This window comes from Quadrisphaera sp. RL12-1S (assembly GCF_014270065.1).
In the GTDB taxonomy this organism is placed as follows: domain Bacteria; phylum Actinomycetota; class Actinomycetes; order Actinomycetales; family Quadrisphaeraceae; genus Quadrisphaera.
Genome location: NZ_JACNME010000001.1, coordinates 513,586 through 626,565, shown reverse-complemented (window position 1 = coordinate 626,565; position 112,980 = coordinate 513,586). Strand labels below are relative to the sequence as shown.

Annotated in this window: 113 protein-coding genes, 1 tRNA gene, 1 pseudogene and 1 riboswitch (1 of these 116 only partly in view); of the genes and pseudogenes, 59 read left to right on the top strand and 56 right to left on the bottom strand. The window is 74.4% G+C overall.

Annotated features, from left to right (window positions below; translation table 11 throughout):
* Nucleotides 1–14: 14 nt before the first annotated feature.
* Nucleotides 15–117, bottom strand: a riboswitch (glycine riboswitch).
* Nucleotides 118–306: 189 nt separating this feature from the next.
* The 9 genes from H7K62_RS02975 (at nt 307) to eat (ending at nt 10,091) form a co-directional block, all read left to right on the top strand.
* Entirely contained in the window at nt 307–1,065 is a 759-nt protein-coding gene (locus H7K62_RS02975; RefSeq protein ID WP_222436911.1) for a FadR/GntR family transcriptional regulator, read from the top strand.
* A 45-nt stretch (nt 1,066–1,110) separates the two neighbouring features.
* Nucleotides 1,111–2,484, top strand: coding sequence for a glutamine synthetase family protein (locus H7K62_RS02970; protein ID WP_370591580.1), 1,374 nt, complete (start codon nt 1,111–1,113; stop codon nt 2,482–2,484).
* A 67-nt stretch (nt 2,485–2,551) separates the two neighbouring features.
* A complete protein-coding gene (locus H7K62_RS02965; RefSeq protein WP_370591579.1) occupies nt 2,552–3,940 on the top strand; it encodes an aldehyde dehydrogenase family protein in 1,389 nt (462 codons plus the stop codon).
* A gap of 49 nt (nt 3,941–3,989) precedes the next feature.
* Nucleotides 3,990–4,769 (top strand): 3-oxoacyl-ACP reductase, encoded by a 780-nt coding sequence (locus H7K62_RS02960; RefSeq protein ID WP_186716120.1) that lies wholly within the window; start codon nt 3,990–3,992, stop codon nt 4,767–4,769.
* 1 nt (nt 4,770) lies between these two features.
* Nucleotides 4,771–5,487, top strand: coding sequence for a gamma-glutamyl-gamma-aminobutyrate hydrolase family protein (locus tag H7K62_RS02955; protein WP_222436910.1), 717 nt, complete (start codon nt 4,771–4,773; stop codon nt 5,485–5,487).
* A gap of 56 nt (nt 5,488–5,543) precedes the next feature.
* Nucleotides 5,544–6,647 carry a glycine cleavage system aminomethyltransferase GcvT gene (gene gcvT / locus H7K62_RS02950; RefSeq protein WP_186716118.1) on the top strand — a complete coding sequence of 368 codons (1,104 nt, stop codon included), beginning with the start codon at nt 5,544–5,546 and terminating at the stop codon, nt 6,645–6,647.
* A 29-nt stretch (nt 6,648–6,676) separates the two neighbouring features.
* A complete protein-coding gene (gene gcvH / locus H7K62_RS02945) occupies nt 6,677–7,051 on the top strand; it encodes a glycine cleavage system protein GcvH (RefSeq protein ID WP_186716116.1) in 375 nt (124 codons plus the stop codon).
* Between the two features lie 60 nt (nt 7,052–7,111).
* The gene (locus H7K62_RS02940) at nt 7,112–8,524 is read left to right on the top strand and encodes an L-serine ammonia-lyase (protein WP_370591578.1); all 1,413 of its coding nucleotides are present in this window, start codon (nt 7,112–7,114) and stop codon (nt 8,522–8,524) included.
* A 157-nt stretch (nt 8,525–8,681) separates the two neighbouring features.
* The gene (eat, locus tag H7K62_RS02935; RefSeq protein WP_186716114.1) at nt 8,682–10,091 is read left to right on the top strand and encodes an ethanolamine permease; all 1,410 of its coding nucleotides are present in this window, start codon (nt 8,682–8,684) and stop codon (nt 10,089–10,091) included.
* 3 nt (nt 10,092–10,094) lie between these two features.
* Here the strand turns inward: eat and H7K62_RS02930 are convergent, their stop codons facing one another.
* Complete coding sequence (locus tag H7K62_RS02930) at nt 10,095–10,856, bottom strand: class I SAM-dependent methyltransferase (protein WP_186716112.1); 762 nt, start codon at nt 10,854–10,856, stop codon at nt 10,095–10,097.
* Nucleotides 10,857–10,928: 72 nt separating this feature from the next.
* Nucleotides 10,929–11,660 (bottom strand): ANTAR domain-containing protein, encoded by a 732-nt coding sequence (locus H7K62_RS02925; RefSeq protein WP_222436909.1) that lies wholly within the window; start codon nt 11,658–11,660, stop codon nt 10,929–10,931.
* A 77-nt stretch (nt 11,661–11,737) separates the two neighbouring features.
* On the opposite strand from H7K62_RS02925, the gene H7K62_RS02920 reads away from it, so the two are divergent.
* Nucleotides 11,738–12,166: a hypothetical protein gene (locus H7K62_RS02920; RefSeq protein ID WP_186716110.1), complete on the top strand. Its 429-nt coding sequence runs from the start codon at nt 11,738–11,740 to the stop codon at nt 12,164–12,166.
* Between the two features lie 86 nt (nt 12,167–12,252).
* Here H7K62_RS02920 and H7K62_RS02915 read toward each other — a convergent pair whose 3' ends face one another.
* Nucleotides 12,253–13,722, bottom strand: coding sequence for a purine-cytosine permease family protein (locus H7K62_RS02915; protein ID WP_186716109.1), 1,470 nt, complete (start codon nt 13,720–13,722; stop codon nt 12,253–12,255).
* 160 nt (nt 13,723–13,882) lie between these two features.
* Here H7K62_RS02915 and H7K62_RS02910 point away from each other — a divergent pair, with 160 nt between their 5' ends.
* Together H7K62_RS02910 and H7K62_RS02905 are read left to right on the top strand one after the other, a co-directional pair.
* Nucleotides 13,883–14,041, top strand: a complete 159-nt coding sequence (locus H7K62_RS02910) for a hypothetical protein (RefSeq protein ID WP_186716106.1) — start codon at nt 13,883–13,885, stop codon at nt 14,039–14,041.
* Between the two features lie 7 nt (nt 14,042–14,048).
* Entirely contained in the window at nt 14,049–14,705 is a 657-nt protein-coding gene (locus H7K62_RS02905) for a helix-turn-helix domain-containing protein (protein WP_186716103.1), read from the top strand.
* Here H7K62_RS02905 and H7K62_RS02900 read toward each other — a convergent pair.
* Nucleotides 14,638–15,357 carry an HAD family hydrolase gene (locus H7K62_RS02900; protein WP_222436908.1) on the bottom strand — a complete coding sequence of 240 codons (720 nt, stop codon included), beginning with the start codon at nt 15,355–15,357 and terminating at the stop codon, nt 14,638–14,640. The genes H7K62_RS02905 and H7K62_RS02900 overlap by 68 nt on opposite strands.
* On the bottom strand, nt 15,354–16,289 hold the full coding sequence (locus H7K62_RS02895; RefSeq protein WP_186716101.1) for a sugar-binding transcriptional regulator: 936 nt from the start codon (nt 16,287–16,289) through the stop codon (nt 15,354–15,356). The genes H7K62_RS02900 and H7K62_RS02895 overlap by 4 nt, the downstream gene beginning before the upstream one ends.
* Nucleotides 16,290–16,470: 181 nt before the next feature.
* Between H7K62_RS02895 and H7K62_RS02890 the strand changes: the two genes are divergently transcribed.
* From H7K62_RS02890 to H7K62_RS02860, 7 genes are all read left to right on the top strand, one after another.
* A complete protein-coding gene (locus tag H7K62_RS02890; RefSeq protein ID WP_186716549.1) occupies nt 16,471–17,544 on the top strand; it encodes a zinc-binding dehydrogenase in 1,074 nt (357 codons plus the stop codon).
* The gene (locus H7K62_RS02885) at nt 17,541–17,906 is read left to right on the top strand and encodes a helix-turn-helix domain-containing protein (RefSeq protein ID WP_186716092.1); all 366 of its coding nucleotides are present in this window, start codon (nt 17,541–17,543) and stop codon (nt 17,904–17,906) included. Before H7K62_RS02890 ends, H7K62_RS02885 begins: the two co-directional genes overlap by 4 nt.
* A gap of 112 nt (nt 17,907–18,018) precedes the next feature.
* On the top strand, nt 18,019–19,590 hold the full coding sequence (locus H7K62_RS02880) for an ATP-binding cassette domain-containing protein (protein WP_186716090.1): 1,572 nt from the start codon (nt 18,019–18,021) through the stop codon (nt 19,588–19,590).
* Nucleotides 19,591–19,685: 95 nt separating this feature from the next.
* The gene (locus H7K62_RS02875; protein ID WP_370591598.1) at nt 19,686–20,921 is read left to right on the top strand and encodes an ABC transporter permease subunit; all 1,236 of its coding nucleotides are present in this window, start codon (nt 19,686–19,688) and stop codon (nt 20,919–20,921) included.
* A 102-nt stretch (nt 20,922–21,023) separates the two neighbouring features.
* Nucleotides 21,024–22,157, top strand: a complete 1,134-nt coding sequence (locus H7K62_RS02870; protein WP_186716086.1) for a substrate-binding domain-containing protein — start codon at nt 21,024–21,026, stop codon at nt 22,155–22,157.
* A 195-nt stretch (nt 22,158–22,352) separates the two neighbouring features.
* Nucleotides 22,353–23,225, top strand: coding sequence for a 3-hydroxy-5-phosphonooxypentane-2,4-dione thiolase (lsrF, locus tag H7K62_RS02865; RefSeq protein ID WP_186716085.1), 873 nt, complete (start codon nt 22,353–22,355; stop codon nt 23,223–23,225).
* A complete protein-coding gene (locus H7K62_RS02860) occupies nt 23,222–23,983 on the top strand; it encodes an SDR family oxidoreductase (protein WP_186716083.1) in 762 nt (253 codons plus the stop codon). Before lsrF ends, H7K62_RS02860 begins: the two co-directional genes overlap by 4 nt.
* A 90-nt stretch (nt 23,984–24,073) precedes the next feature.
* Here the strand turns inward: H7K62_RS02860 and H7K62_RS02855 are convergent, their stop codons facing one another.
* From H7K62_RS02855 to H7K62_RS02840, 4 genes are all read right to left on the bottom strand, one after another.
* The gene (locus tag H7K62_RS02855; RefSeq protein ID WP_186716081.1) at nt 24,074–25,117 is read right to left on the bottom strand and encodes an alcohol dehydrogenase catalytic domain-containing protein; all 1,044 of its coding nucleotides are present in this window, start codon (nt 25,115–25,117) and stop codon (nt 24,074–24,076) included.
* Nucleotides 25,118–25,139: 22 nt separating this feature from the next.
* The gene (locus tag H7K62_RS02850) at nt 25,140–26,108 is read right to left on the bottom strand and encodes a sugar-binding transcriptional regulator (protein WP_186716073.1); all 969 of its coding nucleotides are present in this window, start codon (nt 26,106–26,108) and stop codon (nt 25,140–25,142) included.
* Complete coding sequence (locus tag H7K62_RS02845) at nt 26,108–27,664, bottom strand: FGGY-family carbohydrate kinase (protein WP_222436907.1); 1,557 nt, start codon at nt 27,662–27,664, stop codon at nt 26,108–26,110. The genes H7K62_RS02850 and H7K62_RS02845 overlap by 1 nt, the downstream gene beginning before the upstream one ends.
* A 111-nt stretch (nt 27,665–27,775) precedes the next feature.
* Nucleotides 27,776–30,655, bottom strand: a complete 2,880-nt coding sequence (locus H7K62_RS02840; protein WP_186716072.1) for an FAD-binding and (Fe-S)-binding domain-containing protein — start codon at nt 30,653–30,655, stop codon at nt 27,776–27,778.
* Between the two features lie 36 nt (nt 30,656–30,691).
* On the opposite strand from H7K62_RS02840, the gene H7K62_RS02835 reads away from it, so the two are divergent.
* The 3 genes from H7K62_RS02835 to H7K62_RS02825 all read left to right on the top strand — a co-directional run bounded on the left by H7K62_RS02835 (nt 30,692) and on the right by H7K62_RS02825 (nt 32,357).
* Nucleotides 30,692–30,901, top strand: a complete 210-nt coding sequence (locus H7K62_RS02835) for a hypothetical protein (protein WP_186716071.1) — start codon at nt 30,692–30,694, stop codon at nt 30,899–30,901.
* 96 nt (nt 30,902–30,997) lie between these two features.
* A complete protein-coding gene (locus tag H7K62_RS02830) occupies nt 30,998–31,786 on the top strand; it encodes a GolD/DthD family dehydrogenase (RefSeq protein WP_186716070.1) in 789 nt (262 codons plus the stop codon).
* A gap of 256 nt (nt 31,787–32,042) precedes the next feature.
* Nucleotides 32,043–32,357, top strand: a complete 315-nt coding sequence (locus tag H7K62_RS02825) for a hypothetical protein (RefSeq protein WP_186716069.1) — start codon at nt 32,043–32,045, stop codon at nt 32,355–32,357.
* A 68-nt stretch (nt 32,358–32,425) separates the two neighbouring features.
* Here the strand turns inward: H7K62_RS02825 and H7K62_RS02820 are convergent, their stop codons facing one another.
* The 14 genes from H7K62_RS02820 to H7K62_RS23460 form a co-directional block, all read right to left on the bottom strand.
* The gene (locus H7K62_RS02820) at nt 32,426–32,848 is read right to left on the bottom strand and encodes a hypothetical protein (RefSeq protein WP_186716068.1); all 423 of its coding nucleotides are present in this window, start codon (nt 32,846–32,848) and stop codon (nt 32,426–32,428) included.
* Between the two features lie 311 nt (nt 32,849–33,159).
* On the bottom strand, nt 33,160–33,456 hold the full coding sequence (locus H7K62_RS02815; RefSeq protein WP_186716067.1) for a hypothetical protein: 297 nt from the start codon (nt 33,454–33,456) through the stop codon (nt 33,160–33,162).
* Nucleotides 33,457–33,458: 2 nt separating this feature from the next.
* A complete protein-coding gene (locus H7K62_RS02810; RefSeq protein WP_186716065.1) occupies nt 33,459–34,319 on the bottom strand; it encodes a phage major capsid protein in 861 nt (286 codons plus the stop codon).
* Between the two features lie 175 nt (nt 34,320–34,494).
* Entirely contained in the window at nt 34,495–34,728 is a 234-nt protein-coding gene (locus H7K62_RS02805; RefSeq protein WP_186716063.1) for a hypothetical protein, read from the bottom strand.
* A 176-nt stretch (nt 34,729–34,904) separates the two neighbouring features.
* Entirely contained in the window at nt 34,905–35,318 is a 414-nt protein-coding gene (locus H7K62_RS02800; RefSeq protein ID WP_186716055.1) for a terminase, read from the bottom strand.
* A 142-nt stretch (nt 35,319–35,460) separates the two neighbouring features.
* Nucleotides 35,461–35,850, bottom strand: coding sequence for a hypothetical protein (locus tag H7K62_RS02795; RefSeq protein ID WP_186716053.1), 390 nt, complete (start codon nt 35,848–35,850; stop codon nt 35,461–35,463).
* On the bottom strand, nt 35,847–36,281 hold the full coding sequence (locus H7K62_RS02790; RefSeq protein ID WP_186716051.1) for a hypothetical protein: 435 nt from the start codon (nt 36,279–36,281) through the stop codon (nt 35,847–35,849). Before H7K62_RS02790 ends, H7K62_RS02795 begins: the two co-directional genes overlap by 4 nt.
* A gap of 132 nt (nt 36,282–36,413) precedes the next feature.
* The gene (locus H7K62_RS02785) at nt 36,414–36,929 is read right to left on the bottom strand and encodes a hypothetical protein (RefSeq protein WP_186716046.1); all 516 of its coding nucleotides are present in this window, start codon (nt 36,927–36,929) and stop codon (nt 36,414–36,416) included.
* Between the two features lie 24 nt (nt 36,930–36,953).
* Nucleotides 36,954–37,481, bottom strand: a complete 528-nt coding sequence (locus tag H7K62_RS02780) for a hypothetical protein (RefSeq protein ID WP_186716045.1) — start codon at nt 37,479–37,481, stop codon at nt 36,954–36,956.
* Between the two features lie 137 nt (nt 37,482–37,618).
* Nucleotides 37,619–39,961 carry an AAA family ATPase gene (locus tag H7K62_RS02775; RefSeq protein ID WP_186716044.1) on the bottom strand — a complete coding sequence of 781 codons (2,343 nt, stop codon included), beginning with the start codon at nt 39,959–39,961 and terminating at the stop codon, nt 37,619–37,621.
* 78 nt (nt 39,962–40,039) lie between these two features.
* Entirely contained in the window at nt 40,040–40,324 is a 285-nt protein-coding gene (locus H7K62_RS02770) for a hypothetical protein (RefSeq protein WP_186716043.1), read from the bottom strand.
* A 28-nt stretch (nt 40,325–40,352) separates the two neighbouring features.
* On the bottom strand, nt 40,353–40,607 hold the full coding sequence (locus H7K62_RS02765) for a hypothetical protein (protein ID WP_186716041.1): 255 nt from the start codon (nt 40,605–40,607) through the stop codon (nt 40,353–40,355).
* A complete protein-coding gene (locus H7K62_RS02760) occupies nt 40,604–40,948 on the bottom strand; it encodes a hypothetical protein (RefSeq protein ID WP_186716039.1) in 345 nt (114 codons plus the stop codon). Before H7K62_RS02760 ends, H7K62_RS02765 begins: the two co-directional genes overlap by 4 nt.
* Nucleotides 40,945–41,166 carry a helix-turn-helix domain-containing protein gene (locus H7K62_RS23460; protein WP_186716037.1) on the bottom strand — a complete coding sequence of 74 codons (222 nt, stop codon included), beginning with the start codon at nt 41,164–41,166 and terminating at the stop codon, nt 40,945–40,947. The genes H7K62_RS02760 and H7K62_RS23460 overlap by 4 nt, the downstream gene beginning before the upstream one ends.
* Nucleotides 41,167–41,253: 87 nt before the next feature.
* Here H7K62_RS23460 and H7K62_RS02750 point away from each other — a divergent pair, with 87 nt between their 5' ends.
* Entirely contained in the window at nt 41,254–41,616 is a 363-nt protein-coding gene (locus H7K62_RS02750; protein WP_186716035.1) for a helix-turn-helix domain-containing protein, read from the top strand.
* Nucleotides 41,617–41,912: 296 nt separating this feature from the next.
* Nucleotides 41,913–42,539 (top strand): annotated as a pseudogene (locus tag H7K62_RS23455) (tyrosine-type recombinase/integrase); the annotation flags it as partial.
* Here the strand turns inward: H7K62_RS23455 and H7K62_RS21885 are convergent.
* Together H7K62_RS21885 and H7K62_RS02740 are read right to left on the bottom strand one after the other, a co-directional pair.
* Entirely contained in the window at nt 42,485–42,658 is a 174-nt protein-coding gene (locus H7K62_RS21885; RefSeq protein WP_255479307.1) for a hypothetical protein, read from the bottom strand. The pseudogene H7K62_RS23455 and the gene H7K62_RS21885 sit on opposite strands and share 55 nt — an antisense overlap.
* 86 nt (nt 42,659–42,744) lie before the next feature.
* Nucleotides 42,745–42,817 (bottom strand) — tRNA-Lys (locus tag H7K62_RS02740).
* Nucleotides 42,818–42,984: 167 nt separating this feature from the next.
* Between H7K62_RS02740 and H7K62_RS02735 the strand changes: the two genes are divergently transcribed.
* Nucleotides 42,985–44,898: a cation:proton antiporter domain-containing protein gene (locus H7K62_RS02735; RefSeq protein ID WP_370591577.1), complete on the top strand. Its 1,914-nt coding sequence runs from the start codon at nt 42,985–42,987 to the stop codon at nt 44,896–44,898.
* Nucleotides 44,899–44,908: 10 nt separating this feature from the next.
* On the top strand, nt 44,909–45,811 hold the full coding sequence (locus H7K62_RS02730) for an oxidoreductase (RefSeq protein WP_370591576.1): 903 nt from the start codon (nt 44,909–44,911) through the stop codon (nt 45,809–45,811).
* A 12-nt stretch (nt 45,812–45,823) separates the two neighbouring features.
* Here H7K62_RS02730 and H7K62_RS02725 read toward each other — a convergent pair whose 3' ends face one another.
* Genes H7K62_RS02725 through H7K62_RS02715 form a run of 3 tightly spaced genes read right to left on the bottom strand, consistent with a single transcriptional unit; the run spans nt 45,824 to nt 48,657 of the window.
* A complete protein-coding gene (locus H7K62_RS02725) occupies nt 45,824–46,597 on the bottom strand; it encodes a 3-hydroxybutyrate dehydrogenase (protein ID WP_186716024.1) in 774 nt (257 codons plus the stop codon).
* Nucleotides 46,590–47,672, bottom strand: coding sequence for an alpha/beta fold hydrolase (locus H7K62_RS02720; protein WP_186716022.1), 1,083 nt, complete (start codon nt 47,670–47,672; stop codon nt 46,590–46,592). Before H7K62_RS02720 ends, H7K62_RS02725 begins: the two co-directional genes overlap by 8 nt.
* 28 nt (nt 47,673–47,700) lie before the next feature.
* Nucleotides 47,701–48,657 (bottom strand): alpha/beta fold hydrolase, encoded by a 957-nt coding sequence (locus tag H7K62_RS02715; RefSeq protein ID WP_186716020.1) that lies wholly within the window; start codon nt 48,655–48,657, stop codon nt 47,701–47,703.
* A gap of 64 nt (nt 48,658–48,721) precedes the next feature.
* Here H7K62_RS02715 and mgrA point away from each other — a divergent pair, with 64 nt between their 5' ends.
* Nucleotides 48,722–49,753, top strand: a complete 1,032-nt coding sequence (gene mgrA / locus H7K62_RS02710; RefSeq protein ID WP_186716018.1) for an L-glyceraldehyde 3-phosphate reductase — start codon at nt 48,722–48,724, stop codon at nt 49,751–49,753.
* Nucleotides 49,754–49,832: 79 nt separating this feature from the next.
* Here mgrA and H7K62_RS02705 read toward each other — a convergent pair whose 3' ends face one another.
* The gene (locus H7K62_RS02705) at nt 49,833–50,402 is read right to left on the bottom strand and encodes a mycothiol transferase (RefSeq protein WP_186716016.1); all 570 of its coding nucleotides are present in this window, start codon (nt 50,400–50,402) and stop codon (nt 49,833–49,835) included.
* A gap of 106 nt (nt 50,403–50,508) precedes the next feature.
* Between H7K62_RS02705 and H7K62_RS02700 the strand changes: the two genes are divergently transcribed.
* Nucleotides 50,509–51,477, top strand: coding sequence for a helix-turn-helix transcriptional regulator (locus H7K62_RS02700; protein ID WP_186716014.1), 969 nt, complete (start codon nt 50,509–50,511; stop codon nt 51,475–51,477).
* A 91-nt stretch (nt 51,478–51,568) separates the two neighbouring features.
* Here the strand turns inward: H7K62_RS02700 and argG are convergent, their stop codons facing one another.
* Nucleotides 51,569–53,005 carry an argininosuccinate synthase gene (argG, locus tag H7K62_RS02695; protein WP_186716005.1) on the bottom strand — a complete coding sequence of 479 codons (1,437 nt, stop codon included), beginning with the start codon at nt 53,003–53,005 and terminating at the stop codon, nt 51,569–51,571.
* 54 nt (nt 53,006–53,059) lie between these two features.
* On the opposite strand from argG, the gene H7K62_RS02690 reads away from it, so the two are divergent.
* On the top strand, nt 53,060–54,421 hold the full coding sequence (locus H7K62_RS02690) for a TrpB-like pyridoxal phosphate-dependent enzyme (protein WP_186716002.1): 1,362 nt from the start codon (nt 53,060–53,062) through the stop codon (nt 54,419–54,421).
* Between the two features lie 72 nt (nt 54,422–54,493).
* Here H7K62_RS02690 and H7K62_RS02685 read toward each other — a convergent pair whose 3' ends face one another.
* A complete protein-coding gene (locus tag H7K62_RS02685) occupies nt 54,494–55,399 on the bottom strand; it encodes an ATP-binding protein (RefSeq protein ID WP_186716001.1) in 906 nt (301 codons plus the stop codon).
* Between the two features lie 262 nt (nt 55,400–55,661).
* Between H7K62_RS02685 and H7K62_RS02680 the strand changes: the two genes are divergently transcribed.
* Nucleotides 55,662–58,160 (top strand): DEAD/DEAH box helicase, encoded by a 2,499-nt coding sequence (locus H7K62_RS02680; RefSeq protein WP_370591597.1) that lies wholly within the window; start codon nt 55,662–55,664, stop codon nt 58,158–58,160.
* Between the two features lie 54 nt (nt 58,161–58,214).
* Here the strand turns inward: H7K62_RS02680 and H7K62_RS02675 are convergent, their stop codons facing one another.
* Entirely contained in the window at nt 58,215–58,616 is a 402-nt protein-coding gene (locus H7K62_RS02675) for an ArsR/SmtB family transcription factor (protein WP_186715999.1), read from the bottom strand.
* Between the two features lie 247 nt (nt 58,617–58,863).
* On the opposite strand from H7K62_RS02675, the gene H7K62_RS02670 reads away from it, so the two are divergent.
* The 4 genes from H7K62_RS02670 (at nt 58,864) to H7K62_RS02655 (ending at nt 62,785) form a co-directional block, all read left to right on the top strand.
* Nucleotides 58,864–60,642, top strand: coding sequence for an ABC transporter permease (locus H7K62_RS02670; RefSeq protein WP_186715998.1), 1,779 nt, complete (start codon nt 58,864–58,866; stop codon nt 60,640–60,642).
* Between the two features lie 52 nt (nt 60,643–60,694).
* Complete coding sequence (locus tag H7K62_RS23450; protein ID WP_186715996.1) at nt 60,695–62,059, top strand: ABC transporter ATP-binding protein; 1,365 nt, start codon at nt 60,695–60,697, stop codon at nt 62,057–62,059.
* Nucleotides 62,060–62,120: 61 nt separating this feature from the next.
* On the top strand, nt 62,121–62,357 hold the full coding sequence (locus H7K62_RS02660; RefSeq protein WP_186715994.1) for a ribbon-helix-helix domain-containing protein: 237 nt from the start codon (nt 62,121–62,123) through the stop codon (nt 62,355–62,357).
* Entirely contained in the window at nt 62,354–62,785 is a 432-nt protein-coding gene (locus H7K62_RS02655; RefSeq protein WP_186715993.1) for a TA system VapC family ribonuclease toxin, read from the top strand. Before H7K62_RS02660 ends, H7K62_RS02655 begins: the two co-directional genes overlap by 4 nt.
* A 13-nt stretch (nt 62,786–62,798) precedes the next feature.
* Here H7K62_RS02655 and H7K62_RS02650 read toward each other — a convergent pair whose 3' ends face one another.
* The gene (locus tag H7K62_RS02650) at nt 62,799–63,191 is read right to left on the bottom strand and encodes a phage holin family protein (RefSeq protein WP_186715990.1); all 393 of its coding nucleotides are present in this window, start codon (nt 63,189–63,191) and stop codon (nt 62,799–62,801) included.
* Between the two features lie 74 nt (nt 63,192–63,265).
* Between H7K62_RS02650 and H7K62_RS02645 the strand changes: the two genes are divergently transcribed.
* The 7 genes from H7K62_RS02645 (at nt 63,266) to H7K62_RS02615 (ending at nt 68,982) form a co-directional block, all read left to right on the top strand.
* Nucleotides 63,266–63,862, top strand: coding sequence for an RNA polymerase sigma factor (locus tag H7K62_RS02645; protein ID WP_222436906.1), 597 nt, complete (start codon nt 63,266–63,268; stop codon nt 63,860–63,862).
* Entirely contained in the window at nt 63,859–64,674 is an 816-nt protein-coding gene (locus H7K62_RS02640; RefSeq protein WP_186715989.1) for a hypothetical protein, read from the top strand. The genes H7K62_RS02645 and H7K62_RS02640 overlap by 4 nt, the downstream gene beginning before the upstream one ends.
* A 288-nt stretch (nt 64,675–64,962) precedes the next feature.
* Nucleotides 64,963–65,514 carry a flavodoxin family protein gene (locus H7K62_RS02635; protein ID WP_186716545.1) on the top strand — a complete coding sequence of 184 codons (552 nt, stop codon included), beginning with the start codon at nt 64,963–64,965 and terminating at the stop codon, nt 65,512–65,514.
* Nucleotides 65,515–65,613: 99 nt separating this feature from the next.
* Entirely contained in the window at nt 65,614–66,687 is a 1,074-nt protein-coding gene (locus H7K62_RS02630; RefSeq protein ID WP_186715987.1) for an NAD(P)-dependent alcohol dehydrogenase, read from the top strand.
* Nucleotides 66,684–67,460: an SDR family NAD(P)-dependent oxidoreductase gene (locus H7K62_RS02625; RefSeq protein ID WP_186715986.1), complete on the top strand. Its 777-nt coding sequence runs from the start codon at nt 66,684–66,686 to the stop codon at nt 67,458–67,460. The genes H7K62_RS02630 and H7K62_RS02625 overlap by 4 nt, the downstream gene beginning before the upstream one ends.
* Nucleotides 67,461–67,492: 32 nt before the next feature.
* A complete protein-coding gene (locus H7K62_RS02620) occupies nt 67,493–68,494 on the top strand; it encodes an NAD-dependent epimerase/dehydratase family protein (protein WP_186715985.1) in 1,002 nt (333 codons plus the stop codon).
* A complete protein-coding gene (locus tag H7K62_RS02615) occupies nt 68,485–68,982 on the top strand; it encodes an ATP-binding protein (RefSeq protein WP_222436905.1) in 498 nt (165 codons plus the stop codon). Before H7K62_RS02620 ends, H7K62_RS02615 begins: the two co-directional genes overlap by 10 nt.
* 15 nt (nt 68,983–68,997) lie before the next feature.
* Here the strand turns inward: H7K62_RS02615 and H7K62_RS02610 are convergent, their stop codons facing one another.
* Complete coding sequence (locus tag H7K62_RS02610) at nt 68,998–69,684, bottom strand: HAD family hydrolase (protein ID WP_186715982.1); 687 nt, start codon at nt 69,682–69,684, stop codon at nt 68,998–69,000.
* Between the two features lie 38 nt (nt 69,685–69,722).
* On the opposite strand from H7K62_RS02610, the gene galE reads away from it, so the two are divergent.
* Together galE and H7K62_RS02600 are read left to right on the top strand one after the other, a co-directional pair.
* Complete coding sequence (gene galE / locus H7K62_RS02605; RefSeq protein WP_186715980.1) at nt 69,723–70,757, top strand: UDP-glucose 4-epimerase GalE; 1,035 nt, start codon at nt 69,723–69,725, stop codon at nt 70,755–70,757.
* Between the two features lie 160 nt (nt 70,758–70,917).
* The gene (locus H7K62_RS02600) at nt 70,918–72,978 is read left to right on the top strand and encodes a putative bifunctional diguanylate cyclase/phosphodiesterase (RefSeq protein ID WP_186715978.1); all 2,061 of its coding nucleotides are present in this window, start codon (nt 70,918–70,920) and stop codon (nt 72,976–72,978) included.
* Here the strand turns inward: H7K62_RS02600 and H7K62_RS02595 are convergent.
* Nucleotides 72,962–74,017, bottom strand: coding sequence for a PHP domain-containing protein (locus tag H7K62_RS02595; RefSeq protein ID WP_186715976.1), 1,056 nt, complete (start codon nt 74,015–74,017; stop codon nt 72,962–72,964). The two genes, H7K62_RS02600 and H7K62_RS02595, sit on opposite strands and share 17 nt — an antisense overlap.
* A 304-nt stretch (nt 74,018–74,321) precedes the next feature.
* On the opposite strand from H7K62_RS02595, the gene H7K62_RS02590 reads away from it, so the two are divergent.
* From H7K62_RS02590 to H7K62_RS02580, 3 genes are all read left to right on the top strand, one after another.
* Nucleotides 74,322–74,579 (top strand): hypothetical protein, encoded by a 258-nt coding sequence (locus H7K62_RS02590; protein ID WP_186715974.1) that lies wholly within the window; start codon nt 74,322–74,324, stop codon nt 74,577–74,579.
* A 119-nt stretch (nt 74,580–74,698) separates the two neighbouring features.
* Nucleotides 74,699–75,325 (top strand): DUF47 domain-containing protein, encoded by a 627-nt coding sequence (locus H7K62_RS02585; protein WP_186715972.1) that lies wholly within the window; start codon nt 74,699–74,701, stop codon nt 75,323–75,325.
* 4 nt (nt 75,326–75,329) lie between these two features.
* Nucleotides 75,330–76,337 (top strand): inorganic phosphate transporter, encoded by a 1,008-nt coding sequence (locus tag H7K62_RS02580; RefSeq protein WP_186715971.1) that lies wholly within the window; start codon nt 75,330–75,332, stop codon nt 76,335–76,337.
* A 178-nt stretch (nt 76,338–76,515) separates the two neighbouring features.
* On the opposite strand, the gene pstB is transcribed toward H7K62_RS02580, so the two are convergent.
* The 9 genes from pstB to H7K62_RS02535 all read right to left on the bottom strand — a co-directional run bounded on the left by pstB (nt 76,516) and on the right by H7K62_RS02535 (nt 86,301).
* Complete coding sequence (gene pstB, locus H7K62_RS02575; protein ID WP_186715970.1) at nt 76,516–77,295, bottom strand: phosphate ABC transporter ATP-binding protein PstB; 780 nt, start codon at nt 77,293–77,295, stop codon at nt 76,516–76,518.
* A gap of 44 nt (nt 77,296–77,339) precedes the next feature.
* Complete coding sequence (gene pstA / locus H7K62_RS02570) at nt 77,340–78,398, bottom strand: phosphate ABC transporter permease PstA (protein WP_186715969.1); 1,059 nt, start codon at nt 78,396–78,398, stop codon at nt 77,340–77,342.
* A 6-nt stretch (nt 78,399–78,404) separates the two neighbouring features.
* Nucleotides 78,405–79,346 carry a phosphate ABC transporter permease subunit PstC gene (pstC, locus tag H7K62_RS02565; protein ID WP_186715968.1) on the bottom strand — a complete coding sequence of 314 codons (942 nt, stop codon included), beginning with the start codon at nt 79,344–79,346 and terminating at the stop codon, nt 78,405–78,407.
* Between the two features lie 133 nt (nt 79,347–79,479).
* Complete coding sequence (gene pstS, locus H7K62_RS02560) at nt 79,480–80,607, bottom strand: phosphate ABC transporter substrate-binding protein PstS (protein ID WP_186715967.1); 1,128 nt, start codon at nt 80,605–80,607, stop codon at nt 79,480–79,482.
* A 267-nt stretch (nt 80,608–80,874) separates the two neighbouring features.
* Nucleotides 80,875–81,957: an ABC transporter ATP-binding protein gene (locus H7K62_RS02555; RefSeq protein ID WP_370591596.1), complete on the bottom strand. Its 1,083-nt coding sequence runs from the start codon at nt 81,955–81,957 to the stop codon at nt 80,875–80,877.
* A 47-nt stretch (nt 81,958–82,004) separates the two neighbouring features.
* Complete coding sequence (locus tag H7K62_RS02550; protein WP_186715966.1) at nt 82,005–82,928, bottom strand: ABC transporter permease; 924 nt, start codon at nt 82,926–82,928, stop codon at nt 82,005–82,007.
* Nucleotides 82,925–83,878, bottom strand: coding sequence for an ABC transporter permease (locus H7K62_RS02545; protein ID WP_222436903.1), 954 nt, complete (start codon nt 83,876–83,878; stop codon nt 82,925–82,927). The genes H7K62_RS02550 and H7K62_RS02545 overlap by 4 nt, the downstream gene beginning before the upstream one ends.
* A 27-nt stretch (nt 83,879–83,905) precedes the next feature.
* A complete protein-coding gene (locus H7K62_RS02540) occupies nt 83,906–85,075 on the bottom strand; it encodes an ABC transporter substrate-binding protein (protein WP_186715964.1) in 1,170 nt (389 codons plus the stop codon).
* A 71-nt stretch (nt 85,076–85,146) separates the two neighbouring features.
* Entirely contained in the window at nt 85,147–86,301 is a 1,155-nt protein-coding gene (locus H7K62_RS02535; protein WP_186715962.1) for a TIGR03364 family FAD-dependent oxidoreductase, read from the bottom strand.
* 170 nt (nt 86,302–86,471) lie between these two features.
* Here H7K62_RS02535 and H7K62_RS02530 point away from each other — a divergent pair, with 170 nt between their 5' ends.
* Both H7K62_RS02530 and H7K62_RS02525 read left to right on the top strand, forming a co-directional pair.
* On the top strand, nt 86,472–87,257 hold the full coding sequence (locus tag H7K62_RS02530; RefSeq protein WP_186715960.1) for a GntR family transcriptional regulator: 786 nt from the start codon (nt 86,472–86,474) through the stop codon (nt 87,255–87,257).
* A complete protein-coding gene (locus H7K62_RS02525; protein ID WP_186715958.1) occupies nt 87,254–87,952 on the top strand; it encodes a phosphonatase-like hydrolase in 699 nt (232 codons plus the stop codon). The genes H7K62_RS02530 and H7K62_RS02525 overlap by 4 nt, the downstream gene beginning before the upstream one ends.
* A gap of 51 nt (nt 87,953–88,003) precedes the next feature.
* Here the strand turns inward: H7K62_RS02525 and ppk2 are convergent, their stop codons facing one another.
* Nucleotides 88,004–88,924 carry a polyphosphate kinase 2 gene (gene ppk2, locus H7K62_RS02520; protein ID WP_370591595.1) on the bottom strand — a complete coding sequence of 307 codons (921 nt, stop codon included), beginning with the start codon at nt 88,922–88,924 and terminating at the stop codon, nt 88,004–88,006.
* Nucleotides 88,925–89,215: 291 nt separating this feature from the next.
* Here ppk2 and H7K62_RS02515 point away from each other — a divergent pair, with 291 nt between their 5' ends.
* The 3 genes from H7K62_RS02515 to H7K62_RS02505 are packed head-to-tail and all read left to right on the top strand — an operon-like array spanning nt 89,216 to nt 91,127.
* Nucleotides 89,216–90,442, top strand: coding sequence for an inorganic phosphate transporter (locus H7K62_RS02515; protein ID WP_186715951.1), 1,227 nt, complete (start codon nt 89,216–89,218; stop codon nt 90,440–90,442).
* 32 nt (nt 90,443–90,474) lie between these two features.
* Nucleotides 90,475–90,789 carry a hypothetical protein gene (locus H7K62_RS02510; RefSeq protein WP_186715949.1) on the top strand — a complete coding sequence of 105 codons (315 nt, stop codon included), beginning with the start codon at nt 90,475–90,477 and terminating at the stop codon, nt 90,787–90,789.
* Nucleotides 90,790–90,815: 26 nt separating this feature from the next.
* A complete protein-coding gene (locus H7K62_RS02505) occupies nt 90,816–91,127 on the top strand; it encodes a DUF3349 domain-containing protein (protein ID WP_186715947.1) in 312 nt (103 codons plus the stop codon).
* Between the two features lie 215 nt (nt 91,128–91,342).
* On the opposite strand, the gene H7K62_RS02500 is transcribed toward H7K62_RS02505, so the two are convergent.
* From H7K62_RS02500 to kdpF, 6 genes are all read right to left on the bottom strand, one after another.
* Nucleotides 91,343–92,068: a response regulator gene (locus H7K62_RS02500; RefSeq protein WP_186715945.1), complete on the bottom strand. Its 726-nt coding sequence runs from the start codon at nt 92,066–92,068 to the stop codon at nt 91,343–91,345.
* Nucleotides 92,065–94,740, bottom strand: coding sequence for a sensor histidine kinase (locus H7K62_RS02495; RefSeq protein ID WP_370591575.1), 2,676 nt, complete (start codon nt 94,738–94,740; stop codon nt 92,065–92,067). Before H7K62_RS02495 ends, H7K62_RS02500 begins: the two co-directional genes overlap by 4 nt.
* Before the next feature lie 65 nt (nt 94,741–94,805).
* Nucleotides 94,806–95,423: a potassium-transporting ATPase subunit KdpC gene (kdpC, locus tag H7K62_RS02490; RefSeq protein ID WP_186715944.1), complete on the bottom strand. Its 618-nt coding sequence runs from the start codon at nt 95,421–95,423 to the stop codon at nt 94,806–94,808.
* A 35-nt stretch (nt 95,424–95,458) separates the two neighbouring features.
* A complete protein-coding gene (gene kdpB / locus H7K62_RS02485; RefSeq protein WP_186715943.1) occupies nt 95,459–97,573 on the bottom strand; it encodes a potassium-transporting ATPase subunit KdpB in 2,115 nt (704 codons plus the stop codon).
* Nucleotides 97,570–99,252, bottom strand: coding sequence for a potassium-transporting ATPase subunit KdpA (gene kdpA, locus H7K62_RS02480; RefSeq protein WP_186715942.1), 1,683 nt, complete (start codon nt 99,250–99,252; stop codon nt 97,570–97,572). Before kdpA ends, kdpB begins: the two co-directional genes overlap by 4 nt.
* The gene (kdpF, locus tag H7K62_RS02475; RefSeq protein ID WP_186715941.1) at nt 99,252–99,341 is read right to left on the bottom strand and encodes a K(+)-transporting ATPase subunit F; all 90 of its coding nucleotides are present in this window, start codon (nt 99,339–99,341) and stop codon (nt 99,252–99,254) included. Before kdpF ends, kdpA begins: the two co-directional genes overlap by 1 nt.
* Before the next feature lie 260 nt (nt 99,342–99,601).
* Here kdpF and H7K62_RS21455 point away from each other — a divergent pair, with 260 nt between their 5' ends.
* The 4 genes from H7K62_RS21455 to H7K62_RS02460 all read left to right on the top strand — a co-directional run bounded on the left by H7K62_RS21455 (nt 99,602) and on the right by H7K62_RS02460 (nt 104,012).
* Nucleotides 99,602–99,817 carry a recombinase family protein gene (locus H7K62_RS21455; protein WP_370591594.1) on the top strand — a complete coding sequence of 72 codons (216 nt, stop codon included), beginning with the start codon at nt 99,602–99,604 and terminating at the stop codon, nt 99,815–99,817.
* Nucleotides 99,735–99,932, top strand: a complete 198-nt coding sequence (locus H7K62_RS21450; protein WP_222436902.1) for a hypothetical protein — start codon at nt 99,735–99,737, stop codon at nt 99,930–99,932. The genes H7K62_RS21455 and H7K62_RS21450 overlap by 83 nt, the downstream gene beginning before the upstream one ends.
* 163 nt (nt 99,933–100,095) lie before the next feature.
* On the top strand, nt 100,096–102,669 hold the full coding sequence (locus tag H7K62_RS02465; RefSeq protein ID WP_370591574.1) for a cell wall-binding repeat-containing protein: 2,574 nt from the start codon (nt 100,096–100,098) through the stop codon (nt 102,667–102,669).
* Between the two features lie 278 nt (nt 102,670–102,947).
* On the top strand, nt 102,948–104,012 hold the full coding sequence (locus H7K62_RS02460) for a cell wall-binding repeat-containing protein (RefSeq protein ID WP_186715939.1): 1,065 nt from the start codon (nt 102,948–102,950) through the stop codon (nt 104,010–104,012).
* A 66-nt stretch (nt 104,013–104,078) separates the two neighbouring features.
* Here the strand turns inward: H7K62_RS02460 and H7K62_RS02455 are convergent, their stop codons facing one another.
* The 5 genes from H7K62_RS02455 to H7K62_RS02435 form a co-directional block, all read right to left on the bottom strand.
* A complete protein-coding gene (locus H7K62_RS02455) occupies nt 104,079–104,408 on the bottom strand; it encodes a hypothetical protein (RefSeq protein WP_186715937.1) in 330 nt (109 codons plus the stop codon).
* 177 nt (nt 104,409–104,585) lie between these two features.
* Entirely contained in the window at nt 104,586–105,689 is a 1,104-nt protein-coding gene (locus H7K62_RS02450) for an NUDIX hydrolase (protein WP_222436901.1), read from the bottom strand.
* A 10-nt stretch (nt 105,690–105,699) separates the two neighbouring features.
* A complete protein-coding gene (locus tag H7K62_RS02445) occupies nt 105,700–108,006 on the bottom strand; it encodes an RNA degradosome polyphosphate kinase (RefSeq protein ID WP_186715936.1) in 2,307 nt (768 codons plus the stop codon).
* 12 nt (nt 108,007–108,018) lie between these two features.
* Nucleotides 108,019–108,993: a mycothiol synthase gene (mshD, locus tag H7K62_RS02440; protein WP_222436900.1), complete on the bottom strand. Its 975-nt coding sequence runs from the start codon at nt 108,991–108,993 to the stop codon at nt 108,019–108,021.
* A 55-nt stretch (nt 108,994–109,048) separates the two neighbouring features.
* Nucleotides 109,049–109,795, bottom strand: coding sequence for a winged helix-turn-helix transcriptional regulator (locus tag H7K62_RS02435; RefSeq protein WP_186716539.1), 747 nt, complete (start codon nt 109,793–109,795; stop codon nt 109,049–109,051).
* 205 nt (nt 109,796–110,000) lie between these two features.
* Here H7K62_RS02435 and H7K62_RS02430 point away from each other — a divergent pair, with 205 nt between their 5' ends.
* The 4 genes from H7K62_RS02430 to ygfZ form a co-directional block, all read left to right on the top strand.
* Entirely contained in the window at nt 110,001–110,765 is a 765-nt protein-coding gene (locus H7K62_RS02430; protein WP_186715935.1) for a hypothetical protein, read from the top strand.
* A gap of 172 nt (nt 110,766–110,937) precedes the next feature.
* Complete coding sequence (locus tag H7K62_RS02425; protein WP_186715934.1) at nt 110,938–111,084, top strand: hypothetical protein; 147 nt, start codon at nt 110,938–110,940, stop codon at nt 111,082–111,084.
* A 9-nt stretch (nt 111,085–111,093) separates the two neighbouring features.
* Entirely contained in the window at nt 111,094–112,755 is a 1,662-nt protein-coding gene (gene aceB, locus H7K62_RS02420; RefSeq protein ID WP_186715933.1) for a malate synthase A, read from the top strand.
* A 52-nt stretch (nt 112,756–112,807) separates the two neighbouring features.
* Nucleotides 112,808–112,980, top strand: the 5' end (the start) of a protein-coding gene (ygfZ, locus tag H7K62_RS02415; protein ID WP_186715932.1) for a CAF17-like 4Fe-4S cluster assembly/insertion protein YgfZ. It continues 925 nt past the right edge of the window; the window shows 173 of its 1,098 coding nt (coding positions 1–173); it begins with the start codon at nt 112,808–112,810; its stop codon lies off the right edge, out of view.

Sequence of the window (112,980 nt, the reverse complement as noted above, 5' to 3'; positions counted from 1 at the left end):
AGCTCCTGAGTCGCCTCGCCCACGCGGTCCTTGTGCCTGAGAGGTTCCGGGGAGGGTTGCCCCTTCGGCGCCCTGCTCGGCGACGTGTCGCTGTCAGGGCTCTCCCGCGCGGGATGAACGGCTCCGACCACGGTAGCCCGCGGTGGGCGTCGTGGGAAGTTCCTCGGCCGAGATCGTGCGGAGGTCCAGGTCCGAGGGCGGGTCGGAGGGGTCGTCACCGCAGGCCACGAGCCTGCCGGACCCCGCCTAAAATGGTTTGAAGCCAGGCCATTGACGACGGGGGACGGCGTGTGCAGACTCCTCCTCGTGACCACCGGTGGCGACGTCGCGGGGTCGGCGCCGGAGGACGGCACCGACCTCGGCGCCGTCGTGCTGCGCCCCGTGCGCGGCCAGCACGCCTTCGAGGCGTGCGTCGAGCAGCTGGGCACCGCCATCCGCCTCGGGGTCTACCCCCGGGACACCGTCCTGCCCGCCGAGCGCGAGCTCGCGGAGCGGATGGGCGTCTCGCGCGCCACCCTGCGGGAGGCCATCGCCGCCCTGCGGACCGCTGGCGTGGTCGAGACCAAGCGCGGCCGGGGCGGAGGGACCGTGGTGCGGCTGCGTCCGACCGTCCCCCGCCGGGGCGCCCCCGCCCAGGTGGCCGCGCGCCGCAGCGCCTGGCTGGACGTGCTCGACTTCCGCCGCATCGTCGAGCCCGGCGCGGCGGAGCTCGCCGCCAGCCGGGACCTCACCCAGACCCAGCGCCAGCGGCTGGTGCAGGCCCACGAGGCCGTCGCCGCCGCGAGCGCACCGGCCGCCCACCGGCAGGCCGACTCGCGCTTCCACCTGACGATCGCCGCCATCACCGGCTCCCCGTCCGTGGTGGAGGCGGTGACCTCGGTCCAGGCCGGGGTGCACGAGATGCTCAGCGCCATCCCGGTGCTCGGCACCAACATCGACCACTCCGACGCCCAGCACGCCGGCATCTGCGCCGCCGTCCTCGACGGCGAGGGCTCCCGGGCCCGCCGCCTCATGGAGGCGCACTGCGACGACACCGCCGCGCTCCTGCGCGGCCTGCTGTTCTGACCCGCCCCCGCTCCGCCCACCCCCCCCACGTCAAGGGAGACGTCTGTGCGCAACGACCGGCACCTCAGCGTCGACGACCTCACGTCGCGCATCGCCTCCGGCGAGATCGACACCGTCGTCGTCGCCTTCACCGACATGCAGGGGCGCCTGCAGGGCAAGCGGTTCCACGCCGCCTACTTCCGCGACCACGTGCTGGGTCACGGCACCGAGGGGTGCAACTACCTGCTCGGGGTGGACATCGACATGAACACCGTCGACGGCTACGCCATCACCTCCTGGGAGCGCGGCTACGGCGACATGGAGTTCGTGCTCGACACCGACACGATCCGCCTGCTGCCCCACCTGCCCGCCACCGCGATGGTCCAGTGCGACCTGGCCTGGCCCGACGGCCGCCCGGTCGAGCAGAGCCCGCGCAGCATCCTGTCCCAGCAGGTCCAGCGGGCCGCGGACCTCGGCTACCGGGCGCTGGCCGGCACCGAGCTGGAGTTCATCCTCTTCGACGACACCTACGAGGCCGCCCACCGCGCCGACTACCGCGGTCTCACCCCGGCCAACCAGTACAACATCGACTACTCGGTGCTGGGCACCTCCCGCGTGGAGCCGCTCCTGCGCGACATCCGCAACACGGTCTACGGGGCGGGGCTCGACGTCGAGTGCGCCAAGGGCGAGTGCAACCTCGGCCAGCACGAGATCGGCTTCCTCTTCAACGACGTCGTCGTCACCGCTGACAACCACGCCGTCTACAAGACGGTGGCCAAGGAGGTCGCCGCCCAGCACGGCAAGGCGCTCACCTTCATGGCCAAGTACGACGCGCGGGAGGGCAACTCCTGCCACGTGCACCTGTCGCTGCGCGGCACCGACGGCAGCACCGTCTTCTGGGAGGCCGGGGACGGCGCCCACGGCGGGCGGCGCACCGCGCTCTACGACTCCTTCGTGGCCGGCGTCCTGGCCACCCTGCGCGACTTCACGCTGCTCTACGCGCCCAACGTCAACTCCTACAAGCGGTTCGCCGACGGGTCCTTCGCCCCCACCGCCATCGCCTGGGGCGAGGACAACCGCACCTGCGCCGTGCGGCTGGTGGGCCGCGGCGCCGGCGCCCGGATGGAGAACCGCGTGCCCGGCGGCGACGTCAACCCCTACCTGGCGCTCGCCGCCATGCTGGCCGGTGGCCTGCACGGCGTCGAGCAGGGCCTCGAGCTCGAGGCCCCCACCGCGGGCAACGCGTACGCCTCCGGGAAGCCGAGGGTCCCCCGCACGCTGCGCGAGGCCCGGGACGCCTTCGCGTCCTCCGCGGTGGCGCGTGCGGCCTTCGGCGACGCCGTCGTCGACCACTACACCAACGCCGCTGACGTCGAGCTCACGGCGTTCGAGTCCGCGGTGACCGACTGGGAGCGCCGGCGCAGCTTCGAGCGCATGTGAGCGGGCTCCTGGCCAGCCCCTCCGCCGTCCCCGCTCCCCCTCCCGCCACCACCCCGTGGAGACCCCAGTGACGACCCCTGTGAGCACCCCCGCCAAGACCACGCACACGGTCCTGGACCCGGCCACGGCCGAGCCCGTCACCGACGTGCACCTCGCCTCGCTGGAGGAGACCGACGCCGCGATCGCCGCGGCGGCCGCGGCCTTCCCCGCCTGGCGTGACGTGACCCCCGCGGACCGGGCCCGCCTGCTGCGCGGGTTCGCCCGGCTCGTGGACGACCACGTGGAGGAGCTGGCGGCGCTGGAGGTGCGCAACAGCGGCCACACGCTGGGCAACGCGCGCTGGGAGGCCGGCAACGTCCGCGACTGCCTGGACTACTACGCGGCGGCTCCCGAGCGGCTGTTCGGCCGCCAGATCCCCGTGCCCGGCGGCGTGGACGTGACCTTCCGCGAGCCGGTGGGCGTGGTGGGGATCATCGTCCCCTGGAACTTCCCCATGCCGATCGCGGCGTGGGGCTTCGCCCCGGCGCTCGCCGCCGGCTGCACCGTGGTGCTCAAGCCCGCCGAGCTCACCCCGCTGACCGCCGTGCGGCTCGCCGAGCTGGGCCGCGAGGCGGGCCTGCCCGAGGGCGTCTTCACGGTGCTGCCGGGGGCGGGCTCGGTGGTCGGCGAGCGCTTCGTCACCCACCCGCAGGTGCGCAAGGTCGTCTTCACCGGGTCCACCGGGGTGGGCAAGCGGGTCATGGCCGGCTGCGCCGACCAGGTCAAGCCGGTGACGCTGGAGTTGGGCGGCAAGAGCGCCAACATCGTCTTCGCCGACTCCGACCTCGAGCGGGCCGCAGCCACCGCGCCCTACGCGGTGTTCGACAACGCCGGGCAGGACTGCTGCGCCCGGTCCCGGATCCTCGTGGAGCGCTCGGTGCACGAGCGCTTCCTGGGCCTGTTCGAGTCCGCGGTCAAGGGGCTGCGCGTGGCGCACCCGGGCCTGGACCCCGAGGCGGAGATGGGCCCGCTCATCTCCGCCCGGCAGCGCGACGCGGTGCAGCGCTACGTGGACGGCGCCGACGTCGCCTTCACCGGCTCCGCGCCCGACCTGCCGGGCTTCTGGATGCCTCCGACCGTGGTGCTCACCGACGACACCCGCGCGCCCGTGTGGCGCGAGGAGGTCTTCGGCCCGGTGGTCGCGGTGATGCCGTTCGACGACGAGGCCGACGCCGTCGCCAAGGCCAACGACTCCGAGTACGGGCTGTCCGGGTCGATCTTCACCCGGGACGTCGGCAGGGCGCTGCGCGTGGCCCGTGGCGTGGAGGCCGGCAACCTCTCCGTCAACTCCCACTCCTCGGTCCGCTACTGGACGCCCTTCGGCGGCTACAAGCAGTCCGGCCTGGGCCGCGAGCTCGGGCCGGACGCGCCCGAGGCGTTCACCGAGGAGAAGAACGTCTTCATCAGCACCGACTGACCGCACCGCTCCCACCCCGCCCCAGCAGCAGATCGAGAGGACCAGGACCATGGCAGGACGTCTTGACGGCAAGGTCGCCGTCGTCACCGGTGGGTGCTCGGGCATCGGCCTGGCGACCGTGCGCCGCTTCGCCTCCGAGGGCGCGAGGGTCGTCATCGGCGACATCGACGACGTGCGCGGCCCCGCGGTCGTCGCCGAGCTCGGCGGCGACGCCACGGCGGCCTACGTGCACGTCGACGTGACCGACAAGGACCAGGTGGACGCGCTCTTCGCCACCGCCAAGGACCGCTTCGGCTCGGTGGACGTCGCGTTCAACAACGCGGGCATCAGCCCGCCCGACGACGACTCCATCCTCACCACCGAGCTCGACGCCTGGCGGCGCGTGCAGGAGGTGAACCTCACCAGCGTGTACCTGTGCTGCAAGGCGGCGCTGCCGTACATGATCGAGCAGAAGAGCGGCTCGATCATCAACACCGCCTCGTTCGTGGCGGTGATGGGGGCGGCCACGAGCCAGATCTCCTACTCCGCGTCCAAGGGCGGCGTGCTGAGCATGACCCGCGAGCTGGGCGTGCAGTTCGCCCGGGAGGGCGTGCGCGTCAACGCCCTGTGCCCCGGCCCGGTGAACACGCCGCTGCTCAAGGAGCTGTTCGCCAAGGACGCCGAGCGCGCCGCCCGCCGCCTCGTGCACGTGCCCATGGGCCGCTTCGCCGAGCCGGAGGAGCTGGCGAGCGCCGTCCTCTTCCTCGCCTCCGACGACGCGAGCTTCATCACCGCCTCCACCTTCCTCGTCGACGGCGGCATCTCCGCCGCCTACGTGACGCCGGTCTGAGGTGGCCCCCGCGCGCCCGCTGGTGGGCATCAGCACCTACCGGGAGCAGGCCTCCTGGGGGGTGTGGGACCAGAAGGCCGACCTGCTGCCCAGCAGCTACGCCGAGGCCGTCCGCGCCGCCGGTGGCCTGCCGGTGCTCCTGCCGCCGGTGGAGCCCCACGCGGAGGCGGCCCGGGAGGTGGTGGCCCGGCTCGACGCCCTCGTCATCGCTGGCGGCGCCGACGTGGCCCCGGCGGCGTACGGGCAGGAGCCCCACCCGCGGACCGGCCGCCCCCGGGCGGACCGCGACGCCTGGGAGATGGCGCTGCTGGACGCCGCCGAGGAGCGCTCGCTGCCGGTGCTGGGCGTCTGCCGCGGCATGCAGGTGATGGCCGTGCACGCCGGCGGCGCCCTGGAGCAGCACCTGCCCGACGTCGTGGAGCACGACGGCCACGACCCGGGCGGGGACGGCTTCGGCGTGGTGGAGGTCAGCACCGGCCCCGGCAGCCAGCTCGAGGAGCTGGTGGGCCCCCGGGTGGAGGTCCGCTGCCACCACCACCAGGCGGTGCGCTCCCACCCGGGGTACGCGGCGGTCGGCTGGGCCCCGGACGGCACCCTGGAGGCCATCGAGCGCCGCGAGAGCGGCCGGTTTCACCTCGGCGTGCAGTGGCACCCCGAGGTGGTGGCCGACGCGGGCCTGTTCCGCGGGCTCGTCGCGGCAGCCGCCCACCCGGGCTGACCGGCGGCGCCAGCGCGCCACCCACGCCCGCCCGTCCCGACAGTGAGGAACCCACGATGTCGAAGCAGACCCCCCTCGCCGAGCTGCACCGCGAGCTCGGCGCCAAGCTCGTCGACTTCGCCGGCTGGGCCATGCCGGTCCGCTACGGCTCGGAGACGGCGGAGCACCACGCCGTCCGCACCGCCGCGGGGCTGTTCGACCTCAGCCACATGGGCGAGGTCGAGGTGCGCGGCCCCGAGGCGGCCCGGGCCCTGGACCGCGCGCTGGTCGGGCGGCCGTCCGCGATCCGGGTCGGGGGGGCGCGCTACTCGATGATCTGCGCGCAGGACGGCGGCACCATCGACGACCTGGTCGTCTACCGGCTCGCCGAGGACTCCTACCTCGTCGTCGCCAACGCCTCGAACAGCGACGAGGTGGCGGCGGAGCTCACCGCCCGCGCGCAGGGCTTCGACGCCGCCGTGCACGACGCGTCCACGGAGTGGGCGCTGGTGGCGGTGCAGGGTCCGCGTGCGGCCGAGGTGGTCGCCGCCGTCAGCGACGCCGACGTGGCGTCCCTGAAGTACTACTCGATCGCCCGGGCCCGCGCGGCCGGCCACGAGGTGCTGCTGGCCCGCACCGGGTACACCGGCGAGGACGGTTTCGAGGTGTACTGCCGCCCGGACGCCGCCGAGGACGTCTGGCGAGCGGCGACGGCCGCGGGGGAGCCGGTGGGACTGGTGCCCGCGGGACTCTCCTGCCGGGACACCCTGCGCCTCGAGGCCGGCATGCCCCTGTACGGGCACGAGCTGACGCGCTCCACCACGCCGTTCGAGGCGGGCCTGGGCCGCGTGGTGGTCTTCGGCAAGCCCGACGGCTTCGTCGGGGAGGAGGCCCTGCGGCGGCGCCGGGACGACGGCCCCGCCGAGGTCCTCGTGGGGCTGACCACCTCCGGCAAGCGCTCACCCCGGGCCGGCCAGCAGGTGCTCGACCCGGAGACCGGGACCGCGGTGGGCACCGTGACCAGCGGCTCGCCGTCCCCGACCCTGGGCCACCCGGTGGCGATGGCCTACGTGCCCGGGGGCCTGTCGGACCCTGGCACCGCCCTGGAGATCGACGTCCGCGGGACGCGCGAGCCCGCCGTCGTCGTCCAGCTCCCGTTCTACACCCGTTCCCAGCACTGACCACCGCTCGCTGCCCGCAGGAGACCCCCATGACCGTTCCCGACCACCTCAGCTACACCGACCAGCACGAGTGGCTCGACCTCCAGGACGGCGTCGCCCGCGTGGGGATCACCGCCTACGCGGCCGGCGCACTCGGCGACGTCGTCTACGTGCAGCTCCCGGAGGTGGGCGAGCGGCTCACCGCCGGCTCCACGTGCGGAGAGCTGGAGTCGACGAAGTCCGTGAGCGACCTGTGCTCGCCGGCCGACGGGGAGGTCTTGGAGGTGAACCGGGAGGTGCTGGACAACAGCGGACTCGTCAACGACGACCCGTTCGGCGCCGGGTGGCTGTTCACCGTCCGCGTCAGCGGTGAGCCGGAGCTGCTCGACGCCACCGCCTACCGGCAGCTCACGGAGGAGGGGTGAGCCCGTCGTCACCGCACCCCGGCTGACAGCAGCCCGCACCCTGATGGACCTGGAGGGACCGTGGCTCTGAGCGCGTTCGACATGTACTCGATCGGCATCGGCCCGTCGTCGTCGCACACCGTGGGCCCGATGCGGGCCGCCCGCCTGTTCGTGGAGGGCCTGCAGCGCGACGGCCTCCTCGGTGGGGTCGCCCGCCTGCGCGTGCAGCTGTTCGGCTCGCTGGGCGCCACGGGCCACGGCCACGGCTCGGAGGCGGCGGTGCTGCTCGGGCTGATGGGGGAGGACCCGGCCACCGTGGACGTCGACGGTGCCCCTGCCCGCGTCGAGCAGGTGCGCGCCCAGGGGCGCCTGGGGGTCGCCGGCGGCCACGAGGTCCCCTTCGGGCCCGACGACCTCGTCATGCACCGCCGCAAGGCCCTGCCCGCCCACCCCAACGGCATGGTCTTCACCGCCTTCGGCAACCCGGACGGTGAGCCGGACGGTGAGCAGGTCGTGCTCACCGAGCGGACGTACTACTCCGTCGGCGGCGGCTTCGTCGTGGACGAGGGGGCCGTCGGAGCCGAGCGCGTGGTGGAGGACGCCACCGCCGTGCCGCACCCGTTCCGCACCGGGGCCGAGCTGCTCGCCGCCTGCGAGGCGGTCGGCGGGTCCGTCAGCGACGTCATGCTGGCCAACGAGCGCGCCTGGCGCAGCGAGGCCGACGTCCGCGAGGGGCTGCTGCGGATCTGGGCGGTGATGCAGGAGTGCGTGGTCACCGGCTGCTCCACCGACGGCGTGCTGCCCGGCGGCTTGAAGGTCCGTCGGCGCGCGCCCGCGCTGCACCGCTCGCTCAGCTCCGGGGCGGGTGCCGCCGACCCGCTCCACGTCATGGACTGGGTGAACCTCTACGCGCTCGCGGTGAACGAGCAGAACGCCGCGGGCGGGCGGGTGGTCACCGCCCCCACCAACGGCGCTGCCGGCGTGGTCCCCGCCGTCCTGCACTACTACGTCCGCTTCGTGGCCGGTCCCGCCGGCAGGTCGGCCGAGCAGGTCGACGACGCCGTGGTGCGCTTCCTGCTGACCGCGGCCGCCATCGGCATCCTCATCAAGCACGGTGCCTCCATCTCGGGGGCCGAGATGGGGTGCCAGGGGGAGGTCGGGTCGGCCAGCGCCATGGCAGCCGCCGCCCTGTGCGAGGTGCTCGGCGGCACGCCGCAACAGGTGGAGAACGCCGCGGAGATCGGGGTGGAGCACCACCTGGGCCTGACCTGCGACCCGGTGGGAGGGCTCGTGCAGATCCCGTGCATCGAGCGCAACGCCATCGCGTCGGTCAAGGCCGTCAACGCCGCCCGGCTGGCGCTGGGTGGCGACGGCGTGCACACCGTGAGCCTCGACAAGGCGATCAAGACCATGCGCGACACCGGCCGCGACATGCACGTCAAGTACAAGGAGACCTCGCGCGGCGGTCTCGCCGTGAACGTCGTCGAGTGCTGAGCCGGGGTGCCGGGCCGGCCTCCGGGCAGTTGCCCCGCGCCCCGGTACGTCTCGTTGTGGCCTGACTTCACACCTTTTTGTTATCACCCGTAGAACCAGGTCAGACCAGGTTCTACGGTTCCCGTGATCCCGCACACCCAGCCGAAGGAGTCTAGGCGTGTCACATGTTTCGGACCACCTGGAGAGCGACGACTACCTGGCCAGGCGCCAGCTGCGCACCGGTAGCGCCGGCTGGCTGCTGCTGGCGGGGCTGGGCGTCAGCTACGTCATCTCCGGTGACTACTCGGGGTGGAACTTCGGGCTCGAGCAGGGCGGCTTCGGCGGCCTCGTCGTCGCCACCGTCGTGGTCGCCGGGATGTACCTGGCGCTCGTGCTGGGGATGGCCGAGCTGAGCTCGGCGCTGCCCACCGCGGGCGGTGGCTACACCTTCGCCCGGCGCGCCCTCGGCCCGTGGGGCGGGTTCGCCACCGGCACGGCGATCCTCATCGAGTACGCCATCGCCCCCGCGGCCATCGCCACCTTCATCGGCGCCTACGTGCAGTCGCTGGGGCTCTTCGGCATCACCGACGGCTGGTGGGTGTACCTCGCCGTCTACGCCCTCTTCGTGGGCATCCACCTCGTCGGGGTGGGCGAGGCGCTCAAGGTCATGTTCGTCGTCACCGCGGTGGCGGTGGTGGGCCTGGTGGTCTTCGCCCTCGCGGCGCTCCCGCGCTTCGACGCCGCCAACCTCACCGACATCACCCCGACGTCGGCCGCCGGGGCGTCGGAGCTGCTGCCCCACGGATACCTGGGCATCTGGGCCGCCATCCCGTTCGCGATCTGGTTCTTCCTCGCCGTCGAGGGCGTCCCCCTCGCCGCGGAGGAGACCAAGGACCCCGCCCGCAACGTGCCCCGCGGCATCATCGTGGCGATGCTCGTGCTGCTGGCCACGTGCGCGGTCACGCTGGTGCTCGTCACCGGCGCCGGCGGGGCCCAGGCCATGTCCACGTCCGGCAACCCCCTGGTGGAGGCGCTGGGAGGCTCGGCGGCCGCCACGGTGGTCAACTACATCGGCCTCGCGGGCCTGGTCGCCAGCTTCTTCTCCATCATCTACGCGTACTCGCGCCAGCTGTTCGCGCTCTCCCGGGCGGGCTACCTGCCGCGCGGGCTGTCCGTCACCAACCGCCGCAAGACGCCCACGCTGGCTCTCGTCGTCCCCGGGGTCATCGGGTTCGTGCTGTCGATGACCGGGGAGGGGGCGCTGCTGCTCAACATGGCGGTCTTCGGAGCGGCGCTCAGCTACGTGCTCATGATGGTCAGCCACGTCGTGCTGCGGGTGCGCGAGCCCGACATGCCCCGGCCGTACCGGACGCCCGGCGGCGTCGTCACCACCGGGTTCGCCCTCGTCGTCGCCGTCCTCGCGGTGGTCGCGACCTTCCTCGTGGACAGCACCGCGGCGCTGTGGTGCCTGGGGGCCTTCCTCGCCTTCATGGCCTACTTCGCGCTGTACAGCCGCAAGCGCCTGGTCGCGAACTCCCCGGACGAGGAGTTCGCCGCCCTGGCCGAGGCGGAGAAGGACCTGGGCTGACGCTCACGCCCCGAGCGGCCGCCGGGCCAGGAGGACCAGCTCCAGCCCGGGCCGGTCGGGAGCGTCGCGGACCTCCACGTCCTCGAAGCCGGCCGCTCGCAGCGCCGCCACGACCTCCTCGCGGCTGCGGAAGCGGAGCACCGACCGCGAGGTGAGCAGCGCGCCGTCCGCGGCGAAGGCGAACGACTGGGTGAACACCACGGTGGGCGAGGACGGCGGACCGCTGACCTCGTCCACCGCGGTCCAGGTGCGGACCTCCCCGACGCCGGGCAGGTGGGACGTGCGCTCGGTGGCCTCGCGGGTCCAGCCCTCCCACGCGCGGGCCTGCGGCACGCGCGTCTCGACGGCGAAGAGCCCGCCGGGCACGAGCGCCTCGCGGGCGGCGCCCAGCAGGACGGCCCAGTCGTCGTCGTCCACCACCGCCTGGGCGGCGTTCCCGGTCATGGTCACGAGGTCGACGACGACGGGGGGCACCAGCCCCGCCAGGGCCCGGGCGTCGCCCAGCACCCACCGGACCCGCTCGGCTCCCGCCTTGGCCCGGGCCACGTCCAGCGACCCTGCTGCCGGGTCGAGCCCAGTCACGCCCAGCCCGCGCTCGGCGAGCAGGAGCGCCAGGACCCCGGTGCCGCAGCCCACGTCCAGCGCGGTCCGCGCGCCCGTCGCCGCGGCCAGGTCCAGGTAGGGCTGGAGGTCGCTGCGGTCGGGGTCGAGGGCGTCGTAGACGCCCACCAGCCGCGGGTGCTCGTCGTGCGCGTCGGGGGCCACCGGTCCATCCCCCCACGTCGGGACGGCCACCGTCCACGGGTTTCGGCCGGCTCCCGCCGCGGGGCTGCGGTCTCAGCGCTGGGGGATCTCGCCAGTGCTCGCGAGCTCGGCGGCGATGTCGTGCAGCTTGCGGTGCGTGTGCTGGCTGTAGCGCGCCAGCAGCTCGAACGCCTGGTCCGCGCTGAGCCGGTGGCGCTCCATGAGGATGCCCTTGGCCTGGCCGATGACGTCGCGGTGCGCCAGGCCCCGGCTGAGGTTCTCCAGCTTCCGGGCGTTCGCCACGGCCACCGCCGCGTGCGCGGCCAGCAGCAGCCCGACGTCCTCCGCGTCGTCGTCGAAGGCCGCCGGCCGCTCGGCGAGCAGGTTGAGCGCGCCGAGGTTGTCGCCGTCCACGTACAGCTGCAGGCACAGCGCGCTGGCAGCGCCCAGCTCGGAGGCCCGGGCGGCCAGCGCCGGCCACCTCCGGTCCTCCGCGGCGAGGTCGGCGACGCGGGTGGTCTGGTGCTCGAAGGCGGCGTCGAGGCAGGGACCCTGGCCGAGCTCGGTCTGCAGCTCGTCGAGGCGGCGGCCGACCGCGCTGGTGGCCGCGGCGGTCGTGACGGTGCGGCGGCCCCTCACCAGGGAGATGCTGCCGTGCTGGGCGCGCGGGACCAGCGCGACGGCTGACCGCACCACGCGGTCGAGCACGCCCTGCGAGGTCGGATCGGCGTGCATGGCCCGCGCCAGGTCCGCCAGGCGCCGGGCCAGGCCACCCCCCTCGCCCTGCGGGCCGGGTGGCGCTCCGGAGCTCCCGCCTGCACCCACGGCCCCAGCCTCGCAGCCGCAGGCGGACAGCACCTCTGGATCAGCGGACCGCTACAGCCCCTGCCGATAGGACAGGCATGAGCACCGTCCCGGCACCGCCCCACCCCACGACGGCGGAGATCGGGCCCGATGTCGACGCCCTGCGGGCGGCGTGCGAGGAGCTCGTCCAGACCGCCGCCGACCCGGCTGCCGCCCGGGCGCTGGTGGTCCGCGTGTGGGCCCTGGGCGCGGCGGCGGCCGACCACCTGCTGCTCGACCTGCGCGACGTCGCCGCGTGCGCCGCCGCGCGCAGCGGCACCGAGCCGGGCGCGGCAGACCTCCTCGAGGCGCTGGGGCGCCACGACGACGCCGCCGGCCTGCGCGACGCGGTGGCGAGCGGCCTCGCCGCGCACGAGCGGACGGTCCGGGAGGCCGCCGTCGCCGAGCGCGCCGTCCTCGCGGCGCGCGCCGCCGCCCGAATCGCGGCGGTGGTGCACCACCGCGGCGCCAGCACCCGCGCCGCCTGAGGCGCCCCGCCGCCGAGCGGCGGGTCAGCGGGTGATGACGCTGCGCAGGCCGCCTCCGGGCCGGAGCACCGCGGCCCTGGCGGTGCTCACGGCTGGGCCTCCCGGGAGGCGGCGGCGAGCACCGAGCCGCTGCGCTCGATGGCCCGGGCCTCCCCGCGGGCGTCCAGGCCCCGGCAGGCGATGAGGTAGACGACGGCCGGGACGACCAGGCCGACGACGGGTGCCAGGTCCACCCCGCCGAGGGCGTTCGCGACCGGGCCGGTCGCGAAGTCCGCCACGTTGATGAAGGGCAGCTCGCACAGGACGCCGACGCCGTAGGCCACCAGGCCCCGCCAGCCCCAGCGCCCGTAGACGCCGTCGGGGGTGAAGAGGTCGGCGATGGCGTAGTGGCCCCGGCGGACCACGAAGTAGTCGACCAGGTTGACCGCCGTCCACGGCGCGAGCAGGTAGATCATGAGCAGCAGCGCGGTGTTGACGGCGGCGCTGGCGTCGGTGAGGGCCACGCCGGCGACGGTCCACACGACCGCCAGCACGAGGATGGCGACCACGCGCACCGTGCGGGTGCGCGGCACCGGGCGGATCGAGTCGATGCCGGTGACGAGGGAGAGCATGCCGCTGTAGGCGTTCAGGCCCATGGTGGCCACCAGCGCGAGCACCGACAGCACCGTCAGGGCGGTGCCCAGGTGGGGCACCACCGCGTTCCCGGCGTCGTGGATCCCGCCGAGGGCGTCGGTCACCCCGAGGTTGGTGGCGAACCACGCGCCCAGCGGGATGAGCCAGGCCGGGGAGGCGCTGGCGCCCCAGAACACGCTGGCGATGATCTTCCAGGGCGCCGTGTCCTCGGGCAGGTAGCGCGAGTAGTCCGAGACGTAGGGCGCGTAGGTGATGTTGTAGCTCGCCGAGACCGTGAACATGATCAGGAAGCCGGTGCCGCTGAAGCCCCCGGGGGCGGTCGGCGCCGCGCCCCCGGCCGCCCCGGTGACGACGCCGATCGTCAGGACCACCCAGAACGGCAGCGACACCCAGAACAGCACCGTGAAGGCGAGGTGCAGCCAGTCGTGGCCGAAGATCGCCAGTGCGGTCGCGACAGCGCCGATGACGACGCCGACCACCACGGTGTCCCAGCCGAACAGCCCCTGCAGGCCCTCGCCGATGATGACCGTGTCGACGATGTTGAAGGCGACGAAGGTGATGAGGGAGCCGACGAGGGGGACGAGCACCCCGCGGTACCCGAACTGGGCCCGCGACTGGATCATCTGGGGCAGGCCCAGCTGCGCGCCCTGCGTGGCGTGGAAGGCCATGAAGAGCGTGCCGAAGAGGATCCCCGCGATGCCGGCCACGGCGGTCCAGCCCAGTGACAGGCCCACGGTCGGCCCGACCAGGCCGATCGCGACGGTGAAGGGCTGGAAGTTGCCGAGGAACCAGAAGGGCCCCTGCGCGCGCACGCGGCCGTGGCGCTCGGAGGTGGGGACCCAGTCGAGGGACCGGGCCTCGACCAGGGGCGTCCGGGGGGCGGCCGGCGAGCTGGCCTCGGGCGTGGGGCTGGCTGGTGCCATGGTCGCTCCTGCGTGGTCGGGTGGCGCCGTGAGTGGGGTCACCCTCCCGCCGGTGCGCAGCGCCGTCAACCCTGGTTTCCCAGATCCGACCCGGGGTTGCCAAGTCGCTCCGCGGTCGGCGAGAGTCATGGCCCCAGCCGGCTCGACGGGGAGGTCATCGGTGCCGTCATCGACCACCGCGGGAGGTGCGCCGCCCCCGGCCGCGCTCGTCGCCGCGGCCGACCGCCTCGTGGACGCCTGCTCCGCCAGCTCCGCCGACGACGCCGTCTTCTTCGTCCACGAGCACCTCTCGCCGCACCCGCTCGCCGGTGTGGCGTGAGGCCGCGGTGAGCGGACCCGTCCACGGCGCCCGCGCGGAGGACCCCTCCGGGACCGCAGCCGCCGTCGGGCCGCGGCTGCGGGCCGCGCGCAGCGCCCGGCGGCTCAGCCTCGAGGAGGTCGCGCGCACCGCCGGGGTCACCAAGGGCTACCTGTCCAAGCTGGAGCGCGGCCAGGTCGGGGCGTCGGTGGCCGTGCTGGTGCGGCTCTGCGAGGCCCTGGACGTGGCCCCGGGCACCCTGTTCGAGCCCGCCGCACCCGGCGAGGTGCTGCGGGCCGGTGACTACCCGCCCCTCGACTTCGGCGGCACGGGGCTGCGCGAGCACCTCCTCACGCCGCGGGGGGAGGCGCGTCTGGCGGTCATCCTCAGCGACATCGACGCCGACGGCGGCGGTGGTGACGAGCCGTACGCCCTGCCCGCCGACGTCGAGGTGGCCCTGGTGCTCGAGGGGAGCCTGGAGCTGCGGTTCCCCGACTCCGGGGGGCCGGTGCGGCTGGGCGCCGGGGACGTGCTGACCTTCGACCCCGGTGAGCGCCACACGTTCACCGCGGGCCCCGACGGCGCCCGGGTGCTGTGGGTCATCACCCCGGGGATGCTCACGACCCGGAGCGCCAGCGGCTCTCCGGTCGACCTGCGCCAGCGGCGCCACCCCCGGCCCGGATGACGTCCCCGCGGGCGGCCGCGGAACGCACCAGGGCGCCCAGCTCCACCAGGTCGGCGACGGTGACGTCGGCCTCGAGGCCGCCCACGCCGGCGACCTGGGCGCCGGCGGCCCGCCCAGCGCTGGCGCCCGCCGCGGAGTCCTCCACGACCAGGCAGGCCGAGGTGGGCACCCCGAGCCGGGAGGCGGCGAGCCGGTAGCCCGCCGGGTCGGGCTTGCCGGCCGGGACGTCCTCGACGGTGACCAGCACCGGGGCGCGCACCCCTGCCGCGCGCAGCCGGACCTGCGCGAGCCGCAGGTCGGCGTTGGTCACCACGGCCCACGGCAGGGCCAGCTCCTCGACGAGCTCGACCACCTCCCGGGCCCCGCGCGCGGCGACCACGTCGGCCACGTCGTCGTACTGGAGCTCCAGCTGGCGGGCCGCGCCGGCGTCGACCTCGCGGTCGGTCAGGCCGGGCAGGAGGAGCCGGACCAGGTCCTCGGCGGACCCGCCGTGCGCGCAGCGCACCGCCTGGTCGACGTCGGCGCCGTGCTCGCGGGCCCAGGTCGCCCAGGCGCGCTCGACCGCCGCGCGCGAGTCCACGAGCGTGCCGTCCATGTCGAACAGGACGGCGCCGACCGGTCGCAGCCGGGTCGCGCCAGCAGCCTCCGTCACCGCAGCAGCAGCTCTGCCGTGGAGGTGTCCGTGACCAGGCGGTTGAAGAAGCCCGCGGCCGCGCCCGCCCGGATGCCGAGCAGCTTCTCCTGGCCGCGCGCCACGGCGATGGTGACGGGCACCCGGCGCAGCGTCTCCAGGGGGGTGGACAGCATCGACTCGCTGCCCGGGAAGGCGACCTCCTGGCCGTCCGCGTCGTAGAAGCGCGAGCAGACGTCCCCCACGGCACCCGCGAGGCTCCTCACGTGCGCCCGGGCGTAGTGGGGCAGGGACCTCGGCGAGGTGGGCGGCGCCCCCACGCCCAGCACGGCGCACCGGGCCTGGTCCCACAGCCCGACGACGCGGGAGGCGGCCGGGTCCTGCAGGAGGCTCTGGCGCAGCCAGGGGCTGGGCACGGCCGGGGCGTAGAGGAAGGCCGGCCGCCCGTCGACGCGCGCGGCGAACTCCCGGGTGATCTCGCTGGTCTGGTACCACGCCTCCGGCTCGGCGAAGCCGCCCACGGTGGGGGCTACCACCACGCCGTGCAGGGCGGGCAGGTCGCAGTGCGCGGCCGCGTAGCACATCTTCCCCGAGGAGATCAGGACGACGTCCCCCGCGGCCAGCTCCGCGTCGAGCAGTGCCGATCCCAGCGCCGGACCCATGCTGGCGCCGAGCACCTCGGGGGCGGTGTCGGCGAAGACGTAGACGCGCTGGAGCCCGAGCCGAGCGGCGACCTCCTCGCCCAGCGACCCCTCGTCGGGGGCGGGCGGGAGCACCTTGATCTGCACCATGCCGCGGCGCTTGGCCTCGGAGACGAGCCGGCTGACGGTGGCCTGGCTGATCCCCAGCCGGGCGGCGACCTCGGCCTGGGTGGCGTCCTGCTCGAAGTAGAGCACCGCCGCGGCGTGCAGCAGCTCTCCGGGACCGCGCGCCTGGCTCGGCTGTGCGCTCATGCGGTCAGTCCCCCTCCCACGTCGTCCACGGGTGCTCATCATGCTCGACCGGGGAGGGCTTGAGGTCACGATGAGGTCACGATGAATAATTCACGCTGGACGTTCATTCACGGCCCACCTAGTTTCCTCGTCGTGGTCCGGAGGAGCCGGGCCCGACGAGGGGGTCGCCGTGGGGCAGACGATGCAGGCCGTGGTGTGCCACGGGCCGGAGGACTACCGCCTGGAGGAGGTCGCTCGGCCCGAGCTGCCCGCCGGTGGAGCGCTGGTGCGCGTCGAGGCGGTCGGCATCTGCGCGAGCGACCTGAAGTGCTACCACGGGGCCGCGAAGTTCTGGGGTGACGAGAGCCGCCCGGCGTGGGCCGAGACCGAGGTCGTCCCCGGGCACGAGTTCGTCGGGGTCGTCGAGGACGTCGACGACGAGGCCGCCGCGCGCTGGGGCGTGGCGGTGGGTGACCGGGTCACCTCCGAGCAGATCGTGCCCTGCTGGAAGTGCCGCTACTGCCTGCGCGGGGCCTACCACATGTGCGCGGTGCACGACCTCTACGGCTTCAAGCGGCGCACCCCCGGGGCGATGGCGGAGTACATGGTGTTCCCGCCCGAGGCGCTCGTGCACAAGATCTCCAAGGACCTCCCCCCGGCGCACGCGGCCTTCGTGGAGCCGCTGTCGTGCTCCCTGCACGCGGTGGAGCGCGCCGACATCCAGTTCGAGGACGTCGTGGTGGTCGCCGGCTGCGGACCGATCGGCCTGGGCATGATCGCTGGCGCCAAGGCGAAGGGCGCCGCCCACGTGGTGGCCCTGGATGCGGTGGCCTCCAAGCTGGACCTCGCCCGGCGCTCGGGAGCCGACACGGTCCTCGACATCACCCAGGACGACATCTACGCCGCCGTGCGGGACCTCACCGGCGGCTTCGGCGCCGACGTCTACCTGGAGGGCACGGGCCACCCGGCGGCGGTCAAGCAGGGCCTGAACCTGCTGCGCAAGATGGGGACCTACGTGGAGTACGGCGTCTTCGGCTCCGAGGCGAGCGCCGACTGGTCGATCATCAGCGACGACAAGGAGCTCGACGTGCGAGGCGCGCACCTCGGCCCGCACACCTGGCCCAAGGCCGTCCAGATGATCGAGTCCGGGGTGCTGCCCCTGGACGACATCTGCACCCACCAGCTGCCGCTCTCGCGGTTCCAGGAGGGCCTGGACCTCGTGGGTGCGGGGACGCGGTCCGTGAAGGTGTCGCTGCTGCCCGGTGGCCCGGCGTGACGGCCGCCCGCACGGCCACCAGAGCGGGGACCCGCGGGGGGTCGGGCCTGCAGCGCACGCGCGACTGGGCGCTGGAGAACCTGGACTCGCCCCTCTCCGTCGCCGACCTCGCCTCCCACGCGCGCCTGCACCCGCAGACCCTGGCGCGCCGGTGGCGCGACGAGACCGGTCTGCCGCCGTTCCGCTGGCTGACCCTGGCGCGGCTCGAGCGGGCCAAGGACCTGCTGGAGCAGACCGACCTGGAGCCGCGCTCGATCGCGCGGGTGTGCGGCATGGGCACCTCCTCCAGCTTCCGCAGCCGCTTCGTGCGGGAGACCGGCGCCCCGCCGGCGCGGCACCGCACCGCCCACCGCGGCCACTGACAGGCAGATCGTTACCCGCGGCTCCTCCGAGTCGCGCCCACCTGGTGTTAACCTGCAACATCCGTGCACGCGCTTGCACGGATGTGCATCAATGACGATGGGAGTGCCGACGATGGCATCACGTCCTGCCGCGCAGGAAGAGGCGTCAGCGCCGCCCCTGCTCGAGATGCGGCACATCATCAAGCGCTACGCCGGCGTCACCGCGCTCAAGGACGTCTCGCTCACGGTGCGGCGGGGTGACATCCACGCCATCTGCGGCGAGAACGGGGCCGGCAAGTCCACGCTGATGAAGGTCCTGTCGGCCGTGGAGCCGCACGGCACGTTCGAGGGGCAGATCTTCCTCGACGGGCAGGAGTGCCGGTTCCCCGACATCAAGCACAGCGAGCAGGCCGGCATCGCGATCATCCACCAGGAGCTCGCGATGATCCCCGAGCTGTCGGTGATGGAGAACCTCTTCCTCGGCAGCGAGCGGACCCGGCGCGGTGTGATCGACTGGAACGAGGCCTACGCGACGGCCGTGCGCCTGCTCGACCAGGTGGGCCTGCGCGAGGACCCCTCGACCCCGATCAAGAACCTCGGGGTCGGCAAGCAGCAGCTGGTGGAGATCGCCAAGGCGCTCCACAAGAACGCCAAGCTGCTCATCCTCGACGAGCCCACCGCGGCCCTCAACGAGAGCGACTCCCAGCACCTGCTGGACCTCATCCTGCAGTTCCGCGAGCGGGGTCTGACCTGCATCATCATCTCCCACAAGCTCAACGAGATCGAGCGCGTGGCCGACGCCGTCACGATCATCCGCGACGGCCAGACCATCGAGACCATCGACGTCCGCGTCGAGGGCATCAACGAGGACCGCATCATCCGCGCGATGGTCGGCCGCACCCTCGACCACCGCTTCCCCGAGTACACGCCCTCGATCGGGGAGACGTACTTCGAGGTCAAGAACTGGACCGTCCGCCACCCCGAGGTCCCCGAGCGGCTGGTCTGCGACGACGAGAGCTTCTTCGTCCGGCGGGGCGAGATCGTCGGCTTCGCCGGTCTGGTCGGCGCGGGGCGCACCGAGCTGGCCCGCAGCCTCTTCGGCCGCTCGTACGGCCAGTGGGTCTCCGGGACCATCACGCTGGACGGCCGCGAGATCGCCCCGAAGAACGTCAAGCAGGCCATCGACGCGGGCATGGCCTACGTCTCCGAGGACCGCAAGACCCTCGGGCTCAACCTGCTCGACTCGATCGGCGAGACGACCATCTCGGCGGCGCTCAAGAAGGTCTCCCGCGGTGGCGTCATCGACGACAGCAGGTCCTTCGTCGCCGCGGAGGGGTACCGCAAGGAGCTCCGCACCAAGTCGACCAGCGTCCTGCAGGGGGTCCGGCAGCTGTCCGGCGGCAACCAGCAGAAGGTCGTGCTGGCCAAGTGGCTCTTCACCACCCCGGAGCTGCTGATCCTGGACGAGCCCACGCGCGGGATCGACGTCGGCGCGAAGTACGAGATCTACGGGGTGATCCAGAAGATCGCCGCCTCGGGACGAGGGGTCATCCTCATCTCCTCCGAGCTCCCCGAGCTCCTCGGTCTGTCCGACCGGATCTACACCATCAACGAGGGGCGCATCTCCGGCGTCCTCGACCGCGACGAAGCGGACCAAGAGAGCCTGCTCAGGCTCATGACCCTGGAGCGGAAGGCCGTCCGATGAGCACGTCCACCAGCGCAGCGCGCACCTCAGGAGGCGCCCCGAGCCGGGCCCGGCAGATCGGGGAGCTGGTCAGCAGCAACCTGCGCCAGTTCGGCATGGTGATCGCCCTGGTGCTGCTCCTGCTGTTCTTCCAGGTGCAGACGGGCGTCGCCCTGACCCCCGGCAACATCATCAACATCATCCAGGGCAACGCCTACGTGCTCATCCTGGCCGTGGGCATGGTCCTGGTGATCATCGCCGGTCACATCGACCTGTCCGTCGGCTCCGTGGCCGCCTTCGTGGGCGTCGTCGTCGCCAAGCTCATCCAGGACGGCGGCGTGCCGCCGTACCTCGCGATCCTGCTGGGGCTGGCGGTCGCGATCCTCGTCGGGGCCTGGCAGGGGTTCTGGGTCGCCGTGGTCGGGATCCCGGCGTTCATCGTCACGCTCGCGGGCATGCTCCTCTTCCGAGGGCTGAACCAGGTGCTCGGGCAGTCGACCACCATCCCCGTCCCGCAGCAGATCATCTACTTCGGCACGGCGTCGCTGCCCGAGGTGGGCCCGAACACGGGCTTCAACAACCTCACCGTGCTGCTGGGCCTGCTGGGCCTGGCGCTGCTGGTCTTCGTGGAGCTGCGCAAGCGGCGCAACGCCCTGCGCCTGGGCGCCCCCGCGGGCCCCGTCGGCGCGGTCATCGCCAAGCTGGTGCTGCTCGGTGCGGCGATCCTGGTCGCGACCTACCTCTTCGCCTCCGCGCCGGTGGGCCGCTCGTTCCCGATCGCCGGCATCGTCCTGCTGCTCCTCGTGGTGGTGTACGCCTTCGTCGCCGCCAAGACCCCGCTCGGCCGGCACATCTACGCCGTCGGCGGCAACCGCGCCGCAGCGGTGCTCACCGGCGTCAACGTGCGCCGGGTCAACTTCTTCGTGATGACCAACATGGGCTTCCTCGCCGGCGTGGCGGCGGTCGTCTTCATCGGCCGCTCCACCTCCTCCGGGCCCGCCGACGGCGTCGGGTGGGAGCTCGACGCCATCGCGGCCGTCTTCATCGGCGGTGCCGCCGTCTCGGGCGGCATCGGCACCGTGGTCGCCTCCGTCATCGGGGGCCTGGTCATCGCCGTCCTCAACAACGGCCTGCAGCTGCTCGGGGTGCAGGCCGACATCACCCAGGTCATCAAGGGCCTGGTGCTGCTGCTGGCGGTGGCCCTGGACGTCTACAACAAGAGCCAGGGCAAGCCGTCGATCATCGGGCTCGTCATGCGGGGGCTGCGCCGCGACCCCCGCACCGGCCAGGACGGACCGCCGCCGGCCCAGCAGCCCGCCGCCGAGCCGCCGCTGTCCTCCACCCGGAGCTGACCCCAGCCCCTCCTGAACACACCGGTCCGCCGGACGTCGTCCGTCGGGTGGCTCGGTGCTGCCCACCCCCGTCCCACCGAACAGATTGGCAGCCTTCCGATGATGAACATCGCTCGCCGCAAGTTCCTGACCCTCGGCGCCGTCGGCGCCGTCGGCCTCGCCCTGTCCGTGTCCGGCTGCAGCCAGCGGGCCGGCACCGACGCCACCGCCACCGGCAGCGGCAGCGGCGCCGGCGCGGCCGCCGGCGGCTTCGCCGCAGGAAGCCTCATCGGCGTCTCCCTGCCGCAGAAGACCAGCCAGAACTGGGAGGACGCCCAGCGCCTCTTCCCCGAGAAGCTCAAGGCGGCCGGCTTCGAGAGCCAGGTCCAGTTCGCCAACAGCGGCGTCGCCGAGCAGCAGAGCCAGATCTCCGCGCTCATCACCCGCGGCGCCAAGGCGCTGATCATCGGCCCGATCGACGGCTCCCAGCTCGGCTCGCAGCTGGCGCAGGCGAAGGCGGCGGGCATCCCCGTCATCTCCTACGACCGCATGATCACCAACTCGGCCGACGTGAACTACCTCGTGACGTTCCAGCCCGACAAGGTGGGCGAGCTGCAGGGCCAGAGCCTGCTGCAGGGCCTCGAGGCCAAGGCCGGCCACCCGGCTCCCTACAACGTCGAGCTGTTCGCGGGCTCCCCGGACGACAACAACGCCCGCATCTTCTTCGAGGGCGCGATGAAGGTCCTGCAGCCCAAGATCGACGACGGCACGCTCAAGGTGCCCTCGGGCCAGGTCAGCTTCCAGCAGGCCGCCACCCAGGGCTGGGACCCCAAGACGGCGCAGAACCGGATGGACTCCATCCTCACCGCCAACTACTCCGGCGCCACCCTCGACGGTGTCCTGTCGCCCAACGACACGATCGCCCGCGCGCTGATCACCTCGATCACCAACGCCGGCAAGCCCGTGCCGCCGATGACCGGCCAGGACTCCGACCCCGAGAGCATCAAGCTCATCAAGGACGGCGTGCAGTACAGCACCATCGACAAGCCGACCCTGTCGCAGGTGGACGCCTCGGTGGAGATCGTCAAGCAGCTCGCCGCGGGGCAGAAGGTGAGCGTCACCAACGGCGAGTCCGACAACGGCGTCACGAAGATCCCCACGGACTTCCTCGACCCCACGCTCGTGACCTCGGCCAACCTCGCCGAGGTGTACGGCAAGGACCCGGTCCGCGGCCCCATCGCCACCGGCCAGGGCTGACCGGCGCCCCTGGCGCCCGTCGGCGAGCGGGGGGTCGCAGCGCGAGCTGCGGCCCCCCGTCCTGCTGCCCGAGCCCGCTCGCATCTCGCTCGCAGCCCGCCCTCAGCCCCCTCGCGCACGGCGCGGAGGGGGCCTCCGCAGCGCTATGCTGTGAACGCATTCCCACAGACGTGAACATCCTCCCAAGGAGAGACCATGCCGGAAGCAGACTCGACCCCCACGAAGAACTACTTCGAGGACGTCCCCGTCCAGGACCAGGGCTTCTTCCTCAAGGGCGCCGCCTCGCTGGACTGGGGCATGAAGAACCGGCTCTCGCGGATCTTCCGGCCCAGCAGCGGTCGCACCGTGATGCTCGCCGTCGACCACGGCTACTTCCAGGGCCCCACCACCGGCCTGGAGCGCCTCGACCTGGCCATCCCGCCGCTGCTGCCGCACGCCGACGCCCTCATGGCCACGCGCGGGGCCATCCGCAGCACCGTCACCCCGGCCACCGACAAGCCCGTGGTGGTGCGCGCCAGCGGCGGCCCCAGCGTGCTGCGCGAGCTCTCGGACGAGCGGCTCGCGATGAGCATCGAGGACGCCGTGCGCCTCAACGCGTCCGCGCTGGCGGTGCAGGTGTTCATCGGCAGCGAGAACGAGACGCAGTCCATCAAGAACCTCACCACCCTGGTCGACCAGGGCCACCAGGTGGGCATCCCGGTCATGGCCGTGGTCGCGGTGGGCAAGGACATGGTCCGCGACGCCCGCTACTTCCGCCTGGCCACGCGCATGATGGCCGAGCTGGGCGCGCAGATCGTCAAGTGCTACTACGTGGCCGAGGGCTTCGGCTCCGTCGTCGCCTCCTGCCCCGTGCCGATCGTGGTGGCGGGCGGCAAGAAGCTCCCCGAGCTCGAGGCCCTGCAGATGACGGCGAACTGCGTCGCCGAGGGCGCCCTCGGCGTGGACATGGGCCGCAACATCTTCCAGAGCGACAAGCCCGCAGCCATGATCCAGGCCGTCTCGGCCATCGTGCACGAGGGCGCGTCCGTCGAGGACGCCTACGCCCTGTACCGCGACGGCGTCGCGTGAGCGGCACCTTCGACGGCCGCGCGGCCGTGGTCACGGGCGCCGCCGGGGGCATCGGGCTGGCCGTCTCCGAGGCGCTCATGGCCGAGGGCGCCCGGGTGCTGGGGCTCGACCTCGCCGAGGGCGTCGCGACGGCGTCAGCGGACCCCCGGTGGACCGGTGTGCGGACCGACGTCACGGACGCGGGGGCGGTGCACGACGCCGTCGAGGCGTTCCGCGCGTCCGTGGGACGCGTGGACCTGCTGGTGTCCAACGCGGGGATCTTCACCGCCGGCCAGCACATCGTCGACCTGGAGGTGGAGACCTTCCGGCGCAGCCTGGAGGTGAACCTCACCAGCCACCTGGTGGTGCTCAAGGAGGTCCTCGCGGCCATGGGCGACGGGCCCGGCTCGATCGTCATCATCGGCTCGCGCAACGTCGCCGCGCCCGGTCCGGGCGCCGCCGCCTACTCGGCCGCCAAGGCCGGCCTGACCCAGCTGGGCCGGGTGGCGGCCCTGGAGCTGGCACCCCGGGGCATCCGCGTCAACATCGTCCACCCCGACGCCGTCTTCAACACCGGCCTGTGGACCGACGAGGCGCTGGCGTCCAGCGCCAAGCGCTACGGGATGAGCGTCGAGCAGTACAAGCGCAACACCCTCCTCGGCGTGGACGTGCGCCTCAGCGACGTCAGCGACGCCGTGCTCGCGCTGCTCAGCGACCGGTTCGCCCGCACCACCGGCGCGCAGGTGCCGGTCGACGGGGGCAACATCCGCGTCATCTGACGCCCGCCCGAGGCGGACGCGCGGAAGGGCCGGTGGGCTCCCGACGGGAGCCCACCGGCCCTTCCGCGCGTCCGGTAGAGCGCCGGGGCCTCAGGAGCCGGGACGCACGACCACCTTCACGGCCTCGGGGGAGGCGGCCGCGACCAGCGCCTGGTCGATCTCGTCGAGGCCGAAGGAGTGCGTGACCAGCGACCCGACGTCCACCCGGCCGCGCTCCACGAGGCGGACGGCGGCGCGGTGGTCGTCCACCGTGGAGTTGGAGCTCCCGGTCACGGTCAGCTCCCCGTAGTGGATGCGGTTCGGGTCGACCTCGGACAGGCGGTCCTTGGGGAACCCCGCGAAGAAGTTCACCCGACCCCGGTGGCGGGCCCCGGCCAGGGCCTGGTCGACCAGGGCGGGGACCCCGATGCACAGGACCACCACGTCCGCCCCGACCCCGTCGGTGAGGTCGGCCATGATCGCCGGCAGGTCCTCGTGGACGGGGTCCACCACCACGTCGACGCCCAGCCGGGTGGCCAGGGCCCTGCGGGAGGCCACGGGCTCGCTGACCACCACCGTGCGGGCACCCGCGACGCGGGCCAGCTGGGCGTGCATCAAGCCGATCGCCCCGCCGCCCACCACGAGGACGACGTCGTCCACGTCCACGCGGTACAGCCTCTGGGCGTGCAGGACGCACGAGAGCGGCTCGGCGAGGGAGACCTGCTCGAACGGGACCTCGGGGGCGGCGACCACGAGGTTGCCCCCCGCCACCGCCCGGGCCGAGACGAGCATGTGCTCGGCGAGGCCGCCGTCGAGGTCGTGCCCCAGCACCTGGGCCGTCCGGCAGAGGTTGGCGGCACCGCGGCGGCACATGTCGCACGTCCCGCACACCACCGACGGCGCCACTCCCACGTGGTCGCCCACCCGCACGCGGTCCACACCGCGCCCGACGCGCTCCACCACGCCCGCGGACTCGTGCCCGAGGACGACGGGCACCCGCACGCCCTTCGACTTGGCGCCGGAGGCGATGCGGAGGTCCGTCCCGCAGATGGTGTTGGAGGCCACGCGCACGAGCACCTCCCCCTCGCCCGGGACGGGCAGCTCGACGTCGCGCACGGCGACCTGGCCCGAGCCCTCGTAGACGGCGGCTCTCATGCCGGTTCCCTTCTGGTGGTGCTCAGCTGCGCTGAGCGAGGACGGCGCGGACCGTCGCCGCGTCGGAGACGAGCACGTGGACGAGCCCGCTGAGCAGGGAGGCCCGGATGATGCGGACCTTGGACCGCCCGAGGGCCACCGCCACCACGCGCGGGATGCCGCGCAGCGAGGCCTCGTCGAGGGTGACCATGCGCTCGCCCAGGTCGGAGGGGACCACCGCACCGGCGGCGTCGAGCATGTGGCCGGCGGCGTCACCCACCACCCCGAGCTCTGCGCACCTGGCCAGCTCGTCTCGGCCCACGTAGCCGGCCCGCAGGAGCGAGGACCCCTCGGGCTCGAGCGTCCCCAGGCCGATGAGGGCCAGGTCCGCCGTCGCGGCGGCGGACAGCACGCTCGCGAGCGGCGGCTGGCGCAGCAGGGCCTGGGCGAGGGCGGCGTCGTCCACCACCAGCGGGGCGTTGAGGGTGCGGTGCACGCCGCCGAGGCGCCGAGCGAACGTCTGCGCCAGCTCCGGCCCGTCGATGGCGGGGCGGGACGTGCCGGAGGCGCCGATCATCTGCACCACCAGCGCCTGGCTGGACGGGTCCTCCGGCAGGGCGCCGGCCACCGCCGCCACCGTCTCGCCCCAGGAGATCGCCAGCGTGCCGCCGGCCGGCAGGTGGTCCTGCAGGTACCGCGCCGCGAGGGCGCCGACCCTGTCGACGGCCGCGGTGGGCACCCCCTGCGCCGGGTCGGCCACCACCAGCGCGGAGCAGCCGGGGAAGGCCGCGGCCAGCCGCTCCTCGAGGTCGTGGTCGCGCGGGAGGGGGCGCTCCACGGTGATCTGCACGATGCCCGTCTGCCGCGCCTCGGTGATCATGCGCGACACCGAGGAGCGGGAGACGCCGACGCCGGCGGCGATCGCGTTCTGGTCCAGCCCCTGCAGGTAGTACATGCTCGCGATGGACGCGACGAGCTCGCGCCGCGCCAGGTCCTCCTCGCGCACGGCCATCAGGCACCCGCCGCCAGCGCGGTGGCCCGGTGCAGCAGCGGACGCATCGCCGCGTACGACTCGGTGTAGAGGTCCACCCACGGCCGGTAGGCCTCGGTGGCGGCCGCGTCCGGCTCCACCACGCGCCCGGGCCGGACCATCGCCCGGGACGCTTCCGCGGTGGAGGGGTACAGGCCGGCGCCCGCCGCCGCCAGGACGGCGGCCCCGAGCACGGCGACGTCGGGCTGGGCGGTGGTCCGGATCGGCAGACCGGCGACGTCGGCGTGCGCCTGCAGCCACAGCGGGCTGTTGAGGGCACCCCCGCACGCGACGATCTCGTCGACGGCGTTCCCCGCCTGCCGCATGGTGCGGATGATGTTCTCGGTGCCGAAGCACACCGACTCGACCAGGGCCCGGTAGATGTGGTGCGGCCCGTGGGACAGGCTCAGCCCCCAGATCATCCCGCGCGCGCTCGGATCGATGTGCGGCGTGCGGTTGCCCTGCAGGTAGTCGAGGGCCACCACGCCCTCCGACCCCGGGGGCAGCGCGGCGGCGTCCTCGTTGAGCCGCCGGTACAGCGCCGCCAGCTCCGCGGGACCCGCGTCCTGCCCGGCCAGGGAGCGGACGTACCAGGCCACCATCGCGCCGGTGGTGATCTGGCCGCCCTCGATGGTGAACTGCCCCGGCAGCACCGCGTCCGTGTAGGAGCCGAACAGGCCCTTCGTGTAGCGGGGCACCGGCGTCTGGAGCATGTGGACGTGCGAGGAGCCGGTCACCATCGCCAGGCTCCCCGGTCCGGTCACGCCCAGGCCCAGCATCGCCACGAACGCGTCGGCCCCACCGCCGGCCACCGGGATGCCCGCCGGCAGCCCGAGCTCGGCGGCGGCGGTCGCGGTGAGCTGGCCCACCACCTCGCCCATCGGGACGACGCGCTGCGGCACCTTCGCGCGCAGCTCCGGGACGCCCACCGCGTCCCACAGGTCCACGGGCCAGCCGCCCCGGAGGCGGTCGTAGTAGCAGCGGATCGCGGCGGAGTCCTCCGAGGCGGCCCGCTCACCGGTGAGCTGGAAGGCGATCCACTCGGCGTAGTCGGCCAACCAGGTGGTGGCCTCGAAGGTGGCCGGCTCGTGGCGCTTGAGCCACATCGCCTTGCCGAGCATCCACTCCGCCGAGGCCTGGTCCCCACCGGTGTAGCGCAGCGCGGGCGAGCGCGTGGCACCGATCTCCGCCGCCTCCGCGCTGGCCCGGGAGTCCATCCACATGAGGGCGGGCCGCAGCGGCCTGTCGTCGTCCCCGACGCACACCATGGTGAAGCTCGTGGCGGCGGTGGCGATGCCGGCGACCCGGGAGGGCGCGACGCCGGAGACGGCCAGCACCTCCTGGACCCCCGCGCTGAGCCCGAGCCACCAGTGCTCGGGCTTCTGCTCCGCCCAGCCCGACCGCGGGAACCGGGTCGGGTAGGGACGTCGGGCCACCGCGAGAGCCGTCCCGGACGGGTCGAACAGACCCACCCGGACGCCCTCGGTCCCCCCGTCGACGCCCAGCAGCAGCGGGCCGTCCGGCGCGTTCGTCATCATCGACCCACCCTGGCAAGCGAGGCTCTGGGAACACCAGATCGCTCACATACTCTCACAGTTACGCACGAATGTGCGTCGGGGTGGCCCCCCTGCCAGGCTCGCCGGGGGTGCTCAGCGGGTCGCGGCCTCGAGCAGCTCCAGCACGTGCCGGTAGGGACGGCCCGTGGCGCGCGTCATCCCCAGCTCGCACGTGCGGTTGGCCGAGACGTAGGCGTCGTAGGTGCGCTCGGCCACGTCGGCGGCCTCCCTGGCGGTGGCGCTGGCGGTCAGCTCAGGGTGCAGCAGCCCGCGGTCGCCAGCGTAGGCGCAGCAGCCCCACGACGGCGGGACGACCACGTCGTCAGCCACCGCCTGCGCGACCTCGACCAGCGCGGACGTGGTGCCCAGCGCCTCCGTCGAGCAGGTCGGGTGCACCACGACCGAGCCGAGCCGGCGCGTCACCGCGAGCCGGCCGAGCAGGTGGTCGGCCGCGAAGCGGGTGGCGTCGACGACGGTCAGGGGCGGCGTCGGCTCCGTGCCCGCCCGTGCCCCGGCCCACGCCGCCTGCAGGCCCTCGGTGCAGCTGGCGGCGTCGCACACCACGGGCAGCTCGCCCCCGCGGGTGGCCTCCAGCAGCGCGGCCACCAGCCGCGAGGCCATGGTGGCCTGCCCCGCGCGCAGCCCCTTGGACTTCCAGGGCGTGGCGCAGCACAGCGAGCCCAGCCCCTCGGGCGTCACCAGCGCCACGCCGGCGCGCTCGGCGAGGGCGACCAGTGCGGCGGTCGCCCCGAGGCCGCCGGCCGCGCCCTCCGGCCCCCCGTCGGGCCCGAACAGGGTGCCGGTGCAGGACGCGAAGAGCACCGCCGCGGGCTCGCCGGACGGCCGCAGCACCGGGCGCGGCCGCCCGCCCGCGGGCAGCTCCGGGGAGTAGGAGGGCACCCGGTCGGCGCCGAGCACCGCGCGGGCCGCCGTGGTCGTCGCTCGCACCAGCGGGACGGGCAGCCTCCCGGCCGCGGTGAGCGCGGCTCCACCGACGCGGGTGGCGGCGCCCCAGTGCCGCGCGGCCAGGTCCCAGCCCGCGTCGAGCGCGGCGGGGGCGGACTCGGCGCGCAGGCGCCGCACGAGGTCACCGGTGTTGATGTCCACCGGGCAGGCCTGGGCGCACAGCCCGTCCACCGCGCAGGTCTGCACGCCGGCGTACTCGTAGTCCTCGGTGAGCCGGGCGGCGAGGTCGTCGTCGCCGGCGGCGCGGGCCGCCGCCAGCTCGCGGCGCAGCACGATGCGCTGGCGGGGGGTGAGGGTGAGGTCCTTGCTGGGGCAGCCGGGCTCGCAGTAGCCGCACTCCACGCACCGGTCCACCTCCTCCTCGACGGTCGGCACGGTCTTGAGGTGGCGCAGCCACGCCCCGGGGTCGGCGTCGACGACCACGCCGGGGTTGAGCAGGCCCGCGGGGTCGAAGAGGCGCTTGACCTCGAGCATGAGGTCGTGCAGGAAGTCGCCGTACTGGCGGCGCACGAACGGCGCCATGATCCGCCCGGTGCCGTGCTCGGCCTTGAGCGAGCCGCCGGCGCCCAGCACCAGGTCGACGAGGTCGGCCGTGAAGCGCTGGTAGCGCTCCAGGCTCGCCGGGTCCTCGAAGCGCTCGTTGACCAGGAAGTGGATGTTGCCGTCCTTGGCGTGCCCGAAGATGACCGAGCTGTCGTAGCCGTGCACCTCGAAGAGCCGGGTCAGCCCCTCGCAGGTCTCCAGCAGCGCCTCGACGGGGACCACCACGTCTTCCAGCAGCGCCGTGGTCCCTGACGGCCGCGCTCCGGCGACCGCGGTGTAGAGGCCCTTGCGGACGTGCCACAGCGCGGCCCGCTCGCCCGCGTCGGTGGTGAGCTCGGCGGGCGCGGACAGGGGCAGCGCGTCGAGCACGGGGGTGGTGCGCGCCCGGGCCGCGGCGAGCTCCCCGGCGGTGGCGGCCTGCAGCTCCACCAGCAGCGCGGCGTGCTCCTCGACGGTGATCGCGGCGATGGCCGGCGGCACGTCCGACAGCCCCTGCGCCACCCGCAGGGACGCGGCGTCCAGGAGCTCGGCGGTGGCCGCTCCGGCCGCCACCAGGGCGGGCAGGGCGGCGGTGGCGGCGGACAGGTCGGGGAACACCAGCAGGCCGGTGGCGGCGTGCGGGTGCACCGGCACGGTCTCGAAGGTGGCCTCGGCCACGAACGCGAGCGTGCCCTCGCTGCCCACCAGCAGGTGCGCGAGGACCTCGACGGCGGTCTCGTGGTCGAGCAGGGCGTTGAGGCCGTAGCCCATGGTGTTCTTCATCGAGAACTGCCGCCGCACCTCGGCCACGGCGGCCGGGTCGGCGAGCAGCCGCTCGCGCAGCGACAGCAGGCCCGCGTGCAGGTCCGGGCGGACGGTGCGCAGCCGCTCGTCGGCGTCGGGCGCGCCGGTGTCGACGACGGTGCCGTCGGTCAGCACCGCCACCAGCGAGCGCAGGGTGCGGTACGTGTTCGCGGTGGTGCCGCAGGCCATGCCGCTGGAGTTGTTGGCCACCACGCCGCCGACCGTGCAGGCGACCTCGCTGGCCGGGTCCGGCCCCAGCTTGCGGGCGTGCCGCGCCAGCCGGGTGTTGACCTCGCGCACCGTGGCGCCCGGCTGGGCGCGCACCGTCAGCCCCCCGGCACCGACCTCCACGCCGCGGAACCCCGCGCGGACGTCGAGGAGCAGCCCGTCCGAGAGTGCCTGCCCGGACAGGCTCGTACCGCCGGACCTGAAGGTCACGGGCAGCCCGAGCTCGCTGGCCCGCGCCATCGCCGCGGCCACCCCCGCGGCGTCGCGGGCCGTGGCCACCACCTGCGGCAGCAGGAGGTAGTGGGAGGCGTCGTGGGCGCGGGCGCGGCGGTCCAGCTCGCGCCGGCTGGCGGTGACGCCGTCGGCCCAGACCTCCGCCTGCGACGGCGGGAGGGCCTCCAGCGGTGTGGTCGGCAGCGCCGGGCTGGCGACCGAGGGTCGGGTCGGGCTCATCACGCGCCACCTCCGGTGGTGGGCAGGGACGGGGCGGTGGCCATGGTGGTGCTGCTCAAGCTGCTGGTGCTGCTGGTGCTGTTCGCGGGGAGCGGGCGCAGCAGCTCCAGCGTGCTCGACGTCGTCCGCGCCGTCCAGGTCGTGGGTACCGCGGATGTGCCGCAGGGACGGACGCACGGGCTCTCTCACAAGACGTCGCCCCCCTCGCCGGTGCTACTTTCCAGGGGTCCTGAGGGGACTCGATGAGGAGCTCGCCCGTCCACCGCAGCGGCGGCCAGGGCCCCGGCAGCCGGGACCGGCCCGACCAGGGGACGACCGCGCAGGACCACCGCAGGAGGACCCATGAGCACCGCCGTTCCAGCCACACCCACCGACGACGACGTCGACCTCAGCTTCCGGCTGGACGGCAGGACCGCGCTGGTCACCGGCGCCGTCTCGGGCATCGGCTCGGCGATCGCCGACGTCTTCGCCGAGCGGGGTGCCCGCGTGGTGGTCGTCGACCTCGACGCCGATGCCGCGCAGCGGCGCGCCGGCGAGCTGGGCGGCGGGGCCGTGGGGCTGGGGTGCGACGTGTCCGACCCCGCCTCCGTCGAGGCCGCCGTGGCGGCGGCGGTCGAGGCGACCGGCGGGGTGGACGTGCTGGTCAACTGCGCGGGCATCGTCGACCTGGCGCCCGCGGAGGAGCTGTCCACCCGCGCCTGGGACCGGACCATCGCTGTGAACCTCACCGGGACGTTCCTGGTCAGCCAGGCGGTGGGACGCCGCATGCTGGAGGCGGGCCGCGGCAAGGTCATCTCCATGGCCAGCCAGGCCGCGAGCGTGGGACTGCTGGAGCACGCCGCCTACTGCGCCTCCAAGGCCGGCGTGGTGGGCCTGACGCGGGTGCTGGCCGCCGAGTGGGCCGGGCGCGGGGTCACCGCCAACTGCATCTCCCCGACCGTGGTGCTCACCGAGCTGGGCAAGAAGGCCTGGGCGGGGGAGAAGGGCGAGGCCGCCAAGCGGGAGATCCCGGTGGGCCGCTTCGCCGTGCCGCGGGAGGTGGCCGGTGCGGCCCTGTTCCTCGCGAGCGGTGCCTCGGACATGGTCAACGGCGCTGACCTCGTGGTGGACGGCGGCTACACGATCCGCTGACCTCGCTCACCGTCGGCGACCAGCACCGGACGGTGGGTCTGGGTGGTGGGCCCCGTGGGGCTCGAACCCACAACCCGCGGATTAAAAGATCGTCCTAAGGGACGCTCTGACCTGCGGAAACGTCCGTGATGACTGCTCTGACCAGCGCTTCGATTACTGGCGAGTGATGGGGACTGACGGCGGTTACTGGGGAGTCTGTGTACTTCTGGTGTACGCCAGCGGGAGCCGCCAGACCAGGCGACCTACGCTCGCCCCCATGGTCCACGACGACACGATGAACGCCCTGCTCTCCGAGTTCAGTGAGCGGGTGCTGACGTCGTCAACCTTCACTGCCCTCAGCGCTGATGACGCAGGTGCTGTGCGCGCGGCCCTGACGAGCGAGCCCCTCCCCTGGCATCAGGCCACGACGGGGATGGTGGCCTACGCGGTCGGGGGCGAGTCGCTGCACGAGCAGACCGCGCACGGCCTTGACCCTCTCGTGATCCAGACCAGGCACGCCATGGACTCCTCAGACTTCGAGCCCGTGGCGGCGATCTTCATCCGTGAGGTGCTCAAGGCACAGCGTCCGTAGGGTCGTTCGGCCCCCGGCCCGGACGTGGCACCGCCCTCCGCGCGGGGCGGCGATGTGCTTGTGCGGACTCAGTGCTTGGTGATCTGCATGCCGCCGGGCCCCTCGTTGAGGTAGCTGACGATGGGGATCATCGGCAGATCCTCTCGGCGCGGCTGGCCGGTGACCTTGAGGAAGCCCTGGCCGGTGGCCAGGTCCAGGTTGTACTCCTCGATGCGCTCGAAGCTGATGCGCTCGTGTGTCAGTACCCGGCGATCGTCGACGTCGTCAATCAGGTCGCTGTCGTCTTCTACCCAGCCCTCGCAGCGAGCAAGGTGCAGCAGGCCTGGCGTGATCCAGAACAAGACGTACATGAGGTAGGGCGCGCCACGCTCGTCGTGATGGATCAGGCGTATCCAGGCGTCCTCCGGCACCCGCAGGGGTAGCCCGAGATCGGCCCCCTGGAGGAACGCCATGGGAATCCACTTGCCGGGCAGCGGTGACGGTTCGCTCACAGGCGGTGAAGGTAGAGGCAGCCACCGACAACACGGAGGGCCCTGGCGCGCCACCGCCCCCGGTGCGCTGTGTACGACGGCAGCGCACCGAGGGCGAGGCGGTTGGCGAGCGGGCGAGACACCGCTGCGCCGTTCCCGAACGAGAGGAACACCACCAGCATGCCTCTAGGGGCAGGGCTGTGGGGACGACACGCCACCGCCCCGACCAGCGGGAGGCGGTGCTGGCCGGGGCGGGGCTGGTGGTGGCCACGGGGACGAACCGCAACCACCGGAGGCGGGGCGAGCTGCCGACGAGTCAGCCGCCCCGCTGGCTACAGGGCCTGCACGTCGTAGTCGACGGGCTCGCTGGCGTGCAGGCGCACCACGACCGACTCGGCCGGGGGCACCGGGATGGTCAGTGCCGGGTCGTCGGCCCGCAGCACCCAGCGCCACGGCCCGTTCGACGTCGGCGCGCTCCCGTCGGTGGTGACGTACAGCGCAGCGGCCCCGCTGGTGCGGGTCACCGTGACGTGGCTGGCGCCGTGGTCGGCGAACACCACCCGGTCCGAGCGATCCCCGGTGCGCCCGCTGACCACGGGCTGGTCACCGGGAGCGGTCTGCTGAGCCACGATCAGGCCTTGCTGATCTTGACGACGGCGCGGTCGTCGACGAACCCGAACCCGGCGCGCATCGTCATCACGACGGCCGTGCGGTCAGTGGAGCGGTAGACGCTGCGGTCCTGCTCCACGCGCACCGAGCGGCGGATGACGGTGAAGATGCGCGAGCGGTCCACGGCCCACGCGGTGCCTGCCGGGACGCTGCGGTGACTCAGCAGCGGCACGCCCTCGACCTGACGGCGGCTGGGCTGAGCCGGGTCACCGCCAGGGGCCAGCAGCGGGGCGTTGGAGCCGGTGGACGCCTTCAGCGTGGAGATCGTCAGCACGTCGGCGGGGTTGGCCAGCACGGCGGTCATCTGCCCGCCGATGCCCTCGATCAGCGAGGCGGCCTTGCTGAAGACGTCCAGGTTGGACCAGGCGCCACCGGCCGAGGCGATCTGCACGCCGCTGCCCGAGGCAGCAGCCAGCGCGGCCAGTCCCTTGGGAGCCGGGGAGGCGAGGTTGCCCAGGAAGGCGTCATCCAGGGCCTGGCCCGCCTGGTCGACGAGCTGGGAGCCGACCAGCGCGAGGGGGTCGTACTCGGCGTCCTCCTCCAGCTCGGAGGTGATCGGCACGATGGAGCCGACCTTGGACGGCACGACCTCGACCTCGTCGACGGCGATGTCCGTGAGGTTCAGCGGGGCGCCCTCGGCCACCCAGCCGACGATCGGGGCGGCCGTGACGCGGGGGAAGCGGCTGACCTGGGCATCGGTGGTGACCAGCGTCGAGACGGCGGGGTTGAGCGCGACGCTGCCGCCGGTCTGGAGCGGCAGCAGGATCAGGTTCTTGACGTCCTCGGGCTTGAGCAGGCCGGAGGCGGTGACGGTCGTAGCCACGATGGGGCTCCTGGAGGTGCGCAGAGACGGGTGTCTCTGCGCGCTCCCTCACGGCCACGCAGGGGCCCTCAGCCGGGCCAGGACTGCACCACCCGCTGCCCGCGCTCCGTGACGGCCACGAACGGCGGAGGTACTGAGGTCGATCATCGGCGTCATCGACGACGCCGTGGGGCAACTACGGGGTGCGGTTGGCCAGGCTCGCCGCAGCAGCTTCCCAGCCGGAGCGCTCCACCTGCGGAATCCAGCCCGGGTCGAACAGCTCCGGGTAGTGCTGGCGGGCCTCGGCGGCCATGACGGGCAGGTCATCGAGCGTGTAGCCGTAGTGGCGCAGCGTGTCCTCGACGTAGTAGTCCGCGTCGAACCTGTAGGGCCCGCCCGGCAGAGCCGACCAGACATCGGTCTCGCGCATCCCGCTGGCTCGGGCAGCAGCTCGCCAACGCTCGGCGGCGGCCCGCCAACGGTGCGGTGCCAGCGGGTCACCGAGGTCATCGCCCCAGACGTCGCTGACGCCGCGCAGGCGCAGACAGCGAGGTGGAGCCCCCACCGAGCCGGGCTTGGCCGGGCGAGGCGGTCGCAGACCAGCCATCACGCGCCCCGAGGCATCGACTGGAACCCACGGATGCCGACCCGGCGCTGGGCCTGGCGCACGATGCCGGTGGGCGTGCTCCCGGTGGAGCTGGCGCCGCTGTCGGCGTACCCGGCGGGCAAGCGCAGGGCCACCATGACGCGGGCCAGCGCGAGGGTGGCCTGGCGGTGTTCAGCGATGGCGGGGTGCAGGCGCTTGGAGCCTCGGGCGCCGTCGACCATGACGCCGTCGGCCGCCACCGCTGCATCGAGGGCGTCGAGGCGGTCGGCCAGGCGGCAGCCGTGCTCCAACATCTCCTGCTCGTGCGGGTCCAGGGTGCAGGGGCCGACGACCTTGGCCCACAGAGCGGTCCCACGCGGGCCCAGGCCTGCCGGTGCGGGCTCGGGCTCGCGGTAGGCCTCAGTGCTGCTCACGGCGTCCTCCAGGGGCTGTACGGGGCGTTCAGGCTGTGTCGCATACGACTCAGGGGTTGCCTTGGTCGGCAGACCTCTCCAGGGGTCACCGCAGCAAGATCGTCCGGGGGTGCCTCCCCCAGGGGAGGGGCGGCCGGGGTGCTCACCGGACCAGGCGGGGGTCGGTGGTCGGCAGGCCGGGCAGCCCCGTCAGTCGCACGCTCGTGAAGACACGTCGCCTGATCCCGCCAGCGAGGAAGTGCAGCGCGACCTGAGTGCGCGCAACAGCAGCAGCATCAGCACCGCATGCGAGCGCGAGCGTGCGTTCAGCCGCAGTCGCCTCGCGCACGAACATCGCGCCGTACTGACGCGGATCATCACGCGTGTACTCAGGTGAGTGCGTCGTACGCCAGCCACACGCTGAGCGATCGTCATGCGCCTGCTGATCCTCAGCCTTGCCCAGCTCACACGAGACCTCGTGCGCGCACAGCAGCCCGAGCCTGGGGTCAACCCACAGCGGGGCGCTGCACTCCGGGCAGCGGGGCGCGTTCATCGCTGGGCTCGCAGGACTTCGCCCCAGCCACGCGCACGGGACACGGGCTCACGAGCGCCACCGTCGGGGCTGCCGCTGGCGCGGCGGCGGGTGGCGCCCAGGTAGGGGCGCTTGCCGAGCATGGCTGCGGCTGCGGCCTCGATCAGCTCGGCATCCGGCAGACCGTCCTCGCCCAGCAGGGCCTGCAACTCAGCACCACCCAGAGCGGGCTCCAGGAGGTCGGCCCCGTCGGCCAGGTGGGCCGAGGCCAGGCGGGCGACCTCGCGGCGCTGGAGGGCGGCCACCCGCGTCTCTGCCTGCTCGGCACGGGTCTCGGCTGCCTGGGCCCGCTCACGCTGAGCACGCTTGCCGGAGGGGGTCTCCTCGGCGTGGTCGGCCGGGTCGGGGGTCTGGTCGTCCGGCGGGGTCTGGGTGTCGTCGGTGGTGCTCACGGGTGCTCCTCGTCGGCCTGCGCCGGAGTCGTCCCTCCGGCTCGCTCTCGATCAAGGGTGGTCGTCGAGGAGGCGCCGTAGGGGCACCATGGCGCCCCGGTTCTCGCAGGAGAACCGGGGCGCCACCGGTGGTCAGCTCGCAGCCAGGTCCGGCTCGTGGTCCAGCCAGCGCCAGGAGCGCACCGGCTGGCCCTGCGCGTTCAGGCGCACGGTGGTGCAGCGCGTCGGCGGGGTCAGTCCCCGGTCAGCCAGGCACCACAGCTCCTCGCGGGTCGAGGTCCGGCTGCGCTGGGGCGGCTCACCCCGTCCGACCTTGCGGGCGATGACGCCAGCGTCCCGGCGGAGCTGAGCGTCCAGGGCCGCCCCGACCTCGCAGCGCTCGTCATGGTCGAAGACCAGCGCGTCGATGCCGTGCTCGCTGCGCGGGCCGCCGCAGTCGGGGCACTCGGCCTTCAGGTAGCGCCGAGGGATCATGACGCTGGCGGTCACCTCGTCGTCGTTGACCACGGCGGGCGCCTCAGGGAACAGCGGGTCGGTGACCTCCTCGTGGACCAGCTCGGTGATCGTGGCGCCGTCCAGGGCGGCCAGCGCTGCGCCGGCCTCACGGGAGACGGTCCTGGTGCGCAGGGGGTTGGGCTTGCGGGTCATGGCGTGTCCTCTCGGGTTGGGTGTTCAGGACTGCTGGGCAGCGGCGAGGTCGACCTGCGCCTGAAGGAAGGCCAGGCAGGCCCGGGTGTTGTCGGCCACCGCGTCCTGGGAGGCCTCCCAGGACTCCTGGTGCATCCCTGCGCGAGAGGTGGCCAGGAAGATGACGTAGCGGGCAGCGTCGCCGCGCTGGACGCCCTCGGCGGGAGCGTTGGCCAGTGACCACTCGCACTGCCAGGCGGCCTCACCGGGCTCCCAGCCGCCCGCCGGAGCCACGTAGGCGCTCCAGTCGAGGTCCAGGCCCAGGGAGGCGCCCTTGGCGGCCAGCGAGCCGGGCTGGATCGTCACGGCCGGGTAGGGCGACGCGGGGGTGGCAGTCGGCTCCTCGATGGGCTCCCCGCCACGGGTAGCGGGCTCGCTGGGCGCTGAGGCCAGCTCGGGCGGTGCCTCGGTGGCCGGGGTGGTGCCGCAGCCAGCCAGGGCGAGGGCTGCGGCGAGGGGCAGGACGTAGGTGAAGCGGGACATGGCGAACTCCTCGAGATAGTTGATCTTCATTGGGAGCGCCTGTGGTGGGGGCTGGTAGTCGATGTCTCGTCTCGTCCGTCCAGACGTCCAGCCCCCTAGGGGTGGGGGGCTGGACTGGACGTCTGGCGAGAGGCCTGGACGACGCTGGACGCGCCTGGACGGCTAGGTCATGACCAGTCCGCGAGGTCGCTGGGAGCCGGTCGGTCGGTGACGTACCGCGGCGCCTTGTCGGTTCCCACGTTGCGGAGGAAACCGCTCGTGACCAGCGAGTTCAGTGCCTCGTAGGCACCGGAGCGGCTGCCGCCCTGCTCCATGGCCAGGTCCCGGATGACACCGGGCGCGAGCCCAGCGGGAGTCGCCATCGTCCAAACGATCTTCTGGACGATGCGCGCGTTCTTGGTCTCCGCGCGAGGTGCCGTCCAGAGCGTTCCCTGGACGGTTACGAGGGTGGAGCGCTGCTGCTCGCTCGCTCCCGGCATCAGTTCGGCAGGCACCACGGTGGGTTGCATGGCGAACGTGTGCTGGCAGGCGTCGGGCCAGTCCTTGTGCTTCTCGCAGGTGATCTTCACCCGCAGGTCAGCGCCGGTGAGCCGCAGCTCAGACCACACGGCGCCATCCCAGGCGTTGGAGCCGCGTCCGTGCTCGCCGGTGCGCCCCGAGTGGTGGATCACCAGCACCGTGGCACCGCTGGCGCGCTGGATGCGCTCAGCGGAGTGGATGGCCCGTCCCTGTTCGCTGGAGCTGTTCTCCTCCAGCCCGAGGGTGCAGCGGTGGCGGGTGTCCAGGACGACCAGGGCGGCCCCGATCTCGGCGGCGAACTCCACGGCCTCGGTGACGTCCACGGCGCCGTTGAGCTGCACCGGCTCGGGCACGACGTAGAACTGGCCGTCCAGGGCGTCGGGGTCGACCCCGTTGAGGTGGCACCAGGCCAGCGCCCTGGCGAGCATGCCGCTGCTGCCCTCGGCGGCCACGTAGACGACGGGCCCGGCTGCTGGGACGTCGTGCTCCTCGAACCGGCGCCCGGTGGCCACGCTCAGCGCCATGGCCAGGGCCACGAACGACTTGTACGAGCCGGGTGGGCCGCTGAGCTGGGCCAGGGTGTCGCGCGCCAGCAGCCCATCGATCAGCGGTGTCGTCGGCGGCAGGGAGCGCAGGCCAGCGATGCTCAGCGCTCGCTCACGCAGGTGCTTGCGGCCCTCGGTGCCGTCCTGGCGCTCGGCGAGGATGCGAGCCGCGTCCTCGCGGGCCGACTGGCGCCGGACCTCCTCGCGGACCATGGCGTCGTAGGCGCGCTCGATGACGCCTGGGCTGGACTCGGACTCCACCACGTCGTGCTCCTGCTCGGGGTCGTCGGCGGTGGCGGGCGCCGGGGTGTTCGGGGTGGGCTCAGGTGGCTCGCGCGGAGGTGGGGGCTCGGGGTCGGTCGGTGGCTCGGGAGCGGGGCCGTACAGGCGCGTCAGCACGGCCTCGCGGTGCTGGGCTGGCGTGGGTTCACCGGGTGCGGCCACCTGCGCCACGGCCCAGGCCAGCACCCCCTGGAACTCGTTGGCCGGATGGCGGCCGGGGGTGGGCATGGCGGCCATGGCGTCCAGGAACAGGGACTCCAGCGTGGAGAACGCGGTCGGTGCGTCGTACAGGCCCGCGCGGACGTCACGGGCGATCCAGCACGCCGTGGCCACGAGCGCCTCGTGACGCGAGCCGCCGTCGGCCACCTCGCGCGTGAAGCGCTCCAGCGGTGCGGCCATGAGGTGCGCGTGCGTCCCGCCAGAGTGCTCGGCCAGGAAGGCCTCGACGGCGGCCTCAGTGACGGGGGCGTCGCGGTCCCGGCCGAGCGGGAGTAGCTCGCTGACGTAGTCCGGGACGTAGGGCACGGCACCGATGCCCTGCCAGTCGTAGGCGCCGTCGGCGTCGGCGTGGACGCTGGGCTCAGCCACGATGAAGCCGTTGAGCCCGCGCACCTCGCCCCAGGCGTGGGACTTGGTGGTCAGCTCGGTCCCGGCGTCGTAGAGCCTGCCACGCGAGTTGCCGAGCGCCTGTCCGGGGCGCAGGGCGAAGATCAGGTGCCCGCGTCCGGGCTGGCCGGGTCGCGTGGACTGGAACGGCGGGGCGTACTCCTCGGCCGCCTGGCGCAGCGGTTCCGGCAGCAGCTCGGGCTTGTCGATGTCGAAGATGACGGCGCCGCTGGCACCCGCGTGCAGACCCACCCCGTAGTCGCACCCGGCGAACCAGGCCGCGATGACGGCGGGGTCGGAGCTGGACTGGTACTGCCAGCCCTCACCCAGGACCGAGCCGGGGTGTTTGGTGCTTCGGCGCACCGGGATAACTCTCCAGTTCGCAGCGGCGTACTTCAGTGCGGCGGTCATCGCGTCGTCGTCGGCCTCGATGACAGGGACGCTCAGCCCGGAGGTCTGCTGACGGGGGAAGGGCAGCACCTTCGCGGTGATCACTGCGTCGGGCGCGTCGTCATGCTTGATGTCGGGTTCAAAAACTGTCATCGTGTTCTTACCCACCACTCGGGTCGTGCCCCTGGAGCTGCTACCAACGGCTGCCAGGGGCGATCTACGTCTGGAGTCGGGAGCGGGGCTCGGCTACCCGGCGAGGCGGCCTGCCTCGCGCAGCGCCGTCAGCCCGTGGGCGACGGTCTCGGTGACCTGGTGGGCACCTCGGGAGAAGCGCACGACCTCGCGGTAGGGCGGCTCGTCCTCACCGACGGACGCGACGCTGACCAGCCAGGCCTCCTCGGGCCCGTGCTGGGTGACGGTCACCTCGGCGCCGTCGGCGGTCCAGGCCAGGGCCTCGCTGCCGTCGGGCAGGGTGGTCACCTCGGTGTCCAGCGCCTCGCCGAGTGCCTTCACGGTGTAGCAAGCGATCACGGTCGTGCTCCTGTCTAGGGGTGGGGGATCAGGCCGCGTCGTCGCGACGCAGCGCAGCGGCTCGGCGGTAGGCCTTCAGGGCGCCGGGGCTGACGGTGGCCAGGACGCCCTCGGCCACCGCGTGCTGGCGGGAGCCGGGGAAGCGCGCGGTCTGCTCGTGGCGCCTGATCCACCAGCGCGTCAGCGTCTGGCGGGCATAGGCGGACTTGCAGGCCTGGAGACGCTCGACGGCGAGGGCGACGGTCTGCGCCACCACGTCGGCCTCAGCGGTCGGCTCGCTCACCGCGCTACCAGGTCGTCCAGGCAGGAAACCGCGAACCAGCTCGCGGGGTAGCCCAGCTCCAGCGCGGCGTGCAGCACGGCGACGTCGTAGAGCGCCTCGCCCACCTCGCGGCCCTGGAGCAGCCGGGTGGCGAGGCGGTCGCAGACGACCTGGCCGACGACGCCCACGGCGGCGTCGATGCCGCGTGCTCCCTCGCGCAGGCGACGGAGCACCTCGGCGTCGATGTGCAGGACCGCCGCGCGCACCTCGTCGCCATCAGCGACGTGCCCGCCATCGGCCAGCAGCTCGCCCGTGCGGCGCGCGATGCCGCGCAGCTCAGCAGGCAGCTCGTCGACGCTCACGCTGCACCGGCCGAGGTGCCCGCAGCTTCCTGCTGGCGCATCCACGCCTCGATGGCGTCGCGCCTGTAGCGGATGCGTCGACCCACGGTGAAGCTCTCGGGCCCCTCGCCGAGGCGTCGCCACCGCCACGACCTCAGCGTTGCGACCGGCACTCCCGTGATCGCGGACGCCTCGTTGATGTCCGCCCACTCCGTCGCCCACCTCGTCACCGACTCCATCGCTCGCTCCTAGCTCGAAATTAGCGCTCATCGCTGATGAGCACTGTACATAGGTTTTGAGCGATGAGCGCGCGTATGATCTGCGACATGCCGACGGTTGCCGACCTATTGCCGCTGCCCGATGACGGCGCAGTGGGTCGACGCGTCCGGATGGCGCGGCGAGTGCGGGACCTCTCGCAGGATGACGTCGCGCGACGCCTCGGCAGTTATGGGCTACAGCTCCACCACACGGCGATCGGCCACGTCGAGCGAGGTACGCGGGCGCTCAAGTTCCGCGAAGCTGTGGCGCTGGCCCGAGTACTCGACGTCCCGCTGCGCTGGATCGCTGGCGAGGGGTCGGCTACCGACCCCGGCGAGCCAGTCGCACAGACAGAGGCCATGCGGGTGCTGGATGACCTACTGAAGGCCGAGAGAGAGCGTGCGCTGGCCAGGGAGGCGGGCGGGGAGTGAGCATCGAGCGCAGACGCGGCGGGTTCACGGCTCGCTACCGAGGACCGGACCACCGCGCCCATAGCAAGCACTTCCCGAGCAAGCGCGAGGCCGAGTCGTGGTTGGCGGCGCAGCGCGTGGCCATCGACGGTGGCACCTGGCGTGATCCCAAGCGCAGCCGCGTGACGGTCGGGGCCTGGTCGCAGACCTGGATCGACGCGCAGGGCCACCTCAAGATCAGCAGCCGGACGCGCTACGAGACGCTGCGGCGCACCCACGTCCTCCCACGCTGGGACAAGGTGCCGCTGGACCGCGTGATGCACTCCGAGGTCGCCTCGTGGGTGCAGGAGCTGACGGCCAAGGGGCTCGCGCCGAGCACCGTGGCTCAGGCGCACCGAGTGCTCAGCTTGATCCTGGGCTACGCGGTCAAGGACGGGCGGCTCACGCAGAACGTGGCGCGTGGCGTGCCGATCCCCCGGCGCACCCGCAAGCCTGCCCGCTACCTCACCCCCGCCGAGGTGGGGCGCCTGGCGCTGGCGATGGGAGCGGAGGGCGACGTCATCCGACTGCTGGCGATGACGGGACTGCGGTTCGGTGAGGCGGCGGCGCTGCGCGTGGGCAGCGTCGATCTCGTGCGCCGCCGGATGGTCGTGCGTGAGGCCGTTGCCGAGGTCGGGGGCAGGCTCGTGTACGGCGACACCAAGACGCATCGGGAGCGGACGGTGCGCTTCTCGGCCTCCCTCGTGGAGCCGCTGTCCAAGCGTCTCAAGGGCAAGGCGCCCGACGACCTCGCACTCACCGCGCCCGAGGGCGGCCCGCTGCGCCTGCGCGCCTTCCGAGTCCGGTTCGACGCCGCGGTGCGCCGGGCCGGGCTGGCCGACGTCACTCCTCACGACCTGCGCTCGACGGCGGCCAGCCTCGCGGTGGCCGCTGGCGCGGACGTCAAGAAGGTCCAGAACATGCTCGGGCACGCCTCGGCGGCGATGACCCTGGACGTGTACGCGGGCCTGTTCGAGGACGACGACGACTCGGTCTCGCAGCGCATGGACGCGTTGATGGTCACGAGAAGTGTGGACTTTGGGTGTACTCCGGCCGCCGAGGAGACCTCGGCCGAGGTACTGGAACTGCCCCTACCTGCGGAAACGTCGGTGGGCCCCGTGGGGCTCGAACCCACAACCCGCGGATTAAAAGTCCGCTGCTCTGCCAGTTGAGCTAGAGGCCCTGGCGACCCGATGCTCCCACGGCCGCGGTCGCGCCACCTCGGGTGGACGGCGTCGCAGGTCGTCCCCCCACGGTGTACGCCTGTCCTGCGAGCACGGCGCGCTCTCCCCGGGAGCCGGTGGCCCGCGCAGGGGTCCGGGTGACCGGAGGGCAGCAGGAGGTGGACCGGTGATCACAGCGGCTGTGCTGCTGGGAGTCGTGGCGGTGGTGCTGGCCGTGGCGGCGCTGTGCGAGCGCCTCGGCTGGTCGACCCCGCTGGTGCTCGTCGTCGTCGGAGCTGCGCTCGGCGCGGTGCCGGGGGTCCCCGAGCTGCGGCTCGAGCCGGAGCTGGTGCTCACCGGCCTGCTGCCGCCGCTGCTGTACGCGGCGGCGGTGCAGCTGTCCCTGGTGGACCTGCGCCGCGACGTCACCGGCGTGGTGCTGCTGTCGGTGGGTGCGGTGGTGGTCACCACGGCGGCGGTCGGCGGCGCCGTGGCCCTCGCGCTGCCCGCTGTCGGGCTGGCCGCCGCCTTCGCGCTCGGGGCGGTGGTGGCCCCGCCGGACGCGGTGGCCGCCACGGCCGTCGCGCGCCGCATCGGCATGCCGCGGCGCCTGACGCGGCTGCTGGAGGGGGAGAGCCTGGTCAACGACGCCACCGCGCTGGCGCTGCTCGCCGCGGCCAGCGGGGCGCTGGTGGGCAGCGTGAGCGCCGGTGCGGTGGCGCTGGACTTCGCCGTCCTCGTGGTGGTGGGGGTGGCCGTGGGGGCCGTGGTCGGCCTGGCCCTGTCGTGGGTTCGCGCCCGCCTCGACGACGCCGTCATGGTCACCGTGGTGTCCCTGGGGGCGCCCTTCGCCGCCTACCTCGCCGCGGAGGAGGCGCACGGCTCCGGCGTGCTGGCCGTGGTCACCACGGGCCTGCTGCTGGCCCGCAGCTCGGCGCGGCTGCGCAGCGCCACCTCCCGGGTGGTGGAGACCACCACGTGGAAGACCATCGCGTTCCTCCTCGAGAACGGCGCGTTCCTGCTCATCGGGTTGCAGCTGCCGGGACTGCTCGAGGCCGTCGCGGACAGCGGCCGCTCGGCCGGCTCCGCGGTGGGCTTCTGCCTGCTCGTGCTCGCGGTCACCGTGGTGGTGCGCGTGCTGCTGCTCCTCGTCGCGGCAGCGGTCTCCCGGGCGGTGCCGCGCCTGGCCTCCGGCGGCACGCGCTGGAGCACCGGAGAGGCCCTGGTGGTCGGTTGGGCGGGCATGCGCGGCGTGGTGACGCTGGCCGCCGCCTTCGCCGTCCCCGCCACCGCCCCCGAGCTGCCGCTGCTGCAGCTGGCGGCGTTCGCGGTGGTGGCCGGCACCCTGCTCGTGCAGGGCCTCACCCTGCCGGTGCTGGTGCGCCGCCTCGGGCTGCGCGGGCCCGACGCCGCTGAGGACGCCCTGGCCGAGGCGGTGCTCCTCGAGGGCGCCGCCCGGGCCGGCCTGCAGCGGCTCGACGCCCTGGTCGCCGGCGGGGACGCCGCGGCACCACCGGTGGTGGACCAGCTGCGGGGCCGCGCCCGCGCCCGCGTCGACGCCGCCTGGGAGCGCCTCGGCCCGGCGGAGGAGGAGCGGACGACGCCCTCGGCGGAGTACCGGCGGCTGCGGCTGCTCATGCTTGCGGCTGAGCGCGAGGCCATCCTCGACGCCCGCCGCTCCGGCGGGTACGACGACCTGGTGCTCCGCTCGGCGCTGGCGCAGCTGGACCTGGAGGAGTCCCTCGTGGACCGGGCCCACCGCTCCTCCGAGCACGGAGCCGCCTCCGGCCCCACCGCCGGGGGCCGCGCCTCCGAGCCGCTGGTCGGCGCCGCGGTGCCCACGCCCGCCTGCGAGCACCTGGAGCGGGCGCCGCGCACGCGGCGCTTCGAGGACACCTCCGTGTGCGGGGCCTGCGTGCGCGAGGGCACCTCCTGGGTGCACCTGCGGGGGTGCCTGGAGTGCGGTGTCGTCTCCTGCTGCGACTCCTCGCCCAGCCAGCACGCCACCGCCCACTGGCGCGAGACCGGCCACCCGGTCATGCGCAGCGTGGAGGTCGGGGAGGCCTGGCGCTGGTGCTACGCCCACGAGGTGGCGGACTAGCGTGAGGCCCGTGGCGACGCCCTGGACCACCGCTCAGATCCCCGACCAGACCGGCCGCACGGTGCTCGTCACCGGCGCGTCCAGCGGGCTCGGGCAGGAGACCACCAAGGAGCTCGCCGCCCGCGGCGCCCGCGTGGTGCTCGCGGTGCGCGACACCGCCAAGGGCCAGCGCGTGGCCGCCGGCCTGCCCGGGACCACCGAGGTGCGCCGGCTGGACCTCGCCGACCTCAGCAGCGTCCGCGCCTTCGCCGAGGGCTGGGCGCAGCAGGACGACGCCGGCCGCCGCATCGACGTCGTCGTCGCCAACGCCGGGATCATGATGGTGCCGTTCGCGCGGACCGCGGACGGCTTCGAGAGCCAGGTCGGCACCAACCACCTCGGCCACCACGCGCTGGTCTGCCAGCTGCTGCCGCACCTGGCGCCGGACGGGCGCGTCGTGGTGCTCAGCTCCCTGGTCCACAAGACCGGCAAGATCGACCTCGGCGACCTCAACTGGGAGCGCCGCGCCTACAGCCCCTCCGGGGCGTACGCGCAGAGCAAGCTCGCCAACCTGCTGTTCGCCCTGGAGCTGCAGCGCCGCCTGCACGCCGCCGGCTCGCTGCAGCGCGTCCTGGCGGCCCACCCGGGCTGGGCCGCCACCAACCTCCAGGGGCGCAGCGGCAACGCCCTCGCCGACCGGCTCACCGGCGTCGGCAACCGCGTCATCGCGCAGAGCGCCGCGGCCGGCGCGCAGCCGACGCTCGCGGCCGCCACCGCCGACCTGCCGGGCGGCGCGTTCCTCGGGCCGTCCGGTCCGGGGGAGGTGCGCGGTGCGCCGCGCCTGGTCGGGCGCACCGCGCTGGCCAGCGACCTCGGCCTGGCGGCGGACCTGTGGGCGCTGTCCGCCCAGCTCACCGGCGCCGACCTCCCCTGACACCGGAAGGGCTCAGCGCGCCGACCAGCCGCCGTCCATGAGCACCGAGGTCCCGGTCATGGACGCCGCCTCCGGCCGGGTCAGCCACGCCACGGTCGCGCCGACCTCCTCCGGCTCCAGCAGCCGCTTGACGGCCGCCATGTGCAGCAGCACGTCCTCGACCACCCGCTCCTGCGGCACCCCGGTCTCCCGGGCCTGAGCGGCGATCTGCGCCTCCACCAGCGGCGTCCGCACGAATCCCGGGCACACCACCACCGACGTCACGCCGCGGTCACCGCCCTCCAGCGCGATGGTCTTGCTCAGCCCCTCCAGCCCGTGCTTGGCCGCCACGTACGCCGCCTTGAACGGCGACGCGCGGTGCCCGTGCACCGACCCGACGTGCACCAGCCGCCCCCGCCCGCGCGCGTACATCCCCGGCAGCACCGCCCGGGCCAGCAGGAACGGCGCCTCCAGCATCAGCCGCAGCATGAGCGAGAGCTGCTCGGGCGGGAAGTCCTCCACCCGTGCCACGTGCTGCACGCCGGCGTTGTTGACGAGGACGTCGCAGTCGAGGTCGGCCGCCTCCAGCACCCCCGGCAGCGCGGCGGTGTCGGACAGGTCGACGACGACGGCGCGCCCGCCCAGCTCCTCCGCGAGCGCACGCACGGCGTCCTCGGCGCGGTCCAGCAGGACGACGGACGCGCCCGCGGCGGCCAGCGAGCGCGCGCACGCCGCGCCGATGCCGCTGGCGGCGCCGGTGACGACGGCGCGCTGGCCCTCCAGGTGGCGGTCCGGCGCGTCAGCCACGGGGCGCCTCCTCAGCGGTGGTGAGGTGCTCGTGCAGGGCGGCGGCGAACTCCTCGGGCCGCTCCACGTGGGGGCTGTGGCCGGCGTCGAGCACCACCTCGCGGTAGGAGCCGCCGTTGGCGGCGTACGCGTCGAGCACCGCGCGGGTCTGGGTGACCATCGGCTGCACCGGGTAGGCCTCCGCACCCGGCCACCCCGGCACCACGCCGGCACCGCCGAGGACGGCGAGGTCGAGCGCGGCGGCGTCGCTGACGATGGCGTCGTGCTCCCCGCGGGCCCACAGGACGGGAGGACGGCGGCCGTCGTCGTCGGCCAGTGCTGCCAGCCCTGACACGTCGAAGTGCTTCGGGGCGAGGGTGTTGAGCACCCCGCGCCCGCCGGGACCGGTGCCGGGCCAGGACGACGCGGGCGAGGCGTCCCCGGGGTAGTGGTCGGGACCGGTGCGGGTGGAGAGCACCGACGTCAGCAGCGCCTCCTCGTCGGGGCTGCGGAACCCGTGGGCGAAGTACAGCCCGTTCATGACGCTGCGGGGTGAGCTGGGGTCGTCCCCGCTGCGCTCGCCGGCGGCGAGCAGCTCCACGAGGCGCGGGTTGGCCAGGCCGGCTCCTGCGCCGGGGTCGTCATCGGCGAGGCGGGAGCCGTCGGCGCGGGTGGCGCCGTAGCCGTAGGGGGAGACGGGGTCCACGAGGACGAGGGAGGCGACGGCGCCGGGCCTGTCGAGCGCGGCCTGCGCCACCACCCCGCCGCCCAGGCTCCAGCCGAGCAGGTGCGCCCGCGGCACGCCGAGGGCGTCGAGCACGGAGAGCACGTCGTCGCTGTAGTCGCGCACGCCGCGGGTCGCGTCCACGGGCTCGGGGTCGCTGCCGCCGAACCCGCGCAGGTCCGGGGCGATCCCGCGCCACCCCTGCGGCAGCGCCTCGAGCTGGCGGCGGAAGAACTCCGAGCTGGAGAGGTTGCCGTGCACCAGCACCACCACGTGGTCGACCTGGTCGGACGGGCCGGTGTCGAGGCCGCGCACGCGCAGGCGCCCCGTGGTGGTGTCGAGCGGGTGGACCGGTCGCGGTGAGCTGGTCATCGGGCCTCCTGGTCAGCGGGTCGGCGGGTCAGCGGGCGGTGAGGGTGGACAGGACGGCCGCGGCGACGGTGTCGGCGGCCGCGTCGGCGAAGAGCACCGAGTAGTGGTTGGTGTCGGGGACCTCCCTCACCGCCAGCCCCGGGAGCGCCGAGCGCCAGCGGGCCACCAGGTCGGGGGCGTACAGGGGCGCGCCGTCGTCGAGGCCGCGCGGGCAGGTGAGCAGCGCCGACCCGGCAGCGGCGAGGCGCTCGAGGCCGGGCGCGACGACCGCGGGGTCGTACAGGTCCGCCATGTCCTGCGCCACCGCGTCGCCCACCACGGGCACCCGCCAGCCGCCGCTGTCGTCGTCGTCCCCGTCCGCCCGGGCGAGGTCGCGCGCGGCGTAGGCGTCCACCACGTCAGCCCGCAGCCCCTGCAGCGCCGGGTGACCGCCCCACAGCGCGCGGTGCTCGGCCGGGTCGGCGAAGGTGCGCCGCAGCCGCGCCAGCGCCGGGCCGAGCGCGGCCGCCGCGGCCTCGGCCGGCGCCGTGCCGGGCGGCGCCTCCAGCGGCAGCCCGCCGTCCACGAGGACCACGCCGGCCAGCCGGGCCACCAGCTCCGGGTGGCGGGCGGCGAGCGCGGCCAGGGTGAACGCGCCCATCGAGTGCCCCACCAGCGCCGCGCGCCGGCCCGGCGCGGCGTCCAGGAGGGCGGTCACCTCAGCGGCCACGTCGTCGGCGTGCCGAGCGAGGCCCCACGGGCCGGGCAGGTCGCGGCTCGCGCCGCGGCCGCGCAGCTCGGGGGCCACGACGGCGGACACGACGGCGGTGGCCGGGTCCGCCAGGAGCCGCGGCGCGACCGCCGTCCACGCGGCGGCGTTGGCGGTGATGCCGTGCACCGCCACCACGAGGGCGCCGCCGCTCCCGTCGTCGTCGACGTCTCCCCAGGACAGGCCGCTCAGGGCGTGGCCGTGCCAGGGGCTGGGCGTGCGCGCACCGATGAGCACGGGCGCAGTCTGGCCCCCCGTCCCAGCAGACGGCACCCCGACCGGGCCTGCAACGATGCAACGCATGACGTACATCGCCGCTGATGACCGTTACGAGACGATGACCTACCGCCGCTGCGGGCGCAGCGGACTCGACCTCCCCCTGGTCAGCCTGGGGTTCTGGCACAACTTCGGTGACGACAGGTCGCTGGAGGGCCAGCGCGCCATCGTGCGCCGCGCCTTCGACCTCGGCGTGACCCACATGGACCTCGCCAACAACTACGGGCCGCCCTACGGCTCCGCCGAGAAGAACTTCGGCGAGCTCATGCGGTCCGACCTGCGCCCCTACCGCGACGAGCTGGTCATCTCCACCAAGGCCGGCTGGGACATGTGGCCCGGCCCCTACGGCGACCACGGCTCCCGCAAGTACCTGCGCGCCAGCCTCGACGCCTCCCTGGAGCGCATGGGCCTGGACTACGTCGACATCTACTACCACCACCGGCCCGACCCCCAGACGCCGCTGGAGGAGACCATGACGGCGCTCGCGGACGCCGTCCGCGCCGGCAAGGCCCTCTACGTGGGCATCTCCAGCTACGGGCCGGAGCGCACCGCGCAGGCCGCGCAGATCCTGCGGGAGCTGGGCACGCCGCTGCTCATCCACCAGCCCTCGTACTCGATGCTCAACCGCTGGGTGGAGTCCGAGCTGCTCGACGTGCTGGAGCGCGAGGGCGTCGGCTGCATCCCCTTCACCGTGCTCGCGCAGGGGCTGCTCACCGACAAGTACCTCGGCGGGGTGCCGGAGGGCTCGCGCGCCTCGCGCGGCTCCTCCCTCGGCATGGACATGCTCAGCGACGAGAACCTCGCCCGCGTGCGGGCGCTCAACGAGATCGCCTCCGGCCGCGGGCAGACGCTGGCGCAGATGGCGCTCTCGTGGGTGCTGCGCGACCGGCGCATCACCACGGCGCTGTTCGGCGCCTCCAGCGTCAAGCAGGTGGAGGACAACGTGGCCGCCGCGGCCAAGGTCGAGTTCACCGCCGACGAGCTCGCCGCCATCGACGAGCACGCGGTGGAGTCCGGCGTCGACCTGTGGGCCGGCGCCCGCGACGCCGGGGACTGACCCCCCGGGTCCGGGCCGTGATCATGGTCGATCGGCCACTTCCGGGTGGCCGACCGCCCATGATCACGGGGAGGGGTGGTCAGGCGAGGGTGGGGGTCCCCGGCGACCAGGGGCGCACGAAGTCGTTGCCCGGGTCGCCGGCCACGGCCATGACCAGCGGCGCGGCGGTCGCGCCGTCCAGCTGCTCGCGCAGGACGTCCGCGTGCCCGGCGTGGCGGGCGAACTCCTCGATGGCGTGCGCGAGGGCGTACCGCTGCACCGACGGCGTCGGCTCGTCGCGGCCGTCCCACGGGGCAGCGGGCTCGGTCATGGGGGCGCCGGGGTCGGTGGCGCGCACGTCGGCGAGGTAGGCCTCGCGGGTCTGGTCGAACGCGGCGAGAGCTCCCCCGAGCGTCTCGTCCTCCCGGAGGGTGAAGCTGTCCGTGAAGGCCGCGTAGCCGGCCTCGTCCATCACGCGGTCCTGCCCGCGCTGGCGCATCACCCACGTCACGTGCTTGACCAGCCCGCCGACCGACAGCTCGCTGCGGCATGGCCGCTCGCGCGCCTGCTCGTCGGTGAGGCCGAAGGCGGCGGTGCGCACGCCCTCGAGCTGCAGCGCGATGAAGCCGGCGAAGACCTCGGCCTCGGTGTGGGTGCCGGGAGCGAACACGGGTGCCTCCTGCGGACGGCGGGCGTGGGTCTCCGCGCCCTGGTGGAGTCCACGCTAGAGCGGTCGCGGCCACTTCCTGACCGCGATCTGCGACACAGTGGGCGACGTGGCCAACACCTCCTCGCGCACGCTCCGGCTGCTGTCGCTGATGCAGGCCCGCGCCCACTGGCCCGGCGGCGAGCTGGCGGGGCGCCTCGGCGTCTCGGCGCGCACGCTGCGGCGCGACGTCGAGCGGCTGCGCGAGCTCGGCTACCCGGTCGACGCGGTGTCCGGCCCGGACGGCGGGTACCGGCTCGCCGCGGGTGCGTCGCTGCCGCCGCTGGCCCTCGACGACGAGGAGGCCGTCGCCCTCGCGCTGGCGCTGCAGGGTGCCGCCACGGCCACCGGCGACGACGACGCCAGCGCCCAGCCGGCGCTGCGCGCCCTGACGAAGGTGGTGCAGGTGATGCCGCCGCGGCTGCGGCGCAGGGTCGAGGCGCTGCGCGCCGTGACCGCCGGCGGCCCGTGGGGCGCCACCGGCGGGCCGGACCCCGCCGTGCTGCTGGTGCTCGCGCAGGCGTGCCGTGACGCGGAGCGGCTGCAGCTGGACTACACCGCCGCCGACGGCGCGCAGACGCGGCGGCGCGTGAAGCCGCACGCGCTGGTCCGGCTGGGGCGGCGCTGGTACCTGCTCGCGTGGGACCTGGGCCGCGGCGACTGGCGCACGCTGCGCGTCGACCGGGCCACCGCCGCCCATCCCGAGGGCGGGCGGTTCCGCCCGCGCGAGCTGCCCGGACCGGACGCGGTCGCCGTCGTCGAGCGCAGCGTCGCCGCGGCGCCCCGTCTCCACGAGGTCACCGCCGTCCTGCACCTGCGCGCCGACGTGGCCCGCGCCCGGCTCGGCGGCTGGGCGCACGTGGAGGAACGTGACTCGGCGACCTCCACCCTGCGCATGAGCGCCGAGGACCTCGACTGGGCCGCCTTCGCCCTCGCCCGCGCGCGCTGCGAGGTCAGCGACGTCGAGCCGGCCGCCCTGCGCGAGCACCTGGCCGCCTGGGCGTCCCGCTTCGCCGCCGCCTCCCGTCCGCCACCGTGATCATGGGCTTCCCGAGCAGGGGTGCTCGGGAAGCCCATGATCACGGCCGAAAAGTGCTTCGGAAGTCCATGATCACGGACGGGGTGGGGGGTCAGTCGGTGCCGGACTCCATGGCCGCGCGGTCCAGCGGGCGGTCGTCGGGGGAGGGCTGACCGCTGGAGGCGATCTCCTCCGCGCCGCCCGGCTCCAGCGCCGCGGCCTCCAGGCCGCCCACCAGGCCGACGCCCGGAGCGTCCGGGCCCACCAGGCCCAGCGCGGCGTACTGCTCCAGCTTGGCGCGGGAGTCGGCGATGTCGAGATTGCGCATGGTCAGCTGGCCGATGCGGTCCACCGGGCCGAACGCGGCGTCCTGCGTGCGCTCCATCGACAGCTTGTCCGGGTGGTAGCTGAGGTTCGGGCCCGTGGTGTCGAGCAGCGAGTAGTCCTCGCCGCGGCGCAGGCGCAGGGTGACCTCGCCGGTCACGGCCGTGCCGACCCAGCGCTGCAGCGACTCGCGCAGCATGAGCGCCTGCGGGTCGAGCCAGCGGCCCTCGTACATGAGGCGCCCCAGGCGGCGGCCCTCTGCGTGGTAGGTCGCGATGGTGTCCTCGTTGTGCACCGCGTTGACGAGGCGCTCGTAGGCGGCGAAGAGCAGCGCCATCCCGGGCGCCTCGTAGATGCCGCGGCTCTTGGCCTCGATGATGCGGTTCTCGATCTGGTCGGACATGCCCAGCCCGTGGCGGCCGCCGATGGCGTTCGCCTCCAGCACCAGGTCGACCGGGGAGGCGAAGGTCTGGCCGTTGAGGGAGACCGGGCGGCCCTGCTCGAAGCCGACCACCACGTCCTCGGCGGCGATCTCGACCTCGGGGTCCCAGAACCGCACGCCCATGATCGGCTGCACGATCTCGATGCCGGTGTCGAGCTGCTCCAGGGACTTCGCCTCGTGGGTGGCGCCCCAGATGTTGGCGTCGGTGGAGTACGCCTTCTCCGTCGAGTCGCGGTAGGGCAGGTCGTGGGCGACCAGCCACTCCGACATCTCCTTGCGCCCGCCCAGCTCGGCGACGAACTGCGCGTCCAGCCACGGCTTGTAGATCCGCAGCGCAGGGTTGGCCATGAGGCCGTAGCGGTAGAACCGCTCGATGTCGTTGCCCTTGTAGGTGGAGCCGTCTCCCCAGATCTGCACGTCGTCCTCGAGCATCGCCCGGACGAGCTTGGTGCCGGTCACCGCGCGGCCCAGCGGGGTGGTGTTGAAGTACGCCCGACCGGCGGACCGGATGTGGAAGGCGCCGCACGTCAGCGCGGCCAGGCCCTCCTCCACCAGCGCCTCGCGGCAGTCGACGAGGCGGGCCAGCTCGGCGCCGTAGGCCCCGGCGCGGCCGGGCACCGCGTCGATGTCCGGCTCGTCGTACTGGCCGATGTTCGCGGTGTACGTGCAGGGCACGGCGCCCTTGTCGCGCATCCAGGCGACCGCCACGGAGGTGTCGAGACCTCCGGAGAAGGCGATGCCGACGCGCTCGCCGACGGGCAGGGAGGTCAGGACCTTGGACACGGCCCCTGATCCTGCCAGGAGTGGGCGGGGTGCTGCTCACTACGCTCCCCGACCATGGCCTCTTCACCGGTGAAGCAGCACAAGTTCCTGCTGGACGAGTCCGAGATGCCGACCCGCTGGTACAACATCGTGCCCGACCTTCCGGCGCCGCCCCCGCCGCCGCTGCACCCGGGCACGCACCAGCCGATCGGCCCGGAGGACCTGGCCGGCCTCTTCCCGATGGACCTCATCGCGCAGGAGGTCAGCACCGAGCGCTACATCGACATCCCCGAGGAGGTCCAGGAGGTCTACCGCCTCTGGCGCCCCTCGCCGCTGTACCGCGCGCACGCCCTCGAGAAGGCGCTCGGCACCCCGGCCCGCATCTACTACAAGTACGAGGGCGTCAGCCCCGCCGGCTCGCACAAGCCCAACACCGCCGTCCCGCAGGTCTTCTACAACGCCAAGGCCGGCGTCAAGAAGCTGACCACGGAGACCGGCGCGGGCCAGTGGGGCACCGCGCTGGCGTTCGCCTGCTCGCTGTTCGGCCTGGAGTGCGAGGTGTGGCAGGTGGGCGGCTCCTACGACGCCAAGCCCTACCGCCGCACCCTCATCGAGACCTTCGGCGGCACGGTGCACCGCTCGCCGTCGCGCCTCACCGAGGCCGGCCGCGCGTTCCCCCCGGACCACACGGGCTCCCTGGGCATCGCCATCTCCGAGGCGGTGGAGGTGGCCGCGCAGCGCGAGGACACCAAGTACGCCCTCGGCTCGGTGCTCAACCACGTGCTGCTGCACCAGACCGTCATCGGCGAGGAGGCGCTGCTGCAGCTGGCCAAGGCCGGGGAGACCGACGTCGACCTGGTCATCGGCTGCACCGGAGGCGGCTCCAACTTCGGCGGGCTCTGCTTCCCGTTCCTGCGGGAGAAGATGGCCGGCCGCATCAGCCCCGAGATCCGCGCCGTGGAGCCCGCCTCCGCGCCGAGCCTCACGCGCGGGGAGTACCGGTACGACTTCGGCGACACCGCCGGGCTCACCCCGCTGATGAAGATGCACACCCTCGGCCACGACTTCGTGCCCGACCCCATCCACGCCGGCGGCCTGCGCTACCACGGCATGGCACCGCTCATCAGCCACGTCTACGAGCTGGGCCTCATGACGGCCACCAGCGTCGACCAGACCGCGTGCTTCGACGCCGCGGTCCGGTTCGCGCGCACCGAGGGCATCGTGCCGGCGCCCGAGCCGACCCACGCCCTCGCCATCCAGGAGGCGCTGGCCTGCAAGGAGACCGGGGAGGAGAAGGTCATCGTCACCGCGCTGTGCGGCCACGGCCTGCTCGACCTCGCGGCCTACGAGTCCTACCTCCGGGGCACCATGACCGACTCGGGGCTGTCCGAGGAGGACCTGCGCACGGCCCTCGCGGCGGTGCCCACCATCAGCTGAGCGGGCTGGCGCCCGCCGTCGTCGTCCTGGGCTCCCACGACCAGGACGACGACGGCGGCAGCGGCCGAGCGCTCAGCCGAGCTGGCGCACGACCTCTTCGAGGTAGAGCCGCCGCACGGCGGCGTGGCGCCCCAGCTCGTCGCCACGGGTCAGCAGCACCCCGGTGAGCGACAGCCGGTTCGCGTCCTCGACCGCCGCCAGGAAGCGGCGGGCGTGCTGGCCGGCGCTCGGGTCCAGCACCAGCTCCAGGGTGACGGTCTGCGCGCCCTCCCGGGCCGCGCGCACCACCTGCGTGCGGACTTGCACCCGCGCCGGCTCGAAGGCCTGCACGGCCGCGTCGAGGCGGCGCGCCAGCACCACCTCCTCGGGGGCGTCGTGCTGGGCGCGCGCGACGACCGCCGGGTCGTGCATGACGATCTGGAGCTCGCGCACCAGGTCGTCCAGGTGCTCCTTGGCGGCCAGCAGCGCCTGCACCGGCAGGTCCGGGACGACGACGGTCACGGCGGTGTCGAGGTCGGCCCACATGGCGAGCAGGTCCTCGGCGCTGGGGTCGTCGGGGTGGCTGCGCTCGTCGTCACCGCCCACCTCGAACCAGACGGTCTTGCCGTCCTCCAGCCGCTCGCTGCCCCACCGGGACGCCAGGGCCGCGACCAGCACCATGCCGCGGCCGGTCATGGACGTCTGCAGGGCGGCGGCGAGCAGGGGCAGGGAGGGGCTGCCGTCCAGCACGTCCACGCGCACGCGGTGGCGGTCCTGCCCGGAGACCACCACCTCGAAGGGCGTGCGCGCGTGCAGGACGGCGTTCGCGGCGAGCTCGCTGAGCACCAGGCCGGCGTCGTCGGCGAGGTCGGGCCGGCCGTGGGCGGCCAGCTCGGCCTCCACGAAGCGGCGGGCCTCGCGCACGGACGCCGTCACGGGCAGGTACCGGGTGCCCGAGCGCCACCCCGTCCCGCCGCTGTGCGACGCCTCCAGCCCCACCTGGCCATCCTCCTCGCCGGTCGACCGGAGCCGGGCGGAGTCGCCAGCAGACGGTCAGCAGGGGTCACAGTAGGTGACCACCGCCACCTGAGCGCAGAGGAGATCGTGCCCGACACCCGCTCGGACGTCCACCACCGACCTCGTGCGCCCGGGAGGCCGGTCGCGCGGGCGTGGGACGCTCGAGGGCGTGCCAGACCCCACCCGCACGTCCGACCGCGGGACCGACCTCGAGGTGGACCGACGCCCCGACCTGCCCTCCCGCCTGCCCACCGGTGAGGCGGCCGCAGACCCGGACGCCGTCTTCGAGGCCTTCGAGGGGTGGGCCACCGGCCGCGGGCTGACCCTCTACCCCGCCCAGGAGGAGGCGCTCATCGAGGTGGTGAGCGGGTCGCACGTGGTGCTGGCCACGCCCACCGGGTCCGGCAAGTCGTTGGTGGCCCTCGGCGCCCACGCCGCCGCCATGGCCTCCGGGCGCCGCTCGGTCTACACCGCCCCCATCAAAGCGCTGGTCAGCGAGAAGTTCTTCGCGCTGGTGGAGGTGCTGGGAGCCCAGAACGTGGGCATGGTCACCGGGGACGGCGCCGTCAACGCCTCGGCGCCGGTGGTGTGCTGCACCGCCGAGGTGCTCGCCAACCGCGCCCTGCGCGAGGGCGCGGACCTGGACGTCGGACTCGTCGTCATGGACGAGTTCCACTACTACGCCGACCGCGACCGCGGCTGGGCCTGGCAGGTGCCCCTGCTGGAGCTGACCCGCGCGCAGTTCCTCCTCATGTCTGCGACCCTCGGCGACACCTCGCGCTTCACCGAGGACCTGCGCCGCCGCACCGGCCGCGAGGCCGTCCTCGTGGCCGGCGCCGAGCGCCCCGTGCCACTGCACCACCGCTGGGCCATGACGCCCGTGCACGAGACGCTCGAGGAGCTGCTGGAGGCCCGTGAGGCGCCGGTCTACGTGGTCCACCCCACCCAGGCCGCCGCCCTGGAGAGGGCGCAGGCGTTGCTCTCCGTGACCGTCGCCGACAAGGGCGCCCGGGAGCGGATCGGCGAGGCGCTCGGCGGCTTCCGCTTCACCGCGGGCTTCGGGCAGGTGCTGTCCAAGCTGGTGCGCCACGGCGTCGGCGTGCACCACGCGGGGATGCTGCCCAAGTACCGCCGCCTCGTGGAGACCCTCGCGCAGGAGGGGCTGCTGCCCGTCATCTGCGGCACCGACACCCTCGGCGTGGGCATCAACGTGCCGATCCGCTCGGTGCTCGTCACCTCCCTCACCAAGTTCGACGGGCGCCGCACCCGCCTGCTGAGCGCGCGGGAGTTCCACCAGATCGCCGGGCGCGCCGGCCGGGCGGGGTTCGACACCTCCGGCACGTGCGTGGTGCAGGCCCCCGACCACCTCATCGAGAACGAGCGCGCGCTGGCCAAGGCCGGTGACGACCCCAAGAAGCGCCGCAAGGTGGTCAAGAAGAAGCCGCCGGAGGGCGAGGTCAGCTGGGCCCAGCCCACCTTCGAACGGCTGGTCGCCGCGGCCCCGGAGCCGCTGACCAGCCAGATGCGCGTGACGCACGCCATGGTGCTCAACACCATCGCCAGGCCCGCGCCGACCGTGCCGGCGTTCCGCCGGCTGCTGCGCGAGAACCACTCCGACCGCGGCGCCCAGGTCCGCCTGGTGAAGCGGGCGGTGGCGATCGTGCGCGAGCTGCTGGCCGCCGGCGTGGTCGAGAAGCTCCCGGAGCCGGACGAGGACGGCCGCACGCTGCGCCTCACGGTGGACCTGCAGGCCGACTTCGCCCTGAACCAGCCGCTGTCGACCTTCGCGGTGGCCGCGCTCGACGTGCTCGACCCCACCTCGCCGACCCCGGCCCTCGACGTCGTCAGCGTGGTGGAGGCGACCCTCGACGACCCGCGCCCGATCCTCCTGGCCCAGCAGTTCGCCGCCCGCGGGGAGGCGGTGGCGGCCATGAAGGCCGAGGGGATCGAGTACGAGGAGCGGATGGAGCTGCTCGAGGAGGTCACCTGGCCCAAGCCGCTGGAGGAGCTGCTCGGCGCGGCCTTCGAGCAGTACCGCCAGAGCGCGCCGTGGCTGCCGGAGGACGCGCTGTCCCCCAAGTCGGTGGTGCGCGAGATGCTCGAGCAGGCGATGACCTTCGGGGACCTGGTCCGCCGCTACAACCTCTCCCGCTCCGAGGGCGCGGTGCTGCGCTACCTGTCCGACGCCTACCGGGCGCTGCGCCAGACCGTCCCGGAGGACCGGCGCGGCGAGGGGCTGGACGACGTCATCGAGTGGCTGGGCGAGGTGGTCCGCCAGACGGACTCGAGCCTGCTCGACGAGTGGGAGGCGCTCACCCACCCCGAGGCGCTCGTGGAGGGCGGCGCGCCGCCCCCGCCGCCGGCCCTGCGGGGCATCACCGCCAACGTCCGCGCCTTCACCGTGCAGGTGCGCAACGCGATGTGGCAGCGGGTGGACCTCCTGGCGCGCCGCCGGGCGTGGGACCTCGCCCAGCTCGACCCCGAGCTCGACCTCGACGCCTGGCAGGCGGCGGTGGCCGACTACTACGCCGAGCACGACGACGTCGGGGTGTCGGCGGCCTCGCGCGCCCCCTCGCTGCTGCAGGTCACCCACGACCGCGAGGCGCGGCTGTGGCACGTGCGCCAGGTGGTCGACGACCCCGCGGGCGACCACGACTGGGGCCTCCTCGCCACGGTCGACCTGGAGGCCTCCGACCTGGAGGGCACCGCCGTCATCACCGGGCACGGCCTCCAGCGGATGTGACGCGCGGGGGCCGCCCCGCCGCCCGGCGGTCCCACCGAGGGACCGGCCGGCGGGTCAGCCGGCGGTGGTGCTGAAGCGGGGCCGTCGCGGAGGACGGCGCTCGTCGACCCCCACGGCGATGGTGCCGTCGGGGGCGATGTGGCGGAACGCCTCCTCGGTCATGGCCACCACGTGCGGGTCGTCGATGCGGTACAGCTGGCGGCGGCCGTCGCGGCGGGCGCTGACCACGCCCGCGGCGCGCAGCTTGGCCAGGTGCTGGCTGGCCGCCGGGACCGTGGAGCCCGTGCGCTCCGCGAGGCTGGTCACATCGCTCTCGCCGGCGCTGAGCAGCCACACGAGGTGGAGCCTGCTGGGGGTGGAGAGCAGGTCGAAGGTGGCCGCAGCCGCCTCGAGCTGCTCGTCGGTGACGTCGGTGGAGCCGGGGGCGCGTCGGTCGGCGTCGTCGGGGCGGAGCACCGACCCATCATCACCGGTTCGCACGATTGCGCAAGTGCTTGAGTGTTGCTAGCGTCCCGCCAGGACCGGAGCGCCGACCAGCGCCGCCCCGGCCGCCGGCGCGAGGAGGTGGGGCGCGGATGAGTACCGACGGCAGCAGTCACCACGCCCTCCACCTCCACGCCGCCACCGCGCGCTGACAGGCCGCCGAGCCCCGCTCGGCCGCGCTGTCACGGCGGACAGCGGCCCCAGCCCGCGGAGCCCCGCCATGCCCACTGCGCGTCCGTCCTCCCTGCGCCCGTCCTCGGTGCGCCTGGCCACCTACACCCCGACCGGCGCGCCGCTGCGCGCCCGCAGCCACCTGGCCGCGGACGCCGTCGTCCTCGTCGGACTGGCGGTGACCCTCTGGCTGCTCGTGGACCTGTCCCACGGCATCAGCGCCCCCTTCGACCGGGCCAGCGCCCCCGCCGCGGTCTCCACCGACCCGGCGGACCTCCCCTACGACGCCGCCCGGTCCCTGCTGCGCATGTTCGCGGCGCTCGCGGCCTCCACGCTGTTCACCTTCGTCTACGCCACCGCGGCCGCCCGGTCGCGCCGCGTGGAGAAGGTGCTGCTGCCGGTGCTCGACGTGCTGCAGTCGGTGCCCGTGCTGGCCCTGCTGTCGGTGACCATCACCTTCTGGCTGGCGCTGTTCCCGCACTCCGAGCTGGGCGTGGAGTGCGCCAGCATCTTCGCGATCTTCACCAGCCAGGCCTGGAACATGGCGTTCGCCTTCTACCAGTCGCTGGTCACCCAGCCCCGCGACCTCGACGAGGCCGCCCGGCTGCTGCGCCTCACCAGGTGGCAGCGCTTCTGGCGGCTCGACGTGCCCGGCGGCACCATCCCCCTGGTCTGGAACGGGATGATGAGCTTCGGCGGCGGGTGGTTCTTCCTCGTGGCCTCGGAGGTCATCAGCGTCAACGGCCACACCTACGCGCTGCCCGGCATCGGCTCCTACGTGGCCGCCGCCTCCGCGAACGGCCAGATCGACAGGCTGCTGCTGGCGATCGTCGTCATGGTGGTCATGGTGGTGGGCGTCAACACGCTGTTCTGGCGGCCGCTCACCGCCTGGGCGGAGCGGTTCCGCACCGGTGACAGCGCGTCCGCGCAGGTGCAGACCAGCGCCGTGCTGTCGCTGCTGCGGCGCTCGGTGCTCCCCGCCGCCACCGCGCGGCTCCTGCGGCCCCTCGGGGAGGGGCTCGACCGTGCCACCCGCCCGCTGGGCCTCGCCGACCACCGCCTGCAGGTGCACGCCGGGCGGCGCCGCGCCGGGGACGTCGCGTTCGCCGTCGTCGTCCTCGGGCTGCTGGCCTGGGGGCTGGTGGCCGTGCTGCGCTACATCAGCGCGCACACCGGCCTGGGGGAGTTCGGCACGGCCGCCTGGCTGGGGCTGCTGACCTTCGGGCGGGTGCTCGTGCTGCTCGTGGTCAGCACCGCGGTGTGGGTGCCGGTCGGGGTGTGGATCGGGCTCGACCCGCGGGTCACGCGCATCGCCCAGCCGGTGGTGCAGGTGCTCGCCAGCTTCCCCGCCAACTTCCTGTTCCCCTTCGCGACCCTCGCGCTCATCAGCACGGGCGTCAGCCTCGACTGGGGCGGGATCCTCCTCATGGCCCTCGGCTCGCAGTGGTACGTGCTCTTCAACGTCATCGCGGGGGCCTCGGCCATCCCGCACGACCTGCGGGAGGCGGCCACGAGCATGCGGCTGGGCCTCGTGGCGCGGTGGCGCTCGCTGTACGGACCCGCGGTCTTCGCCGCCTGGGTCACCGGCGGGATCACCGCCGCCGGCGGCGCCTGGAACGCCTCCATCGTCTCGGAGGTGGTCAGCTACCACGGCACCACGCTGCACGCCGCCGGGCTGGGCGCCTACATCGCCGACTCCACGGCCAGCGGCGACTTCGCCAAGACCCTCGTGGGCGTCACGGTGATGAGCGTCTTCGTGGTGGGCCTCAACCGCCTCTTCTGGCGCCGCCTCTACGCCCTCGCCGAGTCGCGCTTCTCCCTGACCTGACCAGACCTGCCCCGACCTGCTCCGACCCACCTGACGAAGGGACGTGATCCCCGTGAACACCCTCCAGGCACCCCGCTCCGCCGGCCGCGCCCGCACCTCCCGCACCGAGCTCATCACCGTGGAGCACGTCTCCACCGCCTTCCCGTCCGCGGACGGCAGCACCCTCCAGGTGCTCGACGACGTCTCCCTCACCCTCCACGAGGGCGAGATCGTGGCCCTGCTCGGCAAGTCCGGCTCCGGCAAGTCCACGCTGCTGCGCACCCTGGCCGGGCTCATCTCCCCCACGAGCGGCGAGGTCCGCTACCGGGGCGAGCGCCTCACCGGCGCCAACCCCGGCACCGCGATGGTCTTCCAGAGCTTCGCGCTCATGCCGTGGCTCACCGTCCAGCAGAACGTCGAGCTGGGGCTGCGGGCCGCCGGCGTCGGCCCGGTCGAGCGGCGCGAGCGGGCGCTGGCGGCCATCGACTCCATCGGCCTGGACGGGTTCGAGTCGGCCTACCCGCGCGAGCTGTCCGGCGGCATGCGCCAGCGCGTGGGCTTCGCGCGGGCGCTGGTGCTGCGCCCCGACGTCCTGCTCATGGACGAGCCGTTCTCCGCCCTGGACGTGCTCACCAGCGAGAACCTGCGCGGGGAGGTCGCCTCGCTGTGGGCGCGCCCGGACGTGCCCACCTCCTGCATCTGCATCGTCACGCACAACATCGAGGAGGCCGTGGTGCTCGCCGACCGCGTGCTCGTCCTCGGCTCCAACCCCGGGCACCTCAAGGCGGAGGTGGAGGTGACGCTGCCGCGCCCGCGCGACCGCCGCAGCCCCACCTTCGAAGCCCTCGTGGACAGGCTCTACGCGATCCTCACCGACCGCGACGAGCACCCGGCCGCCACGCGCGCCACCGCGCCCGGCCCCCTCACCCACCCCCTGCCCCAGGCCAGCGTGGGCGGGCTCGCGGGCCTGGTGGAGATCGTCGACGCGCACGGCGGCCAGGCCGACCTGCCCGACCTCGCCGACCAGCTCTCCTTCGACGTCGACGACCTCCTGCCGCTGGTCGACGCCGCGCGCATGCTCGGCCTGCTCGAGGTCGAGGGGGCGCAGGCCTTCCTCGCCGACGCCGGCCGCAGCTGGCACACCGCCGACATCCTGCGCCGCAAGGAGCTCTTCGGGGCCCTCGCGCTGGAGCGCGCCCCGCTGGTGCGCGCCGTCGTCAAGGCCCTGGAGAACAGCGGGGAGGGGGCCCTGCGCGACGACTTCTTCCGGGACCTGCTGCGCCGCGGCTACTCCGACGACGACGTCGAGCGCCAGCTCGACACCGCCATCGACTGGGGCCGCTACGGCGAGCTGTTCGACTACGACGCCGGCTCCGGCGAGCTGGTGCTCTCCGAGGTCGCTGCGGGCCTGCTGGCCGACCTGGAGCCCCCGGCCTGACGGGCTGCGGCGTCCGTCCTCATCATCTGATGCATGATGCGTGATGCGCTAGCATCAGATGATGAGGACGACGCTCACCATCGACGACGACGTGCTCGCCGTCGCCAAGGAGCGGGCCCGGCAGACCGGGAAGACCACCGGCGAGGTCATCTCGGAGCTGGCCCGCCAGGCGCTCGTCGGTGACCTGGGCCGGACCGGGCCCCAGGAGTCGGTGTACGGCTGGACGCCCCTGCCCCGCCGCGGCGGCGTCGTCACGAACGAGCTCATCGACGACCTGCGCGAAGAGGAAGGCGTGTGAGGCGCGCGCTCCTCGACGTCAACGTGCTGCTGGCGCTCCTCGACTCCGAGCACAGCGCCCACGACCGGGCGATCGCCTGGGTGCAGCGGGAGGCCGGCCCGCAGTGGGCCTCCTGCGCCATCACGCAGAACGGCTTCCTGCGCATCATCAGCCAGCCCCGGTACCCGCAGCCGGTTCCGCTCGCGCAGGCCGCGGGCCTCCTGGCTGACCGGTGCGCGCAGGACGACCACGAGTTCTGGGCCTGCGACGCCAGCCTGCTCGACCCGGCCGTCGTCGACCGGCGTCAGCTCCTGGGCACCAAGCAGGTCACGGACGCCTACCTGCTGGCCCTCGCCGTCGCGCGCGGGGGCCGGCTGGTCAGCTTCGACAGCTCGCTGCCCCTGTCCGCCGTCGTCGGCGCCACGGAGGAGCACCGCCTGGTGCTGTGACCCGGCCCGGGGGTCAGACGCGGTGCCGGCGCCGCTCCGGCACGAGCAGCGCGAGCAGCCACGACACCACGCCCACGACGACCGCGCCGAGCACCGCCGACCAGAAGAACCGGTCGACGACGAGGGTCAGCGGCGTGAAGCTCGACACCCACGCCGTCAGCTCCAGCATCGCGGCGTTCACCACCAGCGAGAACAGCCCGAGGGTCAGCACGTACAGCGGCAGCGACAGCAGCTTCACCACCGGCCGCACCACCGTGTTGACCACGCCGAACACCGCACCCACCACCACGAACGTCACCGCCTGCTGGAGGTGGCCCTCGCGGGCGGTGATCGCGATGCCGGGCACCACGAGGGTGGTCACCCACAGGGCGACGGCGTTGACGAGCACGCGGACGATCACGGACATGCGCGCATGCTGGCAGATCACCCGGCCGGCCACCGACGTGTAGCGGCACCGTGTGCGCCGGACACGTAGGGGGTGTGAGCACCCCGCTGACCACCGCCCCCGCCGCGGCTCCACCACCCCCACCGCCAGGAGGCCCGGTGCCCGACGAGGACCGGTACCAGGCCCTGTTCCGCGCGACCTACGCCGACCTCGTCAGGTTCGTCGAGCGGCGCCTGCACCCGCTGGCCGCCGAGGACGTCGTCGCGGAGGTGTTCGTGGTCGCGTGGCGCCGCCTGGAGGAGGTCCCGGCCGACCACGGCAGGGCCCGCGCGTGGCTGTTCGGCGTGGCCCAGCGGACCATGCTCAACGCCCGCCGCGGCGACGCGCGCCGCCAGGCCCTCGCCGTGCGCGTCGGCACGGCGCTGCCCGCCGACGTCGTCCCCGACGGCAGCGACCGCGTGGTCTCCCAGGTGGACCTGGCCCGCGCCTGGTGCCTGCTCAGCCCGTCCGACCAGGAGGCGCTCACCCTCACCGCCCTCGACGGGCTGAGCACCGTCGAGGCCGCGCAGGTGCTCGGCATCAGCCGCACCGCGCTGAGCCTGCGCCTGGTCCGCGCCCGCCGCCGGCTGCGCGTGCACCTCGACCACCCCGCCACCCCGAAGACCGCTCCCGCCGACGGAGGCCCCCGATGAACGCCCCGCTGACCGAGCTGGACCTGACCCGCCTCGACCCCACCCTGGGGCGCACCCCCGACCCCACCTCCCCGGCCGCCGAGGCGCTGCTGGCGCGGGTCCTCGCCACCCCGCGCACCCCCGCAGACCCCGAGAGCAGGACGACGACGAGCGGCCAGCGCTCGGTCCGGCTGCGCCGCCGGTGGGTGCTCGTGGGCGCCGCGGCGGCGGTGACGGCCGCTGGCCTCGTCGCCGCGCAGGTCGCCTCAGACGAGGGCACCCCGCAGGCCTTCGCCACGTGGACCGCGGAGCCCACACCGCTGACGGCGGAGCAGGCCGCCACGGCCGAGGCCGACTGCCTCGCCCTGATGACCGACCCGGACGGGAAGCCCCTCGGAGGGCCTCGGACGGCAGGGCTGGCGGACCTCAGGGGCGGCTACCTCTCGGCGCTCGCTGTGACGGAGGAAGGCGTGGCCACCTGCCTGTCCGCCGACCCGTCGCTCCACGACCCCGTCCTCGGCGAGGAGACGGGGATGGGCGCCTGGGCACCGGCAGACAGCGTCCCCGAGCCGCGCCGCGACGGCACCACCGTGGTGTGGGGTGGTGGGCTGCGGACCGCTGAGGGCTCCTACACCCAGGCGTTCGGCCGCGCGGGGGCTGACGTCACGAGCGTCGTCCTCACCGACGCCGACGGCCGCCGCGTCGCGGCGACCCTGGGCGACGGCTGGTTCACGGCCTGGTGGCCGTCGTGGCCGACGAGCTCCCTGACGGTCCGCACCACGCTGGCCGACGGGCGCACCACGGAGCGCGTCCTGCACCGGGGAGAGCACTGACCCGGTGCAGTCCGGCCGAGGGTGTGACGCCGGACGGGCAGAAGTCCTCCGAAGCGGGCCGAGGGGGTGCTGGTCGAGGGGTTCTGCCCGTCCGGCGTCACGGGTCCCGGGGCATCCGGCACCGGTGCCGGCGGGTGGTGATCGCCTCGGCTGGTCGGTGAACGTTCAACGTGTGAGCCTGGTGGAGCCGGTCCGCGAGCAGTGCCGACCGGAACCCGATCCAGGAGGACCGCTGTGAGCGTCAAGCTCGCGATCGTCTACTACTCGGCGACGGGCACCGTGCGGGGCATGGCCCAGCGCGCGGCTGAGGCCGGTGAGGCCGCCGGCGCCGAGGTGCGCCTGCGCGAGGTGGCGCGCCAGGCCACCGCCGGGGAGCGCGAGGCCAGCCAGGCCCAGGCCGACAGCGCCGCCGCCTCGGCGGACGTGCCGGCCGTGACCGCGGACGACGTCGTGTGGGCCGACGCCGTGCTGTTCGGCTCCCCCACCCGCTACGGCAACATCGCCGGGCAGCTCAAGACCTTCATCGACTCCCTCGGCCCGCAGTGGGGCCAGGGCCTGCTGGCGGACAAGGTCTACGCCGGCTTCACGGCCAGCCAGACCGCCCACGGCGGCCAGGAGTCGACGCTGCTGGCGCTCTACAACACCATCCACCACTTCGGCGGCATCATCGTCTCCCCCGGGTACACCGACCCGCTGAAGTTCGTCGACGGCAACCCGTACGGGGTCAGCCACGTCACCGGCGCGAACAACGACGCTCCTCTGGGCCAGGCCGAGCTGGACGCGCTCGACCACCTCGCCCGCCGCGTGGTCACCGTGGCGGGGAAGCTCACCGCCAGCTGAGGCCGGCGCAGCCGCGCGACCCGGGTCCCGCTGGCCCCTGCGGCCGGCGGGACCCCCGGCTGAGAACGTTCTCACCGCGGGCGGGGCATGATGGCGCGCATGAGCGCTGCGACGGAGCAGAACAGGGCCCAGGCGGCCCCCGGGGTGCCTGACCGCCTCCCGGAGACGATGCGGGCCAGCGTGCTGCTGGCCGAGAACACGGTCGAGGTGCAGGAGCGCCCCGTCCCCGAGGCCGGCCCGGGTGAGGTGCTCATCAGGGTGGGCTCCGTCGGGGTCTGCGGCTCCGACGTCCACTACTACCGGCACATGCGTGCCGGGGAGTTCGTCGTCGAGTCCCCGATGGTGCTGGGCCACGAGATGGGCGGCACCGTGGTGGCCGTCGGCTCCGGCGTGGACGCCTCGCGCGTCGGCGAGCGCGTGGCCGTGGACCCGCAGCGCCCCTGCCACCACTGCTCGCAGTGCCTGGCCGGCCGCTACAACCTCTGCCCGCACATGCGCTTCTACGCCACGCCCCCGGTGGACGGCTCCTTCGCCGAGTACGTCACCGCGCCGGCGGAGTTCGCCTTCCCCGTGGCGGACGGGCTCTCCGACGACGCCGCTGCGCTGCTCGAGCCGCTGAGCGTGGGCATCGCCGCGATGCGCAAGGCCCGCGTGGTGCCCGGCCAGCGGGTGCTCATCGCCGGCGCCGGCCCGATCGGCATCATCACCGCCCAGGTCGCCCGGGCGTTCGGCGCCCGCGAGGTCATCATCACCGACCTCGTCGGCCCCCGCCGCGAGCGCGCGCTCGGCTTCGGCGCCACCAGCGCCGTCGACCCGCGCGAGACCGACGTGACGGCCCTCCAGGTTGACGCCTTCATCGACGCCTCCGGTGCCCCGCAGGCCATCACCTCGGGCATCCGGTCCGTGCGCGGCGGCGGCACCGCCGTGCTGGTGGGCCTGGGCAACCCCGAGCTGACGCTGCCGGTCAGCTACATCCAGGACAACGAGGTCCTGCTCACCGGCATCTTCCGGTACACCGACACCTGGCCGCTGGCCGCGCACCTGGTGGCCTCGGGCCAGGTGGACGTCGACTCCCTGGTCACCGGCCGCTACGACCTCGACCACGCCGCCGACGCGCTCGACTCCGACAAGGACCCGCAGAGCCTGAAGTCCGTCGTGGAGCCCTGGCGGTGACGGCTGGGAGCTGGGGTCCGTTCAGCCTCGAGGGGCGCACCGCCGTCGTCACCGGCGGCAACCAGGGCCTCGGCCGGGCGTTCGTGCTCGCCCTGGCCGCGGCGGGCGCGAAGGTCGCGATCGTCGCCCGCGACGGCGCGCGCAACCAGGCCCTCGTCGACGAGGCCGCCGCGGACGGCGTCGACCTGGTCCGGGTCGACGCCGACCTCACGGTCGACGCCGACGTCGAGCGCGCCACCGCCGAGGCCCTCGAGGGCCTCGGCGGGCGCATCGACGTGCTGGTCAACAACGCGGGCGTGTGCTTCCACCGGTCCAGCTGGGACGTGCCCGACGAGGAGTGGTCGGCGGTGTTCGACCTCAACGTGCGAGCCCTGTGGAAGACCTCCCTGGCGGTCGGACGCCACATGCGCGAGGCGGGGGGCGGCTCGATCGTCAACATCGGGTCGATCTCGGCGATCATCGTCAACCGCCCCCAGGAGCAGGCGGCCTACAACGCCTCCAAGGCGGCGGTGCACCAGCTGACCAAGTCGCTCGCGGCGGAGTGGGCGCCGCACGGCATCCGTGTGAACGCCCTCGCCCCGGGGTACGTGCGCACCGCGATGGCCCCTGTCGACGAGCCCCGGTTCCGGCGGCAGTGGATCGAGGACGCACCGCAGCAGCGCGCCGCCTCCCCGGAGGAGATCGCGCCGAGCGTGGTGTTCCTGGCCAGCGACGCCGCCAGCTTCATCACGGGTTCCGTGCTCGTGGCGGACGGCGGCTACACCGTCCACTGAGCACCAGCCCGACCCCCTCGAGGAGCAACCCCGTGCGCGTCGTCGTCATCGGAGCCACCGGCCACGTCGGCACCTACCTCGTGCCCCGCCTCGTCACCGCGGGGCACGAGGTGGTGGCCCTCTCGCGGGGCACCCGCGAGCCGTACCAGCCGCACGAGGCGTGGGCGCGCGTGCAGCGCGTGCAGGTGGACAGGGAGGCCGAGGAGGCCGCCGGGACGTTCGGCGGTCGCATCGCGGACCTGGGCGCCGACGTCGTCGTCGACATGGTCTGCTTCCGGCCCGAGCAGGCGGCGCAGCTGGTCGAGGCGCTGCGCGGACGGCTGGGGCACCTGCTGCACGCGGGCACCATCTGGACCCACGGCCGCGCCGCCGCGGCGCCCCTGCGCGAGGAGGACCCGCGCGAGCCGTTCGGCGACTACGGCACCGGCAAGGTCGCCTGCGAGGACCTGCTCCTCGCCGAGTCCCGCCGCGGCGGGGTGCCCACCACCGTGGTGCACCCCGGCCACATCAGCGGCCCCGGCTGGCGCGTCATCAACCCCCTGGGCAACACCGACCCGGCCGTCTGGTCCGCGCTCGCCGCGGGCGAGGAGCTGGCGGTCCCGGACGGGGGGCACCAGCTGATGCACCACGTGCACGCCGACGACGTCGCCCAGGTCTTCCAGAAGGCGCTCGAGCACCGTTCGACGGCGGTGGGCGAGAGCTTCTTCGCCGTCTCCGACCGCGGCTGGACCGTGCGCGGGCTGGCGCAGCAGGTCGCGTCCTGGTTCGGGCAGGAGGCGCACCTGCGCGACGTCGGGTGGGACGAGTTCCGCGCCGGGTACGCGCAGCGCCTGGGCGAGACCGAGGGGGCGGAGCACGCCGGCGCCTCGTGGGAGCACCTCGTGCGCAACCACAGCGCGTCGATCGAGAAGGGACAGCGGCTGCTCGGGTACGCGCCGCGGTGGACCAGCCCGCAGGTGCTGCGCGAGGCACTGGTCTGGCTGAGTTCCCACGGAGAGGTCGACCTCGGTGGCAGGGTGCTGCCGTGCGCGTGAGGCTTCCCAAGGACACCAGGGCACCCCTGCTGGCGCGCGCCTTCGTGCGCAAGGAGCTGGGCGTGCTGTGCACGCCCGAGGCCCGCGACCGCGTGGAGCTGCTGGCCTCCGAGCTGGTCACCAACGCCGTGGTCCACGCCGGCTCGCTGGTCACCATGGACGTGGAGCTCGAGGCCGACGGCAGCGTGCTGGTGGAGGTCGCCGACGGCAGCCCCGACCACCCGGTCCTGCGGGACGCCGACCTGCTCGAGGAGAGCGGTCGCGGCCTGGAGCTGGTGGACAAGCTGTCCGTGGAGTGGGGCGTGCGCGACGGCGGCCTGCGCGAGCCCGAGCCCGCCACCGCCAGCACCTCCGCCTCCTCGGCGGGGACGACGACGAGCTCCGCCTCGCCGGCGCCGTCGCTGCCGGGTCCGCTCGCCGCGGTGTTCGGCGGGCGGGTGCCGCGCCAGGCCACCGGCAAGGTGGTCTGGTTCCGCGTCAGCAGCTGACGCGGTCGACCGGCGTCACGGCCGCAGCGGCGAGCCCTCCAGACGAGCCAGCAGGTCCGCGGCGTCGTCGTAGAGCCGGGCGTCCGGGGCCTCGGCGCGCAGCAGCTCGTCGCAGAAGCCTCCCGACCTCACCAGCACCACGCCCGCTCCGGCCGCGTGCGCCGAGCGGGCGTCCCACGCGGAGTCACCCACGGCGACGGCGCGTCGCGCCCCCACCTTCCGCGCGGCCACGCCGAACAGGTCCCCGGCGGGCTTGGACGCCTCGACGTCGTCGGCGGTGGTGACGGCGTCGACCGCAGCGTCCACGACGGCGGTGCCGATGATCGCGGCGTGGCGCTCCAGCAGGTCGCGGGGGCTCGAGGAGGCGAGCACCACCGCCAGCCCGCGCTCGTGGCAGGCCCGCAGCAGGTCCGCGGCCCCGGGCAGCGCCGGGACCCTGTCGAGCAGCGCCAGGTACTCGGTCCGCCACGCCTCCCGCAGCACGTCGCCGTGCTCGCGCTCGGCGTCGTCCCCGGCCACGAAGGCCACCAGCTGGTCCCCGCCCATCCCCACGGCCCGGTGCAGCCGGGGTGCGGGGACCACCAGGCCGACCCCCTCGAAGGCCCGCGCCCACGCCACGACGTGCTGGTAGTTGGAGTCGACGAGGGTCCCGTCCACGTCGAAGAGCACCGCGTCCGGAGCGCGGTCCGATCGGGCGACCATCCTTCGACCCTGACACCGTCCGTGTAGCGTCGCGAACCGTGCGCATCCTGGTGACCGGCGGAGCGGGGTACATCGGCAGCCACACGGTGGTGTCGCTGCTGGAGGAGGGGCACGACGTCGTCGTCCTCGACGACCTGTCCAACGCGAGCGCCGAGGCGGTGCGCCGGGTCGGCGAGATCGCCGGTCGCGAGGTCGAGCTGCTCGAGGTGGACGTCACCGACGAGGCCGCCGTGCTGGAGGCGCTGCAGCGCGTGCGTCCCGAGGCGGTGGTGCACTTCGCGGCGCTCAAGGCCGTGGGGGAGTCCGTGGCCCAGCCGGAGCGGTACTACCGCACCAACGTCGGGGGCAGCCTCAACCTCGTCAAGGCCATGGACGCCGTCGGCTGCCGGACGCTGGTCTTCAGCTCCTCGGCCACGGTCTACGGCGCCGCCACGCGGATGCCGCTCACCGAGGACTCCCCGCTGGGGGCCACCAACCCCTACGGGTGGACGAAGTTCATGGTGGAGCAGGTGCTGCGGGACGTCGCCGCCAGCGACGACCGCTGGTCGGTGGCGCTGCTGCGCTACTTCAACCCGGTCGGCGCGCACCCCTCGGGCCGCATCGGGGAGGACCCGCGCGGCGTCCCCAACAACCTCGTCCCGTTCATCGCGCAGGTGGCCGTGGGCCGCCGCGAGCAGCTGACGGTCTTCGGGGACGACTTCGACACCCCCGACGGCACGGGCGTGCGCGACTACATCCACGTGGTGGACATCGCCGAGGGGCACGTCGCGGCGCTGCGGGCGCTGTCCGGGCTGTCCGGCGGGGGGCGCGGCGCCGGCGCCCGCGCGTGGAACCTCGGCACCGGCCGCGGCTCCTCCGTGCGCGAGGTGGTCGCCGCGTTCGAGCGGGCCTGCGGCCACGAGATCCCCGTCCGGGTGGCCGCCCGGCGCCCCGGGGACGTGGCGGTCTCCTACGCCGACCCCGCCCGGGCCTCCGCCGACCTCGGCTGGACGGCGGAGCGGAGCCTGGACGAGATGTGCGTCGACACGTGGCGCTGGCAGACGTCCAACCCGCAGGGGTACGCCACCGCCTGACGCTGTGAGCCGAGCGTGCTCGTCCGCTCACGGTGAGTGAGATCGTTTCAGGAGTTCGTCGGGCCCTCGGCGTGTCTGGGCCGTTTCACGCCGGATCCGTCACACGCGGTGACACCCTCGACCCATGTCCCCGCCGCCGTGGTCGCCGAGCGCACAGACGGTGACCCCACCGTCCGCGCGCCGTGACCACGCCGCATCGGGCCGGACCCTCGGGAGCGCACCGGCGGCGCGCCACGGCGCGGCGGCCGGTGGGGCGACCGGCATCAGCGCCGCGGTGTGGCAGCTGGACCTCCTGTCCGGCGAGCTCACCTGGTCCGAGGGCATGCACCGGATCGCCGGCAGCGACCCGGCCACCACCGCCCCCTCCATGCAGTGGTGGACCTCCCTGGTGGTCCCCGCCGACCGCGCCCGCGTGCGCGCCTGGCTGCTCGTGGTGCGCGAGGCGCGCCGCGGTGGCGAGGAGCAGTTCGACCTGGTCGGCGCCGACGGCGTCCACCGCCGCGTCCACGCCTGGACCGAGGTGGAGCTCGACGCCCGCGGCGAACCGGCCCGCCTCTACGGCTCCGCCGTCGACATCACCGCCGCCGCCCCGCTCGGGCAGCGCGACCCCCTCACCGACCTGGCCACCCGTCCGGCGCTGCTCGCCCACCTGGAGGCCGACGCCCGCGAGGCCGAGCGCCAGCGCCGCCGCGGCGGGGCGGTGCTGGCCCTGGTGGACCTCGACAGGTTCTCCGTGCTCGACGACGCGCTCGGCCGCTCCACGGGCGACCGGGTGCTGGCCGCCTGCGCCGACCGGCTGCGCACCGCAGCGCCGCGCGGCGCCGTGGTCGCCCGGCTGGACGGCGACGTCTTCGCCGTCGCCGTCAGCGCCACCGCCCTCGGCAGCACCGCCGCCGGGGAGCCGGCGGTCCTCACCTGCCCGCCCGACGCCGCCGTGCTCGCGGAGCAGCTGGTGGCAGCCCTGCGGCGGCCCGTGGCGGTCCCCGGTGTCGCTGACCCGCTGGCCCTGACCGCCTCCGTCGGGGTGGTCACCACCGGCGGCGACGAGGTGGGCGCCGAGGACGTCGTCCGCCGCGCCGGCCTCGCGCTGCGCCGCGCCAAGCGCGAGGGCCGCGACCGCACCGTCCACTACTCGCCGGCCCTGGAGGAGGCCGCCGTCCGGCGCGTGCGCACCGAGGCGATGCTGCGCTCGGCGCTGGACGCCGGGCGCATGCAGGTGCTGTACCAGCCGGTGGTGGACCTGGCCAGCGGCGAGGTGGTGGGCGTGGAGGCGCTCGCCCGCGTCCTCGACCCCGAGCAGGGACCGCTGTCCCCGCTCGTCTTCATCGAGGTGGCCGAGGAGACCGGGCTGGTCACGCGCATGGACGAGTGGGTGCTGGGGCGGGCCAGCGGCCTCGCCCAGCGCTGGCGACCCCCGGCCTCCGGCGCGCCCACCGCCATCGCCCTGCCCGAGACCGGGACGGCCCCCGTGGCCGGCCCCCGTCATGCGCTGCCCACGGTGGCCGTCAACATGTCCTCCCGGACGCTGTCGCGGCCCGACCTGGCCCTGCTCGTGCGCGGCGCGCTCCAGAAGTCGGGCTCGGACCCCTCCCGGCTGCTCGTGGAGATCACCGAGCACTCCCTGCTCGACCAGGGAGAGCACGCCCGCCGCACCCTGGACGGCCTCACCGACCTCGGCGTGGGCGTCGGCATCGACGACTTCGGCACCGGCTGGTCCGCCCTGAGCTACCTGTCCGCCCTGGAGCTGGCGTTCATGAAGGTCGACCGGGCGTTCGTGTCCCGGCTCGGCCTGGACACCTCCGCCACCGCCGTCGTCCAGGCCGTCATCGACCTCGCCCACGCCCACCACCTCACGGTGATCGCCGAGGGCATCGAGACCGAGCAGCAGGCGCGGATGCTCGTGGAGATGGGCTGCGACCACGGCCAGGGCTACTGGTTCGGCCGCCCCACCCCCGAGGCCGACCTCGACGCCGTGGTCGGTTCCTGGCACGAGCGTGCGCGCGCCGCGCGCTTCGGGGCCTGGAGCACCGCACCCACCGCCGCACCCACCGCCGCGCCGGTGACCGCCCTCCCGGTCGAGGAGGTGCCCGTGCAGGTGGTCGTGCCCGCAGCCCCCGCGCCGACCGCCGCGGGGCCCGTCGTGACACCCGCCGTGACACCCGCGGCGGCGGCAGCGAGCGCCCGTTCGCTGCGCCAGCGGGCGCTCAGCCTGCGTCCCTGAGCCACCCCTCCAGGCGGTCGACGGGCCAGGTGGTCACCACCCGGTCGTGGTCGGCGCCCGCGGCCGCCGCGCGCGCCGCTCCGAACGCGCGCCAGTCCAGCTGGCCGGGGGCGTGGGCGTCGGTGTCGATGCTGACCAGGCACCCCGCCTCCAGCGCTTGCCGCAGCAGGCGCATCGGGGGGTCGAGCCGCTCCGGCCGGGAGTTCACCTCCACCGCCACGCCCCGCTGCGCGCAGCGGGCGAAGACCGCGGCGGCGTCGAACGGCGCCTCGGCGCGCTGCGCCGGCCGGTGCGCGTCGGCGCCCGGCTGCACCAGCCGGCCCGTGCAGTGCCCGAGCACCCGCACCCGCGGGTGCTCCAGGGCGCCGAGCATCCGCGCGGTCATCTCCTCGCTGCTGCTGCGCCCGCCGAGCCTGCTGTGCACCGAGGCGACGACGACGTCGACCCGCTCCAGCAGCTCGTCCGGGCAGTCGAGCCCCCCGGCCTCGGTGATGTCCACCTCGATGCCCGACAGCAGCCGGAACGGCGCCAGCTGCGCTCCCAGCTCCGCCACGAGGTCCAGCTGGCGCTCCAGCCGCCGCGGCGACAGGCCGTTCGCCACTCGCAGGCCCCCCGAGTGGTCGGTGAGGGCCAGGTACTCGTGCCCCAGCTCCACGGCGGTCGCGGCCACCTCCTGCGGCGGGGACCCGCCGTCGCTCCAGTCGCTGTGGACGTGGAGGTCCCCCCGCAGCGCCGCCAGCAGCGCCGCGGCGTCGTCGTCCAGCTCGACCAGGTCACCGGACTCCTGGCGACGCCGCTCGAGCTCGGCCAGGTAGTCGGGCAGCTGCCCCTGTGCGGCCTGCGCGGCGACCGCCGCCGTCTTCGGGCCGACACCGCGCAGCTCGGTGAGGCTGCCCTCGGCGAGGCGGCGCGACAGCTCGTCGGCGGGCAGGCCCGCCAGCACGGTCGCGGCCGTGCGGAACGCCTTCACGCGCGGGGTCGCCGCCTGCTCGCGCTCCAGCAGGAAGGCCGTGCGCCGCAGCGCGTCGACGGGGTGCACCGCGCCATCCCACCAGGGCACCGCCCGGCGCGCAGGTCGCCGCCGGACCGATGGCACACCGCACGCGCGGTTGCTCCGCCCGGGGCCGTCCTGTGACCCTCCGAGCACGCGGCACGTACGATCGATCGTGACCCTCGAGCGAGGGACTCGCCTCCAGCGAGCCCCTCGAGTGGTCCTCGGACCCGTCGTCCGGGCGGCGGGACCCCCCCTCTCGCCGCCCGGGCGGCGGCCAGCCCTCCCACCTGCGGGCTCTGGGCTGCGGTTTCGGCAGATGGGCGGCGCCAGCGCCCGCTACCGTGCAGGGATGGAGCGCAGCCGGCGCCTCGACGACGACGCCCTCGCCGAGGAGATCGAGCTGTACGGGGACCTCGTCGTCGCAGCCTCGGAGGCGGGCGACGTGCTGCCCCAGGCCGAGATCGACCGCCTCCTGGGCGTCCCGGTGTCCGGCGACCCCGCGCGCTTCGCCGACCACTCGGACGACGGCCCGGACGACGACCTGGACGACGGCCCGGGTGGCGGCGCTGGGGGCGGGGCCGGGGCTCCGCCCGACCGGGTGGGCTGACCCCTCCGGGCCGGCTCCCCACGGGTGGTCGCCGGCGCAGCCCGGCGGGCCCTGGTCACGGCTGTCATAACCTGTCCCTCCCGGCGCGGCCGGAACCGACCGTCCCTGGAGCACCACCCATGCGCCTGCTGCCTCGCGACAGCGCCATCTTCGACGACGTCACCGCGCTGTCCGAGCACGTCGTCGCGGGCGCTGAGGTGCTGGCGCGCATGCTGGGTGCGAGCGCCGCGGACCGCTCCGACCTCGTGGAGCGTCTGGCCGGCCTCGAGAGGGCCGCCGACGACGCCGCGCGCCTCGTGGTCCGCCGCGTCACGTCCAGCTTCGTGACCCCCTACGACCGCCGCGACCTCGTCGCTCTGGCGCACGGCCTCGACGACTGCGTGGACGGCCTCGCCGTCGCGGCCGCCGTCGTCGCGGCCACCGGCGTGGGGGAGCTGCCCTCCGCCGTCGTCGAGCAGGTGGCCCTGGTGCAGCGCCAGGCGGAGCTGACCTCGGTGGCGATGGGCCGCCTCCGGACCGTGCGGGACCTCGTCGACTACTGGGTGGAGGTGCGCCGCCTCGAGCACGAGGTCGGGCGCACCCACCTGGCCGTCCTGGCGCAGCTGCACCGGGCGGGCCCGCGCGGCGCCGCGGACGTCCTCGAGGCCCTCGCGGTCAAGGAGGTCGCCGACCGGCTGGTGGCCGTCGCGCGCGCCTTCGAGGAGCTCTCGCGCGTCGTCGAGACCATCGCCGTCCAGGAGGCCTGAGCCGTTGGACCCCGCCACCGGGACGGTCCTCGCGGTCGTGGTCGCCGTCGCGCTCGCCTTCGCGGTGGTCAACGGCGCCCACGACGCCAGCGACGTCGTCGCCACTCCGGTCGTCACCGGGGCCCTCACGCCGCTGGCGGCCCTGGTCATCGCCGCCGTGCTCAACGGGCTGGGCGGGCTGCTCGGCAGCAGGCTGGCCGAGACCGTCGCCTACGGCGTGCTCACCCCGCTCGAGGGCCAGCGCGGGCTCGTGCTGGTGCTGGCCGCGCTCCTGGGGGCCACCGCCTGGAACGCCCTCACGTGGTGGCGGGGAGTCCCCAGCAGCTCCACGCACGCGCTCGTGGGAGGGCTGGCGGGTGCGGGCGCGGTGGTGGGAGCCAGCGTCGACTGGCCCCGCGCCGTCCTCCAGGTGCTGCTGCCGCTGCTCGTCTCACCCCTGCTCGGCTTCGTCGCGGCCGGGCTCGTGGCGCTGGGGATCGCGTGGCTCCTGCGCCACGCCGCCCCCGGACGGGCCCACCGGATCTTCCGGTACGCGCAGGTGGTCTCCAGCAGCGGGGTGGCCGTGGGGCACGGGCTCCAGGACGCGCAGAAGACCATGGGCGTGGTGCTGCTGGCCCTCGTGGCCGCCGGCGCGCTCCCGCACGGCGCGGAGGTCCCCTGGTGGGTCGCGGCCTCCGCCGCGGGCGCCCTGGCGCTGGGCACCCTCGCGGGTGGCTGGCGGATCGTCAGGACCCTCGGGGACCGCATCACCGCCGTCGACCCGCCCGCCGGCTTCGCCGCCGAGGCCACCACCACGGGGGTGCTCGCGCTGTCCGCCGCGGGCCTGGGTGTCCCGGTCTCCACCACGCACACGGTCACCGCGGCGATCGCCGGAGCGGGTGCGGTCCGTCGCACCTCCGCCGTGCGGTGGCGGGTGCTGCGGCGGATCGCCGGGTTCTGGGTGGTCACGGCCCCCGCCTCGGCGGCAGCGGGCGCGCTCGCCGCGGCGGTCCTCCTGCCCCTGCTCGGCTGAGCACCGCTGCGCCCCACCCCGCCCCCCACCGCAGCCGAGCGCCTGGCTGCGGTCCAGGTCCGGCCGCGGCTGGGCCGGGACGTCGCAGGGGGCGCCGACCGGTGCGGTCGGCGCCCCCTGCGGTGCGCTGGCTCCTCGCTGGCTCCTCGCCGGCTCTGCGCCGACGGGGAGCTGCGACTCACCCGAAGCGGCCGGAGACGTAGTCCTCGGTGGCCTTCTGGCTCGGGTTGGAGAAGATCGTGGCGGTGTCGGCCATCTCGATGAGCTTGCCCGGCTTGCCCGTGCCCGCGATGTTGAAGAAGGCGGTGGCGTCCGAGACGCGCGAGGCCTGCTGCATGTTGTGGGTCACGATGACGATCGTGTACTCGCTCTTGAGCTCCTGGATCAGGTCCTCGATGGCGAGGGTGGAGATCGGGTCGAGCGCGGAGCAGGGCTCGTCCATGAGCAGCACGTCGGGCTTCACCGCGATGGCGCGGGCGATGCAGAGGCGCTGCTGCTGACCACCGGACAGGCCGGCGCCCGGGCGGTCGAGGCGGTCCTTGACCTCGTTCCAGAGGTTGGCGCCCTTGAGGGAGGACTCCACCAGGTCGTCCGCTTCGGAGCGGCGCATCCGCTTGCTGTTGAGGCGCGCGCCGGCCAGGACGTTCTCGGCGATGGACATCGTCGGGAACGGGTTGGGGCGCTGGAACACCATGCCGACCGTGCGCCGCACGTCCACCGGGTCTACGTCGGAGGCGTAGAGGTCCTGGCCGTCCATGACGACCTTGCCCTCGACGCGGGCGCCCGGGATGACCTCGTGCATGCGGTTCAGCGACCGCAGGAAGGTCGACTTGCCGCAGCCGGACGGCCCGATGAAGGCCGTCACCGAGCGGGGCTCGATCGCCATCGAGACGCCCTCGACGGCGAGGAAGTCGCCGTAGTAGATGTTCAGGTCAGAGACGTCGATGCGCTTGCTCATGGCCGCCTTCCAGTGCGGTCGGTACGCGGTCGGTACGGGTCGGGTCAGCGGGTCTTGGGCGAGAAGGCCCGCGAGACGACCCGTGCGATGAGGTTGAAGGCCATCACCAGGATGACCAGGACGAGCGCCGCCGTCCAGGCCCTGTTGATGGAGGCGTCCGCCGGGAGGGTCGGGGAGGCGTAGGAGAACCACGAGAACGTGGGCAGCGTGGACATGCGGCCCTCGAACGGGTTGTAGTTGATGGCGGTGGTGGTGCCCACAGTGACGAGCAGCGGCGCCGTCTCGCCGATGACGCGGGCGATGGCCAGGGTCACACCGGTGGCGATGCCGGCCACGGAGGTGCGCAGCACCACCTTCACCACGGTCCGCCACTTCGGGACGCCGAGGGCGTAGGAGGCCTCGCGCAGCTCGTGCGGCACCAGCCGCAGGATCTCCTCGGTGGAGCGGACCACCACGGGGATCATCAGCACGCACAGCGCCACCGCACCCATGATCCCCAGGCGGGCCTGCGGGCCCAGGAGGAGGACGAAGAGCGCGAAGGCGAACAGGCCGGCGACGATGGAGGGGATGCCCGTCATGACGTCCACGAGGAACGTGATGGCCCGCGCCACGTGACCGCGGCCGTACTCGACGAGGTACACCGCGGTGAGGATGCCGATCGGCACCGAGATCAGCGTGGTGATGGCGGTGATGATGAGCGTCCCCGTGATGGCGTGCACGGCGCCGCCGCCCTCGCCGACGATCCCGCGCATCGAGAACGTGAAGAACTCGACGTCGAACCGGGCGGCGCCGCGGGAGACGACCGTCCAGATCAGGGACACCAGCGGGATGAGGGCGAGGAGGAAGGCCCCCACCACCAGGCTCGTGACGAACCGGTCCGTCGCCTTGCGGCCGCCCTCGACGGCGCGGGACGCGACCACCAGGACGATCGTGAAGACGATCGCGGTGAGCACGAGGAACCCCGCGGTGCTGAAGCCCGCGAGGGCCAGCACCGCGGCGGAGAACGCGGCGGCCAGGCCCAGCGCGCCCCACGGGGCCCAGGCCGGCAGGTGGCGGCTGTGGCCCAGGCCGAGGCCCGAGCCGGAGGAGGTGAGCTGCGACATCGCGGGTCAGCCCTTCGACGTGCGGGCCACGATGGCGCGGGCCGCGAAGTTGACGAGGAAGGTGATGACGAAGAGCACCAGGCCGGTCGCCACCAGGGTGTTGACGGCCAGCCCGCTCGACTCCGGGAACTGCAGCGCGATGTTGGCCGCGATGGTCGCCGGGTTCTGGGTGCTGATGAGGTTGAAGGTGATGCCACCGCCGATGGACAGCACCGCGGCCACGGCCATCGTCTCGCCCAGGGCGCGGCCGAGCCCCAGCATCGAGGCGGCGACGACGCCGGACTTGCCGTACGGGATGACCGCGTACTTGATCATCTCCCAGCGGGTGGCGCCCAGGGCCAGCGCCGCCTCCTGCTGCAGCGTGGGGGTCTGGCGGAAGACCTCGCGGGACAGGGCCGTGATGACCGGCAGGATCATCACGGCGAGGACGAGCCCGGCGGTGAGCATGGTGCGACCTGACGACACCGGGCCGGCGAACAGCGGGAACCAGCCGAGGTGGGTGCCGAGCCAGGCGTACACCGGCACCAGCGCGGGGGCGAAGACGAACACGCCCCACAGGCCGTAGACGATGCTCGGGATGGCGGCGAGCAGGTCGATCACGTAGCCCAGGGGCGCGGCCAGCCGGCGCGGCGCGAAGTGCGTGATGAACAGGGCGATGCCCACGCCCAGGGGGCCGCCGATGAGCAGCGCCAGGGCCGAGGAGATCAGCGTGCCGAAGACCAGCGGCGCGACGTAGCGCCAGAACCCCTGCCCACCACCGATCTGCGCGGCGGGGGCGACCAGGGCGGGCGCCGCCTGGTAGATGAGGAACGCGGCGACCCCGGCGAGGATCACGAGGATCATCAGCCCGGCGCCGGTGGCCAGGCCGGAGAAGACCCGGTCTCCGGGGCGCTGTCGCACCCGCTGCGGGGCTGCCGCTTCGCGCGGCGGCGTGGAGGTGGCGGTCACGAGGTGCCTTCCTGGGCGGGACGCTGGCTCGGGGTGTGGCGGCGGCTCGGGCAGAGACTGGCGCGAGTGCGGCGCCGGCGCCAGACCCCGCTCACCGCGGGGTCTGGCGCCGGCGCCGTCACGTGCTCGGTGCTTACTTGATGAGCTCGAGCGACTTGGTGATCTGCTCGCGCAGCGAGCTGGAGATCGGCGCCGAGCCGGCGGCCTTGGCCGCGGCCTGCTGGCCCGCCTCGCTGGTCACGTAGTCGAAGTAGCCCTTGACGTTCGCGGCGTCAGCGGCGTTCTGGTAGCTGGTGCAGCCGATGAGGTAGCTGACCAGGATCACCGGGTAGGCCGAGGTGCTGGTGGGCGTACGGTTGATGTCCAGGGCGATGTCGCCGCTGGGGCGGCCCGAGGCCGGGGTGGCCTCGTCCAGGGCGGCGGCGGCGGCCTCGGCGCTGGGGGCCACGAAGGAGCTGCCGACCTGCACGTTGACGTGGCCGAGGTCCTTGGCCTGCGACTCGTCGGCGTAGCCGATGGAGCCGGCGGTGGCCTTGATGGCCGCCACGACGCCGGAGGTGCCCTGGGCGGCCTCGCCGCCGGAAGCCGGCCACTTCTGGGCGGCCGGGTAGCTCCACGCGCCGCCGGAGGCCTTGGACAGGTAGTCCGTGAAGTTCTGGGTGGTGCCCGACTCGTCAGCGCGGTGGACCGTGTTGATCGCGGTGTCGGGCAGGGTCACGCCGGAGTTCAGCGACGCGATGGCCTGGTCGTTCCACTTGGTGATCTTGCCGTCGAAGATCTGGGCGATGACGGCGGGGCTGAGCTTGAGGTCCTCGACGCCCTGCAGGTTGTAGGCGATGGCGATCGGGGACACGTAGTCCGGGATGTCGATCGCGGTGCCGCCGTTGCAGCGGCTCTGCGCCTTGGTGAGCTCGTCGGACTTGAGGTAGGCGTCCGAGCCGGCGAACTGCACCGCGCCCGAGAGGAACTGCGTGCGGCCAGCGCCGGAGCCCTGGGGGTCGTAGTTGACCTGCAGGTCGGGGCTGGACGAGGTGATCCCGGCGATCCACGCCTGCTGCGCGGCCTGCTGCGCGGAGGAGCCGGCGCCGTTCAGGGTGCCGCTCAGCGCGGCGGCCGAGGAGGACGAGCTGGCGCCCGAGGACGCGCCGGTCGAGGCGTCGGAGCCACCGGCGCCGGGCTCGTTGGCGGCGCACGACGACAGGCCGAGGGAGAGCACGATGGCCGCGGGGATGGCGGCGCGACCGAGGGTGCTGCGCTTCACGTGAGGTACCTCTCGAAGGCGTGGGATGCGCCGCCGCTGGCTCGTGGCTGCAGGCTGGCGCGATCTGGCGGTCCGGAAGTTACGGTCGCGAGGTGAAGGGGCGGCCCGACCCAGGTGAACAACGGGCGAACACGCTGGTCAGAGGGTGCATCACGATCTGGTCACGTCGGCGGGTCCACCCGGACGGGCCACCGCGCGCCCCGGACAGCAGCCGGCGCCAGCGGTCCGTGACCGCTGGCGCCGGCTGCTGGGCGGGAGGGGACGTGCTCAGGCGCGGTCCAGGAGCACCGGCCGGTCGAGCAGCCGCCACGACACGCGCGCGCCCAGCGGCGTGCTCGCCGCGAGGTGCGGTGCGGTGTCGACGATGAGCTCGGGCCCCGTCGGTGCGTCGTCCAGGGCCACCCGCAGGCGCGTGGAGGCGCCCCGGAAGGTGCTCAGGGCCACGACGCCCGTGCCGGCCGGGTCGGGCTGCAGCACCACGGCCTCCGGGCGCACGAGCACCGTGACGCGCTCGCCGGCCGCACCGCTGGGCCCGTCGACCGGCAGCGACTGCGCGCCGACGCGCACCCGGCCCCCGGCCTCCGCGGTGGCGGGGAGCCTGTTCATGGTCCCCACGAACTGGGCCACGAACGGGGTGGCGGGCCGCTCGTACAGCTCCTCCGGGGCGGCGCACTGCTCCAGTCGGCCGGCGCGGACCACGGCCACCCGGTCCGCGGTGGACAGGGCCTCCTCCTGGTCGTGCGTGACGAACACCGTGGTGAGACCGGTCTCCAGCTGGATCCGGCGGATCTCCTCGCGCAGCTGCTCGCGGACCTTGGCGTCCAGGGCGCTCAGCGGCTCGTCCAGCAGCAGCACCCGCGGTGAGACGGCCAGCGCCCGGGCGAGCGCCACCCGCTGCTGCTGGCCGCCGGAGAGCTGGTGGGGGTGCTTGGCGGTGTGCTCGGCCAGCCCCACCAGCTCGAGCAGCTCCCCGGCGCGGCGGTGCCGCTCGGCGCGGCCGGTGCCGCGCACGCGCAGCCCGTACGCGACGTTGTCGAGGGCCGACATGGTGGGGAAGAGGCTGTAGCTCTGGAAGACCATGCCCATGCCGCGCCGGTGGGCAGGCAGGCGCGTGACGTCCCGCCCGTCGACGAGCACCTCGCCGCTGGTCGGCCTGTCGAAGCCGGCCAGCATGCGCAGCGCCGTGGTCTTGCCGCACCCGGAGGGGCCCAGCAGAGCCAGCAGCTGGCCGGGCTCCACGGCGAGGTCGAACCCGTCGAGCGCCCGGGTGGAGCCGTAGGCGCGGGTGACCCCCCGGAACTCCACCGAGGCTCCCTCGGGCGTGCCCGGGGCGCCGGAGGCGCCGGCCACGGCCAGGCGGGCGGTGCGGGGGCGGGAGGGGGCTTCGCTGGCCACGGTCAGGCCTTCCTGTCGCGTCGGGGTGCACGGGTGCGGCCGCGGCTCACCACGGCGATGAGGAGGAGCAGGCCCCAGGTCAGCAGCAGGCTGAGCAGGGAGATGGCCACGCTGAGCTGGCCGTCGGTGTTGTCGAACTGCAGGATCCACACCGAGAAGGTCTGGTACTGCAGGATGCTGGCCATCGTGAACTCGCCCAGCACCAGGGCGAACGACAGGAACGCCGCGTTGAGCAGGGCGGTCCGCAGCGTCGGCAGCACCACGCGCCAGATGGTCACCGGCCAGGAGGCTCCCAGGCTGAGCGAGGCCTCCACCAGGGTGGCGGCGGCCGAGGTGCGCAGGCCGGCGTCCAGCGCGCGGTAGGTGAACGGCAGCGCCAGCACCACGTACTCCAGCGGCAGCACCCACGGGAGCCAGCCGGACTGCACCCCCGAGAGCAGCTCCTCGAACGGGGTCCCGGCCAGCTGGTCGGGGCCCCAGCCGAGCACGCCGCGCACCCCGACCACCAGCACGATGACCGGGACCACCAGCGGCAGCAGGCACAGCACGTCGACGGCCGCGCGCAGCCGGGGCAGGCGCAGGTGCACCACGAGCGCCGTCGGCACGAGCAGCACGAGCGTCAGCAGGACCGTCAGCCCGGCGATGACCAGCGACAGCCCCAGGGCGTCGGCCAGGCCCGGCGCTCCCCACACGCGCCCGTAGGCCGCGAGGCTGAAGGGCGCCGAGCGGCTGCTGACCGTGAACCACAGCGCCGCGAGCAGCGGCCCGGCGAAGTAGACCACCGCCAGGGCGAGCACCCCGGCCCGCGCGGCCCGGGCACCGGTCCCGGAGGCGCGCAGGACGGGTGCGGCGGACCCGGAGCCGGTCGCGGCCCCGGGGGCCCCGCCCGGGACGGCGCCGGGCACCGCGGGCGGCGTCGTCGTCATGAGAGCCACCTCGCGGTCCGGCGCGCGGTCCACTGGTAGAGCAGGGTCAGCGGCACGACCACCACCACCATCGCGAGGGCCAGGGCGTAGCCGACGTTCTCCTGGCCCACCAGCACGTTGCCGGAGACGGCGCTGGCGATGGCCAGCGGGGTGATCGCCAGCGTGCCGTTGGTGAGCGCCGCCGCCGTGGCGTAGGCCGAGAAGGAGGAGCAGAAGAGCAGGGCGAGCGAGCCCACCAGGCTCGGGGCGAGCACGGGTCCCGCCACGTGCAGCCAGTACTGGGCCACGGTGCCGCCGAGGTTGTCGGAGGCTTCGCGCCACTGCGGCTTCAGCCCCTCCAGGGCCGGGGTGATGACCAGCACCATGAGCGGCACGAGGAAGTAGAGGTAGACCACCGCCACGCCGGGCAGCGAGTAGAGGAAGTTCTTGGGCAGCGGCAGGCCAGCGCCCGCCAGCCAGCCGGTGAGCACACCGGCGTTGCCGATGGCCGCCACGAAGAGGAACGCCAGCGGCAGCCCGCCGAAGTTGGCCAGCACGGCGGCCGCCGAGGAGACCAGCTGACCCAGGGCGCTGCTGCCCGTCGCGGAGATGGCCCAGGCGAGCACGAGTCCGCAGACCGTCCCGAGGACGGCGGTGACCAGCGACAGCTCGACGCTATTGAGCAGGCTCGCGCCGTAGGCGTCGCGCAGGACGGCCGCGACGTTCGCGCCGGTCCAGACCGGGTCGCCCGTGGTGGGGTCGTCACCGCGGAAGGCCTCCACGAGGATCGCGCCCACCGGCACCAGGAAGAAGACCGCCGCGTAGGCGAAGAACGCCGCGGGGGCGAGCCACGCCCAGCCGGGCAGGCGCCGCGCCGGGCGCGCCTGCTGTCGAGGAGCGGCCGCCGCGGCGGCCGGGGACGCCGGTGGGGCGCTCGCGTGCGAGCGCCCCACCGCGGGGACCGTGTCCACCGTCGTGGTCTCCGTGGAGTTCGGAGGTCAGGAGCCGACCGTCGTGGCCCACGAGGAGGTCACGAGGCTCTTGGCCGTGGTGGTCTGGGCGTCCGAGGGGAACGTCGGCGAGCCGGTCACGGCCGGCAGGGCGGCCGCGGCGGTCTTGTCGGCCGTGCCGGCCTTCTCCATGGCGGGCAGGCGCACCGGGCGCGCGAAGCCCTTGAGGAAGCCGTTCTGGCCCTCGTCGGAGTAGAGGAACTCCTGCCACAGGCGGGCCGCCGCCGGGTGCGGGGCGTACTTGCTGACGGCCTGGGCGTAGAAGCCGCCGAACAGGGCGTCACTGGGCACGGCCACGGTCCACTTGCCGCCCTTGGCGTCGACGTCGGACGTCTTGGCGGCGTTGAGGTAGTCCCAGTCGAGCACGATCGGCGTCTCGCCGCTCTCGATGGTGGCGGCGGTGGCCTGGACGGGCACGTAGTTGCCCTCCTTGGCCAGCTTGCCGAAGAACTCGATGCCGGGCTTGACGTCGTCGAACGAGCCGCCGTTGGCCAGCGCCGCCGCCCACACCGCGGAGAACGCGGCGTTGGCCTTGGTCGGGTCGCCGTTGAGGGCGATCTTGCCCTTGTACTGCGGGTCGGCCAGCTGCGCGAAGCTCGTCGGGCAGGCGCTGATCTTGGAGGAGTCGCAGCCGATGGAGACGAAGCCCCCGTAGTCGTTGACCCAGCTGCCGTCGGAGGCCTTCTGGTTGTCGGGGACGTCGGCCCACGTCGACACCTGGTACGGCGCGTACAGGCCCTCCTTGGCGCCGGACAGCGCGAACGCCTGGCCGACGTCCACGGTGTCGGGGGCGCGGTCCTGGCCCTTGAGGCTCTTGATGGCGGCGATCTCGTCGGCGCTGGAGCCGTCGGGGTTGGCGTCGTTGACCTTGATCCCGTACTTCTGGGAGAAGGTGTCCATGAGGTAGCCGTAGTTGGCCCAGTCGCGCGGCAGCGTGATGACGTTGAGCGTCCCCTCGGCCTTGGCGGCCGCCACGAGGGCGTCCATGCCGCCGCCCGCCTGCGCGGAGGAGGTGGTGGCCCAGTCGACGGAGCTCGCGGAGCCGCTGGCGGAGCTGCCGGAGCCCCCGGAGCCTGCTGCGGAGCCGCCGCACGCGGCGGTGGAGACCAGGGTGAGGGCCGCCAGGGCGGCGGCGAGCGTCAGGCGTGAGGTGCGCACGAGGGGTCCTTCGCAGGTGGTGGGTGGTCGCTGGTCCGGCCCGGTCGGCCGGTCAGCAGGTGTGGAGGGGGTCAGGAGGCGAGCTGGTCGACGGCCTCGGCCGCGAGGCCCAGGCCGGTGGTCATGCCGATCCCCGCGGTCACCGACACGACGCGCGTGCTGGGCCTGGGGGCGGACAGGAGGAAGGGCCGCGGGGCGGAGGCGTAGACGCCCTCCCAGCGCTCGACCACCCGCGGGCGGTCGGTGCCGAGCAGCGCCGCCACCTCGTCGAGGAGCAGGTCGTCGAGGTCCTCGGGGCGGAAGGGGGACGGCGCGTCGCCGTAGGCGTGGGTGTCGCCCACCACGAGGTCGCCGTCCGGCCGCTGGGTGCACATGAGGTGCAGGCCCACGGCCAGGGCGTCCGGGCGCTCGCGGGCCAGCCGCTCGCGGACCGCGCCGAGGGCGGGGCTGACGGCGAAGGCGTCGTAGCGCAGCAGCGACCAGCCGGTGAGCAGGGCGGGCAGGGCCCGCCCGCCGGCAGCGGCGGGCGAGGGTGCGCGGCGCGGGTCCCGCACGCGCAGCATCCGCAGCGCGCAGCGCACCACGCCGGCCTCCTCGGCGAGCCCGGCGTCCAGCAGGTCGACGTCGTGGCCGACGGCCACCACCTGGCGGGCGGCGTCCACCCGGCCGCGGCTCGTCTCCACGCCGCGCTCGTCCACGCCCACCACGGCGGTCCGCCAGTGGAAGCGCACCCCGCGGCGGGCCAGCAGCGCCGCGAGCGCCGGGACGGCCTCGCGGGGCGAGACGCGCACGTCCGAGCTGAGCCGGGCACCGCCCACGGCGCCGGGGCACCCGGCGGCCTCCTCGACCGCGGCGCCGTCCAGGAGCGCGACCTCGTCCGCGCGGGCCGCCGCGAGGTCGGCGAGCACGGCCATCTCGTCGTCGTGGCGGGCGGCCACCACGGCGCCGGACTCGGCGAGCCAGAACCCGGCCTCGCGGGCCAGGCGCACCCACAGCTCGCGGGTGGCGCGGGCCAGGCGCAGCGCCTCGCCGTCCTGGGCGGTCACGCACCCGTGGCCGAAGTTGCGCACCGAGGCGCCGAGGGCGGCGGCGTCCCTCTCGACGACGACGACGTCGAGGCCCGCGTCCGCGGCGCGCAGCGCGGCCCCGAGCCCCACGACGCCCGCGCCGACCACCACGAGGTCGGCGGCGTCGAGGGGGGCGGTCGCCCGTCCCAGACCTGTCATGACAGGAATTGCGCCAGGGCCCCGGTGGTCGGTCAAGACCTGCTGGATCTGTGCACGACGTGTTCAGGTGTCGTTCGCCTGGTCGTGGACGGCTGGTCGCACGGGCGGCGCGCAGCGGATGCCCGGTCCGTCCTTGAGGCGAGACCTCGGGGACCTGTACGGTCAGGTCCATGAGCGTGCCGGTGCACGAGCAGATCGCCGAGTCGCTGCGCAGCGCGATCCGCACGGGTGACCTCGCCGTGGGCGCGCCGCTGCCCTCGGAGGCCCAGCTGTGCGAGCGGTGGCGCACCTCGCGGGCGCCGGTGCGCCAGGCGCTCGCGGCGCTGCGCTCGGAGGGCCTGGTGGGCGGTGGTCCCGGGCGCCCACCGGTGGTGCGCCGCGCCACGCTCGTGCAGCCCTTCGACACCTTCCTGTCCTTCTCGCGCTGGGCCCACCTCATCGGCGCCGAGCCCGGTCAGCGCACCCTCGAGTGCGCGCTGCGCCCGGCCCCGGCGCAGGTGGCCGACGCGATGGGCCTGGAGCCCGGGGACCGCGTGGTGCAGCTGCTGCGCCTGCGCTCGGTGGACGGGGTGCCCGCCATGGTGGAGCGCTCGACCTTCACGGCCGCCGTGGGCCGGGTGCTCTTCGACCGCGACCTCGACGCCGGCTCCGTCTACTCCTACCTCGTGGCCGACGGCCTGCGGGTGGGGCCCGCGCGCCACGTCATCGACGCCGTGGGCGCTGACGAGCAGGACGCGGAGCTGCTCAGCACCCCGGTCGGCGCGCCGCTGCTGCGGGAGCGCCGCACCGCGTGCACCGAGGACGGCACCGTCTTCGAGCACTCCGACGACAGGTACCGCCCCGACCGGGTGGTCTTCACGATCGACAACTCCCCGGACGGCCACCCGGCCCCCGGACGCACCTGGGGCGCCGCGGCGCCCGCAGCACCTGGACCTGGACGAGGAGACCGCGCATGAGCCCGTGGAGCACGCAGCTGGTGGCGCTGGACGTGGCGGGGACGACGGTGGAGGAGCACTCCGCCGTCTACGCCGCGCTGCGCGAGGCCGTCGAGGCGGCCGGCGCCCCCGTGGCCGACGCCGACCTGGCGGGCTGGATGGGAGCCGACAAGCGGGAGGCCGTGGCGGCGCTGCTCGCCGCCGGCGGCGTCCCGGCGGGCGGGGCGCTGGTGGAGGAGGTGCTGGAGGACTTCCGCGCCCGCCTGGCCGCCGCCTACGCCGCTCGCCCGCCGCACCCCTTCCCCGGGGTGCCGCAGGCCCTCGCCCGGCTGCGGGAGCGCGGCGTGAAGGTGGCGCTGACCACGGGGTTCGACCGGGGGGTCACGGCCGGCCTGCTCGACCAGCTCGGCTGGGCCGTGGGCGGTGAGGGCGAGGGCCGCCTGGACGCCGTGGTGTGCGTGGACGACGTGCCCGCCGGCCGGCCCGCCCCGTGGATGGTGTTCCGCGCGATGGAGGCGACCGGCACCACCGCCGTGGCTGACGTCCTCGTGGCCGGTGACACCCCGCGCGACCTGCGCGCGGGCACCAACGCCGGCGCCGGCGCCGTCGTCGGCGTCCTCACCGGCGGCGTCCCCCGCGAGGTGCTGGCCGCCGAGCCGCACACCCACCTGCTCGGCTCGGTGGCCGAGCTGCCGCAGCTGCTCGGGCTCGCCTGACGCGGCGGTGCGGTCCCCGCGACCGGGGACCGCACCGCCGCGAGCGGGGCCTCAGGCCCCGGAGGCGCGCTCGCCCGTCTCGAAGAGGTCCCGGGCGGGACCGAGCACCAGCGGGTCCGCCTCGCCGACCAGCGCGTCGTCCCGGCCGGTGTAGTCCAGCTGGCGCAGCACGTGGCGCATCGCCTCCAGGCGGGCCCGCTTCTTGTCGTTGCTCTTCACCACCGTCCACGGGGCGTGGTCGGTGTCCGTGGCCAGGAACATGGCCTCCTTGGCAGCAGTGTAGTCGTCCCACCGGTCCAGCGAGGCCAGGTCCATCGGCGACAGCTTCCACTGGCGCACCGGGTCGATCTGCCGGATGGCGAAGCGCGTGCGCTGCTCCGCCTGCGACACCGAGAACCAGAACTTGACGAGGGTGATCCCGGAGTCCACCAGCATCCGCTCGAGGTCGGGGGCCTGGCGGTAGAACGCCTCGTACTCGGCCTGCGAGCAGAAGCCCATGACCCGCTCGACGCCCGCGCGGTTGTACCAGGACCTGTCGAACAGGGCGATCTCCCCGCCGGCCGGCAGGTGCTCGACGTAGCGCTGGAAGTACCACTGGGTGCGCTCGCGCTCGGTCGGCTTCTCCAGCGCCACCACGTGCGTGCCGCGCGGGTTGAGGTGCTCGGTGAAGCGCTTGATGGTGCCGCCCTTGCCGGCGGCGTCGCGGCCCTCGAAGAGCACCACGAGCTTCTGCCCGCCGTCCACCAGCCAGCGCTGCATCTTGAGCAGCTCGATCTGCAGGCCGCGCTTGGTGGTCTCGTACTCCCGCCGCGTCATGCGGCTCGGGTACGGGTAGCCCTGTCGCCAGGTGTCCACCTCCGAGCCGTCAGGGCGCAGCAGGACGGGCTCGCCCTCGGGGTCCACCTCCACCCGCAGCCCGTCCAGGTGCGTCCCCAGGGGACCCGGGGGGGCCTCCTCGAGGTCGGCGTCCACCTCGGGGCCGGCGCCGGTCGGGAGGTCCGGTGCGGCAGGGGGTCGGGGGGTCGTCTGCGTCACGCTGCGGTCTTACCGCTGGCCGCGGGTCGGACGGCGAACGGCGGGTGAACAGCAGGCGGCGGGTGCGTCCGGGCGGGTGACGCGGACCACGGGGGAGCGCGGGAGGCGGCCCGGGGGCCGCGGAAGGGTCAAGAGACTCCCAGGGGACGGTGAACCCTGGGCGAACCCTGCACGCCCTCGGCGAACGGGGCTGGCGCACCTGCTAGCGGTGCACGACGCTCGTGGCTCGTGACCACCGCCACCATCATCCTGGTGCTCCTGGTCGTGGTAGCCCTCTCGTTCGACTTCACGAACGGCTTCCACGACACCGCGAACGCCATGGCGACCTCCATCGCCACCGGCGCCCTGAAGCCGAAGACGGCCGTGCTGCTGTCCGGCGTCCTCAACCTCGTCGGGGCCTTCCTCTCGGTGGAGGTGGCCCTCACGGTCACCAACGCCGTCGTGAAGATCCAGAACAGCGACGGCACGCCCGTGGGCGGCCTGTCGGGGGACGGCGGCACCGCGCTGCTGGTCATCGTGCTGGCCGGCCTGGCCGGCGCGATCGTCTGGAACCTCGCCACGTGGCTGCTCGGGCTGCCCTCCAGCTCCACCCACGCGCTCTTCGGGGGCCTGCTCGGCGCCACCATCGCCGGCCTCGGGTGGGGCGGCGTCAACTGGGCGGGCAACGGCCAGAAGATCGACGGGCTCATCCCCAAGGTCATCATCCCGGCGCTCGCCTCGCCCGTGGTGGCGATCGTCGTGGCGGGCATCGCCACCTGGCTCGTCTACAAGGTCACCGCCGGCGTGGCCGACCGCTTCAAGGACAGCAGCTTCCGCTGGGGCCAGATCGGGTCGGCCTCCCTGGTCTCCCTGGCCCACGGCACCAACGACGCGCAGAAGACCATGGGCGTCATCACCCTGGGGCTCATCGCCACCGGTCACTGGACCGACACCTCGAACATCCCCTTCTGGGTGAAGGCCGCCTGCGCCCTCGCCATCGCCCTGGGCACCTACCTGGGCGGGTGGCGCATCATCCGCACGCTGGGCAAGGGGCTGGTGGAGATCGCGCCGCCCCAGGGCCTGTCCGCCGAGACGTCCAGCGCCGCGGTGATCCTGGTCTCCAGCCACCTCGGCCTGCCGCTGTCCACCACGCACGTCACCACCGGGTCCGTGCTGGGCACCGGTCTGGGCCGGCCGGGCGCCACCGTCCGCTGGCGCGTGGCGGGCCGCATGGTGGTCGCCTGGGTCATCACCATCCCCGCGGCCGCCGTCGTCGGGGCCGTCATGTGGTGGATCGCCCACCTGCTGGGCGGCGGCCTCGCCGGCGCCCTGGTCGACGTGGTGCTGCTGGCCGCGCTCGCGGGCTTCTTCTTCTACCGCTCCCACCAGGACCCGGTGCACGCCGGCAACGTCAACGACGAGTGGGAGGGCGACGGCCGCCCGGCCGCGTCAGACCGCACCCCCGTCGCCGCCTGACCGCCTCGACCACCGGACCGGAAGGACCCACCATGACGTCCACCGTCGCGTCGCTGGAAGCGTCGCTGCTCGGGCAGGTCGCGCTCGCCGCGCTCGTCTTCGGGGCCGGCCTGCCGCTGCTGTTCGCCCTCGGCATCCGGGCCCTCGCGCTCGGCACCGGCGGCAGCGCCGAGGTCTCCGAGGGCGGAGCGCCGGCGCAGCCGCACCCCGCCGGCAAGGTCATCGCCTACGCCGTCTTCGCGGTGGTGGTGCTCGTCGCCCTCACCGCGATCGCGCTCATCGTCGGCTCGGGCTTCGGCATGAAGCTCAGCTTCGAGCACGTCTACCCGACCCTCGTCAGCAAGTGAGCCCGCGGACCGGTGAGGAGGTCGCCATGACCGAGGTGCAGGACCAGGGCGCGGTCGCCCGCGTGGTGGCGTGGCTGCGGGCCGGGTACCCGCAGGGGGTGCCGCGGCAGGACTACGTGGCCCTCCTCGGGCTGCTGCGCCGCAAGCTCACCGAGACCGAGGTGCGCCTCATCGCGGCAGAGCTGGCGGGCCTCGCGGCCCAGGGCGAGGTGATCACCCGCGCGGACGTCGAGCGGCTCATCACCGGAGCCACCCTGGACGAGGCCGCCCCCTCGGACGTCGCACGGGTCTCCTCCCGCCTGGCGGCAGGCGGGTGGCCGCTCGCCGACGCCCGCTGACCGCGGTCGGCGCGGCGCCTCGCCTCGGCCGCCTCGTCGGGCCCCACCGGTGCAGGTGACGCCCCACCGTGCGAGAAGACGCCCCATCAGACCCGCTCATGGGGCGCCTTCTCGCCCGAAGGGGCGTCTTCCCGCTCCGGGCTGCTCCGAGGTGGCGCGAAGGTCCTCCGTCGTCGGCTGCCTCCGCGGTGTCACCGGCGCCGGCAGCGGTGGCGTCACGGGACCAGGCGGTAGCCGACCCCCGGCTCCGTGATGAGGTGCCGCGGGGCCGAGGGGTCGGCCTCCAGCTTGCGGCGCAGCTGCGCCACGTACACGCGCAGGTAGTGCGTCTCCGCGGCCTCGGACCCCAGGTGCGGCCCGCGCAGCGCCACCAGCAGCTCGCGCCGGCCCACCACGCGGCCCACCGACCGCGCGAGCTCCGCCAGCAGCTGCCACTCCGTCGGCGTCAGCCGCACCGGCTCGCCGCCGCCCTCGCCGTCGTCGTCCTGCCCCTGGGCCGACCGCAGCAGCACGCGCCGTCGCGGCAGGTCCACCGTGAAGCCCGCCGTCTCCACCACCGGGTCGGGCACCGGCCCGGCGGCCTCCCCGCGCCGCACCGCGGCGCGCAGCCGGGCCAGGAGCTCGTCGACGGCGAACGGCTTGGTCACGTAGTCGTCGGCGCCGGCGTCGAGCGCCTCCACCTTCTCGGAGCTGTCGTGCCGCGCCGACAGCACCACCACCGGCACGGCGCTCCACCCGCGCAGGGCCCGCAGCACGTCCAGGCCGTCCAGGTCCGGCAGCCCCAGGTCGAGGACGACGACGTCGGGCCGGCGCGTGGCCGCCGCGTCCAGCGCCGCAGCGCCCGTGTGCGCCACGTCGACCTCGTACCGCTTGGCGCGCAGCGTGATCGCCAGCGCGCGCGCCAGCGCCGGCTCGTCCTCCACCACCAGCACGCGGGTCACGCGGGCACCTCCTGCTCGCTCGGCGCGCCGCTGCCGCTGCCACTGCCACTGCCACTGCCACTGCCGGGAGCAGCGGCCACGGGCAGTGAGAACACCACGGTGAGCCCGCCACCGGGGGTGTCGTCGGCCTCCACCGTGCCACCGCTGGCCTCCACCAGGCCCCGCGCCACCGCCAGGCCCAGCCCCACGCCGAGGGCGCCCGGCGCGTCCCCCAGCCGCTGGAAGGCGGAGAAGGCGGCGGCCTTGCGGTCGTCGGGGATGCCCGGGCCGCGGTCGACCACGCGCACCACCACCCGGCGTCCTCCCCGTCCGCCGGGCGCGGCGGTGTCGTCCACCACCCCGGCCGTCACCTCCACCGGGGTGCCGGGGGCGTGGGGGACGGCGTGGCGCAGGGCGTTCTCCACCACGTTGCCGAGCGCGCGCTCGAGCAGGCCGGCGTCGGTGTCGACCAGCGGGAGGTCCTCGGAGACGTCCACCACCACGGCGCCCGCCTGCTCCGGGGTGAGGCCCGCGAGCGCGCGGGGGACCACCTCGTCCAGGGCCACCGCCTCGCGGCGCGCCCGCACCGCCCCGGCGTCGAGGCGGCTCATGTCCAGGAGGTTGTCGACGAGGGCCTGCAGGCGGTCCGCGGAGGTCTCCACGTCCGCCAGCAGCACCTCGCGGTCGGCGGGGTCGAGCTCGGCGCCGAGGGAGCGCAGCGTCGAGGCCGACGCCTTGACGCTCGCCAGCGGCGTGCGCAGGTCGTGCGAGACGGCGGCCAGCAGCGCGGTCCGCGTGGCGGTGCGCTCCTCCTCGCGGCGCGCCGCCCGCGCGGTCTCCCGCAGCCTGTCCCGCTCCAGCAGCGACCCCGCCTGCGCGGCCACCGCCGTCAGCACGCGGAGGTCCGAGGCCGACAGCGCCGGACCGCCCTGCTGGCTGGTGATGGCGATGCTCAGGTGCTCGTCCACCGGCAGCGCCGCGTCCGCGGCCTCGGGCGAGGACGGCGGGGGGCAGCCCTGCGAGGCCACGACCCGCCACACGTCGTTCGCGGTGCCCACCTGGTCCCGCGTGCGCTCCAGCAGCGCCGCGCCCTGGAGGCCGAAGGTCTCCACCAGCCGGTCCAGCAGCGCGGGCACGGCCTGGGCGCCGCGCAGCACGCTGCCCGCGAGCGTGGCCAGCACGTCGGCCTCGGCGCGGGCGCGGGCGGCGTCCCGGGCCCTGCGGGCCGCGGTGTCCACCACGGCGGCTACCGCCGCCCCCACGCTGACCAGCACGAACAGCGCGACGGCGTTGGCCGGCTCGGCGATGGTGAGCGTGCCGTAGGGCGGGGTGAAGTACCAGTTGGCCAGCAGCCCCGACAGCACCGCGGCCAGCACCGCCGGCCACATCCCGCCGACGAGGGCCACCCCCACCACGAGGGCCAGGAAGAGCAGCAGCTCGCTGGGCAGCTCGTGGCGCGCCCGGGTCAGGTGCAGCAGCCCCGTGAGGGCCACCGGCGCCACCACGGCCAGCGCCCAGCCGGCCGCCCGGCGCCGCGCGGGGAGCGCGGACAGCGCCGTCCGGCGGACCAGCCGCCCCTGCTGGCCGCGGGCGGCGGCGTGCGTGACCACGTGCACGTCGATGTCACCGGAGCCGTCGATGACGCGCTGTCCCACACCGGGCGACAGCGCCGCCGCGAGCCGGCTGCGCCGGCTGGCCCCGACCACCACGTGGGTGGCGTTGACGCCGCGGGCGAAGTCGAGGATGGCGGTGGCGACGTCCTCGCCCACCACCGAGTGCCAGCTGCCGCCGAGGCTCTCCGCCAGCAGCCGCTGGCGCGCCAGCGCGTCCGGCGCGGCCCCCGTCAGCCCGTCGGAGCGGGAGACGTGCAGGGCCAGCAGCTCACCGCCCGCGGCGCGCTGGGTGATGCGCGCCGCGCGGCGCACCAGCGCGTCCCCCTCCGGCCCGCCCGTCAGCGCCACCACCACGCGCTCGCGGGCGCCCCACGGCTCGGCGATGCCCTGCTCGGCGCGGTACAGGGCCAGGGCGGCGTCCACCCGGTCCGCCGTCCACAGCAGCGCGAGCTCGCGCAGGGCGGTGAGGTTGCCCACCCGGAAGTAGTTGGACAGCGCGGCGTCCACGCGCTCGGCGGCGTAGACGTTGCCGTGGGCGAGGCGGCGCCGCAGCGCCTGCGGGCTCATGTCCACCAGCTCGATGGCGTCCGCCGACCTCACCACGTCGTCGGGGACGGTCTCGCGCTGGCGCACGCCGGTGATCTGCGCGACGACGTCGTTGAGCGACTCCAGGTGCTGCACGTTGACGGTGGTGATGACGTCCACGCCGGCCGCCAGCAGCTCCTCGACGTCCTGCCACCGCTTGGCGTTGCGCGAGCCCGGCGCGTTGGTGTGCGCCAGCTCGTCCACCAGCGCGTGCCGGGGGGCGCGGGCCAGCACGGCGTCGACGTCCATCTCCTCCAGCACGGTGCCGGGGGAGGCGGGGTGCGTGAGCCGCCGCCGGGGGACCAGCTCCAGGCCCTCGGTGGCGGCCGCGGTGTGGGCGCGGCCGTGGGTCTCCACGAACGCGACCACCACGTCCTGGCCGCGCTCGGCGCGGCGGTGGCCCTCGCCGAGCATGGCGACGGTCTTGCCCACGCCGGGGGCGGCGCCCAGGTAGACCCTCAGCCTGCCGCGCCGCGCACCGCCCGCCCCCTGCACGGCGCCATCCTCCTCCGGCGGGCCCGCGGGCCGCGCCGCAGGAGCCGGCAGGTCCACCCGTCCGCTCACCCCTGGGGGCCGCCGACCCGGGCGAGGGCGGCGTTGAGGGTGACGACGTCGACGGTGGGCTCCCCGATGAAGCCGAGGTCGCGCCCGTGGGTGCTCTCGCGCACCAGCTGCTCCACCTGGGACACGGGCAGGCCGCGCTCGCGGGCCACGCGGGCCACCTGGAGCTGGGCGTAGGCGGGGGAGACGTCCGGGTCCAGCCCGGACGCCGAGGCGGTGACGGCGTCCGCCGGGACCGCGGCGGGGTCGACGCCCTCGCGGGCGGCGACGGCGGCGCGGCGCTCCTCGACGGTCTTGACGAGGTCGGGGTTGTTCGGCCCGAGGTTGGAGGCCCCGGAGGACTGCGGGTCGTACCCGTCACCGGCCGCCGAGGGCCGGGGCTGGAACCACGGCAGCTGCGAGGACGGGTCCTGGTCCGAGCCGAACTGCTGGCCGATGAGCGAGGAGCCGCTGGGGCGCCCGTCGACCGCGATCATCGAGCCGTCGGCGCGGCCGGGGACGAGCCGGCCGACGCCCAGGAGGACGGCCGGGTAGACCAGGCCGAGGAGCACGGTGAGGGCCAGCAGCAGGCGCAGGCCGGCGACGGACTGGCGGGACAGGTCGAGCACGCGGGACACGGGGTACTCCTCGGTAGTGCGGCTTGCGCCGGGGCTCAGAAGCCGGGGATCAGCGAGACGAGCAGGTCGATGGCCTTGATGCCGAGGAACGGCACCACCACACCGCCGAGCCCGTACACCAGGACGTTGCGCCGCAGCAGCGCGCTCGCGCTGGAGGGGCGGTAGCGCACGCCGCGCAGCGCCAGCGGGATGAGCGCCACGATGACCAGCGCGTTGAAGACGACGGCCGAGAGGATCGCCGACTGCGGGCTCGACAGGCCCATGACGTTGAGGCGGTCCAGCGCGGGGTAGATGCCGGCGAACATCGCCGGGATGATCGCGAAGTACTTCGCCACGTCGTTGGCGATGGAGAACGTCGTCAGCGCCCCGCGGGTGATGAGCAGCTGCTTGCCGATCGCCACCACCTCGATGAGCTTGGTGGGGTCGGAGTCGAGGTCGACCATGTTGCCGGCCTCCTTCGCGGCCGACGTGCCCGTGTTCATCGCCACGCCCACGTCGGCCTGCGCCAGCGCGGGGGCGTCGTTGGTGCCGTCCCCGGTCATCGCCACGAGCCGGCCGCCGGCCTGCTCGCGCTTGATGAGCGCCAGCTTGTCCTCGGGGGTGGCCTCGGCGAGCACGTCGTCGACACCGGCCTCCTCGGCGATGGCGCGGGCGGTGAGCCGGTTGTCACCGGTGACCATCACGGTGCGGATGCCCATCTCGCGCAGCTGCGCGAACCGCGCCGCCATGCCGGGCTTGACCACGTCCTTGAGGTGGATGACGCCCAGCACCCGCGCGGGGCTGCCGGTCACCTTCTCGGCGACGACGAGCGGCGTGCCGCCCGACTGCGAGATCCCGTCGACCACGTCCTGCAGGGCCGAGGGCACCTCACCGCCCTGCTCGCGCACCCACGCCGTGACGGCGCTCCCGGCGCCCTTGCGCAGCGAGCGGACCGCCCCCCGCTCCAGGGGCAGGTCCACGCCGCTCATGCGGGTCTGGGCGGTGAACTCCACGAACTCCGCGCCGTCCGGCGCGTCCTCGGAGCCGTCGCGGGAGGCGTCGACGAGGTCCACCACCGAGCGGCCCTCGGGCGTCTCGTCGGCCAGGCTCGACAGGCGGGCGGCGTCCGCCAGCGCCCCGGGCTGCACGCCGGCCAGGTGCACCAGGGCGGTGGCGCGGCGGTTGCCGAACGTGATGGTGCCGGTCTTGTCGAGCAGCAGCACGCCCACGTCACCGGCGGCCTCCACGGCGCGCCCCGACATCGCGAGGACGTTGCGCTGCACGAGCCGGTCCATGCCGGCGATGCCGATGGCGGACAGCAGCGCGCCGATGGTGGTGGGGATGAGGCACACGAGCAGCGCCACGAGCACGGGGACGCTCTGCGCCTGCCCGGAGTAGACCGCCAGCGGCTGCAGCGTCACCACGGCCAGCAGGAACACCAGCGTCAGCGACGCCAGGAGCAGGTCGAGGGCGATCTCGTTGGGCGTCTTCTGGCGGGCGGAGCCCTCCACCAGCGCGATCATCCTGTCGATGAAGGTGCTGCCCGGCTCGGCGGTGATCTTCACGACCACCCGGTCCGACAGCACCCGGGTGCCGCCGGTGACCGCGCAGCGGTCGCCCCCGGCCTCGCGGATCACGGGGGCCGACTCGCCGGTGATGGCGGACTCGTCCACCGACGCGACGCCCTCGACGACGTCGCCGTCACCGGGGATGACCCCGCCCTCGACACCGGCCTCGACGACCACGAGGTCGCCGCGGCGCAGGGCGGTCGCCGGGACCGCCTCCTCCTCGCCCGTCGCCCGGTCGAGCAGGCGGCGGGCGGTCGTCTCGCTGCGGGTGCGGCGCAGCGTCTCGGCCTGGGCCTTGCCGCGGCCCTCGGCCACGGCCTCGGCCAGGCCGGCGAAGACCACGGTGGCCCACAGCCAGACCACCACCAGCCACGTGAACAGGCTGGGCTGCCACACCCCGTACACCGTGCTGACGGCCGAGCCCACCCACACGACGAACATCACGGGGCTCTTCAGCTGGTGGCGCGGGTCGAGCTTGCGCAGCGCCGCCGGCAGGGAGGAGACCAGGGACCGGGCGTCGAAGGCGCCGGCGGCCGGGCGGGCGCCCCCGTCGTCGTCGTGCGGGTGCTGCTGGGAGGTGCGGTCCAGGACGGGGGTGCTCATGAGAGGGCCTCAGCGATCGGAGCGAGGGCGAGCGCGGGGAAGTAGGTCAGACCGGCGACGACGATGACGACGACGGTGACCAGGCTCGCGAAGAGGGGGGTGTGGGTGGGCAGCGTGCCCGCGGTGACCGGGACCGGCGCCTGCGCGGCGAGGCGGCCCGCCAGGGCGATGACCAGGAGCATCGGCACGAACCTGCCGAACACCATGGCCAGCGCCAGCGCGACGTTCTGGTAGTCGGTGGCGGCGCCGAACCCGGCGAACGCCGAGCCGTTGTTGTTGGCGGCGGAGGCGTACGCGTAGAGCACCTCGGACAGGCCGTGGGCTCCGCTCTGCTGGACGGAGGCGCCCAGCAGGGAGGGGACCCCCACGGTGAGCGCGGCGCCCACGAGCAGCAGGGTCGGGGTGGCCAGCACGTACAGGGCGACCAGCGCCACCTCGTGGCGGCCGATCTTCTTGCCGAGCAGCTCGGGCGTGCGGCCCACCATGAGGCCGGCGAGGAAGACGGCGATGACCGCGAGCACGAGCAGGCCGTACAGGCCCGAGCCGGTGCCACCGGGGGACACCTCGCCCAGCATCATGTTGAGCATCGCGACGCCACCGCCGGCCGCCGTGAGGGAGTCGTGCGCGCCGTTGACGGCGCCGGTGGACGTGGCCGTGGTGGACGCGCCGAACAGGCCGGTGAGGACCTCGCCGAAGCGGACCTCCTTGCCCTCCATCGCGGCCCCGGCCGCCTGCGGCACGGCGCCCGCGCCGGTGACCTCGGCCCAGACCGCCAGGGTCACCGACCCGAGCCACAGGACGCCCATGACCCCGAGGACGGCGAGGCCGTGGCGCTTGTCGCCGACCAGCCGGCCGAAGGTCCGGGGCAGCGAGAACGGGATCACCAGCAGGAGGAAGACCTGGAACAGGCTGACCCACGCCGTCGGCCCCTCGAAGGGGTGGGCGGAGTTGGCGTTGAAGAAGCCGCCGCCGTTGGTGCCCAGCTCCTTGATGGCCTCCTGCGAGGCGATCGGCCCGCCGGTGATGGTCTGGGTGCCGCCGGCGACGGTGGTGTACGCCGTCGGGCCGCTGAGGTTCTGGACCACCCCGCCGAGGAGCATGACGACGGCGGCGACGAGCGCCAGCGGCAGCAGGATCCGCACGCAGGTCCGGACCAGGTCCACCCAGAAGCTGCCGATGCGCTCGGTGCGGTGGCGGGTGAACCCGCGCACCAGCGCCACGGCCACGGCCATGCCGACGGCCGCCGACGTGAAGTTCTGCACCGCCAGGCCCGCGGCCTGCACGAGGTGGCCCATGGTCGACTCACCGGAGTACGACTGCCAGTTCGTGTTGGTCACGAAGCTGATGGCCGTGTTCCAGGCGGTCGGCGCCGGGACGCCCGGGAAGCCGAGGGACAGCGGCAGCCAGTGCTGCAGCCGCTGGAAGGCGTACAGGAAGAGCACGGACACGAACGAGAAGCCGAGGACGGCGCGGGCGTAGACCGGCCAGCGCTGCTCCGCCTCGGGGTCGATGCCGGCGGCGCGGTAGAGCACGCGCTCCACGCGCAGGTGGCGCTCGGAGGTGTAGACGCGGGCCATGAAGTCGCCCAGGGGGGCGTGGACGAGCGCGAGGGCGGCCACGAGGGCCGCGACGGTGAGGAAGCCGGCCGCGGAGTCGGACAGGCCAGTGGTCGGGAGCATCAGAAGCGCTCCGGGTCCAGCAGGGCCGTCAGCAGGTAGCCGGCCAGGGCGAGCACGAGGAGCAGCAGGACCACGCTGACGGCGCTCACCGCTGGCCCCCCATCCGCTCGAGGCCGCTGACGAGCAGGGCCAGGACGGCGAAGACCACCACGGTCAGCGCGACGAAGGCGATGTCAGGCACGGGAGCCATCCAGCCACCGCTGGAAGGGGCCGGGCGCCCGTCCTGACGGAGCCCTGACGGGTCGCCCCGGGGTCTCTGACGCCTCCCGGACGGTCGCCTGCGCCGTCCGGAGGAGCAGTCCAGCGCTGCTGGATCCGTGGCCTCTGCGCCGCGGGATGAGGCGAGCGGATCTACGTCGACCGAAAGACCGGCCAGAACACCGATCGCCCCGGACTGCAGGCCGTCCTGGCATGCGCCCGCGACGGCGATGTGATCGTCGTGCACACCCCGCACCGCCGAGCGCGACGCCCATGCCCGCGCGGTGGCCACCGCCGAGGGCCGCTACGTCGGTCGGTCCAGCGGGGTCGACCCCGACAGGCTGGCTCACGCGGTGCACCTGCGTGACGTCGGAGGCTGCACCGCCGACCAGATCGTCGCCAAGACCTGCATCACCCCCACCGGCCTGTACCGCCACATGCTCCTGCGGCCCGCTGCCGCACTCGCGGCAGCCGGCCCCTGATCTCGGCCCCGCACGAGGCATCGGGCCACGCGGTCTCAACCGCCGCTGCGGACTCCCGCTGCCGGCTGCTGCCGACCGGGGACACGACGGGGGACAAGACGGGGGACACCAGTGCCCGGCGCGCCTCCCCCGCGCCACAACTCGTGTGGATCATCGTGGTGGAATGCATGATCGCTATCCACCAGCCCCGGGTGCGCGTCCGCTCAGCTCCACCCCCCACACCATGAGAGATCCACGTCGGCGGGGTGCTCTGGCGGCGACGCTGGCCCTGGCTGCCACCGCGGGGATCCTGACGTGTGCGGCTCCGGCGCAGGCGACCCCGGTGGCTGCACCGCCCACCTTGAGCTTCGTCGCCGGCACCGGCAGTGCCGTTGCTCCCAGCGCTGGACCAGCGACCTCCTCAGCGCTGAGCTACCCGCAGGGTGTGGCCGTGGATGGCGCCGGCAACGTCTACATCGCCGACACCAGCAACCACCGCATCGAGAAGGTCGACACCTTCGGTCAGCTCAGCATCATCGCCGGTACTGGCACCGCCGGTGCTCCCACCGCCGGGCCGGCGACCTCCTCAGCGCTGTACACCCCGTCCGGGGTGGCCGTGGACAGCGCTGGCAACGTCTACATCGCCGACACCAGCAACCACCGCATCGAGAAGGTCAACACCTCCGGTCAGCTCAGCATCATCGCCGGCACCGGCACCGCCGGTGCTCCCACCGCTGGAGCGGCGACCTCCTCAACACTGAGCTACCCGGCGGGCGTGGCCGTGGATGGCGCCGGCAACGTCTACATCGCCGACACCAACAGCTACCGCATCGAGAAGGTCAACCCCTCCGGTCAGCTCAGCATCATCGCCGGCACCGGCAGGCAGGGTGCTCCCACCGCTGGAGCGGCGACCTCCTCGACGCTGAACCAGCCGTACGGGGTGGGCGTGGATGGCGCCGGCAACGTCTACATCGCCGACACGTTCAACCACCGCATCGAGAAGGTCGACACCTCCGGTCAGCTCAGCGTCATCGCTGGCGCCGGCACCACGGGGGCCGCCACGGCTGGAGCGGCGACCTCGTCAGCGCTGAGCTACCCGCAGGGTGTGGCCGTGGATGGCGCCGGCAACGTCTACATCGCCGACACCGGGAACAACCGCATCGAGAAGGTGACGTTCCCCGTTGGGATGCTGCCGACGATCTCCACCCCGACGATGTCGCAGGCGCCGGTGGTGGGCACCGCGTACACCTTCGGTGCCACCGGGTCCGCGGGAGGCTCGACGATCACCTGGAGCATCTCCGCCGGGTCTCTGCCGGCGGGTCTGGCGCTGAACACGGCCACTGGCGCGATCACGGGAACGCCGACCACGGCGGGCACGTCGACGTTCACGTTGATGGCGACCACCACCGCGGGGTACGACACCCTCCCGGCGACGCTGACGGTGAACCCGGCCCCCGCGGTGGTGGCGTCCCTGCCGCAGCAGCAGCTGACCAGCTCCGCCCCGAAGTCCCTGAGCCTGGGCGCGCGGACCTTCGCGCTGAACGCCACCGCCACCGGGTCGACGCCGAGCTCCACCGGCTCGAGCACGGCGGGCGGGAAGCTGAACTACACCGCGGCCACCCCGCAGATCTGCACCGTCGACAGCAGCGGCATCGTCACCGCCCTGAAGGCCGGCACCTGCACGGTCACGGTGACCGCCGCAGCCACCACCACCAACGGCTTGACCGCCAAGAACCTCGACATCACCATCACCGCCCCGGAGGCCTCCGTGGCGGCGCTGCCGACCGGGCCGCAGCGCTTCGCCGGCTCCGAGCGGGTCGCGACGTCGGCGGACATCGCCGCCAAGGTCTTCCCCACCCCCGCGGCCGGCACCAGCCGTGACGTGGTCATCGCCACCGCCGGGTCCTACGCCGACGCCCTGGCCGGGTCCCGCCTGGCAGGCCAGGTCGGAGGACCCCTGCTGCTGACCAACGGCAACCAGCTCTCTGAGGAGGCAGCCGCTCAGGTCAAGCGCCTGGTGGCCGCTGGGGGCACGGTGTACCTCCTCGGCGGGGACAAGGCCCTGTCCGACGCGGTGGAGAAGGCCACCGGTGACCTGGTCAGCGGTGACACCGTGGTCCGCGTGGGTGGGGACACCCGCTTCGAGACCGCTGCGGCCATCGCTGATGCCACGGTGAAGAAGGCCGGTGACGTCGGCCCGATCTACCTGGTGACCGGCAAGGACTTCGCCGACGGGGTCTCCGTGGGCGCCTACGCCCAGTCCACCGGTGGTGTGGTGCTGCTCACCGACGGCGAGAAGATGCCGGCGGCGACGGCGGCGTACCTGAAGGACCACGACCCCACCGGCACCCGCGCCGTCGCCATCGGCGGCCCGGCCAAGACCGCCGCCACCACCGCCGGGCTGGACGGTGCGGCCAGCCGCGCCGTCGTCGGGGCGGACCGGTACGAGACCTCCGCCAAGCTCGCTGCGGCGATGAAGGCCAGCGCCTCGTCGTCGTCCTCGAGCTCGACCTCCTCGGTGGTGGCCTCGGTCGGGCTGGCCGGTGGGGCGTCCTGGTCCGACGCCCTGTCAGGCTCGGCGGCGATGGCCGCGCTCGGGGGGCCGCTGCTGCTGACCCCCACCGGCAGCGACAGCGTGCCCCCTTCCACCGCGACCGCGCTCAGCGCGCTGAGAGCTCAGCGGGTGCTCGCCTTCGGTGGCACCTCCGCCATCCCAGCAGCGGCCTACGACCGCGCCGGAGCGCTCCTGAACAGCTGACGACAGCTGAGCCCAGCAGCGGCCTGACCGGCCGCTGCAGCACCGTCGGCGACTTCCCCCGCCGACGGCGCGCCCCAGCCGATGGCCTCCCACCCCACCCGGGGTGGGAGGCCATCGCTGCGTCCGGCGCGGATCAGGCGCAGATGGCATGGCACCGACGGCGTGTCGCGGCGCCCGAGATCACCGCGGTTGATCACGATGGTGGGCGCGCGTACGCATCCGGTGCGCAGGGGAGCTGGTGAGTCAGCGGCCGCACCTGGAGGAGACCTGTGGCAGCGATGCGAGCACCGCGAACGGTCCTGGCGACCGCTGGGGCCCTGGCGCTGCTGGCCGGCGCCGTCGGCACCGCCTCGGCTGCCAACAGCACCGTCGACCTGGGAGCCCGCCCGGTGTTCCTCGTCGCCTCCGGCGCCGGAGCAGACGCGATGACCGCCGGTCCGGTCGCCGCGAAGGCCTCCGCCCCGCTGCTGTACACCGACCCCACCGCAGTCCCCCAGGCCACCGCGGACTACCTCAGCTCGTACAAGCCCACCGCCGTCGCGCTTGTCGGAGGCACCGCCGTCATCAGCGAGGCGGTGAAGACGAGCCTGGCTGGCGCGTACGCGGTCAGCCGGTACGGCGGTGCGAACCGCCAGGAGACCGCGGTGCTGCTGGCGGGCCTGGCGGCGTCGCTGCCCACCCCCGCCGGACCCGCTGGAGCCACTGGTGCTGCGGGGCCCGTCGGTGCCAACGGCACCAGCGGAGCTCCCGGCGCGACCGGGCCGGGCGTGGCCGCCGGCGGCACCACCGGCCAGGTGCTCTCCAAGGTCAACGGCACCGACTACAACACCACCTGGACCACGCCGGTGACCACCTCGGCGCTGTCCCTGGCCACCTTCCAGGCCACCGCGGTGCAGAGCTTCGCCGCCAACACCTACGCCCTGGTCAGCTTCGCCAGCCCCGCCTCCCACACATCCGGAGCCACCGTCCAGGTGCCGGCGAACTACTCCGGCGGCTCCGGTGGCACCTTCGACACCGTCACTGCCCCCGCCGACGGCTTCTACCAGGTCAGCGGCGCCATCCGGCTGGACCAGACCAACTCCTCCGCCGCCGGGGAGCGCTACCTGGCCCTGACCGTCACCGGTCACGGCCTGAGCGACCAGCAGGTCGCCGAGCAGTCCAACACCACCGCCCAGGCCAGCTACAACACCACCCTGAGCGTCTCCCAGACGGTGTGGCTGTACCAGGGCGACTACGTGCGGATGAGGTTCTACAACAACACCTCCTCGACCCTGAGCACCACCAACCAGAACTACCCGCGCCTGAGCATCGCCCAGCTGCCCCTGAAGCAGCCGATCGGCTGAGCTGAGCCCGTCGCGGCGCACCGGGGTGCGCCTCGGCGCTCAGCTCATCGCCTGCTCACCAGGTCGTCAGCGGCTCGGTGGTGGAGGCTCTGGGCGACGGGACCAGCCGAGGCAGCTCACCTGGAGCTGGTGCCAGCTCGCCGGGCCGACGGCAGGCGTGCCCGTGCCGCTGCTCGCGTCATCGAGGTGCAGGCGCTCCAGGTCCGCAGGGCTGGCAGGTCCCAGCAGGGGGTGTGGTGTGCCGCGGCGGGAGTAGAACAGCCGCAGGTTCGCCAGGGTCGTGCGCTGCTCGGCCGTGGCACCGCCGCCGTCGACGCGGATGGCAGCGGTCCTGGTGCCGTCGCAGGCCCGGCAGAACAGCCCGGTGTGCCCGCTCTCCTGGGCGATGTCAGTCACCACGGCAAGATCGACAGTACGGAAGCGCATCTTGATCATGATGCGCCGGCCAGGTGGGCCTGTGGCGACGTGAAGGAAGATCACCTGCCGGCAGTACGTCCCAGGTCGAGACGCCGTCGTCCGTCCCCGGTCGACGGCGGCCCGGCGACTGCGTCCGGGCCCACCGCCGGCCCATCCTCAGCCCGCCGGGACGGCGTGGCGCTCCACCGCGACCACGAGCCCAGTGCTGCGCGCCACGTGCGCGACGAGCACCTCACCGGGGCCGAGGTACGGGTCGTGCTGGGGGACCAGCGCCGCGATGTCGTCAGCGGCGTGCTCGGCCAGCTCGCCGAACACCGTCGACAGCACCGGTCGGTGCGTGCACAGCAGCACGGGGCGCTGCTTGCCCAGCAGCTTGCGCACCAGCTTGGCGGTGCGCGCCGGGTCCCGCCGGTGGGCGTCCTCCGTGAGGCGGCCGCGGGTCTTGACCTTCGCGCCGCTGGCGTGCAGGTAGGGCTCCACCGTGTCCGTGCAGCGCCGCCACGGGCTGGTCACCACGCGCCGCGGCTGCCAGGCGGTGAGCAGCTCCGGCAGGCGCTCGGCCTGGCGGCGGCCCGGCGCCGCCAGGGGGCGCTCGTCGTCGCTGCGGCCCCACGCGGTCTTGGGGTGGGCGTGGCCGTGCCGCACCACCACCAGCGGCCAGGTGTCGAGCGAGCCGGCGCGGTCGGCGGCGAGCAGCGCGCGCAGCTGCACGCGGTCGCCGCGGCGGGTCAGCCGGGCGTCGGCCTCCTCCGGGGTGACCCACTCGGTGCGGTCGACCTCCGCGGGGCGCGGAGGCAGGGGGTGGCGGGCGCCGTCCACGTGGGCGGCCCAGTAGGAGACCTCCTTGGTGGCGTCCGCGCCCAGGGCGTAGCGCGCGCTGGGCAGCGCTCGGCCGAGCCGCACGTCCAGCCCGGTCTCCTCGGCCACCTCGCGGACCGCGGCGGCGGGGGGCGGCTCCGCGCCCTCCAGCTTGCCCTTCGGCCAGGACCAGTCGCGGTAGCGCGGCCGGTGCACGACGAGCAGGCGCAGCCCGCCGTCGGGGGCCCGGTGCCAGCACAGCGCCCCGGCCGCCCTGACGAGCGGCAGGGGCTGCCCCGCCGGCTCCTGGCCGTCCCGGTGCTCCGGCGGGTGCGCCGGCGCGGACCGGGCCGGTGGGCGGGAGTGCAGGGCGGCGGACGGGACCGCTGACGGGGTGCTCTCGCGTCGGTCGGGCTGCTCGGGCTGCTCGGGTTCGGCAGCCGCGGCGGCGTGGGGGGCCACGGCGGCCCCCTCAGCGCCGGCGGGCGCGGCGGTTGGAGCGCGCGGCGATGAGGAACTCCTGCAGGTCGAGCAGGGGCTCACCGGCGTCGTCCACCGCCGCGCGGGCCCAGCTGCCGTCGGGTCCGAGGTGCCAGCTGGCGGTCCCGGCGTCGGCGGCGAGGTCGACCAGGTCGACCAGGGCGCGCTGGTGCTCCACGTCGCGGATGCGCACCAGCGCCTCCACCCGGCGGTCGAGGTTGCGGTGCATCATGTCGGCGCTGCCGATGTACACCTCGGCGTCGCCGCCGGCCTCGAAGGCGAAGATCCGGCTGTGCTCGAGGAAGCGCCCGAGCACCGACCGCACGCGGATGGTCTCGGACAGCCCCGGCACCCCCGGGCGCAGCGCGCAGATCCCGCGCACGACGACGTCCACCGGCACCCCGGCCTGCGACGCCCGGTACAGCGCGTCGATGACCGCCTCGTCGACCATGGAGTTGACCTTGATGCGGATGTGGGCCGGCCGTCCCGCCCGGTGGTGCTCGGCCTCGCGCTCGATGCGCTGCACCAGGCCGCGCCGCAGCGAGCGCGGCGCCACGAGCAGGCGCGAGTAGCGGGTGCGCGGCGCGAACCCCGACAGCTGGTTGAAGAGCTTGGTGAGGTCCTCGCCCACCTCGTCGTCGCAGGTCAGCAGGCCGAGGTCTTCGTAGAGGCGCGCGGTCTTGGGGTTGTAGTTGCCGGTGCCGACGTGGCAGTAGCGGCGCAGCCGGTCACCCTCCTGGCGCACCACCAGGCACAGCTTGGAGTGGGTCTTGAGGCCGACGATGCCGTACACGACGTGCACGCCGGCCTGCTCGAGCTTGCGCGCCCACGTGATGTTGTTCTGCTCGTCGAAGCGGGCCTTGATCTCCACCAGGGCCAGCACCTGCTTGCCGGCGTCGGCGGCGTCGATGAGGGCGTCGACGATGGGGGAGTCGCCCGAGGTGCGGTAGAGCGTCTGCTTGATCGCCAGGACCTTCGGGTCGGCGGCGGCCTGCTCCAGGAAGGCCTGCACCGACGTCGAGAACGAGTCGTACGGGTGGTGCAGCAGCACGTCGCGGGACCTGACGGCCGCGAAGATGCTCCGCTGCTGGCTCGACTCGCGCCCGTCGGTGAGGTGCCGGTGGGTCTTGGGCACGAAGGTCGGGTAGCTCAGCTCGTGCCGCTCCAGGTCCGCCACCGCGTTGAGCCCGCGCAGGTCGAGCGGGCCGGGCAGGACGTAGGTCTCCGCCTCCTCCACGCCCAGCTCGCGCACCAGCAGCTCGCGCACGTGGTCGTCGGTCTGCTCGGTGAGCTCCAGGCGCACCGGCGGGCCGAAGCGGCGCCGGAGCAGCTCCTTCTCCAGGGCCTGCAGGAGGTTCTCGGCGTCGTCCTCCTCCACCTCCAGGTCCTCGTTGCGGGTGACCCGGAACGTGTGGTGGGCCACCACGTCCATGCCCGGGAAGAGCTGGTCCAGGTGCTGGGAGATGACCACCTCGAGCGGCACGAACCGCGCCGTCCGCCCGGCCGACAGCGCCTTGCCCTGCTCGACGCGCACCAGGCGCGGCAGCAGCGGCGGCACCTTGACGCGGGCGAAGTGCTCCTTCTCCGTGGTGGGGTTGCGCACCACGACGGCGAGGTTGAGCGACAGCCCGGAGATGTACGGGAACGGGTGCGCGGGGTCCACGGCCAGCGGCGTGAGCACCGGGAACACGGAGTCGCGGAAGAACTCGTGGAGGCGGTCCTGCTCGGACGGCTCCAGCTCGTCCCAGGCGGCGATCCGGATGCCCTCGGCGGCCAGCGCCGGCTGCACCTGCTCGGTGAACACCCGGGCGTGGCGCTCCACCAGCTCGTGGGCGCGCTCGCTCACCGCGGCCAGCACCTCGCGCGGCTCCAGCCCGCTGGCCGCGGTCACCGCCAGGCCGGTGGCGATCCGGCGCTTGAGGCCGGCCACGCGCACCATGAAGAACTCGTCGAGGTTGCTGGCGAAGATGGCCAGGAACCGGGTCCGCTCCAGCAGCGGGACGGCGGGGTCCTCCGCCAGCTCGAGCACCCGCTCGTTGAACGCCAGCCAGCTGAGCTCACGGTCCCCGAAGCGGTCCTCGGGCAGGGGCGCCGGCTCCTCGGACTCCACGACCTCCTCGACGGCGCCGGTGCGCTCCTCGGTCTCGTCGTCCTCGGCGGCGAGGTGCTCGCTGAGCGCCGCCTCGAGGTCGGCGGCCGCTCCGGCCGCCGGGGCGGGCTCCGCGCCGTCGCTCACCGCCGCCGCTGCGGGTGAGGGCGCGAGCCCGCTCACGGCCTGGTCGTCCGTCGTGCTCGCCATCGCACCATCCTGTCAGTCCGCCACCGGCTCCGACGCGCCACGCCGGTAGAGCACGTCGGAGGCGTCCAGGCCGAAGCCGAGCCGCTCGTACAGACGCACCGCCGCGGCGTTGTCGGCCTCGACGTAGAGCTCCACCGAGCGGCAGCCAGCGGTGTCGAGGTGGTGCAGCCCCGCCAGCACCACCGCCCGGCCGAGCCCCCTGCCCTGCGCGGCGGGGTCCACCGCCACCACGTAGACCTCCCCCGCGCGGTCCGTCTCGGGACCCTCCGCCTTGGTCCAGTGCGAGGCCAGCAGCCGCCCCCGCTGGGCGTCGACGGCGAGGAGCAGCCCCGCCGGGTCGAACCACGGCTCGGCCGTGCGCGCGGCCAGGTCGTCCGCGGTCCAGCGGCCCTGCTCGGGGTGGGAGGCGAAGGCGCGCGCGTTGAGGTCCAGCCAGGCCTGCTCGTCGCGCCCCACCTCGAAGGCGCGCAGGGCGACGTCGTCGGGGATCTCCAGCGGCGGCAGGGGGGCTGCCGGGCCGAGGTCCCTGCGGCGGTGCTGCAGCTCCCGGACCGGCGCGTAGCCCCGGCGGCGGGCCAGGGCCGCGGCCCCCGCCGAGCCCCCGTGGGCCCACACCTCCAGCTCCCGCGACCCGGCGAGCTCCTCCAGCTGCGCGGCCAGCAGCCCGCCCAGACCGGCGCGCCGGGCCCGGGGGTCCACGAGCAGCTCGGCTCCGCCGGTGCTCGGGAGCTGGGCGTAGCCGACGACGACGTGGGGCCCGTCCGCGCCGTGGTCCGCGCCGTCGTCCGTGGCTGCCCCGACCAGCACGTGGTGCGCCCCCGCGGAGGGGTCGCGCAGCGCCAGCAGCGACGCCTCCGAGAGCGGGTGGCCGCCGTCGGCCTCGGCGGCGCGGGCCACGAGGGCCTCGACGGCGCCGACCTCGGCGGCGGACAGGGCGGTGAGCACACGCGGGGGCAGGACCCCGGCGGCGCGGACGGCGTCGGGCACCCCCGCAGGCTAGGCGCCCCGTGCCGCCGCGGCCCGGCGGGCTGCGGCGGTCGCGTCAGCGGTCGGCGACGGCCTCGTCGTCGGTGACCGCGGCGTCGGCGCGCAGGTCCAGCTCGCGCCGCTCCCGGCTCGCGGGGACGAAGCGGTAGCCGACGTTGCGCACCGTGCCGATGAGCTGCTCGTGCTCCGGGCCCAGCTTGGCCCGCAGCCGCCGGACGTGGACGTCCACGGTGCGGGTGCCGCCGAAGTAGTCGTAGCCCCAGACCTCCTGGAGCAGCTGCGCCCGGCTGAACACGCGACCGGGGTGCTGGGCGAGGTACTTGAGGAGCTCGAACTCCTTGTAGGTGAGGTCGAGGGTGCGCCCGCGCACCTTCGCCGTGTAGGTCGACTCGTCGATCACCACGTCGCCCGCGCGGATCTCCTCCGGGGAGTCGTCCCCCGCCTCGGCGAGGGCCGCGCGGCCCACCGCCAGGCGCAGGCGCGCCTCGACCTCCGCGGGGCCGGCGGTGTCGAGCAGCACGTCGTCAGCGCCCCAGTCGGCGGCGACCGCGGCCAGGCCGCCCTCGGTGAGCACCAGGAACAGCGGGCAGCTGACCCCCGTCGTGCGCAGCAGCCGCGCCAGCGACCGCGCCGCCACCAGCTCGCGCCGGGCGTCCACCAGCACGGCGTCCGCCGGGGGAGCGTCCACGAGGGCAGCGGGCTCGGCGGGCAGCACCCTCACCGAGTGGGTGAGCAGGCCGAGGGCGGGCAGCACCTCGGCGGAAGGGGCGAGAGCGTTCGTCAGCAGCAGGAGCTGGGCCACGGCGTCCTCCGGGTCCGGGGCGGGTCCCACCACCGCGACCCACCGCCGCGCCGGTGCGACGTCGCTACGACGAGGTGAACGATAGGTGACGAGCGACCTCCTGCGCCACGGTCCGGCTCACCTCGTGCCCGGCGGGACCACCCGGGGCTGCGGCGCCGCGGTGCCGGGGGGTGGCGCACCACCCCCCGTGCGAGACCATCCGGTGGTGACACCCGCGCGCCGAGCCACCCCGTCCGCCCGCTCGGCGCTCGTCGCCGCGGGCCTGGCCGGGCTGCTGGCGCTTGCCGGGCTGGCGGGCACCGCGCCCTCCGCGGCGGCGGCGGTGGTCGTGGTCGCGGCCCTCGCCCTGGGGTGGCCCGGGCTGCTGCTCCTCCCCAGCCCCCGGGGCAGCGCCGCGGTGGTCGGGGGCGCCGGGGTCCTCGCGGTGCTCGCCACCACCGCCACCGCCCTCCTCGACGGCGGCCACGCACCCCTGCGTCCGCTGCCCGCCGTGCTCGCCCTCGCCGTGCTGGGCGCGTTCACCCACCAGATGCTGCGGCGCGACCTGCGCCCCCGGGTGGTCGACGGCCTCAGCGGAGCGGTCACCGGTCTGCTCGTGGCGGGGATGGCGAGCGGCTGGGTGGCCGCGGCGTCCGACGCGTCAGCGGGGGCCTCCACCAGCGCCGCGGCGGCGGCCGTGGCCGTGGCCGCGCTGGCCGTCGCCCTCCCCGTGCCGCGGCCCGCGGGCGCTCTCGCCGCCGTGGTGGGAGGGGCCGCGGCCGGCGCGGGCGGCGCGCTCCTGGCGGGCGCCGCGGCGGTGGCCGGCGCGGAGCTCGGCGCGGCGGCGGGTGCGGTGGTGGTGCTGGTGGCCCTGGTCCTCGCGCCGCTCGCACCGGCCTCGCGCGCCCTGCCCTCGCTCGGGCGCGCTGCTGCGCCCGTCGCCGCGGCCGGTGCGGTCGCGGGACTGCTCGGACGCGTCCTGCTCGGCTGAGCCGTGCGCCGGCCCTCCGGGGCCTCCGGGTGACGCCCGGGTGACGGCCACCTGGCGGTGCGCCCACCAGCCGCTGGTGCTCGGGTGCGAGGTGGCGGCGCGCCCGGTGCCGGTGGTGCCCGCACCGGCGTGTCGCCGGGCCGAGGGGGGCCGCGTCTGCGAGCGTCGGGGGGTGGACGTCCTGCCCCTCCTCCTGCTGGTGCTGGCGGCCTTCATCGTCGTCCGGCTCGTGCAGATGGCCTTCGACCCCTCCGCCCGCCAGAACGCGGCGCCCGCGCGCTCAGCCGCGGCAGCCCCGCGCAGGAGCACCGGGCGGTAGCGTCCGCGGGTGGCCCCCAGTGCAGCCAGCGACCCCTCAGGCCCGCTCCCGGGCGCTCCGGCCGGTGCGCCCGCGGGCGTCGTCGTCGAGCACGGCGGACCGCCGCACCCCCGCGCCAGCGAGGTGCTGACGCCGTCCGCGCTCGCCCTCGTCGCCTCGCTGCACCGCCGCCACGGGGAGCGGCGGCGCGCGCTGCTCGCCGACCGCGAGCGGCTGCGCCGCGCGGCGTCCGAGGCCGGCACCCTCTCCCCCGACCCCGGCACCGCGCCGGTGCGCGCGGGGGAGTGGCGGCTGCCGCCCGCCCCCGCCGACCTCGCCGACCGGCGCGTGGAGATCACCGGGCCCGCCGAGCCGCGCATGGCGTTCAACGCGCTCACCTCCGGGGCCCGCGTGTGGATGGCCGACCTGGAGGACTCCTCCACCCCCCACTGGAGCAACGTGGTCGGCTCCCAGGTGGTGCTGCGCGACGTGGTGCGCCGCAGCCTCGCCGGCACCGCCAAGGACGGTTCCGCCTGGTCCCTGCCGGAGGAGGGGCGCCTCGCGACGCTGGTCGTGCGTCCCCGCGGCTGGCACATGGACGAGGCGCACGTGCTCGTGGACGGCGAGCCGGTCTCCGGGGGCCTGCTCGACGCGGCCCTGTTCCTGGACGGCAACGCCGCCGAGCTGCTGGCCCGCGGCTCGGGGCCGTACCTGTACCTGCCCAAGCTGGAGCACGCCACCGAGGCGGCGCTGTGGCACGACGTCCTCGCCGACGCCGAGGCGCACCTGGGCCTGCCCGAGGGCGCGGTGCGGGTGACGGTGCTCATCGAGACCATCACGGCCGCGTTCGAGATGGAGGAGGTCCTCCACGCGCTCGCGCCGCACGCCACCGGCCTCAACGCGGGTCGGTGGGACTACCTGTTCAGCACCATCAAGACCTTCCGCGACGCGGGGGAGGGCTTCGTGCTGCCCGACAGGTCGGCGCTCACCATGACCACCCCGTTCATGCGCGCCTACGCCCGCGCGCTGGTGCGCACCTGCCACCGCCGCGGGGCGCACGCCATCGGCGGCATGGCGGCCGCCGTGCCGAGCCGCAAGGACGCCGAGGCCGCCGCCCGCGCCCTGGCCGCCGTCGCCGCGGACAAGGAGCGCGAGGCCGGGGACGGCTTCGACGGCTCGTGGGTGGCCCACCCCGACCTCGTGGCCACCGGCCGCGCGGCCTTCGACGCGGTGCTGGGCGAGGCGCCGAACCAGCTGGCCGCGCACGCGGACGAGGTCCCGCAGGTCAGCGCCGAGCTGCTCCTCGACCTGCCGGACGCGACGGGCCGGGTGACCTCGGCGGGGCTGGCCACCAACGTGTCGGTGGGCGTGCGCTACCTCGCCGCATGGCTGGACGGGCGCGGCGCCGTGGCCATCGACGGCCTCATGGAGGACGCCGCGACGGCGGAGATCAGCCGGTCGCAGGTGTGGCAGTGGGTGCGCGCCGGGGTCGTCACCGAGGACGGCGCGCCCGTCACCGCCGACCGCGTCCGCGCCGTGCTCGCCGACGTGCTGGACGGCCTGCTGCGGGCCACCGGGGACGACCGGGCCGCGGCGGCGCGCTCCCGGGAGGCGGCGGAGCTGTTCGAGCGGGTGGCCCTCGCCGACGACTTCCCCCCCTTCCTCACCACCGTCGCGGACGTCGGCCCGTGAGGACGACGACGGGCGCGGGAAGCAGCGGGCCGCGCGCAGCGCTGCACGTGGCGTGAGCACCCGACGCAGCCCCCTGCTGGACCGGCCCGGAGCCGTCGAGGGCGGAGCCGACGGAGGGGCCGCCGACGCGGGCGTCGCCTGGCACTACGGGGACCCGGTGCGCGAGCAGCGCCTCCTGGAGCAGGGCCTCGCCGTCGTCGACCTGTCCCACCGCAGCGTGGTGCG

Excerpts from the sequence above, each read along its gene's own strand:
- H7K62_RS02530 (WP_186715960.1), top strand. The coding sequence starts at position 86,472 with ATGAGCGTGCCGGTGCACGAGCAGATCGCCGAGTCGCTGCGCAGCGCG.
- H7K62_RS02720 (WP_186716022.1), bottom strand. The coding sequence starts at position 47,672 with ATGACCAGCTCACCGCGACCGGTCCACCCGCTCGACACCACCACGGGG.
- H7K62_RS02875 (WP_370591598.1), top strand. The coding sequence starts at position 19,686 with ATGGTGATCGCCCTGGTGCTGCTCCTGCTGTTCTTCCAGGTGCAGACG.
- H7K62_RS02510 (WP_186715949.1), top strand. The coding sequence starts at position 90,475 with ATGACGTCCACCGTCGCGTCGCTGGAAGCGTCGCTGCTCGGGCAGGTC.
- H7K62_RS02915 (WP_186716109.1), bottom strand. The coding sequence starts at position 13,722 with ATGGCACCAGCCAGCCCCACGCCCGAGGCCAGCTCGCCGGCCGCCCCC.
- pstA (WP_186715969.1), bottom strand. The coding sequence starts at position 78,398 with ATGTCGCAGCTCACCTCCTCCGGCTCGGGCCTCGGCCTGGGCCACAGC.
- kdpA (WP_186715942.1), bottom strand. The coding sequence starts at position 99,252 with ATGCTCCCGACCACTGGCCTGTCCGACTCCGCGGCCGGCTTCCTCACC.
- H7K62_RS02855 (WP_186716081.1), bottom strand. The coding sequence starts at position 25,117 with ATGAGAGCCGCCGTCTACGAGGGCTCGGGCCAGGTCGCCGTGCGCGAC.
- H7K62_RS02795 (WP_186716053.1), bottom strand. The coding sequence starts at position 35,850 with ATGAACGCGCCCCGCTGCCCGGAGTGCAGCGCCCCGCTGTGGGTTGAC.
- H7K62_RS02670 (WP_186715998.1), top strand. The coding sequence starts at position 58,864 with ATGCCCACTGCGCGTCCGTCCTCCCTGCGCCCGTCCTCGGTGCGCCTG.
- H7K62_RS02585 (WP_186715972.1), top strand. The coding sequence starts at position 74,699 with ATGCGCCTGCTGCCTCGCGACAGCGCCATCTTCGACGACGTCACCGCG.
- H7K62_RS02505 (WP_186715947.1), top strand. The coding sequence starts at position 90,816 with ATGACCGAGGTGCAGGACCAGGGCGCGGTCGCCCGCGTGGTGGCGTGG.
- H7K62_RS02550 (WP_186715966.1), bottom strand. The coding sequence starts at position 82,928 with ATGACGACGACGCCGCCCGCGGTGCCCGGCGCCGTCCCGGGCGGGGCC.
- H7K62_RS02610 (WP_186715982.1), bottom strand. The coding sequence starts at position 69,684 with ATGGTCGCCCGATCGGACCGCGCTCCGGACGCGGTGCTCTTCGACGTG.
- H7K62_RS02825 (WP_186716069.1), top strand. The coding sequence starts at position 32,043 with ATGGTCCACGACGACACGATGAACGCCCTGCTCTCCGAGTTCAGTGAG.
- gcvT (WP_186716118.1), top strand. The coding sequence starts at position 5,544 with ATGTCGAAGCAGACCCCCCTCGCCGAGCTGCACCGCGAGCTCGGCGCC.
- H7K62_RS02660 (WP_186715994.1), top strand. The coding sequence starts at position 62,121 with ATGAGGACGACGCTCACCATCGACGACGACGTGCTCGCCGTCGCCAAG.
- H7K62_RS02535 (WP_186715962.1), bottom strand. The coding sequence starts at position 86,301 with ATGACAGGTCTGGGACGGGCGACCGCCCCCCTCGACGCCGCCGACCTC.
- H7K62_RS02830 (WP_186716070.1), top strand. The coding sequence starts at position 30,998 with ATGAGCACCGCCGTTCCAGCCACACCCACCGACGACGACGTCGACCTC.
- H7K62_RS02445 (WP_186715936.1), bottom strand. The coding sequence starts at position 108,006 with ATGGCGAGCACGACGGACGACCAGGCCGTGAGCGGGCTCGCGCCCTCA.
- H7K62_RS02840 (WP_186716072.1), bottom strand. The coding sequence starts at position 30,655 with ATGAGCCCGACCCGACCCTCGGTCGCCAGCCCGGCGCTGCCGACCACA.
- H7K62_RS02590 (WP_186715974.1), top strand. The coding sequence starts at position 74,322 with ATGGAGCGCAGCCGGCGCCTCGACGACGACGCCCTCGCCGAGGAGATC.
- H7K62_RS02785 (WP_186716046.1), bottom strand. The coding sequence starts at position 36,929 with ATGACCCGCAAGCCCAACCCCCTGCGCACCAGGACCGTCTCCCGTGAG.
- pstB (WP_186715970.1), bottom strand. The coding sequence starts at position 77,295 with ATGAGCAAGCGCATCGACGTCTCTGACCTGAACATCTACTACGGCGAC.
- H7K62_RS02960 (WP_186716120.1), top strand. The coding sequence starts at position 3,990 with ATGGCAGGACGTCTTGACGGCAAGGTCGCCGTCGTCACCGGTGGGTGC.
- H7K62_RS02805 (WP_186716063.1), bottom strand. The coding sequence starts at position 34,728 with ATGCGCGAGACCGATGTCTGGTCGGCTCTGCCGGGCGGGCCCTACAGG.
- H7K62_RS02635 (WP_186716545.1), top strand. The coding sequence starts at position 64,963 with ATGGCCCAGCGCGCGGCTGAGGCCGGTGAGGCCGCCGGCGCCGAGGTG.
- H7K62_RS02895 (WP_186716101.1), bottom strand. The coding sequence starts at position 16,289 with ATGAGCGCACAGCCGAGCCAGGCGCGCGGTCCCGGAGAGCTGCTGCAC.
- H7K62_RS02640 (WP_186715989.1), top strand. The coding sequence starts at position 63,859 with ATGAACGCCCCGCTGACCGAGCTGGACCTGACCCGCCTCGACCCCACC.
- H7K62_RS02750 (WP_186716035.1), top strand. The coding sequence starts at position 41,254 with ATGCCGACGGTTGCCGACCTATTGCCGCTGCCCGATGACGGCGCAGTG.
- H7K62_RS02650 (WP_186715990.1), bottom strand. The coding sequence starts at position 63,191 with ATGTCCGTGATCGTCCGCGTGCTCGTCAACGCCGTCGCCCTGTGGGTG.
- lsrF (WP_186716085.1), top strand. The coding sequence starts at position 22,353 with ATGCCGGAAGCAGACTCGACCCCCACGAAGAACTACTTCGAGGACGTC.
- H7K62_RS02690 (WP_186716002.1), top strand. The coding sequence starts at position 53,060 with ATGGCCTCTTCACCGGTGAAGCAGCACAAGTTCCTGCTGGACGAGTCC.
- H7K62_RS02460 (WP_186715939.1), top strand. The coding sequence starts at position 102,948 with ATGCGAGCACCGCGAACGGTCCTGGCGACCGCTGGGGCCCTGGCGCTG.
- H7K62_RS02465 (WP_370591574.1), top strand. The coding sequence starts at position 100,096 with ATGCATGATCGCTATCCACCAGCCCCGGGTGCGCGTCCGCTCAGCTCC.
- H7K62_RS02845 (WP_222436907.1), bottom strand. The coding sequence starts at position 27,664 with ATGATGACGAACGCGCCGGACGGCCCGCTGCTGCTGGGCGTCGACGGG.
- H7K62_RS23460 (WP_186716037.1), bottom strand. The coding sequence starts at position 41,166 with ATGGAGTCGGTGACGAGGTGGGCGACGGAGTGGGCGGACATCAACGAG.
- H7K62_RS02630 (WP_186715987.1), top strand. The coding sequence starts at position 65,614 with ATGAGCGCTGCGACGGAGCAGAACAGGGCCCAGGCGGCCCCCGGGGTG.
- H7K62_RS02525 (WP_186715958.1), top strand. The coding sequence starts at position 87,254 with ATGAGCCCGTGGAGCACGCAGCTGGTGGCGCTGGACGTGGCGGGGACG.
- mgrA (WP_186716018.1), top strand. The coding sequence starts at position 48,722 with ATGACGTACATCGCCGCTGATGACCGTTACGAGACGATGACCTACCGC.
- H7K62_RS02880 (WP_186716090.1), top strand. The coding sequence starts at position 18,019 with ATGGCATCACGTCCTGCCGCGCAGGAAGAGGCGTCAGCGCCGCCCCTG.
- H7K62_RS02890 (WP_186716549.1), top strand. The coding sequence starts at position 16,471 with ATGCAGGCCGTGGTGTGCCACGGGCCGGAGGACTACCGCCTGGAGGAG.
- H7K62_RS02920 (WP_186716110.1), top strand. The coding sequence starts at position 11,738 with ATGAGCACCGTCCCGGCACCGCCCCACCCCACGACGGCGGAGATCGGG.
- gcvH (WP_186716116.1), top strand. The coding sequence starts at position 6,677 with ATGACCGTTCCCGACCACCTCAGCTACACCGACCAGCACGAGTGGCTC.
- H7K62_RS02850 (WP_186716073.1), bottom strand. The coding sequence starts at position 26,108 with ATGGCCGTGCGCGAGGAGGACCTGGCGCGGCGCGAGCTCGTCGCGTCC.
- H7K62_RS02870 (WP_186716086.1), top strand. The coding sequence starts at position 21,024 with ATGAACATCGCTCGCCGCAAGTTCCTGACCCTCGGCGCCGTCGGCGCC.
- H7K62_RS02780 (WP_186716045.1), bottom strand. The coding sequence starts at position 37,481 with ATGAAGATCAACTATCTCGAGGAGTTCGCCATGTCCCGCTTCACCTAC.
- kdpB (WP_186715943.1), bottom strand. The coding sequence starts at position 97,573 with ATGAGCACCCCCGTCCTGGACCGCACCTCCCAGCAGCACCCGCACGAC.